This window comes from Notoacmeibacter ruber (assembly GCF_003668555.1).
GTDB classification, from domain to species: Bacteria; Pseudomonadota; Alphaproteobacteria; order Rhizobiales; family Rhizobiaceae; genus Notoacmeibacter; species Notoacmeibacter ruber.
Genome location: NZ_RCWN01000001.1, coordinates 799204 through 912476 on the forward strand (window position 1 = coordinate 799204; position 113273 = coordinate 912476).

Genomic DNA, 113273 nt, shown 5'->3' on the forward strand with positions numbered 1-113273 from the left:
ACGACGCGCAGAAGCTCCGCCTTGCCATCGGCCGTGCGCAGAACAATGGCGGAGAGGCCAATATCGGCCTCTTCATCCAGCACGAGCTGGATGATCGCGCACTGCTCGGAGGAGGCGCCCGCCGGCGTATCGCAGACGAGCTTCCATTCTCCGAAGGTCTCTTTCACGACACCTTCCTGCGCTCCTGCCGGCGCGGGGCCCGCTAGGGCGAGTAGGCCGGCGAGAAGGAAAAGGGTGGTCTGGAACCGGGAAAAGGAGAGCGTCACGGGGGGACTCCGAGCGATTCGTTTGGGCCAGCATGGCGCGGTTGAGGCTGTTTTGCCATTCTATGGCGCGGGGGTACAGGCCTTTCATCGTATTGCGTCGAAATGAGGGATGCCGCACCGCACAGAAGGGCTTAGGAAACAGCATTGTAGGTCTTTTCGAAACGCCGCCCACATATTAGAATGACTCTATTCTTTGCGCTCTGGGAGGCAGCGACGGTACTGCACGGCATGTTGCAGAGTCGCGTGGAGTATGGTTTTAGAGCGCTCACGATGGGCGGTCCTTCGCCAGTGAAAGGGCCGTCTCGGACATTCCGATCGAGGAGACGATAGGGCAATGAAGACAGTCCTTGCCAGCCTTTTGGCCGTTGCTGTCAGTGGCGGAGCGGCAAATGCGGCAAAGCCGGAGCAGTGGCAGTTTACGCTGCAGCCGGCGGCGACGCCGATCATGGAACAGATCGTGTGGTTCGAAGAATACACGTTCTGGTTCATCATACCGATCGTGCTGCTGGTCCTCTTTCTGCTGCTGTTTGTGGTGTTCCGGTTCCGTGAAAGCCGTAATCCGGTCCCTTCACGCACCAGCCACAACACCATCATCGAGGTGATCTGGACGGCGGCGCCGGTTCTGATACTCCTTCTGATCGCCATTCCCTCCTTCAACCTTCTGACGGCCCAGTACACGCCGGACACCGAGCCTGAACTGACCGTGAAGGCTACTGGCTACCAGTGGTATTGGGGTTATGAGTACCAGCCTGCCGAAGGCGCCGAAGATGCCGAAGCGGTTTCCTACGATTCCATCATTTTGGCCGATGGTGACCGCGAAGGCAGCGGTAAGACCGATCTGGAGGAATATCCGCGCCTGCTGGCGGTCGATAACGAGATGGTCGTGCCGGTCGATACGACGGTTCGGCTTCTGGTTACTGGCGCCGACGTGATTCACGCTTTCGCCATGCCGGCTTTCGGTATCAAGAACGACGCGGTCCCGGGACGTATCAACGAGACCTGGTTCCGCGCCGAGCGCGAAGGGCTCTATTACGGACAGTGCTCCGAAATCTGCGGTAAGGACCACGCGTTCATGCCGATCGCGATCCGGGTCGTCAGCCGTGATCAGTACAACAACTTCATTCAGTCTGCGGGCGGCGACCTTCAGGGGGCCTTCACGCAGCTCTTGGCTTCGATCGAGGCGGACAAGAGCAAGAAACTGGCCGACGCGAGCGTTGGCGCTTCCCCGACGATGACGGAGTAAACGACGATGTCGACCGTAGCGGCGCACGACGCGCATCACGACCACAAGCCGTCCTTCTTCAAGCGTTGGTTCCTCTCGACCAACCATAAGGATATCGGCGTTCTCTATCTCTGCTTCGCTCTGCTCTCGGGCTTCGTCGCGGTGACTCTGTCGATCTTCATGCGCATGGAGTTGCAGGAGCCGGGCATTCAGATTTTCGACGGCCTCGCTTCGATCCTCTATGGCTTCGATGGCGCTGCCGCTGTCGACGGTGGCAAGCAGCTCTACAACGTCTTCGTCACCATGCACGCCGTCCTGATGATGTTCCTCGTCGTCATTCCGGCCCTGTTCGGTGGCTTCGGCAATTACATGATGCCGATCATGATCGGTGCGCCGGATATGGCGTTCCCGCGGATGAATAACATCTCCTTCTGGCTTCTGCCTGTTGCGCTGATTCTCGGCCTTATCGGCATGTTCATGCCGGGCAATGCCGGCGGCTACGGGCCGGGGCAGGGTTGGACCGTCTATCCGCCGCTTTCGACCTCGGCGTCACCCGGGCCTGCGATGGATTTCGTGATCCTGTCGCTGCACCTTTCGGGGGCGTCCTCGATCCTCGGTTCGATCAACTTCATCACCACCATTTTCAACATGCGTGCGCCGGGCATGACGCTGCATAAGATGCCGCTCTTCGCCTGGAGCCTTCTCGTGACCGCCTTCCTGCTGCTTCTGTCGCTTCCGGTCCTGGCTGGCGCGATCACCATGCTGCTGACAGACCGCAATTTCGGCACGGCCTTCTTCGCGCCGGAATACGGTGGTGACCCGATTCTCTTCCAGCATCTGTTCTGGTTTTTCGGTCACCCGGAAGTGTACATTCTGATTCTGCCGGCGTTCGGCATTGTCAGCCATGTGATTTCGACCTTCAGCCGCAAGCCGATCTTCGGCTATCTCGGCATGGCCTACGCCATGGTGGCGATCGGCGCGGTCGGCTTCATCGTGTGGGCGCACCACATGTATACCACCGGCATATCGCTCAACACGCAGCGCTACTTCGTCTTCGCGACGATGGTGATCGCGGTGCCAACCGGCATCAAGATCTTCTCCTGGATCGCTACGATGTGGGGCGGTTCGATCCGCTTTACTACGCCCATGCTTTGGTCGATCGGTTTCGTCTTCCTCTTCACGGTGGGCGGCGTCACAGGCGTTCAGCTTGCCAATGCCGGCCTCGATCGCGCCTATCACGATACCTATTATGTGGTGGCGCACTTCCACTACGTTCTCAGCCTCGGTGCGGTCTTCGGCATCTTCGCGGGCTGGTATTACTGGTGGCCCAAGATCACCGGCACCATGTATAACGAGACCATCGGCAAGCTGCATTTCTGGATCATGTTCATTGGCGTGAACATCACCTTCTTCCCGCAGCACTTCCTTGGTCTTGCCGGCATGCCGCGCCGCTACATCGACTATCCGGACGCTTATGCGGGCTGGAACTTTGTCTCCTCGATGGGCTCATACATCTCTGTCGTCGCCATGGTCGTCTTCGCGATCGGTGCGATCGAAGCGCTGATGAAGAAGCGTCCGGCCGCGGCCAATCCTTGGGGAGAAGGCGCGACGACCCTGGAATGGCAGCTTTCGTCTCCCCCGCCCTTCCACCAGTGGGAAGAGCTGCCGCGGGTTCGCTGAAGAACCGCGCCGACAATGAGAATGAAGCGGCCCGCAGCTCTTACTTTCTGCGGGCCGCGCACGACACAGGTGCCTGCCTGCTTTCTGGTGGCCCTACGACCGCGGTTGACGGCGTAAGAACGGAGTAAAAGCCTTTCATGAGCATCACGCGCGATGAGAATATCGTTGAAGGCGCCGGACTGTCCGAAGCAACGCCCCGCGACTTTTTCGCGCTCCTGAAGCCGCGGGTTATGAGCCTCGTTGTGTTTACGGGTTTTGTCGGCCTGCTGCTGGCACCAGGATCGATCGATCCGTTCAACGCGTTTGTTTCCATTCTCTGCATCGCCATCGGCGCCGGATCGGCGGGCGCTCTGAACATGTGGTTCGACGCCGACATCGATGCGGTTATGCATCGCACGGCCAACCGCCCGATTCCGTCGGGCCGCGTTCAGCCGGGCGAAGCCGTCGCGTTCGGTCTGGTCATGGCAGGTTTTTCCGTCATGACGCTCGGCCTGATGATCAACTGGCTTTCCGCCGCAATCCTCGCATTCACGATCTTTTATTATGCCGTTCTCTACACGATGTGGCTGAAGCGCTCGACGCCACAGAACATCGTGATCGGCGGGGCTGCGGGTGCGTTTCCCCCTCTGCTGGGCTGGGCCTGTGCCACCAATACCGTCGGCCTTGAAGCTATAACGCTGTTTCTGATCATCTTCATCTGGACCCCACCTCATTTCTGGGCGCTGGCGCTTTTCAAGCGGGAAGAGTTCGATCGCGCAAATCTGCCGATGATGCCCAACATTGCGGGCGAAGCCTCAACACGCCGGCAGATCTTCGCTTATTCGCTCCTGTTGGCGCCGCTCGGCGTGGCCCCAGCCTTTCTCGGATTTGCCAGCCCTGTTTATGGCGTTTTCGCCGCGCTGCTTGGTGCGAACTTCCTGCGTCACGCCTGGGCGGTGCTGCGTATGGATGATGCGGATCGCGTGATGGTTCCGGCCAAGCGGTTGTTCGGCTTTTCGATCCTCTATCTCTTCGCCATCTTCGCAGGCCTTCTGGTCGACCACTTTGCCATGCCCTTCTATCCTCTGGTGGGAGCCTGAGCATGGCGGATGAAGAGCTCGAGCGGGTCCGTCTGACACCCAAGCAGCAGAAGGCGCGCCGCATGCGCTCAGTTGCCATCGCGCTGGTTCTCGGCGCGCTGGTCATCCTATTCTACGCCTACACGATCCGCTATTTTGGAAATGTAAGCCAATGAGCGGCAGCGGACGGAGCGAAATGAGCAAGGCAGGGCGGCGCAAGGCGATGACGGCCGGCATCGCGCTGTCGATGGTCGCTGGCATGGGCGCCTTGTCCTACGCGGCTGTTCCGCTCTATCGCATCTTCTGTCAGGTCACGGGCTATGGCGGCACCACGCAGCGCGTGGAGACCGCTTCGGATCGCGTCATCGATCGCACGGTGACCGTTCGCTTCGATGCCAATGCCCCCTCTGTTCCCTGGCATTTCAAACCCGCAGCGCCAGTGACGGTACGACTGGGCGAAACGGCCGTCGTCAACTATACCGCCGAAAGCCTCAGCAATGACGTGACCGGCGGTCAGGCCAGTTTCAACGTGACGCCCGAAATGGCGGGCGCCTATTTCAACAAGATCGATTGCTTCTGCTTCACCGAGCAGACGCTACAGCCCGGCGAAAAGGTGGATATGGGGATCACGTTCTACGTCGATCCGGATATTCTCAATGAGCCGGAACTGGCTGATCTGAAGACCATAACCCTGTCCTACACCATGTTCCCACTTGACCGGGATAACGATGCGGTGGCATCGGCAGGAAGGACGGATAATGTGACGACGCGCTCTGTGACGCGTGAGACAATCGGGGACTGACATGGCCGACGTGCATGCCAAGAAACATGATTATCATATCATCGATCCCAGTCCGTGGCCTCTTCTCTCGGCGCTGGGCGCATTGGTCATGGCCCTCGGCGCGATCTGCTGGATGCGCTATGCGCAGGGAACGCCGCTGCCTTTCTTCGGCGCGGACCTTGCCAATCCATGGTTGTTCTTCATCGGCCTTGTTCTCGTGCTTTACTGCATGTTCGGCTGGTGGTCGGACACGGTGAAGGAAAGCCACGAAGGCTTCCACACACGCGTGGTGCAGCTTCATCTGCGCTACGGCATGATCATGTTCATCGCGTCCGAGGTCATGTTCTTCGTGGCGTGGTTCTGGGCATTCTTCGATGCCAGCCTTTTCCCCGGCGAAGCCGTTCAGGTGACCCGCACCGACTATACGGGCGGACAATGGCCGCCTGTCGGTGTCGAAGTGGTCGATCCGCTTCACTTGCCGCTTTACAACACGGTCATCCTGCTTCTCTCGGGCACGACCGTGACCTGGGCGCACCATTCGCTCATCCATGGCGACCGCAAGGGCCTGGTTTGGGGCCTGGCGCTTACCGTTGTGCTTGGCATTCTCTTCTCGACCGTGCAGGTCTACGAGTATGTCGTCGCGCCCTTCGCCTTCCATAACAGCATCTTCGGTGCGACCTTCTTCATGGCGACCGGCTTTCACGGCTTCCATGTTTTCGTCGGAACGATTTTCCTGGCCGTCTGCCTGATCCGCGCCCTCCGCGGTGATTTCACGCCCGAGAAACATTTTGGCTTCGAGGCGGCCGCCTGGTACTGGCATTTTGTCGATGTCGTCTGGCTGTTCCTCTTCTTCTGCATCTACGTCTGGGGCAGCTTCGGCGCGCCGATCGCCCACCACTAGAGACTTGCGAACGAGTGACTATCTGAACGGAGGCGGGCTATGTCCCGCCTCTTCTCATTTCCGGCATTGGAGTTCGAATGACCCAAGCCAATGAAACGCCGGAGACTTCCACAGTTATACAGCGCGGCGCGCTTGGGCGCTGTCCGCGCTGTGGCGAGGGTGCATTGATTGAAGGTTTCCTGACCGTTCCGGCGAGCTGCACGTCGTGTGGACTGGACTACAGCTTCGAGGATAGCGGTGACGGGCCGGTGCCGTTCGTCATCCTCATTATCGGTGCTCTCGTGATCGGCGGAGCGCTTGCGCTGGAAGTCAGCTACGCTCCATCCTTCCTCGTGCATCTGCTCGTTTGGGTGCCAATCGGCTTCCTGGCAGGCGCAGCGCTGCTGCGCACTTTGAAGGGTGTACTGATCGCTCTCCAATGGCAGAATAACTCTGGTGAACGCCGCTATCGGAACGGTTCGTCATGACGCCGGTGTCTGACAGAACGCCAGAAGACAAAAGGCGCGGCCTCGGCTTCTTCGCCGCGATCATGCTCGTCGCAAGCGCTTTCGTCGTTCTTATCGCTTTGGGCACGTGGCAAGTGAAGCGGCTCGCCTGGAAGGAAGACCTTCTGGCGACCATCGATTCGCGCATTCACGAAGCCGCTCTTCCTCTTTCCGACATTCAAGGTGTCCTTCAGGTGCCGGGCGGCGTGGAGTTCACGCCGGTCAAGGTCTCGGGCAATTTCATCGCCGGCCGCGCAGTCTTTTTCCTGGCAACGTTCGACGGTCAATCGGGATGGTACGTCTATCAGCCCTTCGCCCTGCTGCCGGGGCAGTGGGAGGGGAGCGACAGCGATATACTGCTCGTCAATCGCGGCTTTGTTCCATACGATCAGCGCGACGCATACGCGATGGGGGCCGATGCCCCGCTCGGTGTGACCGAGATCGAGGGAATCGCTCGCGAGATGCCCTCTGAAAAGCCGTCATCCCTTCTGCCCAATAATCAGCCGGAGGACGGCCTCTTCTTCTGGAAGGACGGCCCGACAATGGCCAAGGCGCTGGGTATCAATCCCGGCAATGTTCTTCCTGTCTTCGTTGATCTTGGACGACCCGGCGCGGACGTCCCGCGCGGCACATGGCCGCACCCTGGCGTCACGCAGGTCAGTCTGCCCAATAATCACCTCTCCTACGCCCTGACATGGTATGGGCTGGCGGTCGTCCTCGTCGTTGTGGTCGGCTATGCCTTCTGGCGCTCGCGGCATCCGTTGGAGGATGCTTGACAGGGCAGGGGGCAAGACCCCAGTTGAAGGCACATCACACTCCGCGATTTCGAGGATTACCATGGCCGCACGACCAAAGCTGACACTCCGACTGTGTGAGCCGCGGGGCTTCTGCGCCGGCGTGGATCGTGCGATCCAGATCGTGGTGCTCGCGATCAAGAAATACGGTGCGCCCGTCTATGTGCGCCACGAGATCGTGCATAATCGCTATGTGGTCGAGGGCCTGCGTGCCAAGGGCGCGATCTTCATCGAAGAGCTTTCGGAAATCCCGGCCGATCATCGCGACCGACCGGTCGTCTTCTCCGCCCATGGCGTTCCGAAGAGCGTTCCGGCCGATGCCGAAAGCCGCAATCTCTTCTATCTCGATGCGACCTGTCCGCTGGTCTCGAAGGTCCACAAGCAGGCCATGCGTCACCGCCGCCTCGGCCGTCATGTCCTCCTGATCGGCCATGCCGGTCATCCGGAGGTGATCGGCACGATGGGCCAGCTGCCCGAGGGCGAGGTGACGCTTGTCGAAACCGAAGAGGATGCGGACCGCCTTTCATTCGATGACGGAACGGAGCTCGGCTTCGTCACGCAGACGACGCTTTCGGTCGACGATACCGCCGGTATCATTGCCCGGTTGGAGGAGCGCTTTCCGAAGATGCATGCCGCCGCGGCCGAGAGCATTTGCTACGCGACGACCAACCGGCAGGATGCAGTCAAACAGGCAGCCGCCGGCTGCGACCTCTTCCTCGTTGTTGGAGCGCCGAATTCATCCAACTCCAAACGGTTGGTCGAAGTGGCGGAACGCAGCGGGGCGAAAAGCGCCAAACTGGTTCAGCAGGCCGACGAAATCGACGGGTGGGACGCGCTGAAGGACGGCGCGCTGGTCGGCCTGTCCGCCGGCGCTTCCGCGCCCGAGATCATTGTCGATTCGATTATCGAAGCCTTCCGCGAGCGCTTCGAAGTGACGGTAGACATCGCTCTTGCCATGGAGGAGAACGAAACGTTCCCGGTCATGCGCGCGCTGCGAGATGTCGAATTGACACCCGCCGACATGGCTTTCGTCAACGGAATGGCCTGAGCCCAACATGGCAGTCTATACCGACATCACCGAAGGCGAGTTGCGTCATTTTCTGCAAACCTATGAACTGGGTGACCTGCTCTCCTATCGCGGCATTGCCGAAGGCGTCGAAAATTCCAACTTCATCGTGCATCTAGAGCGTGGTGAGTTCATTTTGACGCTCTACGAAAAACGGGTGAACGAAGAGGATCTGCCCTTTTTCATCGGGTTGATGGATCATCTGGCCGCCAAAGGATTTGCCTGTCCCCGGCCCGTCAAGCGGCAGGATGGAACCGTTATCGGACATCTGGCGGGTCGCCCCGCTGCGATGGTGACCTTTCTGGAGGGCGTCTGGCCGCGTGAACCGTCTGTGGTCCACTGCGCCGAGGCTGGCGCTGCGCTCGCGCAGATGCATCTGGCGGTGGCGGACTATGAAGGCTATCGCCGCAATGCGCTGACGCTGCCGGATTGGCGTCCGCTGTTCGAGCAGGTGGGCGACAAGGCCGACGAGGTGATCGACGGGCTGGCCGAAGAGACGCGGGCCATGCTGGACCGCCTCGAAGCGGAATGGCCGACCGACCTGCCCTCCGGGGTCATTCATGCGGACGCCTTCCCGGACAATGTGTTCTTTCTGGGTGACCGCTTTTCCGGGCTTATCGATTTTTATTTCGCCTGCAATGATCTCTTCGCCTATGATGTCGCTGTGGCGCTCAATGCATGGTGCTTCGATGCCGACCATCGCTTCGACAGGCAAAAGAGCGCTGCCATGCTCGATGCCTATCAGAGGGTTCGCCCTCTTTCGGATGACGAGAGAAAGGCCCTACCGGCGCTTTGCCGCGGAGCGGCAACACGCTTCATGCTGACGCGCCTTTACGACTGGATTCACACCCCTGCCGACGCGACCGTCACCAAGAAGGATCCGAGGCAACCCCTTGCCTGGATGCGCTACCACGCGGCGGCCAGTGGGCCTGGCGCTTACGGATTAAACGCATGAAGCATGTCGAGATTTTCACCGACGGCGCATGCTCGGGAAATCCGGGGCCTGGTGGATGGGGAGCGATCCTGCGCCATGGCAGTGCGCAGAAAGAACTCTCCGGCGGCGAGGCCGACACCACCAACAACCGGATGGAATTGACTGCCGCTATCGAGGCTCTCAATGCCCTCAAGGGTTCCTGCCGCGTCGATCTGCATACGGACAGCGTCTATGTGCGCGATGGGATCCGGAGCTGGATTTCGGGGTGGAAAAGAAATGGCTGGAAGACGGCTGCCAAGAAACCCGTCAAAAATGCCGAACTCTGGCAGGCGCTGGATGAAGCCAGATCACGCCATGACGTGACCTGGCATTGGGTGAAGGGCCATGCCGGCCATCCGGAAAATGAGCGCGCCGATGAACTGGCGCGCGAAGGAATGAAGCCGTTCAAGTCGAAGACGGCTTCAAAAGCCAAACGAGAAGATTAAAGCCGCTTCAGCAGGGCGTCGGCATCCGTATCGCCGCTCTCGCCCGGGCTTTCCTCGACCATTACTTCTTCCGCGACGCCATCCTTGACCAGGAGGCAAAACCGCTTCGCGCGCTTGCCGCCCAGCGCTGGCATATCCATGTCGAGGCCGAGGGCGGTGACATATTCGCCCTGGGGGTCGGCCAGATAGGTCACCTTGCCTTCGCCACTGGTTGAATCGCGCCAGGCTTTCATGACGAAGGGATCATTCACCGAGATGACGGCGATCTCGTCAACGCCTTTCGTGCGGAGTTCGTCATTCTTCTCGATGAATGTCGGCAGATGGTTGAGCGAGCAGGTCGGTGTGAAGGCGCCCGGTACGCCCACGAGGACCGCCGTCTTCCCCTTGAAGATGGCATCGGATGAGATTTTTTCTGGCCCGTCGGGTCCCGGCGTCATAAATGAGCCCGCCGGAAGCGTCTCACCTTTGGAAATCGTCATGGAAGTGGTCCCTTGTTGCGCGGCAAACGAGCCGCTTTCCTCGCCGCATTTAGTGTGTGTGCGCGAAGAGAAAAGCGCGGACTCTCGTCACATTGAGGGAAGGTCGACAGATCCAACATAGCCTCTTTTGCCGATCACGAGCAGAAGGCAGAGTTCCTTGCCACTCATGTCGTCTTTTTCTTTCAGGATCGGCATCTCGAAGCGAAGCGTTCCATCGCCATTGTCGGATGCGGGATCGGGTGCAGCGAGCCGCAATCCACTCGGACCTTCGGCGATAAACAGCTCGGCATCGCGCGCGTCTTCGAGGCTCTCGCTCTGGAATGTGATGATCAGCCTGTCATCGGCCGTCTCTATTTCTGGCGTCAATCCAGCCGCTTCGAGGGTTTCTGGCAGTGGCGACATGGCCTCGAGCGTTTCGGCTTCCCGAAATTTGTTGTCCTCTGCCTCGAGAGGGGCGGCAAGCTGAAGCGTCAGGGGAATGCAGATCTGCTGGCATATGCCGAGAAAAACAGAAGCCTCGAGGCGCAAGGAGCCCGCAGCGTCCGGCGTCGGCACGTCCATTGCGATATAGGTACGATCCTTATATCCGGCCCAGACATTATGGGGTTCGCGAAAACGTTGCGGGGCCGGCATGACGAGAGTCGGGCGTATCTCGTGCCCCGCCATCCGCAATGTTACGGAAGGAGCCACGCCGCTATCTCCGGGTTGCAGCCAGTAGGTCTTCCAGCCTTCCTGAAGTTCGATTTCGACCCAGGCTCTTGCGTAATCGTCTCCGCTGCCGCCACTGGCGAGGAGGCGCGCGCGGCCTCCCTCGAAGCTGGTCCATTGCCCGGCGCCGGCGGGGGCCGACGTCGGTGAAAACGCGCTGGCGAGCAGACACAGCACCAGCACTGCCACGAGACGCTGCATGTCGGACTCCATTTTGAAACGGTCAGGGCGGGATATTAGGTCCGAAAGGGGCGTCTTCGAGGCGCATGCCCGAACGATCTTTTTCTTTACACCCCCTGATCTCGCGTTAGGCTGAAGGACAAAGGATCGGATCATGAGCGAATTTCTGGAAGGCAAGTTTCTCATCGCGATGCCGGATATGGCGGACGAGCGCTTTTCCCGCACCGTGATTCTGGTCTGCGCGCATTCGGAGGAAGGCGCGATGGGAATCGTCATCAATCGGGCGCAGGAGATCGGTTTTGCCGATCTGATCTCCCAGATCGGCCTGATCGATGATGATGAGGCCATTCATCTTCCGGCCGAAGCAAGGAAGATGATCGTGCGGGACGGCGGACCGGTCGACCGTAGCCGCGGCTTCGTGCTCCACAGCGATGATTACACTCTCTCGTCTTCTCTCGATGTCTCAGGAGGCCTGCGGCTGACCGCTACGGTCGATGTTCTTAGGGCCATTAGTGACGGCTCGGGACCAGAGAAGGCGATCATGGCTTTGGGCTATGCGGGTTGGGGTGCCGGGCAGCTTGAGGGCGAGATCGCCCAGAATGGCTGGCTCGTGGCCGACGCGCCTTCGGAACTGATTTTCGATAGGCCATTGGAAGAGATCTGGCCGGGCGCCCTCGGTCTGCTCGGTATCGACCCCGTCAATCTGAGCGCTGTCGCCGGAAACGCCTGAGGGGCATCGCGTGATCAGCGCAGCGGCCTGTCCCTACTGGGCCGCTGCCGCCCGTTCCTGAGCGCAATATTCCTGAGCGGTGGCCATATCGACCGGCTTTCCGAACATAAAACTCTGGACATAATCGCAGCCGGCCTCCTGTAGCAGGGCCAGCGTATCGTCATCATCGACGCCTTCGACGACGATGCTCATACCGACCTCATGGCCCAGATGGACCAGGGAGCGAAGCAGGGCTTTCGACTGATCGGTTCGGTCGATCACGAAAGACCTGTCGATCTTGATGCAATCGAACGGAAACCGCGTGAGATAGGACAGAGCGGAATAACCCGTCCCGAAATCGTCGATCGACAATCCGATCCCGAGCGCGTCGAGCTGTTCGAGCACGCGGGCGTTCTGCTCCGGATTTTTCATGACCATGGTTTCGGTCAGTTCCAACCGGAACGTCGAGGGTTTGAGCCCCGTTCGCGTCAGGACGGATTTGACGTCCGAGACGAGGTCTTGGCGAAGAAACTGGCTGGAGGAGAGATTAACGGCGACGTAGAGGTCATCGCGGTCGCAATGGCGGGCGATCGCTGCCATATCGTCGGCCGCGCGCTGCATCACGAAGAGGCCGAGCCGTGCGATCAGACCGGAATTTTCGGCAATCGGGACGAAATCGGCAGGGGCGATCGGACCGCGCTTCGGATGGTTCCAGCGAATCAGAGCCTCGAACCCCGCAATCGTCATCGACGCGATGCGGATGATCGGTTGGTAGAGAACGTGAAGTTCCCCATTGTCGATCGCACGGTGAAGATCGGCCTCGATGTGCAGATAGTCCGAGCCCATTGTTCGAAAGGCGGGGCGGAACGGCTCGACGCGGTCGCCACCAAAGCGTTTGGCCTGATGCAGCGCCAGTTCGGCGTCCTTGACCAGTTCCTGCGCGCTACCGTGCTGCTGGGTCCATCCTGCCACGCCGATGGAGGGTGTCAGAACGATCTCCTGATTGGCGAAATTGATGGGCGCAGAAATCGTTTTCTTCACTTGGGCGGTGAAGGCTTTCACCTCTGAGGGATCAGGCCGACCACCAAGGGAAATCATGAAGTGATCGCCGGAAAAGCGCGACAGCGTGTCCTCGGAACGGCATAGCCTTGCCAGCCGCCGGGCGACGGTGAGAAGGATCGTGTCGCCAACCGATATGCCGAGCGATTCATTGACCGTCCGGAATCGGTCGATGTCGATGGCCAGCACCGTCGGGCGAATACGCTCGTCCTCGCGCGCCGTCGCGACGAGCGAACCCAGGCGATCCATGAAAAGCTCGCGGTTGGGAAGGCCCGTCATATTGTCGTGGACCGAATCGTAGAGCAGCCGTTCTTCGGCTTTCTTTTGTTCCGTCACCTCACAGATCGTACCGACGCAGCGGACGACCTCTCCATCGGCTCCTACCACTGGACGGGCCTTGAGGCTGTACCAGTGGTAGTGGCCGTCTTCTCCGCGCAGCCGGAAATCCTGACGGATCCGCCCGCGGCGGTGCTCCAGGATCATGTCGAGCGTGGTGCGAAAATGGTCGCGATCGTCCAGATGCATCGCCTCCACCCAATCCCGCGCCGGACCGCGGAGCTCCTGCCGACGCAAACCGATCAAAGGCGCGATGTCGGGGCGCGTGACGATCCGGTCGCGCAGCACGTCCCAATCGAAGACAATGTCGCCGGAGCCCGTCATGGCGAGGGCCTGGCGCTCCACATCAGAGAAGAGGCCCTGCCGCACGGCGCCGCCGGAAAAAGCGTGCTGCATGACGGTAAAGCCGATAAGCAGGACGATGAGCACGAGACCACCGCCGAGCGCCGGCTGCACCACATCATTGTCGATGGCCCCGGAAATCGTCATGCCCATGCCGACGACCCAGGCGGCAACCGCGACCCAGCTTGGCACCAGCATGATGGCGCGGTCATAGCGGTGGCTGGCCTGCCATACGATGACACCGAGGCCGACCACGGCCGTCAAAGCTAGGGAGATACGTGCGACGCCGGCGGAAAAGCTGGGATAGAAGACAGCGAGGGCGACGAGGCAGCCGAGCGCGGTCAGCCAGACCAGCGCCGCATGACTGAAATGCTTGTGCCATCGCGAGAGATTGAGATAGGCGAAGAGGAAGATGACGAGGGTGCCCGCCAGGGCGATTTCGGCGGTCGCTCGCCAGACCGGTTCGCTGCCCGTCGCGACCCCCACCATCCGATCGAGAAAGCCGAAATCGACCGATATGTAGAAAAGAACCGCCCAGGCGAGAGCCGCCGCCGCAGGAAACATGACGGTGCCGCGCACCACGAAGAGAATCGTCAGAAAGAGCGCCAGAAGACCGGAAATGCCGATCACGATCCCGCGAAATAGCGTGTAGGCGTTGATCGTGTCCTTATAGGCTTCCGGCTCCCAGATGTAGAGCTGCGGCAGTTCCGGCGTGGCCAGTTCGATGACCAACGTCACGACGCTGTTCGGGTTCAGCGTCAGATTGAAGATATCGGCGTCTTCGCTGGGCTGGCTATCCAGCGCAAAGCCTTCGGACGGCGTAATGTTCACGATGCGCTGCGCACCAAGGTCAGGCTTCCAGAGGCCCGAGCCGACCAGCCGATAGTGCGGAGCGACGATCTGCCGGTCGATCTGTTGTTCGCTGGCATTGGCGAGCGATAGCACCGCCCAATGGCCGGATGGCGGATTGCCAAGAGCTTCCACTTCGATCCGGCGGACGATTCCGTCCTCACCGGGAGCTGCGGAAACCTGGAATGTGCGCGAACCGTTCGACGTGATTTCCACGGCCCGGGACAGGTCAAGCGCCAGATCGTCAGCCTCGACCTGTACGGTCTCTTCCTGAGCGTGGAGGGGCATGGCAGAGAACAGAAGAAATCCGGCCAGCATCATGCAAAGCGCTATCAGCCAATGCGTCCAACCCTTTGGCGCTTCGATGCCCGTCACAATCCGCTCCCCTTGCTGGCTCTGCTTCTTTCATCGTCGCCACAGAGGCGGGCGTAAAGGTGATGATCCCGCCAGACGCCGCCGATGAACAGATAAGATCGCAACAGCCCTTCGCGCTCAAATCCGGCTTTTTTGAGCAAGCGTTCCGAACGTTCATTGCCGGGGATACAGGCAGCCTGAACGCGATGCAAATTGAGGTCGCGGAATGCAAAGTCGCAGAGCGTGTCGATCGCGTCGTGCATATGTCCCTTGCCGGCGAAGGGCTCACCCATCCAATAACCGATTTCGCCGTTCTGGCAGACGCCGTAGCGCACATTGGAAAGCGTGATTCCACCCATCAATTCGTCATGGGCGGACAGGATGAAGAAGCTGAAACCCGTCTTGCGACGTGCGTCCTGGCCCTGTCGCCGAACGGTCTTTGCAAATTCGCGACGTGAAATCGGCGGGTTGGGCCAGACCGGCTCCCAGGGTTCCAGAAAGGCGCGGCTTCTGGTTCGCAGTTCCGACCATTCGTCGAAATCGCTTCGACGGGGCAGGCGCAGGATGACGTTCCTTCCCCTTAGACGCATCCCAGAGGTCGGAAGCCCCTTCAGCACGGTCGTCAGGAGGCGGCAGCTTGGCGGGTCTCGACGACCGAACTGCCCAGACGGCGCTGGATCGCGTCATAGGGCATGAGCGGTCCGAGAGGTCCTATTCCCGCAACGGTCGGCACGCTCCCCATAAATGTCCGATGAGCGAGGTCGGCGATCCGTTCCGCCGATATGTCGTTCAGCCGGTCGAGGACTTCCTGACGGGGCAGAACGCGTCCGTGGGTCAAGAACTGCCGGGCGATCTGGCTGGCGCGCGACATGGAACTCTCGCTGCTCATCAGAAGGCTCGCACGAAGCTGTGCCCGCGCCCGGCTGACCTCTTCCTCGCTGATATCGTTGGACAGCGTGCAGATCTGGTCGAGCAGCACCGGCAGAAGCTCTTCTATATCCTCTTCGCCTGTCGCCGCATGAATTCCGAACAGGCCGGCATCGGAGAAACTCCAGTGGAAAGCCGAGACCGAATAGCAGAGGCCGCGACGCTCGCGGATTTCCTGGAATAGCCTGGAGCTCATGCCGCCGCCGAGGACGGTCGCAAGGATCTGACTGGCGTAGAAATCACGCGCCAGGAAGGGCTTGCCCTCGAATCCAATCAGGATTTGCGCATCGAGCAGCGAACGGCTTTCGCGGAATTCGCCTCCGGTATAGACGGCATCGGTCGCGCGTTGGGCGCCGGCGTGAGGGCCGAGATCGGAGAGGCGACTTTCGATCTCCCGCAGGAACACGTCATGCTCGACCGCGCCAACGGCCACGGCGATCATGCGGTCGGCGCCATATTCGCGGGCGAGATAGCTTCGCAATTGATCGGAGGAAAATGTCTCGATCGTCTCTCTTGTGCCGAGCACCGAGCGTCCAACCGGCTGCCCCTGAAACGCCGCCTCGGCAAACCTGTCGAAGACGATATCATCGGGCGTATCCATCGCCGCACCGAGTTCCTGCGCGATAACGTGTTTTTCCCGCTGCAACTCGTCTTCGTCAAAGACGGAGTCCCGCAGAATGTCGCACAATATGTCGGTCGCAAGGCCGACATCTTCCTTCAGGACACGCGCAAAGAAAGACGTGGTCTCCACGGAGGTTGAGGCGTTGATTTCGCCTCCGACATTTTCGATCTCGACGGCGATATCTTCGGCGCTGCGGCGGCCCGTGCCTTTGAAGGCCATATGCTCCAGAAGATGCGCGATACCGTGTTCTTCCGGTCGCTCATCCCGCGAGCCGCTGTGATTCCATAGACCCAGCACGACACTTTCGACATGGGGGCGGTGTTCGGTCGCGACGATAAGGCCATTCGCAAGGGTTGTGGTTTCGACCGGCATTTTTCCTCCCACTCAACTCTTTGGCGCGCCATTGGCGCGGGCCGCGTTACATACCAGCGCGGCTCTGTTTCTTGATATGATCCTCCACCATTTCCAGCTCCGGGGAAAGGACTTCGTAGTGCTCCTCCCGGCTCATCAGGTCTGAAAGGTGGGGGGGCAAGGCAGGGGTAACCCCGCTTGCCCTGATGACGGCGTCGGGAAATTTCGCCGGGTGCGCTGTTGCCAGAACCACCATGGGCGTTCCCGCTTCGCCGTAACGGCGCGCAACGGCATGTGCTGCTGCGGAATGCGGATCGAGCAGATAATTGCATTGCTCCCTGGTGCGCCTGATTTCGGCTGCGACCGCGTCCTCATCGGCGCGGTCGGCGGCGAATCCTTCGCGGATCTTGCCGAGCAGACTCTCTTCCAGCTTGAAGCTGCGACTCTGCTGAAGCTGCTCCATAGAACGTCGGACGGCCGCGGCATTCTGCCCGCCAGCCTCGAACAGGAGCCGCTCGAAATTGGAGGAAATCTGGATATCCATGGAAGGTGAGGTCGTCGCGACCACGCTTTCCATCGTGTAGCTGCCCGTTTCGAGCGTGCGGGCTAGAATGTCATTGGCGTTGGTGGCAATGACCAGCCGCTCGATCGGAAGACCCATCCGCTTGGCGCAGTAGCCGGCGAAGATGTCGCCGAAATTTCCTGTCGGAACGGTGAAGGAGACCGGCCGATCCGGAGCGCCGAGGCTGAGCGCGCTGGAGAAATAGTAGACGATCTGGGCCATGATCCGCGCCCAGTTGATCGAGTTGACCCCTGAAAGCCGGACATTGTCGCGGAACCGGTGATGATTGAACATGCTTTTGACGAGAGACTGGCAGTCGTCGAAATTGCCTTCAATTGCTAGTGCGTGGACATTGGCGTGCGGAGACGTTGTCATCTGTCGCTGCTGGACGGGCGAAACCCGTCCGTGAGGAAAGAGGATGAAAATGTCGGTCCGGTCCTGCCCGCCAAACCCGTCGATCGCGGCGCCGCCCGTATCGCCGGACGTGGCGCCGACGATGGTCGCCCGTTCATCGCGCTCGATCAGCACGTGATCCATCAGCCGCGCCAATAGCTGCATGGCGACGTCCTTGAAGGCGAGCGTCGGGCCGTGAAACAGTTCGAGAACGAACCGGTTATGGCCGGTCTGGACCAGCGGGCAGATCGCTTCATGGGCGAAGGTGCCATAGGCCTCGCGGACAATCGCTTCGAACGGCTTCCGTTCGATTTCGCCTTCGACAAAGGGCCAGAGCACGGTGATCGCCAGTTCGACATAGGATAGCGAGGCCATGGCGCGGATCTCGTCGCGGCTGAACTGCGGCCACTCTCGCGGCACGTAGAGACCGCCATCGCGGGCCAGACCGGTAAGCAGCGCGTCTCTGAAAGGGAGGGCAGGGGCCTCGCCCCGTGTCGAAATATAGTCCATGGTCATGTCCAGGCAGGCCGTTCGTCGCCGAAGCCGAAAGGCAATCGTGAATGTGCCGCTTCGTATAGGCAATGCCCCACCCAATGCAAACGGAGATCGGGCGTGCAAACCTTCGCTGCCATTGTTTCGACGCATCCAGACGGTTTTCATCGCGGTTGAGAACCGGTAGAACTCGCCAGCTATCGGATTGCGGTGTGGGATTGATGACTATGATTTTTAAAGGCAAGGGCGGCGCATCAGTCAGGATGGCCGCGATCTTCCTCATGGGTGCGACGCTTGCCGCCTGTCAGAGCGCGGGTGACGGACTTGATGTAGCGGGTGCGGAAAAGGACAAGAGCGACATTGAACGCGTTTCGTTCGAGGACCTGCGCGGCTATTGCCCGACCGTACAGCTTCGTGAAGGCACGGCTTATTTCAACGTCTATGAAGGCGATGAAACATCGCAGAATGTCCGCTACCAGGCCGCGATCACCGACGTGACACGTCAGTGCAAATACGAAAACGGGCAGTTGGCCATGAAGGTCGCCGTTGCCGGCCGGGTTCTTCTCGGACCACAGGGCAGCAGCGGCACCGTCAAACTGCCGATCCGCGTTGCCGCGCTGACCGGTGGAGACGAAGTCCTCTATTCGGAAATTCAGCCCTACACCCTCGAGGTCAATGCGAGCGGCGCGACCCAGTTTATCTATACCGATAGCGATATTCGGGTGAGCCAGCCCGACGCGCGAAACATCGTGATCTATGCCGGTTTCGATGAAGGCCCGAAGAAGGCTGCGGCGACGAACTGATTTTCGGCAGCGGGCTAGGTTTCTCTAGCCCAGCCGGCCAAAGCTGCCGAGAGCCTCGACCGTGGCTGGGAAATCCTGAAGCCTGGCGATCACCGTTTCCGCGCCCGCCTCGAGCAGCTTGTCCGCATGGCCGGGATAGGAATGGCCGCCGCCCGTAAAGCCGATGACACGCATGCCGGCCCGGCTGGCGCCGTGCACGCCATGGGTGGAATCCTCCAACACGAAGGTCCGGTCCGGTTTGGCGCCCGCCTTCTCGGCGGCCATCAGATAAATGTCCGGTGCCGGCTTCTCCATGATGCCCTCTTCGTCCTTGGCGCTGTAGAGCACCGGAACGAGCGGTTTCAGGCCGGTTTTCGTCAGCGTTATGTCGAGGCGATCATAGCCGGAATTCGAACAGACCGCGAAAGGCAGTCCAACGGACTGCAGCAGCCAGGCTGCCCCGTCGATCATCTTGGTTTCGCGTGCGAGACGCCGGTCGATTTCCTTTTCCGCGTCGCCAAGCAGAGAGGCGGGGATCGGGATATTCGCTTCCGCTTCCACCGCCAGAAGAATGTCCTTGAAGGTGAGGCCGGCAAAGCGTTCGGCCATCTCTTCCGGCGTGATCTCGTAACCGACCGACGACAGCAGCTTGGCATCGACACGCGCGGCGATCACCTCGGAATCGACAAGCACGCCATCGCAGTCGAAAATGACGAATTCGGGAGCAGACATAGGCAGCAACGCTTTCTGTGAGGGCGTGAATCCGGGCGGCTATAGCTGCCAAAGGGGACTGACTTCAACCCGACTGCGCCGTTTCGGCACACCATTCACGCAATCTTCATTCTGTCGGGTAACCATGTGGGTGTGTTTGTTGCGTATCCGAGTAAGAGTTCATGGCTTCCATATTGACCGCTTCGACGGCCGAACTGCCTTCGTCCGCATCCCATCCGCACGATCCCGCGCTTCTGCCGCACCTCGACACCATCATTCGCGGCGATTGTGTCGCGGCGATGGATAAGCTGCCCGACGCCTCGGTCGATGTGATCTTCGCCGATCCGCCCTACAATCTGCAACTTGGCGGCGACCTGCACCGGCCCGACCAGTCGAAGGTCGATGCCTGCGACGATGCCTGGGATCAGTTCGACAGCTTTGCCGCCTACGATGCTTTCACTCGTGCATGGATGCTGGCTGCGCGCCGGGTGCTGAAACCGACGGGCACGATCTGGGTGATCGGCAGCTATCACAACATCTTTCGCGTCGGCGCCACGATGCAGGATCTCGGATACTGGATTCTCAACGATGTGGTCTGGCGCAAGACCAATCCTATGCCGAACTTCCGTGGCCGCCGCTTCCAGAACGCCCATGAGACGATGATCTGGGCCAGCAAGAGCGAGAAGGCCAAGGGCTACACCTTCAATTACGAGGCGATGAAAGCGGCCAATGACGATACGCAGATGCGGTCGGACTGGCTCTTTCCGATCTGCCAGGGTGGCGAACGCCTCAAGGACGACGACGGCCAGAAGGTCCATCCGACACAGAAGCCCGAATCGCTTCTGGCGCGTATCATGATGGCGACCAGCAAGCCGGGCGACGTGGTTCTCGATCCCTTTTTCGGTACCGGTACCACCGGCGCGGTGGCAAAGAAGCTCGGGCGCCATTTCGTCGGTATCGAGCGGGAGCAGGATTATATCGATGCCGCACAGGCACGGATCGACGCAATCGAACCGCTACGCTCCATCGATCTGCGGCAGCTCATGCCGAAACGAGCCGAACCGCGCGTAGCCTTTCTGTCGTTGATCGAGGCCGGACTGCTTCAGCCCGGCGCGCGCCTGACAGATGCCAAGGGCCGTTACTCCGCGACCGTTCGCGCCGACGGGACCTTGCTCTCGGGCGATCATGAGGGTTCGATTCACCGCGTCGGTGCGAAAGTCCAAGGGTTCGAAGCCTGCAATGGCTGGACATTCTGGCATTATGACGCCGGAGAGGGCTGCGAACCGATCGACACGCTCCGCGCGATCATTCGTCGACAGATGGCGAGGAGCGGGGGCTAGCCCCCTTCGCTCCAATCTCAATCGACAGTAACGCCGAGTTTTCGCAGATCGCGGCGTAGCTCTTCCGGCTCACGGAAGAGGATCGCCTTCCAGCCGGCCTCGCGTGCCGCTTCCACATTGCGCGCAGAATCATCGATGAAGACGGTGCGTTCTGGATCGAGCCCGAACACCTTCTGATGGTGGGCGTAGATGGCGGGATCCGGCTTGACCATGCGGATCTGGCCGGAGACGGTCACGCCACGCGGCTCGGCCAGAAAGTCGTAGCGCTCCTGGGCGATCGGATAGGTATCGGCGGACCAATTGGTCAGCAGCGTGACATCGTAGCCCCGGGCGATCAACGAACGCATGATCGCAACGGATTCCCCAATGGCGTGGGGCACCGTGAGGTGCCAGTTCTGGCGAAAAAGACGGATCAACTCTTCCCGATGGGGAAATTGCGCGGCGAGAACCTCTTCGCCTTCTGCCCAACTGCGGCCCGCATCCTGTTGCAGGTTCCAGCCCGGAAAATCGACTTCCTCGAAAAAGCGCTTGCGGTCGGCTTCGTCCGGCAATGCGTCCAGATAGGCGGCATGATGATCCCAGTGCACCAGCACCCGGCCAATGTCGAAAACGATGTGCTCGATCGCCATGTCATATCTTCCCACTGTTAAATGCATCGGGGATCGCGGCCGCGATCGCCTTTCTCATGACTGTGGGCAAGGCTTCTCCGGCAAGCCTCTCTCGCGGGCACCAGAATGCACCGGGCGGTAAATCAGCGCCGTGCGGGGTCTGCGCCCACATGACCTCCAAGGTAAGGAGGAAGTGCGTGAAACCATGCTCCGCCGTCCCGCAATCCACCCAATCGGCAGAAAAAGGCGCGGCGCCTTCACCGGTTGCACCATCCTTTTTCGAAGAAAATTCGGTAACATAGGGTCCTGCCATGCCACCAAGAAGGCCGGATGGCGGTCGGCGTACCAGAAGGACCGCCCCGTCGGTAGCACGCTCCGCGACAAAGGCCGCGGCCAGCCGCGATGGCCGTTCCTTTTTTGGCGCCTTGACCGGCAGGGTTGCAGGGTCAGGGCCGGCCAGAAAAGCCGTACAGCGGTCATTGATCGGGCAGAGGACGCAGGCCGGGCGCTTCGGTGTGCAGATCGTGGCACCGAGATCCATCATGGCTTGTGCGAAATCACCCGGCCGATCCAGCGGTGTCATGGCCGCGACCGTTTCCCGAATCAGCGACTTGGCGGACTTTACCGGTTCGGCGAGCGCCAGAAGACGGCTGACGACCCGCTCGACATTGCCATCGACCACGGGCACCGCCTCGCCATAGGCAATCGCGGCAATGGCATTCGAGGTATATTCGCCAACACCCGGCAGGGCGCGCAGGCCTTCGGCATTACCGGGGAAGCCGCTGGCCTCGGCGACCTTGCGGGCCGCTGCAATGAGATTTCGTGCGCGTGAATAATAGCCAAGCCCTGCCCACGCCGCCATCACATCATCGTCCGCGGCGGCAGCGAGGCTCTCGACTGTCGGCCATGTCACGGTGAAGCGGCGATAGTAGCTTTTGACCGCCGCGACAGTGGTCTGTTGTAGCATCACTTCGGAGAGCCAGACTCTGTATGGATCAGGCCGGACGCCATTTCTCAACGCTTCCGGGCCCGTTCGCCAAGGCAGGTCGCGGGCATGACGATCATACCAGTCCAGCAGCGCTGGGGCGATCATGCGGCTGTCGAAAGCCTTCGCATTATCCGACATCTCGGCAACTTGTCGGGAAGAGGCCATATCGGCGGTTTCGGCCCTGTGCTAAGGAAATCGAGAACAACACTTCGGTCAGTGCAGCGGAGAAGATATGGCCAAACGGCCTCGCAAACGCAATGCGCAGCCAGTCTCCGATCTGGTCTCCGGCCTCGTCAATCCCGTTTTGCGGAAGCGGGCCGGCATATCTCTGGAATTGATTCAGGGCTGGGAGGAGATCGCGGGCCGTCGACTGGCACGCCTTTCAAGGCCCGAGCGGATTGTATGGCCCCGTCGCGCTTCGGAGGACGATCCTTTCAAACCAGCGACGCTCATCATTGCCGCCGAAGGTTATGCCGCTCTGGCGATCCAGCACGAGACAGGTGAACTGATAGCGCGGGTGAATACATTTCTCGGATATGGCGCGATCGAACGTATCAAGCTGGTCCAAAAACCGGTGATACGGTTGGAGGAGGAGAAACACCGTCCCGTCCTTCGTTCTCTTCGACCCGATGAGGAGCAATCCCTGAACGACAGCTTGTCCGGGATTGAAGATCAGTCGCTGCGCAGCGCTCTGGAGCGGCTGGGCCGTGCCGTGAAAGGCGAAGCTGGAGGCTAGAGTGCCGCGGCGTCCCGCCGATGCTGGAAGTCGGCGCCGCCGATCATATCTTGGCGTCATGCTCTTGCCCCGTTTTCAAGCAAGGCATGGGGCAATGAAAGAATTTAAGGCGCCCGGCGGCGCCACGATCATGAAAGGCATACAATGAATTTGCAGCTTCTCCGCTCCTCCAGTCTTGTCGGCGTCACCGCTGCCAGCATTCTGGCGCTCGGCCTTGCCGCCTGTTCCGATAGCAATGAGATGACGGCCGACGCCGCCTCGCCGGACGAGCAGGTCACCGCGTCGACCGACGCCTCTTCAACGGCGGCCCCGGATGAGACGTCGGACGCGCCAGAAGAGCTGGCTCAGGCTGACACCGCGACCGAAGACGAGACGACCGGTTTTTCGGCGGAGGCCGGTGATGGCGCCGAACCCGAGGCCGATGCCGAAGAAGCGGACACGTCCCAGACCCTGCCTACCGAGGCTGCTGAAGACGCGGGAGCGAAAGACGCTGCCGACCCCGCTGCGATCGAGCGGGCGGAAGCGCCTCAGCCGGCCGGTACGGTCGATATGGATACGCTTCTGCAAAATGGCAGCCTTCCGGAAAAGGTGCTCGGTAGCGAAGACGCTCCCGTCACCATCGTCGAATATGCCTCGATGACCTGCGGTCACTGCCGTGCCTTCCATGAGGAGACTTTTCCCGAACTGAACAAAGCCTTCATCCAGACGGGCAAGGTGCGCTTTATCCTGAGGGAGTTCCCGCTGGACCCCAGGGCCACGGCCGCCTTCATGCTGGCGCGCTGTTCGGAGGATAAATATTTCCCGGTGGTCGATGTGCTCTTCAACCGCCAGAACGTTTGGGCGCGTGCCGAGCCGCAGGACGCTGCCAAGACTTTGTTTGATACCGTCAAGATCGCGGGCTTTACGGAGGAATCCTTCGATGCCTGCCTGCAGGATCAGACGCTGCTGGATAATGTGAACGCGGTGCGTGAGAGGGCGAGCGACGAATTCGGAGTCGATTCCACGCCGACCTTCTTCATCGACGGCAATCGCTATCCCGGCGCAATGTCGATCGGCCAGTTGGCGACGCTTATCGATCAGGCCGAAGCCGAGTAAGCAAATTCAGATTTTTAACGCAGAAGCCCGTTTTGCAATGCAAAACGGGCTTTTCGCATTTGCAGGACATGACGTAATTGTGTTTGCTGCAGCGGGGAGGCCAAGGCAGGAAAGATCGTGAAGGGCGGAGAAGTTCAGGCGCCGCAGCGCTACGTCTATGTTTTCGGGGCAGGCGAAGCGGACGGCACGGCAGAAATGTCCGACATTCTGGGCGGCAAGGGCGCAAACCTTGCCGAGATGGCTTCGCTTGGCCTGCCTGTCCCTCCGGGATTCACGCTGACAACCGAAGTCTGCCAGTATTTCAGTCGTCATAGGAGTGTTCCAGACGACCTGGAAGACGAAGTCCGTAAGGCGATGACCAGCCTCGAAGCCATGACCGGCCGGCGTTTTGGAGCGGCGCAGCATAGCCTGCTCCTCTCGGTTCGCTCCGGCGCGCGGGCATCCATGCCCGGCATGATGGATACGATCCTCAATCTCGGGATGAACGATCTGGCGGTCGAGGCGCTTGCCGAGGAGACCGGCGACGGGCGCTTTGCGTGGGACAGCTATCGCCGTTTCATCCAGATGTATTCCGACACGGTCTTGCGGCTCGATCTCGAATTCTTCGAAGAGATCCTCGAGGAAGAGCGTGAGAAGCGCGGCCGTTCCGAGGACATGGAGATGACCGCCGACGACTGGAAGGCGGTTGTCGCGCGGTATCTGGAGTTCATCGAGGAAGAGCTTGGTGAACCGTTTCCGCAGGATGTGGAAATTCAGCTTCGCGGCGCGATCCGGGCGGTCCTTGGATCGTGGATGAACCCGCGCGCCATTGCGTTTCGCGCCCTGCACGGCCTTCAGGAGCAGGAGGGAACGGCCGTCAATATCCAAGCCATGGTCTTCGGCAATCGCGATGACCGATCGGCGACGGGCGTCTGTTTCACGCGTGAACCGAATACGGGCGAGAAAACGCTCTACGGCGAGTATCTGCCAAGGGCGCAGGGCGAGGATGTAGTCTCGGGCCTGCGCACCCCGCTACCGCTCTCCGCGCAGCAGGCTCATGGTCATAGCGGCAACGGCGCCGAGTGTTCCATGGAAGTGGCTTTTCCCGACGCCTATGCCGAGCTGAAAGCCGTCGCAGGCCGGCTGGAAGCGCATTATGGCGATATGCAGGATATCGAGTTCACCATTGAGAGCGGTCAGCTTTATATTCTTCAGACACGCGCAGCCAAGCGCTCTGCCGGAGCGGCGTTGCGGATAGCCGTCGAAATGGCAGATGCCGGCCTGATCGACAGGGACGATGCGTTGCTTCGCATTGACCCTCTTTCGCTGGTCAGCCTTCTTCATGCGTCGATCGATCCGAACGCGGAGCGCGACGAGATCGCCCGTGGTTTGCCTGCGGCCCCAGGCGCGGCCTGCGGGCAGATCGTGTTCTCGCCGGACGAAGCTGCCGAACTGGCGGAACGCGGCAAGAAAATCATTCTCGTTCGCACCGAGACGAGCCCCGAAGATATTCACGGCATGAGTGCCGCCGAAGGCATACTGACGACGAGAGGCGGCACGACAAGTCATGCCGCGGTGGTCGCCAGAGGCATGGGCAAACCTTGTGTCTCGGGTGCCGGAACACTTCGCGTGGACTATGCGGCCAAGACGCTCTCCACCATGGGCCGCACCTTTTCAGAAGGCGATCTCATCACGATCGACGGCACGAGCGGGGAGGTCTTTGCCGGCGGCATGACGATGCGCAAGCCGCAGCTTTCCGAGGATTTTCAGACCATTCTGCAGTGGGCCGACGCGGCCCGTCGTATGAAAGTGCGGACCAATATCGATGTGGCGGGCGATGCCGATCTTGCGCGTGACTTCGGGGCGGAAGGTATCGGCCTTTGCCGCACCGAACACATGTTCTTCGAAGATGGGCGGATTCTCGCAATGCGCCAGCTTATCCTCGCCGAGACCGACCGCGACCGCGAGTCGGCCCTTCTGACGCTTTTGCCGAGCCAGCGTGACGACTTTATCGAACTATTCGAGCAGATGGCCGGTTTTCCGGTGACCATCCGCCTCCTCGATCCGCCCTTTCACGAATTTCTGCCGCAGTCCGATGAGGAATTGCAGGAGACCGCCGACCTTCTCAATGTGCCGGTCGAGAAGATCGAATTTCGCGCGGAAACCCTGCTTGAAACCAACCCCATGCTTGGCCACCGGGGCGTGCGGGTCGCGATCTCCTATCCGGCGATCCCTGAGATGCAGGTGCGTGCTATTTTCGAGGCCGCGGTTGAGGCCGGGCGTCGTACGGGCCGTCAGGTCAAGCCCGAGATCATGTTGCCGCTGGTCAGTCTCCAGCGTGAGGTCGACTTCGTCCGCGAGATTATTGATCGCGTCGGCCGCGAGGTCATGAAAGAGACCGGAGCCAGTGTCGAATATACGGTCGGCATTCTGATCGAATTGCCGCGTGCGGCCGTGAGGGCGCGGCTGATCGCCGAGTCATGCGATTTCTTCTCATTCGGCACGAACGACCTGACCCAGACTGTCTTCGGGATCAGTCGCGACGACGCCGCGCAATTTCTAGAGACCTATCGCCAGGCCGGCATCGTCGAGGCCAATCCCTTCATTACCCTCGACGTCGAAGGCGTCGGAGAGATGATCAAGATCGCCTGCGAGAAGGGCCGCTCCGTGAAGGCCGACCTGATGACGGGCATATGCGGCGAGCACGCAGGCGATCCCAAATCGATCGAATTCTGCGAGCAGACGGGGCTGGATTACGTTTCCTGTTCGCCGTTTCGCGTGCCGATAGCCCGCCTTGCCGCCGCTCAGGCCGCCCTGCGGCTCAAGGAACAAAAGACGACGGAAAGCTGAGCGCCAACGATCAGCCTTGCTCGATCGCAACGTGCTGAGGGTAGAAGGCAATGAAGCCGCCGATCTTGGAAACGCCGTCCTTGGGCGTTTCATAGGTCCATGCCGCATTGTCCACAGCTTCGCCGGCTGCCGATAGGCGGTAATAATGCGCGTCGCCCTTGTGCGGGCAGTGGCTCGTCTTTTCGGTGCGGGTCATATGCTCGAAATAGACATCCTCGCGCGGAATATAGATGACAGGGGGATAGTCGCCCTCTTCAAGCAAAAGGGCATTATCGGAAGAGGCGACAATCGCATCGTGAAATTTCACTGCCACCGGCTTTTCAAGTGGCGCGATACGGATGTGTGGACTGTCTGTCACAAAAGCTCTCCTCGTTCATTCTCGCCGCTCAACGGGGACGGGATTGACAGGTTCCGCCAGATCAACGCTTTACCCAGACGACGATGCGCCCCAAATTACGGGCCAGATCAAGGGGAGGAATTATGCTGGGACTGATGCAAAAATGGCCGCTGACATGCGACCGGATCATCGACCACGCCGCGCGCCAGTTCGGAAATCGCGAGATCGTTTCACGGTCCGTGGAGGGGCCGATCGTCAGAACGACATACGGGCAGGTGGCCGAGCGGGCTCGCAAGGTCGCACGAAAGCTGACGGATGAAGGTCTGGAGAGAGGCGCCAGGATCGGGACGCTGGCCTGGAACACGGCCCGCCACCTTGAGGTCTGGTACGGCGCCATGGGAATGGGAGGCGTTTATCACACCCTCAACCCGCGTCTCTTTCCCGATCAGATCGCATGGATCGTCAATCACGCGGAAGATAGCGCTCTCTTCGTCGACCTGACATTTATGCCGATCGTCGAGAAGATCGCGTCCGAGTTGAAGACCGTAAAGACGATTGTGGTGCTGACGGATAAGGACCACATGCCCGAAAGTTCGCTCGATCTGATCTGCTACGAGGAATGGATCGCTGACGCCGAGGACGGCTTCCAATGGGTAGAGCTGGATGAGGACGAAGCGGCCGGCATGTGCTACACATCCGGCACGACGGGAAACCCGAAGGGCGTCCTCTACTCTCACCGCTCGAACGTCCTCCATGCGATGATCGCGGCCTTGCCGGATGCAATGTCTCTGAGCGCAAATTCCGTCGTCCTGCCTGTTGTGCCGATGTTCCACGCCAATGCCTGGGGTATTGGACAGTCCGGCCCGATGACCGGCTCGAAGCTCGTGATGCCGGGCGCGAAGATGGATGGTGAGAGCATCTATGAATTGCTGGATACCGAAAAGGTGACCTTCTCGGCGGCGGTGCCGACCGTATGGCTGATGCTGCTCCAGTATCTCGCCGATACCGGCAAGAAGTTGCCCTATCTGGAGAAGGTGGTGATCGGCGGCTCGGCCTGTCCGCCATCCATGATCGAGAAATTCCGCGATCTCTACGATGTCGATGTGATCCATGCCTGGGGCATGACGGAGATGAGCCCGCTTGGCACACTGGGGCCGCTGAAGCCGCAATTCGCCGATCTGCCGGATGAACAGAAGCTGGAGAAGAAGAGCAAGCAGGGTTTCACGCCCTTCGGCATCGAGATGAAGATCACCGATGACGACGATAATGAGCAGCCTTGGGACGGTAAGACATTCGGCCGGCTCAAGGTTCGTGGGCCTGCCGTGGCCAAGGGATATTACGGTGGTGCGGGCGCCGACCAGTTCGACGATCAAGGATGGTTCGATACAGGCGATGTCGCTCATATCGACAGTGACGGCTACATGCAGATCACCGACCGCTCGAAGGACGTGATCAAATCCGGTGGCGAGTGGATTTCCACGATCGATCTAGAGAACCTCGCCGTCGCGCATCCCGATGTTGCCGAAGCCGCCGTTATCGGCGTTTCTCATCCCAAATGGGACGAGCGTCCGCTTCTGGTCATCGTTCCCAAACAGGGCAAGGAAATCGAGAAGGACGATGTCCTGTCCTTCATGGAAGGCAAGATCGCCAAATGGTGGATGCCGAACGACGTTGTATTCGTCGACGAAATTCCGCATACGGCGACGGGCAAGATTCAGAAGATGACGCTTCGTGACCAGTTCTCCGAATACAGCTTTCCGGACGCCGGGAACGATTGACATGAACAGCCGAGCAGGAAACGGGCGATGACAGCGCTCGGCCTGCCGTCATCGAAGGTTGTGCTGCCCTCCCATCCTGCCGCGGGCTTCACGCACTTTCTAGCGCGGCTGACGGCGATCGTCGCGCTCGTCGCCGGCACTGCGCATTTCTTCGGGATGATGGCGCCTCTATCGCTTTTCTGGGTGATCGGCGCGATCGTTCTGATGCTGCTTGTCTCTCTGATCACCGCAGCCATCGCGGTTCGCGCGATCTGGCGGGAGGGCGGAACGGGCCTCGGCGATCTCGCCAGTGCGTTTCTATGGGCTCTGCCCGTTCTGGTTCTTCTCTCCATTGGCGCCCTTCACGTGGTCGGCAATCCGCCATTGACGGAAATTTCCACCGACCCGGCGGAGCCGCCCCGCTTTTTGCCTCAGGAAGAAGAGCCGCTCTCTTTGCCAGAGATCCAAGCCCAGATTGCAGCTTGGCCTGATCTGACGGGGCGCCGATATGCCTCGTCCCCCGAGGAGGTCGAGGAAGCACTGCGCAACGTGATCGTCGCCAACGGGTGGTACTTTCGCGGCCAGTTCGGAACGCTGGATACAAACGGCGAACTGACTCTTCTGATCGAGGGCCGGGCGGGTATCCTGCTGTTACCGACACGAATCGCGGTCCGCATCACCGAAGAGGGCGAAACGAGCTACGTCGACATGCGCAGCCGAACACTCGTCGGAGCCCATGATCTGGGAGGAAATGGCGCTGTCATTAACCGCCTTTTCGACCTGCTGACGGCCGAGTTGCAGGCCACGGTCAAGACCTGAAGCGCCAGCGCTCAGCCTCAAGCCTGATGATAAATACTGTCGAGACGTGGCGCGGCGTCATCCGTCCGTACCGCGCCGCGTTCGATCAAGGCTTCCAGATGGGCAAAGACATTGAGGCTGGCCGCACCGTGCAGGCGAGGGTCGATGTCGCGATAGATGGTGGCGACCATTGAGGGGATCGTGTGGTCGCCGGCAGCGAGCCGTTTGAGTATGGCGGCCTCTCTCATTTTCCGATGCGTTTTCAGCCCGCGAAGAAAAGCAGCCGGTTTTGTAACCGGCCCACCATGGCCTGGGAAATAGACTTCGTCACCCTGCCGCTCCATCAGCCGGTCGAGCGAGGCCATATAAGCGTTCATGTCGCCGTCGGGTGGCGCGACGATCGTGGTCGACCACGCCATCACGTGATCGGCGGAGAATACAGTCCCGGTCCCCTCCAAAGCGAAACAGAGGTGATTAGCCATGTGGCCCGGCGTGTGGATCGCAGTCAGTGTGAACTCGTCCGTCTCGATCGCTTCACCACCGGCGATCATGCGGTCCGGTTGAAAGTCATGATCGCCGGAGGCATCGAGCTTGTTCTCTTCACCGACAGTCAGGTCCCGCGCGGCCCGATGCGGGCCTTCCGCGACGATCTCGCCTCCGACCCGCTGCTGTAATGGCTGTGCGAGAGGCGAGTGGTCCCGGTGGGTATGGCTGACCAGAATGTGGCTGACCGGCCGACCGTCGATGGCTTTGACGAGCCGCTCCAGATGAACCTCGTCCATTGGTCCCGGATCAATGACAGCCACCGACCTCTCGCCGACCACATACGAGTTTGTTCCCTGAAAGGTAAAGGGCGAGACGTTGGCGCAGGTGACGCGCAAGACCTTGTCTGCAACGGGGACGGCCTCTCCATGGTGAGGCTCGAAATCGCGGTCAAACTTCATGAAACCCTTCCTTTCGTCCGACAATTGGACTGGTCGCGCCTTGAAGACAAGTGTGGGTCATGAACGGAAGTGACAAATGGCCGTTGCCCCTCCGGCCTGCCTTTGCTAATGCACCCCGCCTAGGCCTTTAAGGTCCGGCTCGTATTGGGGCGTAGCCAAGCGGTAAGGCAGCGGTTTTTGGTACCGCCATGCGCTGGTTCGAATCCAGCCGCCCCAGCCAGCCCCTTCCGATAATTCGTCAGATGAGACCGTCGATTACACTCGGCGCAGGCCCGATTCGTGTCGCCTTGAGGAAATAGAAGATTGATTTTCATAGCATTTTGCAGAAGATCATGCTTCATTATTACTGAGGAAAATATGTATTGGTAGAATGTTACTGATAAATTGCCTCTATTTTTAAAAATCGTCCGATTTCCCATGGCGGGAAATTAATCCGTATTTAACAGCCTGTTTCTAGGATGCGGTCGGGTAGAGGACTTCAAAGAATGAAACAGATCAGGCGGATTCTGGCGAAGGAAAGGTCGCAACTACGCGGAATTACATCGCGAATTCGCGCTGACCAGTTCGACAAACAAACCGCTCGAGAGCTTCGTAGCGAGCGCGTCACGGCGCTGATGTCCAACCTTATGCCGTTTACCGTGTTCAACACGATCGTCATGATTTTCATCGCGACATGGTTCCTCGATCGTGGCATCGATCTGATTCTATATGTCTGGGGCGCTCTCCATATCGCTCTCTCGGCAATCGTCATTTTCTCCAAGGCGAAAAGAGATCCTGGACGGCCTTATTCAGGTTCGCCACGGACCACGAAAAAGATTGTGACCCAGACCATTCTGGTGGCGGCCTGCTGGTCTGTATGCTTTTATTTCCTCATTCCCGTTTCGAAAGGCGAGGACGCCCTCATTCTCAACGGACTTGCCGTAGGAGGGGTGATCCTTGGTCCGACGGTATTGCACCCCGTGCCGGCTGCGGCGCTTACCTGGCTCGCAACGACCACCCTGCTCAATACCGGTGCCTTCGTTCTCTTCGGCGGCAACAATATGATTATCGCTTCGGTGATGAATGTCGCGTTCACGTGCGTTGCGGGGCTGAACTGTCTCAAGCAGGCGGATTACATGACCCGCCAGTTCGCGATACGCCAGTCTCTCAAGGAAAAGCAGGACATGATCGCCTTGCTTTTGAAGGAGTACGAAGATGGGGTTCGGACCTGGCCGTGGGAATGTGACAGTTACGGTCATATGACACGGCTTCCGGATGCAATGAAAAACCTTCTGGAGCGGTTTCACCGCTCCTATGCATGGAACATCCGCGACCTTGCCAATCTGGTCGAGGAAAAGACCAGTGTCTCCGATGGAGTGGAGCAGCAGCTCCACATAAACAAGCGTATTGCGCAAATTCTGACCGAGCCGCGAAAGTTTCACGATTATCAGTTTCCGGTTCGCCTGGAAGAGGGGCGACAGATCTGGTTCTCGCTGAGCGGTAAGCCGACCTACGGCAATGATGGCGCCTTTCTGGGCTATCGCGGTTTGATCTCGGATGTGACGGAAACCAAATTGGCGGAACAGAAGGTTCAGTTCCTCGCCACGCACGATCCTCTGACCGAGTTGCCGAACCGCAATCTCTACAGCGATATTCTCAATGGCTGGATCGGCGCGGATCGGCCTTTTGCATGTCTCCATATTGACCTTGACCGCTTCAAGGTCGTCAACGACTCTCTTGGTCACGGTGCCGGCGACGATCTACTCGTGGGGGTGGCCAGGCGCCTTGAGGGTTGCGCGGAAAAGGTAACATCCCAGGCAGTCTGTGCGCGGATCGGTGGCGATGAGTTTCTCATGGCTCTGCCTCTGACCAAAGACGAGGCAGGGGCGGTGGACGAAGAAATCGTCGCGCAGATGGCGCAGAAGATCATCGACTGCCTTTCCCAGCCATTCGAACTGACCGCCGGTACAGTAACCATCGGCGCATCGCTTGGATACTCGCTCTTTCCCGATGATGCGCTGGAACTGGCGGATCTCGACAACCGGGCGGATCTTGCCCTCTACCGTGCCAAAAGCAAGGGAAGGGGACAATTCACGCGATATCTGGCCGGCATGGATCGGCGGGCTCAGAACCGCAAGAAGCTGGAAGTCAGTCTCCGCGGGGCGATCGCCGGTGGAGAGATTCATCTCGTTTATCAGCCGGTCATCGAGCTTCAGAGCGGACGGGTGAAAACAGTCGAGGTCCTTTCTCGCTGGAAGAGCCCCAGCCATGGTTTTGTCAGCCCGCAACTCTTCATCCCGCTGGCGGAGGAAAGCGGCCTGATCCATCAGATCGGGCAATGGGTACTAGAACAGTCCTGCCGCGAAGCAGCCTCTTGGAATGACAACATTTCATTGGCGGTCAACGTTTCCGCCATCCAGATACTCCGCCCCGATTTTCCCGAAACCGTTCTCCGCATTCTTGAGGAGACCGGCTTGGACGCCAGTCGGCTGGAACTGGAACTCACCGAAACCGTCTTGGTGCAAGAGGCGGATCTCGCCCTACAGACGATCGCAAAACTGCGCAAAAATGGCATTCGCATCATTCTGGACGATTTCGGCACCGGCTATTCATCGCTGAGCTATCTGCACGCCTTCGCCTTTGACAAGATCAAGGTGGACCGCTCCTTCATCATGAATCTCAGGAAAGACCCCGAGAAAGGAGGCTCGCGCGCTGACGCTCTCGTCCGGGGGATCGTCAGTCTCGGACAAATGCTGGAGGTCCCGGTGACGGCGGAGGGTATCGAAGAAGAATGGCAAGCTGAGGAATTGAGAAAGCTCGGTTGCGACTACGGCCAAGGATATCTCTTTTCCCGTCCGGTCTCGATCGCAAAACTGCGTTCCATTATCGGCATGTCGCATGGCTTTCGAAGCAGCGACCCGACTCCCGCCCGCTCGATCGCCTGAAGATCAGGCTTCGAAAATCGTCATATTTCGTATTGGCCGTTGCCAACGCCCCGCACGACTTTACCTCGTGCCCTGAGCCGAATTGATCCGCTCAGTCTGTTTTTTTGGGAGATATTTATGATTCCGACGGCCGAATTGCACTGCCATATCGAAGGCGCGGTAAGCCCTGAACTGGCACGCGCGATGGCTGTTCGGCAAGGCGTGGATATCAGTCGCGTCCTCGATCACGAAGGCTATCGGCGTCAGGGCTTCATGGGCTTTCTCGACAGCTACGACATCATTGCCAACCTGTTCCACACGCGTGAGGACTTTCGGCGTCTCGCCTATGATCACTACCGGACGCTTGCAAACGATGGCTGCCTATATGCGGAAATTTTTGCCTCGCCCGCTCACGCCAAGGCCGTGGGGCTTTCACCGCAGGACTATCTGGAGGGACTGGCAGACGGCATTGCGCAGGCTGCTGCCGAAAATGCCATCGAAGGGCGCATCATCGTCACAGGTGTCCGTCACCTGGGGCCCGACGCTGTGAAAGAGGCCGCCGAAATCGCCGTTTCATGCGAAGTGGACGCCGTGACCGGCTTTGGCATGGCGGGCAACGAAATGACTGGTCGGCCGAGCGATTACACCGAAGCGTTCGACATCGCCCGGCGCGGCGGCTTGCGCCTGACGTGCCATGCGGGCGAATGGGCGGGCCCGGATGGCATTGAGGAAACGCTGGATGCGTTGGGCGTAGAGCGCATCGGGCATGGTGTTCGCGCCGCGGAGAGCGAAGCGCTCATGCAACGCGTTGCGAATGAAGGGATCGTGCTGGAGGTCTGCCCCGGTTCGAATATTTCTCTCGGCGTCTATGAGCGTTTCGAGGATCATCCGTTGCCGAAGCTGCTGGAGGCGGGGTGCCGCGTGAGCTTGAACTCCGACGATCCGCCGCACTTCCAGACCAGTCTCGCTCACGAATACCGCATCGCGGACCAGGTGTTCGGCCTGTCGGGCGAGACCCTGCTGGCCATTACGAGAATCGCCATCGAAGCGGCCTTCGTGGATGGGGATACCCGCGCGCGTCTTCTTGAGCGACTGGACGCGAGAGCCTAGGGTCTCCGCAAACCAGTCGGAGACAGATATGAGCCAGCAAACAGGCACGGGGACGGTCACTGTCGTGGACCATCCTCTGGTGCAGCACAAACTGACGATCATGCGCAAAAAGGAGACCTCGACGGCGGGTTTTCGCCGTTTGCTCCGAGAGATTTCGCTGCTGCTTTGTTACGAGGTGACGCGGGGGCTCGAGATCACCCATGAGCGGATCGAGACGCCGCTGGAGGAGATGGATGCGCCGATGCTGGAGGGCAAGAAGCTCGTCTTCGCCTCGGTGCTGCGCGCCGGCAACGGCCTTCTGGAAGGCATGCTCGACCTGGTGCCCGCCGCTCGGGTGGCTCATATCGGTCTCTATCGCGATCATGAAACGCTGCAGCCGGTCCATTATTTCTACAAGGCGCCGAGCGATCTTGGGGATCGCCTCGTCATCGTTGTCGATCCGATGCTGGCGACGGCCAATTCCGCGGTGGCTGCCGTCGACAAGCTGAAGGAGGAAGGCGCCACCAATCTGCGCTTTCTCTGCCTTCTTGCGGCTCCCGAAGGGGTTGAACGTTTCACGGAAGCGCATCCGGACGTGCCGGTCTTCACCGCCTCGATCGACGATCGTCTGAACGAGAAGGGTTACATTCTGCCGGGCCTCGGCGATGCGGGCGACCGGCTATACGGCACGAAATAAAGGAGATGCGCTGCGGGGGCAGCCTGGCCCTCGGCGCTGTGCCGGGTCATATTTCGAGGCGTCGATTGTCCTCGACGCCTCTAACCGTTTCAGGCTGCCATAAGGTGGCGAAAGCGCCAGCTATGCAGAAATGCGCTCCACAATCGCCGCCGGCACATCTCCTTCGCGGCGCCGGACAGCCGCGCGAACCCGCTTTGCAGCCAGTTCGAAGGTCGCTTCGTCTCGCGCATGAATACGACAAAGCGGCGTAGAGCCATCCCAGTCTCGCGGTACCAGATCGGTCAGGCCGACAGCATGGTCGATATTGTCCTGCGGTCGCGTGCGTCCGCCGCCAAGTTCGATGACGGCAAGGCCGAGCTCGCGTGTATCGAAGCCAAGCTGGCCGCGATAGTCTGAGCCTTCGCTCAGTGTGAGATCACGAATGATCGGAGCGGAGGGGAGGTGGTCGTCCATTCGGTCAACGAAATTGGCAGGACCGCCCAGCGCCGAGACCATCCGGCCGAAACGCTCCAGTGCCGCCCCTGACGTCAGAGCCTCTTCAGCCTTTTTCAGGCCCTCCTGGGCGCTGTCGGCCAGTCCGACGATTGCCAGCATTTCTGCGGCTAGCGCCAGCGTTATCTCGCGCAATCGCGGCTCGCTGCCGTCATCCTTCAGAAGGTTTACCGCGCTGCGAACCTCCACGGCGTTGCCCGCGGCGCTGGCCAGCGGATGATCCATGTCGGTCATCAGCGCGATGGTCGGCATGCCCGCTCCATTGGCAACCTCGACGAGGCTGGTCGCCAGTTCACGCGCTGCGTCAGCATTGGGCATAAAGGCGCCAGACCCGACTTTGACGTCCAGCACCAGTCCCTTGAGGCCGGCAGCGAGTTTCTTGGAGAGGATCGAAGCGGTGATGAGCGGCACGCTTTCGACGGTCGCGGTCACGTCGCGAATGCCATAGATCGTCTTGTCGGCGGGCGCGAGAGAGCCGGTCTGGCCGATAATCGCGCAGCCGATCTCCTTGACGACCCGGCGGAACGTCTCGTCATCCGGCTTGACGTCATAACCGGGGATCGCTTCGAACTTGTCGAGCGTGCCGCCGGTGTGGCCGAGGCCGCGTCCGGAGATCATCGGAACATAGCCGCCACAGGCTGCAATGATCGGCGCCAGAGGCAGGCTTACATTGTCGCCCACGCCCCCGGTCGAATGCTTGTCGACAACGGTCGGGCCGAGATCGCTCCAGTCGAGCACAGTCCCGGAATCGCGCATTGCGACCGTCAATCCGACGGCTTCGTCGCGGCTCATGCCATTCAGAAAGACGGCCATGGCAAAGGCTGCGATCTGTCCCTCCGTCACGCGTCCATCCATCACACCGGCGACGAAATCGGCGATTGCTTCTGCGGGGAGTGGGCGGCGGTCGCGCTTGGCGCGAATGAACTCCTGCGGCAGCATATCAGTAACCTGCCTGAACGGCATTGCTCTCGCCGCCTTCGGCGATGGCAATGAGATCGGTCAAAAGGCTGGATGCGCCGATGCGGAACGTCTTTGGCGAAATCCAGTCTTCGCCCATCTTCTCCGAGGCCAGATCGGCATAAGCCTTGGCATCGGCGAAGCTGCGCACACCGCCAGACACCTTGAGGCCGCCACGGCCATTGGCCGCGATGGCGTCGAGCAGCGCGTCCGCCGCTTCCATCGTGGCTCCGGTCTTTACCTTGCCGGTCGACGTCTTGACGAAGTCTGCCCCGCCGGAAAGCGCCGCGCCTGCCAGAAGCTGCATGTCGTCCGTATCGTCCAACATGCCGGTTTCGAGAATGGCTTTCACCGGCAGGCCGCCTGCGGCCTCTTTCACCTTGCGAACCGCATAGGTGATCGCATGCGGATCTTCCGGCCCGCGCTGATAGTCGACCACCATATCGATTTCCGTCGCTCCCCCGGCGAGAGCCAGTCCGATCTCGTGGCGGGTGTCCTCCCAAGGCTGCTGGCCGCCGGGAAAGTCCACCACTGTTGCAATATGGATGTGCGAACCACGAAGAGCCGTGGCGCAACGCCGGACATGGTCCGGCCAGACGCAGACAGCTGCGACCTGGCCGTACGAAGTGCGCGCCTTCTCCAGGAGCGCATCCACCTTGTCGGCGGACCGGTCATCGGACAATTCTGTCAGATCGAGGCAGCCGATCAGTTTGCGCGCATACTCGGCGTCGGAAGGTTGGGTCATTTGTCGTCCTGTTCGTAACATCTATTTCGGCGGCAAATCGGAGAAGGCGAGTGGCAGCAGATCGTTCAGTGTTACGGTCTCCACTACGCCATTCTGGTCACAAAGGTGGACAGCCGTTTCGGGGCTGCCGAATTCCCTCAGTCTCTGTCGGCAACCGCCACACGGTGTGATGCGATCCTTGAGCGGGGCGACAACGGCCACTTCATTCAGGCAGCCCGGTTCCGAATAGCCTGCCATGACCATATGCGCGAGTGCCGACGTTTCAGCGCACCAGCCTTCTGGGAAGGCCACGTTTTCCATATTCGCGCCGCTGAAGGTGGCGCCGTCCTTGGTGCGCAGCGCGGCGCCCACGGCGAAGCCGGAATAAGGCGCATGCGCACGGGACAGCGCCTCGCGGGCGAGGCGGTATAGTTCGTCGGCTGCCATATCAGCGTTCCTTGGTGTAGGGCACGCCACCGGCGCGCGGCGGGTCCGCCCGACCGATGAAGCCAGCAAGGAGAACCACGGTCAGCACATAGGGCAGGGCCTGAATGAACTGAACCGGCACACGCCCGATCATTGGCAGAATGACGCCTTGCAGACGGATCGCGCTGGCGTCGAGAAAGCCGAAGAGAAGGCAGGCGAACATGACGGGAACCGGCCGCCATTTGGCGAAGATCAGCGCCGCGAGCGCGATATAGCCTTTGCCGGCAGTCATGTTGTTGTTGAAGCCGCCGGACTGGGCGATGGCAAGATAGGTGCCGGCGACGCCACAGAGTGCCCCGCAGATGATCACGGCTTGATAGCGCAACCAGGTGACTGAAATGCCCGCCGTATCGACGGCGGCAGGATTTTCGCCGACGGCTCGAAGACGAAGGCCGAAGCGCGTCCGGAAAAGCACCCACCAGGTCAGCGGCACCATGGCGAAGGCGACATAGACCAGAAGGGAGTGCCCGAGCACGAGTTCGGAGACGATCGGGCCAAGGACGGGGATATCACGAAGTTCGGCGGCGAAATTCGGCTCGCTGCCCAGGAATCGCTGTTCCGTGGCAAGCTGCGGTGTGCGCCCGCCTTGTCCGAACCACGCTTGGCCAAGCAGGATGGTCGCGCCGGCTGCCACGAAGTTGAGCGCGACACCGGAAACGATCTGGTTTCCGCGTGCCGTGATCGACGCAAAGCCGTGAACAAGGCCGAACAGGACCGACACGATAACGCCGAGGAAAAGCCCGGCATAGGCTGATCCCGTGACGGATGCGCCGGCTCCAGCCGCAAAGGCGGCCGCCAGCATCTTGCCTTCCAACCCGATGTCGAAGACGCCGGCGCGCTCCGAATAGAGGCCGGCAAGAGCCGCCAGCAGGAGCGGCGTCGACAGGCGGAGAGTGGAATCGAGGATCAGAAGCGTTGCGTTGAAATCCATCACGCGGCTCCCTCGGTTTCCGGCGCCACGCCGCGGCGATGCATTGTGGAAAAGAGCCGGGAGAGTTGCGGCCGGAACATATTTTCCAATGCCCCCGCGAAGAGAATGACAAGGCCCTGGATCACCACGATCATGTCCCGTGTGATGGTCGGCATGTCGAAGGCCAGTTCCGCGCCGCCCTGATAGAGCATGCCGAACAGGATCGATGCCAGAACGATGCCGAAGGGGTGATTGCGGCCCATCAGCGCCACGGCGATGCCGACGAAGCCCGCGCCCTGCACGATATCGAGCGTCAGGCGGTGAAGGTCGCCCATGACGGGGTTCAGCGCCATCAGGCCGGCAAGGCCACCGGAAATCATCATCGCGATCACGATGGTGCGCGCCGGATTGATGCCGGCATATTTCGCGGCGGAGGGCGATAGGCCCATGGTGCGGATGCTGTAGCCGAAGCGGGTTCGCCAGATCAGCAGCCAGACGAGAAAGCAGCAGAGAAGGGCCACGAAGAAGGATAGATTGAGCGGCGTGTTGCGAAGTCCCGCACCGAACAGGTTCAGAAGACCCGTCAGCTTGGGCAGCCATCCGCCATCGGCGAAGACGGCGGTTTCGGGCGCCATCTGCCCCGTTGGACGCAGCCAGTCGACGAGCAGCCAGTTCATCAGAGAAGCCGCGATGAAATTGAACATGATCGTTGTGATGACGATGTGACTGCCGCGTTTGGCCTGAAGATATCCCGGCAGAAAGCCCCACGCGGCACCGAAGGCAGCGCCCATCGCGATGGCGGCGGGCAGGACCAGCCACCAGGGCACATAGGCCCCTAGCCAAAGGCAGGCGAGCGCAACCCCGAGGCCGCCGACAAGCGCCTGCCCTTCCGCGCCGATGTTGAAGAGGCCGCAATGATAGGCCACGGCGACGGCAAGGCCGGTGAAGATGAAGTTGGTGGCGTAGAAGAGCGTAAAACCGATCCCCCGCGCCGATCCGAATGCGCCGTCCACCATGAGCCATGCGGCCCGAAGCGGGTTCTCGCCGATGGCGACGACCACGAGGCCGGAGACCACGAAGGCGACCAGCAGATTGATAGCCGGCAGCAGAAAATAATTGACCCAGGGCGGCAGAGTGTTTGTCACGTGTCTGCTCTCATTTCCGCACTACTTGTTTCGTACTCTTTGAGTGTTTGGCCGGTCGCTTTGACAATCCAGGAGTTTCGGCCATTGTCACTTCTGCCGTAGATCACGGCCGATGCGGCGCTAGGGCTTGAGAAGGCATGGTTTTTTTTGAAGACGAGCCAGCCCTCACTCTCGCAAAGAGTACCATTCCCAATTAAAGCCTTGCGAAGTTCGCTATACTGATCCGAAGCATATGACGGGTCGAGCTTGGCTTTGGATCCAGCGAGAACGACCGTTTCGCCGTCGAGCTGAATGGCCTCGGCTTCCATACCCATTCTCCCTCTCCGAAGATAAAGAGCGATACCGCTCGGGGCTCGTAACTCAGCAGCTTGGCTATGGCTCTGGGAAAGAGCTGGTCTCAGTGTATCGAAGCCAAGAACTGGCAGGATGATCTTTATCTGCTCGATAAAGAATTCCATGTCCGAAATATCGGCTTCCGGCAGTCGTCCCGCTGGCGGCTCATTGGCGTTTAAAACGTTTGACCGACCGGCGTTTCTGGCGATCTCTGCCAACCGGCGTTCAAGGTAGCGTGAGTGCGCCTTGGTGAGGTTGAAGTCCTTGCTGACAATTATGCAAAAGCGCTCGAAGAAGTCCTTGCCATCATCTTTTGCATGCTGACTGATCCGGCGTCCCACATCGTCCGCTTCTCCAACGTAAACGTCTCTCATCGCTCCAATTTGGGTCACGTCGCCAAATAGGAAGTAGACCCCTGTTTTTCTTGCATCCTCACGGGACAGAACATCGGTCAGGCGATCACGTGGCGCCGCAATGACGATGCCCGTCCAATTGATGATTTCGGCGGTGACCACGCCAGAAGCGCTTCCATCAACCAGGTAGAGACGAACCTGCCGCCCGCTTGCGATGGTCACGGCCGTTCTCCGGGAATCTGGGTTTCGGCAGGCGGTTGGCCGGGCGCGATATCGACCATGGCCGGGTCAGGCTCCTGATGATGCGAGCCGCCATCGGTCACGCCGGCCATCAAGAGGCCAAGTTCGGCTTCCGTGGTATTGGCATCACGCTCGCCGACCACCTTGCCATCGAACATGACGAGGATACGATCTGAGAGCGCGCGTATCTCGTCCAGCTCCACGGAAACCAGCAAAATCGCCTTGCCGGCATCGCGCATCTCGACGATCCGGCGATGGATGAACTCGATTGCGCCCACGTCCACCCCGCGCGTCGGCTGGCCGATCAACAGGACATCGGGATCGCGCTCCATTTCGCGGGCCAGCACAATCTTCTGCTGATTGCCGCCGGAGAAGTTGGCGGTCTTCAGCCGGCAATCGGGGGGACGGATATCGTATTGCTCGATGCGCTCTTTCGCGTGAGCGCGTATCGCGTCGATGGAGAGGAATGGGCCTTTTCCGAAGGCAGGATTGGTGTGGTAGCCCAAAATGGCGTTTTCATTCTCTTCGAATGGCAGCACCAGCCCCATATGGTGGCGGTCTTCCGGAACATGTCCGAGCCCATCCATTCTCAAGGACGCCGGATCGAGCTTGTCATAATCCAGCGTCTTGCCATTGAGTTCGATCGCGCCGGATTTCGGGCGGCGGATACCGGCCACAGTCTCGATCAGGTGAGACTGGCCATTGCCGGCGACGCCGGCGATGCCGACGATCTCGCCGGCGCGGACCTCCAGGCTGACATTCTTGACCATCGGCACCTTGCGGCTGTCGACAACTGTCAAATCGCGGATCGCCAGCTTTACCGGCCCCGGCCTGGCCGGCTTTTTGTCGACCCGCAAAAGCACGCGCCGGCCTACCATCTTCTCGGCAATGGCCTCCACCGATGTTTGTGCCGTGAGTTGCGTATCGACGATCTGCCCTTGCCGCATCACCGAGACCATGTCCGTTACGGCCATGATTTCACGCAATTTGTGCGTGATGAGGATGACGGTTTTCCCCTCGTCGCGAAGCCGTTGCAGAATCTGGAAAAGGTGATCGGCTTCCGATGGCGTCAGAACGCCGGTTGGCTCGTCGAGAATGAGAATGTCAGCGCCGCGATAGAGCGCCTTGAGAATTTCCACCCTCTGCTGGAGACCGACGGGTAGATCCTCGATGACCGCATCGGGATCGACTTCGAGGGCATAGTCTTTTTCGAGCCGTTTGAGCTCGGCCCGCGCCTTGGCAATGCCGCCTGTAAGAAGCGCCGCTCCTTCCGCACCGAGCATGATGTTCTCGAGAACTGTAAAATTATGCACCAGCATGAAGTGCTGATGCACCATGCCGATGCCCAGATCGATCGCCGCCTGGCTGTGCGGGATGGAGACAGTCTCGCCATCCACCTCGATCGTGCCGCTATCGGCCTGGTAAAAGCCGTAGAGGATGCTCATCAGGGTGGATTTGCCGGCGCCGTTCTCGCCGACGATGCCGTGGATCGACCCCTTCCGGACGGTAAGATGAATATCGTGGTTGGCTTTGACCGGTCCGAAACTTTTCGAAATGCCGGAAAGGCGGATAGCCGGTCGGGCTTGGCCCTCTGTGCCGGTGTCCCTCATCGTCGATGTGATCCTGAAATCATACTTTCTGATGGCGGAAAAAGGCCGGGGAGAAGCTGCTCCCCGGCCATCCGAACGATCAGTATGGGCAGTTGCTGTCGGCCATGTAGTCGTGGACTTCAAGCTCGCCGGACGCGATCTTGGCCTTGGCCGCGTCCACGGCTTCCATCATCTCGGGTGTCACGACGTCCTTGTTGTTCTCGTCCATCGCAACGCCGACGCCATCTTCCTTCACGCCGAGCGCGACGATACCGGTGTCGAACTCACCGGATTCGGCCTCCGTAAACGCGTCGAAAACCGCATTGTCCACGCGCTTGATCATGGATGTCAGCATATTGCCGGGATGAAGCATGTTCTGGTTGGAATCCACGCCGATGCCGAGTTTGCCCGCGTCGGCTGCGGCCTGCAATACGCCGATGCCCGTGCCGCCGGCGGCGTGGAAGATCACATCCGCACCACTTTCGATCTGGCTCTTGGCCAATTCGCCACCCTTGACCGGATCGCCCCAGGCCGCCGGGGTCGTGCCGGTCATGTTCTCGATCACTTCGGCGTCCTCATTGAAACTCTTGACGCCGCCCTTGTAGCCGCATGCGAATTTGCGGATCAGCGGAATATCCATGCCGCCGACAAAGCCGACCTTGTTGGATTCAGAGGCCATCGCAGCCATGATGCCGGCGAGATAAGAGCCCTCATGCTCCTTGAAGACGATCGAGCGGACATTCGGTTGATCGACGACGGAATCGATGATGGCGAAGTCCGTGTCCGGAAATTCCTGTGCGACCTCTTCAATGGCCGCCTGCTGGCTGAAGCCGATCGCGACGATCGGGTTGTTGCCGTCCTCTGCAAAGCGGCGCAGCGCCTGTCCGCGCTGCTGCTCGTTCTGCACCTCGAAATCGCGATAGTCGTTGCCGGTTTCTTCCTTGTAGCGCTCGGCGCCGTTAAAAGCCGCTTCGTTGAACGATTTATCGTTCTTGCCACCCATGTCATAGACGAGAGCGGGCTCGGCCAAAGCCAGCGCCGTGGAAGCCATCAGCGTTGCGAGAGTAAGGATCGTACGTTTCATGGGTGTTTCCCTGATCGACATTGTTATTTTTCGCAGGAGGCTTCTCCTGCCATGGATGACCGAGTTTGCGTTGCAGCCACCGGTAGCCCATTGATCCATCACCTTTACACAGTGACAGAAGCTTGACCATGGCGAAATCGCTCAGGGCCAATTAGGGAATAGTCGGTCGTTTTGCTGCGAGGCAAAATCACGCTTGGTGCAATCGCGATACGTGAAGTGAAGCCAGGGCGCTTCGCCTTGAACTGCCTATCGTCTATGGGATTGCCAGCCTATCGCCTCGCGTGAATCGATTTTCAAAAGGAGAAAGACAGACCATGTTGCCATTCATCGATCTTGCCGCACAACAAACCCGCATTCGCGAGCGGATCGATGCCGCTATCGGCGACGTATTGGATGGTGGCGCCTACGTCCTCGGACCGGCAGTCGATGCGTTCGAGGCGGAACTGGCTGCGTTTTGCGACGCCGAGCATGCGATCTCCTGCGCCAACGGCACCGACGCCCTTCTGCTGGCTCTAATGGCGCTGGAAGTCACGGCCGGCGATGCGGTTTTCGTACCGTCCTTCACCTTTGCCGCGACGGCGGAAGTCGTTCCCTGCCTTGGTGCGGTCCCCTATTTCGTCGACATCGATCCCGTCACCTACAATATGGATCCGGAAAGCCTGAAACGGTGCATCGAGAAGGCTGCGCGGGACGGAATGCCGTTGAAAGCCGTCATTCCGGTCGACTTGTTCGGCCTACCCGCCGATATGGATGCGATCGAACCGATCGCGCGCGAAAACGGCATGGCGGTCATCTGCGATACGGCGCAGGGATTTGGCAGCCGGTATAATGGACGGATCGCTGGGGGCATGGGTGATTTGGCGACGACCTCCTTTTTCCCCGCCAAGCCTCTGGGCTGCTATGGCGATGGGGGCGCGATCACCACGAATAACGAACAACTGGCGAAGACCCTTCGCTCGCTACGCAACCATGGTGCCGGCAACGATAAGTACGACAATGTGCATATCGGCATGAACAGCCGGCTGGACTCCATTCAGGCCGCCATTCTCTCGGTCAAACTGTCGATCTTCGCCGAGGAAATCGACATGCGGCAGGAGGTCGCCCAACGATATGCCGAAAGGCTTTCGGACTTCGTCACCGCCCCGACAGTCCCGGACGGCCTCGTTTCGACGTGGGCGCAATATACGGTTCGGCTGCCGGAGGGCACCGATCGTGCAGAGCTGCAGGCGAAGCTGCGTGAGGCCGGCGTCCCAACGGCCATCTATTATCCGATACCCCTGCATCGCCAGACGGCGTATCGCCATTGGCCGCACGATCCGGCCGGCATGGAAGCGACGGATGCGGCAGCAAACGCGGTTCTCTCTCTGCCAATGCATCCATATCTCAAGGCCGAGGATCAGGATAAGGTCGCCGATGCGCTCAAAAAGGCCCTTTCGGCGTGACAGGCGAGGCGAACAGCGCGCCCGACGATATCGAGGCGGGAGAAGCAATCGACAATGAAGCGCTGGCCGAAGCCTACGAACTTGCGCTCAGCCTCGAGAAGACCGGTGAACGTGCCGGCGCGATTGAAGCCTGGCGCGCTGTGCTGGCGCTTGACCCGGCCGATCATGGCGGCGCGGCAATTCGGCTGGCCGCGCTGGGCGCGGAAGCGCCTCCGCGCAGAATGCCGGACGCCTATGTCGAAACGCTCTTCGACCAGCATGCCTCCGCTTTCGACGACATCCTCGTCGAGCAACTCGGCTACACGGTGCCGGTTCTGCTGGCCGAAGCGCTTCGCAAGGCGGCTCCCGGCCCGTATGAACGGGGGCTCGACCTTGGTTGCGGAACGGGGCTGACGGGCGGTGCGCTCTCCGAATTCGTCACCACTTTTATCGGCCTGGATATTTCCGAGGCCATGGTGGCGGAAGCGGACGATCGCGATGTCTATGACGGCCTCTATGTGGCCGAGGCCGAGGATTTTCTCGAGAATATCGGCGATGCCGAAGACGACTTCGACCTGATCGTCGCAACGGACGTCTTGCCCTATATCGGCGATCCAACGCGCCTGTTCGCCGGGATGGCCAGGAAGGCACGGCCAAGCGCGGTGGTCGGTTTTTCAACCGAGAGCTTCGAGGCCGGCGACGGCGAAGCCGGCTACCGGGTTCTGCCGACCCATCGCTATGCGCACGACCCTGTCTATATCGCCGAAGAGTTGGAAAAAGTCGGCTTCGAACTGCTCTACAATCCGGTGATTACGGTGCGAATGGAGCAGGGCAATCCCGCGCCAGGCTATCTGTTCCTGGCACGGAAGAACTGAACACGCTTTTGCCGCATGGCGGCTCGGCCTGGTTGGTCGGGCGGCTTAACGCCACCGTTTCGGACGGTTGTTCGCAAGCTGGTCCAGCGCTGCGTGATATTCCTGCTCGAGCCGATCGACATATGACGAAACCGGGCCGCGCGATTTGACGGCGCCGATGCCCTGACCGGACCCCCAAATGTCCTTCCAGGCCTTGGCTTTGCTGTTGCCGCCCGAGCCGAAATTCATTTTTGACGGATCACTCTGCGGCAAGTCGTCCGGATTCATGCCGGCTTTCTCGATGGAGCCGCGCAGATAGTTGCCGTGAATGCCGGTGAAGAGGTTGGTGTAGACGATCTCCTCGCCGGTGCTGCCGACGATCATGTCTTTATAGCCCTCGACCGCATTGGCCTCGTCCGTGGCGATGAAGGTGCTGCCGATATAGCCGAAATCGGCGCCCATGGCTTGCGCGGCTGCGACGGCCCCGCCCGTCGCGATGGAGCCGGAAAGGGCGAGTGGGCCATCGAAAAATTCCCGTATCTCCTGGATCAGGGCGAACGGCGAAAGCGAGCCGGCATGGCCCCCGGCACCGGCTGCGACGGCGATCAGTCCGTCGGCCCCTTTTTCCAACGCCTTCTTGGCAAAGCGCGTATTGATGACATCGTGAAGGACGATCCCGCCATAGGAGTGAACGGCCTGATTGACCTCGGGCACGGCGCCAAGCGAGGTGATGACGATCGGCGCCTTGTATTTCACGCACATCTCGACGTCCTGCATGACCCGATCATTGCTCTTGTGCACGATCTGGTTGACGGCGAAGGGTGCGGACGGCTGATCCGGGTTCTTCTCGTCATGCTCGGCCAGTTCCGTCGTGATCCGGTCGAGCCATTCATCCAGCACTTCAGCAGGGCGCGCATTTAACGCCGGGAAGGAGCCGACGATGCCCGCTTTGCATTGTGCTATAACCAGATCCGGTCCGGAAACGATGAACATCGGCGATGCGATGACCGGCAGGCGCAGATTTTGCAGAACGGACGGCAGAACCATTTGATTTCCTCTTCCCGAAAATGTCTTTGTCCATGCGTGATAGATTTTGACGTTTACGTCAATACGAACGCCCTATCAGACCGCGCTTCAGACGAGGATCATGGTCGTCTGAACTTGTCCCGATACAGAATTTGGCCTACCCGCCATCACCAAAGAGGGGAGAGGACCGATGGCCGCATCACAAAATCCGAAAATCGTCTTTCTGGATAGCGACACCTTCGCTGATTTCATCGAAAGGCCCCGGCCGGATGTTGCTCATGACTGGACCGAGTACGCGGACACAAAGGCGCACGAGACCATCGAGCGGTTGAAGGGAGCGACCGTCGCCGTCACCAACAAGGTGCCGATCGGCATTGATATCATCCAGGAGCTGCCGGACCTTCGGATGATCGCCGTTGCAGCGACCGGTTACAACATCATTGGGCTGGAAGCCTGCCGCGACGCGGGCATCGTGGTCTCCAATGTGAGAGGTTACGCCACCGACACCCTGCCGGAACATGTATTCGCTCTGATGCTGGCCTTGCGCCGCAATATTCTGCCGTTTCGGCAGGATGTGATCGATGGTAAATGGCACGAAGCCGAGCAGTTCTGCTTCTTCGACCATTCGATCCATGATCTGGCCGGCTCGACACTCGGCATTGTCGGGAGCGGAAGCCTTGGCCAGGCGGTCGCGAGGCTTGGCGAAGCCTTCGGTATGAACGTCCTCTACGCCGGACGCAAAGGCGTGGCCGAACCGGGGCAGGGCCGTGTGCCGTTCGATGAGATGTTGCGCCGCGCCGACATCATCACGCTTCATTGCCCGCTGACGGACGAAACGAAAGGCTTGATCGGTGACGAAGAGTTCGCGGCGATGGAGCGTTGTCCCATTCTCATCAATACGGCACGAGGCGGCGTGGTCGATGAGGAGGCCGCCGTGCGTGCGGTGGAAAGCGGCAAGGTCTCCGGCCTCGGCTTCGATGTGCTGAGCGAGGAGCCGCCGCGGGCGGACAATCCCTTGCTTGCCATCGCCGATCGCCCCAATGTCATCATCACTCCGCACGTGGCCTGGGCATCAGAGGCCGCGCAGCAGGAGGTCTGGCGTCAGACGGTTGAGAATATAGAAGCGTTTCTCGGTGGAGAGCCGGTGCGCACCGTCACCTGAGGGAGGCTTCGCGATAGGCTCGCAACCCGATCAGATCCCGGAAAGTACGGTCGGCTTGCGCCGTGGGTGGACAACGGGCGCTTGTGCGACCGCCGCTGCCAAGGCCGCCGCCTCCGCGCTACTCGGTAGCGGCTTCCTCGATCCGGTCACCATCACCTTGCCGGGCGGCCAGATGCCTGCCTTCGCGCTTGCGGAAGAAGAACTCGGCGACGGTTTCGCTCAAGCTGCCATCGTCAAGGATGCCGGTGATGATCCCGATGTGACCCATGGCGCATTGGTGCGGGTGACCGTTCGTCGGGCCGCTGGCGGCGCTGGCATACGCTTCTACGCCGGTGCCGGGGTCGGCACGGTCACGCTTGCCGGTCTGCCGATCCCGCCGGGTGAACCGGCCATCAATCCTGTCCCCCGCCGGATGATCGCCGAGACTCTGGCGGAAATCGCAGACTTGCACGGTGTCGCAGCCGATTTCGATGTGTCTGTCGGTATCGACGGCGGCGAGGCCCTTGCGCAAAAGACCATGAATCCGAGGCTGGGCATTATCGGTGGCCTGTCGGTGCTGGGCACAACGGGAATCGTGGTGCCTTATAGCTGTGCGGCGTGGATTCACTCGATCCATCGCGGCATCGACGTGGCCCGCGCCGCGGGCTTCGATCACATAGGCGGCGCGACAGGCGATGCTTCGGAGCGTGCCATGGCGCAGCGGTGTGACTTCGTCATGCAACAGATCATCGACATGGGCGATTTCGTCGGCGGCATGCTGAAATATATTCGCGCGCACCCGGTGCCGAAGGTAACGGTCGCAGGCGGCATCGCGAAAATGACGAAGCTGGCCCAGGGGCGTCTCGACCTTCACTCCAAACATGGTCGGGCCGACCTGGAAGCGCTGGCCGATTTGGTGCGGGAAATCGGCGGTGGAGACGAATTCGTTCGGCGCATCGCCGGCTCCAATACGGTGGCAGAGGCCTTTTCACATGCCACGGAAGCCCAATTGCCGCTTGGTGATGTCCTGGCTGAACGCGCTTGGACAACCGCCGCGAAAGTTCTGCGCCAAGGCGAGTTGCAACTGCTGATCTTCGACCGCGAAGGTGCATTGAGGGGCGAGAAGAAAATGGCCGGGATCGACCCGGCCATTCTCTAGATCGGTTTGTTTCGCCCTACGCGCTACGGGCTTGGGTCGCGGGCGAATGCACGGCGCTTGTTCGCCAGAAATAGGCGGCGAACGCGCCGAGGAGCGCCCAACCGACCAGAGCCACACCAAAAGCGCGAGCCGCAAAAAGCGCTGCGATTTCCGGCGGAACCGGCCCGGCGAAACTTTCCGGCTCGGGCGCGCCGATAAGGTGCGGAGCCAGCAGAAGGACGGCGGCGCCGATCCATGCGAACCAGCTTCTGGTAAAGGCGATCAGGCCGGCTGCAACGCCAGCCGCGACAACTGTGCCGACCCACCAGAACTGGCGGGCAAAGACGTCGGCAGCGGCAACGCCCGGAACTTCCGGCGCCAGGGTGAAGCCTGGCGCGAACTGGATGACGAGAAAGCCAATGGCCCCCCATATCAACCCGGTCTTGCCGTCGAGCGACTGGCCCCGCTGTTCGGCGATGGCCATCAGGGGCAACAGAAGCAGTGCATAGCCGGTGTAGAGCAACATGCTGAAAAGCACGCTGAGCCCGTCGCGCATGAGGTCGAGGCCACCAAGATCGGGATGCGCGCTGACCGCCTCTGCCCCGAAGTGGACCAATTGACCAGACTCATAAAGTTCGGCGTGCAGCAAAACCGGTTGCACGAAAGTGAGCTGGAGCAGGGCCGCGATCAGACCTGCGCCAGCACCAGCGAACACAGCGCTGGTAATCAGACGTGTGAACATGGCTTAGTGGCAGGGAAAGCCGTTGGCGTGGCGGACATCGTGCGCTGCGTCGTGAAGCGCATTGGCCTGCGCCAGCCCGACAGAAAAGACCACGCCGAGGCCGAGAACGGCCGAAAGTGCCAGGGCGATAAGGCTGGTGGACCGTGTTGCCGCTACCGGCGACGTTACCGCAGTGCTGTTCTGAATCATTTCATCTCCTTGCCTGTCCACCCGACAGGCGCTTGGTTGCATCAATGTCCGGCAGGTCTCCTGGCTCGCGGGTCGAAGCTCTGGCCTGCCTTCCCCGGCGTCTCCACCGAGTGGCGTACTGGGCCATCGCTCACCGCTCACAGTCGCGGGGGCGGCTGCATTCGAAAGCCGAAACTTCCGCTGCATTCCCTCTTGGCTCTTCCCAACCGCATGCGACGGGAAAGAGAACCGAACACGATCTCTGTAGAGGAGCAGCGAGACGGACGCAAGAAAGAGTCTGGCGCGCCTGTGTCGCACCGGCATACGCTGCGTCGAGGATAAACGCAGGGACGATGAAGCATGACGGTGGATGTTCTTCTCAAAGGCGGCGTTCTGCCAAATGGTCAGACGACGGATATCGCCATTTCCGATGGCGTGATCGCGGCCGTCGAGCCCACTATCGATGCTGAAGCCGGTGAAGTTGTCGATATCGCCGGCGATCTTGTTTCGCCGCCTTTTCTGGATCCGCATTTTCATATGGACGCAACGCTGTCTTATGGGCAGCCACGCATCAATGCGTCGGGCACCTTGCTGGAAGGCATCGCGCTATGGGGAGAACTGAAGAAGGAGCAGACCGAAGAGGAGATCGCAGAGCGGGCGTTGCGCTATTGTGACTGGGCGGTCTCGATGGGACTGCTCGGTATTCGTTCGCATGTCGATACGAGCGACGACGAAGCAATGAAAGGCGTCCGCGCGCTTTTGTCGGTGCGCGAAACCGTAAAGCCCTATCTCGATCTGCAACTCGTCGCATTTCCGCAGGACGGCTTCTACCGCGCCCCGCAAGCGCGCCAGAACACGCTGGCGGCGCTGGATATGGGCGTCGACGTCGTGGGTGGTATTCCACATTTCGAGCGCACAATGGCGGAGGGGCGGGCCTGCGTGACCGAGCTGTGTGAAATTGCGGCGGAGCGCGGCCTCAGGGTCGACATGCATTGCGACGAGACCGATGACCCACTCTCGCGCCATATCGAGCAACTGGCCTATGAGACGCAGCGGCTGGGATTGCAGGGCAGGGTGGTCGGCTCGCACCTCACATCCATGCACTCCATGGACAATTATTACGTCTCCAAGCTCCTGCCGCTCATGGCAGAGGCCGAGGTCGCTGCGGTGCCGAATCCGCTGATCAACATCACCTTGCAGGGGCGCCACGATACATATCCCAAGCGACGTGGCCTGACCCGCGTGCCCGAGATGCTGGCGCACGGTATACGCGTCGCGTGGGGGCAGGATTGTGTCCGCGACCCCTGGTACGCGCTCGGCACGGCAGACATGCTGGACGTCGCCTTCATGGGCCTCCACGTCGCCCAGATGACCAGCCCCGCGGCAATGCGGCAGTGCTTCGATATGGTCACGAGCGACACGGCGGCGATCATGGGGCTGCACGATCTTGGGCTGGAGAAAGGTAAACGCGCCAGCCTCGTCGTGCTGGATGCAGGCGATCCGATCGAGGCGATCCGCCTTCGCCCGGACCGCTTGCTCGTCATGTCGAATGGAAAGATCATCGCGCGAAAGGAGAAGCGGAAGACCGCTCTTTCCGTGCCCGGACGTCCCACCGAAATCGATCGACGACATTCGGCAGGTTAGCGGCAGAAAATTGGGAAAGCGCTGGTCGGAGTGGCAGGATTCGAACCTGCGACCCCCTCGTCCCGAACGAGGTGCGCTACCAGGCTGCGCTACACTCCGTGAACCAGTTCGCGCGGCTGTATAGCTCTGCGACCTAGCGCCCGCAAGAGGGATGCGAACGGTTTTCTTCGGCTCTCGCATTTGTAGGCCGAAGGCCACGCGGCACAAGCGTCTCCGCTTACGATAAGGGGAGGGAGTAGCGTCCCCATCCAGGAATTTTGACCGCGGGATCGGCGAAATCGAATCCTGCAACGAGCCCGAGAAACTGCAGTTCGATTCCGTAGCGCAGGCCCGCTGCGAAGCCAAAGAGGCCGCCGAGCGTCACGTGCAGATCACGCCGGTCTTCTGAGACATCGATTGCGAAAAAGCCGGGCCGGTAGTCGCGGCCCACCGCATTGGAGGGCAGGGCAGTGCGCAGCTCCGGCACTTCTTCGAGAATATGGGCGGAGAAGGAGTTAGAGTTGGGGCCTGGCCAGATGCGGTAGTCACCGACGTGATTGAACGGATAGCTCTGAACGGCCGCTTCGACCTTCGCCAATTGCCGTTCTGCCGCTGCGCCATGAAGCTCGGTCACGATGAACGGATCGTTGGAATACCAGCGGCCATCGGCGGGATAGGCGTTCTTTCGTACCGGCTGGCCCCAGCCCACCTTGTCATAGCGGTCATAGTGGCGCGCACCCGCATCTTTCGTGACGAGCCAGCTATGCACGGACAGGGCGCCTTTGAGGCCGCCGGTGCGTGCCGCCAGAACATAGATCGCGGCATCGGCCTGGCTTTCGGCGGGCGGAAGGAGGCCGGATCGGCCCCAATCGGCATCCCGCCAGCTCGCAGGACGGTCAGCCAACTCCCAGTGTATGAGCGAGGCGGCAGCCGGGAGCACGAAGATGGCAAGGATGAAGAGAAGGAGAAATCGTAGGATACGCATGGGCCGCAGAAGGAAAGGGAATTTCGCAGTCAGCGCATGTCTTTTCGGCAAAAATACGGATATGAGCGTGCGGGACTCTGACACGGGCTGGGAGGCACAAGATGGCAGATAATCCGGTTCTGGTGGAAGTGCTGCGCGGCGAGCATGTCGAAAGCCGCCATCGCGGTGCATTCGTCGCAATGGATGGTGACGGCACGACGATTCTTTCGGCAGGCGATCTCGAACGACCGGTCTTTCCCCGCTCTGCGATCAAGCTGATCCAGGCACTGCCGCTTGTGGAGAGCGGCGCTGCCGATCACTACGAACTGACCGATTCCGAACTGGCGCTCTCGGGCGCATCGCATTCCGGCGAGCCCGGCCATGTCAGAACCGCCGCCGCCATGCTGTCGAAGGCGGAGCTGACAAAAAACGACCTGGAATGTGGTTCGCACTGGCCTTTCGATACGGGCGCATCGCGCCACCTTTTCTGTGAAGGCGAAGAGCCGAATGCGCTTCACAACAACTGCTCGGGCAAGCATGCCGGCTTTCTCTGTACTTGCCGGCAGCAGGGTTGGCCGACGGGCGGTTATGTCGGGTACGACCATCCGATGCAGGAGGCCATTCGAGACGCGATGACAGCGCTGACCGGCGCTGCGCATGGGCCCGACAACATGGCAATCGACGGATGCGCGATACCGACCTACGCGATTGCCCTGACGGCGATGGCGAAAGGAATGGCGGCCATGGCGAGCGGGAAGGGCCTTGGCAAGGAGCGAGCCGCTGCGGCCAATCGCCTGATGAGCGCGGCAATGGCCGAGCCTTGGCATGTCGCCGGTTCGAAGCGAGCCTGTACGCTCATGATGCAGGCGGGCGCCGGACGCCTCTACATCAAGACGGGTGCGGAGGGTGTCTATTGCGGCATATTGCCCGAACTTGGCATTGGCTTTGCCCTGAAATGCGAGGATGGAACGACACGAGCTTCGGAGGCAATGGCGGCAGCCCTGGTTGCCAAACTCTTGCCGGATGGTGATCCGCTCGCCCAGCGCCTGTCGGCTATGGCGCGAACGCCGATCCTCACCCGCAAGGGCGATGTGGTGGGCGAGATCAGGCCAACTGCTGCGCTGGCCTGACGGCCTTCTAGCTGACGCTGTTTCTGGCGATGGTAAGATGGTTGAAGAGGTCGGCAACGGCCTCTTCCGAAAGACCGGCAAGATCGTCGCTCGCACGCTCAGTCCAGCGGTAGCCGACGATTGCGCCCTGCGGCACAGCCTGGAACGTATTGCCTGTGACGACTGCTTTGCCGGCTCCTTCCGCCACGGTTACAGCCAGACCGACGGGACTTTCGCGCACGACGTTTCCCGTCATCGAGACCGCGCGAAGATAGGGGCCCCATCCCGCCGCCATGCCGAACCGCGCCGCCTTTTCGACAACGTTTGCCGCGACGGCCGTGTCGGCCTCGACCGCGATGCCTATGCCAAATCCGGCTGCATCTTCAGCAGTCGGTCCGTGGTCGACGATGTTGCGGACGATGTTGGACGAAACGCTGGAGAGGCGGCCGCCCGAGTCGAAATTGACAACCGAAATGCCGTTGGCCGCGCCATCGATCAGATTGCCGTCAATGATCGATCCGGTCGTGCCGAATTCGGCATAGAGGGCGGTTTCTCCTGAGCGGAGACACTGATTGCCGCGCGCGATCATGCCCGAGGCAGTGTTGCCGCGGATCGCCGAGAACGCGCAATCGGTGACGATATTATCCGCAACGATTACATTTTGAGCGCGATAAATGTTGATGCCGTTGCCATACTGGCCCGTACCGCCGGAAGCCGCGCCGATTTCGGAAATCCGGTTGCCACGGATCTGCGTGGCATCTTCGCCTTCCTCCCAGCGATGCACCAGAATGCCGCCATCGCCGCATCGTTCGACGGTATTTCCCTCGATCGAGAGGCCCTCCGACTGTCGCGCGAAGAGGCCGATGGAAGCGGCGCCGGAAATATGATTGTCGCGAAGAAGACCGCTCGCGCCTTCGATCTGAAGTGCGGTCTTGCCCGCCCCGACGACCTCGCAGCCGGTCATGTGGACCTCGCCCGGCTGCCGCAACTCGATCAGCGCTTCGCTGTCGTCCGAGAGCCATCGGTTCTGGCCATCGATCGAAAGGCCGTCCAGCGTGATGTGAGCGGCGTTTTCAGCCCGAAAGAGGAAGCCGCGTCCGCTGTATCGGATTCGGGTCGCGCCCGGCACGCCGGAAAGGCGGGTGCGCTTCGGCAGGCGGATATTCGAAAGGGGATAGACGCCCGGCGGAAGGTCGATCGGCAGATTGCGACGGTCGGCCTCGTCGATCATGCGCTGAAAGATCGCGCTTTGATCGTCGGTCGCATTGGGGCGCAGGCCGAATTCGGTGGCGTCGATTCCGCCACGCAGCCGCGCCTTCGTAATAATGGAGCCCTGCGCGCCCGCCGGTATGGTCGAAGCGGAAAGGGTCAGAGCCGAGGCACCCAGCCCCAAAATGAAACATCGCCTGTCCACCATCGACACATTCTCCGCTTTCATGACCGGTCTGGAAAGTGCGTTGCAGAAACCATGCCGTTTCGACTGCGGATTGTTGTTCGACAAAGAGAACGAAAGTCGCGTCGCGTATAGCAACGACCGCCGACTATTCTACATCTTGTGGCAGAGAACGAGACGGACGCCTCCGCAATGGAAAAGCCGCTTTACGAGCAAACCAACTTGACGCTTACGCGTGTGCTCCATTTCATCATCGGCTTCGTGCCACTGATCATCGGACTCATCGTGGCGCTCGGCCTGCCATGGTTCTGGTATCACGATCTGGCCATGGTGCCGGAAAACGTCCGTCCTTACGTGATCGTGATCACATTCGGCATCATTCTGGGCGGCTGGGCCTTTATTGCCGTCGTCGTAAGGCAGTTCTGGTTGACGCCCGTCTCCAATCTGCGGCTTTGGCGCCACCGCGCCGTCATCGAGCACAGCACGCCGTTTCGCCGTAGCTTCGAATGGATCGAACGCGGTGATCTTTTACAGGCCGATGTGGTGAGCGAGCCCTGGATGGAGGGCATGGAGACGTTTCACATCGTCCTGCGATTCATCAATGGAGACACCGAGGAGGTCGGCGGCAAGATGACGGTGCGCGCCGAGGCCTCCCGACTGGCCGGTCTTCTCGAACGTGAGCTCACAGATCCGCTGACCTTCGACGATCAGACGATACCGGCGGCAACTGGCGGAAGGTGACGGCGGCCTAAGCCGCTTTATCCTTGTCCATCAGCATATCGATCAGGTCCATCGCGGCCTCCGGTATCTTGGTGCCTGGCCCAAAAATAGCCGATGCGCCGGCTTCCTTCACGGCCGCGTAATCACCGGGGGGAATGACGCCGCCGGCGATGATGAGAATGTCGCGGCGGCCGGCGCGGTCCAGCGCCTTGCGCAGTTCCGGCACCATGGTCAGATGCCCGGCAGCGAGCGATGACGCGCCGACCATGTGGACATTGTGGCTGACGGCGAGGTCCGCCACTTCTTCCGGTGTCTGAAACATGGCACCGACCACGACATCGAAACCGAGATCGCCAAAAGCCGTGGCGACGACCTTCTGGCCGCGATCATGGCCGTCCTGTCCCATCTTGGCGATCAGGATACGCGGCTTGCTGCCATGCCGCTCGGTGAAGGTGAGAACCCGTTCGGCCGCTTTTTCGAAAGTGGGGTCAGCCTCGGCTTCCTTGCGATAGACGCCTGAAATCGTCTGAATTTCGGCCATATGCCGGCCAAAGACCTTCTCCAATGCAAGCGAAATCTCGCCGACCGTCGCCCGCGCCCTGGCCGCCTTGACGGCATAGGCGAGGAGATTGGCATCCTTGCCCTCGCGTTCGGCGGCCTTGGTCAACTCGTCGAGCGCCGTTTCGACGGCAGCAACATCGCGTGTGCCCTTGAGTTCCTGCAACTTGGAAAGCTGACGCGCGCGCACCTCGGCATTGTCGACTTTCAGCACGTCGACTTCGATGTCCTTTTCAGGAGCATGGACGTTGACGCCAATCACCGCTTGCTGCCCCGCATCGATCCGGGCCTGGGTCCGCGCAGCGGCTTCCTCGATCCGCATCTTGGGGATGCCCTTTTCATTGGCGGCCGCCATGCCGCCGAACTGTTCCACTTCCTCTATGTGGGAAAGGGCGCGGCGGGCGAGGTCTCGCGTCAGCTTCTCGACATAGGACGATCCGCCCCAGGGGTCGATCATCGCGGTTGTCTGGCTTTCTTCGGCCAGGATCAACTGCGTGTTGCGGGCGATCCGCGCCGAATGATCGGTCGGCAGGGCCAGTGCCTCGTCGAAGCTGTTCGTATGAAGGCTCTGCGTATGGCCCTGCGTCGCCGCCATGGCTTCGATCATGGTGCGCATGATGTTGTTGTACGGGTCCTGCGCGGTGAGCGACCAGCCCGACGTCTGACTATGAGTTCTGAGGGAAAGCGATTTGTCGCTGTTCGGCGAGAAGTTCTTCTTCATCAGTGCCGCCCAGAGGAGGCGCGCGGCGCGCATCTTGGCGACCTCCATGAAGAAGTTCATGCCAACCGCCCAGAAGAACGAAAGGCGGGGCGCGAAACTATCGATATCGAGGCCCGCCGCCACGCCGGCGCGTGCATATTCGATACCATCCGCAATCGTGTAGGCCAGCTCCAGATCGGCCGTCGCTCCGGCTTCCTGCATATGGTAGCCGGAGATCGAGATGGAGTTGAAGCGCGGCATGTGCTCGGCCGTATAGGCGAAGATGTCCGAGACGATCCGCATCGAGGGCTTGGGCGGATAGATGTATGTGTTGCGGACCATGAACTCCTTCAGAATATCATTCTGAATGGTGCCTGCGAGTTTCTCCTGGCTGACGCCCTGTTCTTCCGCTGCGACGATATACAATGCCATGATCGGCAGCACTGCGCCGTTCATGGTCATCGAAACGGTCATCTCGTCCAGCGGGATCCCGTCAAAGAGGGTCTGCATGTCTAGGATGGAATCGATGGCGACACCCGCCATTCCGACATCGCCCGCCGCACGCGGACTATCGGAATCATAACCTCGGTGCGTCGCCAGATCGAACGCGACCGAAAGACCTTTCTGTCCCGCGGCCAAATTGCGGCGATAGAAGGCGTTGGATTCTTCTGCGGTGGAAAAGCCTGCATACTGACGAACCGTCCAGGGGCGCTGGACATACATGGTCGAATACGGCCCACGCAGAAAGGGAGCGGCCCCCGGCATCGTGTTGAGGAAAGGCAGCTTCTCGCGATCCTCGGAACCGTAAACCCGCTTGACCGCGATACCCTCCGGCGTGGTCCACTGGCCCGACATTTTCTCATCGGGCAGCGAAGTGGGCTTTTTCCATTCGATCTTCGAAAAATCCGGTGTCATTCGCTTCCCCCCAACATTTCGTCCATCCGCATCGGGGACAGGCGCTCGCAGAAGACGCTCCCATCCTCCGGCACGGGTTGCCGCTCCGCCGGCAGTGTCTGTACGACCCGCTCTTTATCCAAAGGATGAAGCGAGGTGCCGACGATCTTACGGTCGCCGTGTCGATAGGCCTCAGCCCTTTTCTCGCGGGCCTCTTTCACGCGTCGCTGAAAGTGGCCGTCCCGCAGGGAATGAAGCAAACCGCCTTCATCCTGCAGCCTTCGCATCTCTTCCCATCCTGCGCGCGCCAGTTCGTCTGTGAGCTGTTCCATACCGCCGGAGCCGGCCGCCGGATCGGCGACGAAGCCGAGATTGCTTTCGTCGCGAAGCAGCAATTGCGTATTGCGGGCGAGGCGCCGCGCAAATTCGTCCGGCAGGCCGTGAGTGATCGTATGCGGAAGAACCGAAACGCTGTCTGCCCCGCCGACGGCCGCAGAAAAGGCTGCAATCGTATTGCGCAGAATATTGGTCTCCGGATCCTTCACCGTCTGCATCCGGTAGGACGTTTCGGCGTGGATATGCGCCGGGATGGCTTCGACCTGGCACTCTTCCAGAAGACGGGCCCAGATCAGCCGAAGGGCGCGAATTTTCGCGATGGTGAGATACTGGTCATGCGTGGCCGAAAGGGCAAAGCCGATATGGGGCGCGGCATGAGCGATGGGCTGTCGCGCTTCTTCGAAAATACTGAGATGGGCGATTGCGACAGACGCCATTGCGCCGAGTTCCTGTGCCTCGGTCGCCCCGGCATTGTGGTAGACCCGACCATCGGCTTCCAGAAGAACCCCCGGAACCTGCATGGCGAAGAAATGGGCAAGCGATTGCGGCAAGCTCGCAGCCAAGGCTTCAAGGCTCATGCGAAGACGGCCTGTTCCGCCGAAGGTTGCGGCCGAATCGATCCCGAAGGAAAGTCTCAGCTTCGACGGATTGATCGCCCTGTTGCTAAGATTCTGGACCAGCCAATCCATGGATTTGCGTGAGGCGGGATGCACGTCGATCCGGAGCGCAATATCGTTGACCGGCAGATCCTTCAACAATCTGGAAAGCGTTTCCTCGCTGGCGGGAAGGCCGTATCCAAAGGCATTGGGCGCGCCTTCGAACACAAGGGCGAGGCCGCTTGCACCGCCGCGCAAATCCGTCTCGATCTGCTGGCGGGCGCGATCGACATCAGGATCGTCCACACGCTGCGCGATCGACCAGTTCCGAGTCGGTTCGGCGCGGCTCAGAATGCGAGGTTCGGCGGGTTCGAACAACGGGCCGAGCGCAATGCCGTCATCGCTACGATTGACGAGATTGTCCTCGAAGTCTCCGCCGCGCAGCGCTTTTTCAGCCAGCTTCCGCCACGACTCCATATCTACGGGTGCAAACTCTGCATTGCGAAGAAGAGCGGCGTCCATAAGTCTCCCACCTTGCTGGAACGGCATCGATAGCTGCGGATCGGTCGCGTCGTTTTCGCGTGCTTCACCCATGTCCGGCAAGTCAGTATTTGGTCTGAAGCACGAAAAATGAAAGTGTTACCTCAAAAGGTTGCGAGGATTTTGCCCCCGTCGCAAAGATCGGAGCCGGGCTGACATTGAGGCGATCGCGGCCGCAATGCTATAGGTTTTGGCGGATGACGAGGCGCAGTGGGTGGCAGATAGGGGACCCTCCTGAACATGATCGCAGCGGACGAGATTTTTATCGGCGCGAGCCGTGATACGGACGACGCATACAAGAAGGCGGAGGTGCTGAAACTCGCCTATGCCAATAGGCACGGCCTGATTACCGGTGCCACCGGAACCGGTAAGACGGTTTCCCTGCAGATTCTGGCGGAGGGCTTTTCTCAGGCGGGCGTCCCCGTGTTCGCTGCCGACGTCAAGGGCGATCTTTCGGGTATAGCCGCGCCCGGCGAAACGAAAGCGTTCATCGATCAGCGCGTTGCCGATATTCGTATGGAAGAGGAGGGCGGTCTGAATTTCGAGCGGTTTCCGACGATCTTCTGGGATCTGTTTGGAGAACAGGGGCACCCGATCCGCGCAACTGTCTCGGAAATGGGGCCTCTTCTTTTGTCGCGCCTGATGAATCTGACCGATGCTCAGGAGGGTGTTCTCAACATCGCCTTCGAACTGGCGGATGAGGAGGGCCTTCTGCTTCTCGATCTGAAGGATCTGCAGTCGCTTCTGACCATGGTCTATGAGCGGCGAAAGGAACTGTCTTCCAGATATGGGAATGTTGCGTCCCAAAGCGTCGGCGCAATCCAGCGCTCGCTTCTGGTGCTGGAACGGCAGGGCGCGGAGCACTTCTTCGGAGAGCCGGCGCTGAAGATTGCCGATCTGATGCGCACCGACCGCGATGGCCGGGGCATGATCAACATTCTGGCAGCCGAAAGGCTGATGATGAACCCGCGTCTCTACGGCACATTCCTGCTGTGGCTCCTCTCCGAATTGTTCGAGGAACTGCCGGAGGTCGGCGATCCGGAAAAGCCGAGACTGGTGTTCTTCTTCGATGAGGCGCATTTGCTGTTTGACGATGCGCCCGATGTTCTGATTGAGCGGATCGAGCAGGTCGTCCGGCTAATCCGCTCGAAGGGAGTCGGCGTTTATTTCGTGACGCAAAACCCTCTTGATGTCCCCGATACGGTCCTGTCCCAGCTTGGCAATCGCATTCAGCACGCGTTGCGTGCCTATACGCCCCGCGAGCAGAAAGCGGTCAAAACCGCGGCGGAGACCTTCCGGCCCAATCCCGACTTCGATTGCTACGAGGCCATCACGAAGCTGGGCGTCGGTGAGGCGCTCGTTTCCACCCTCGAAAGCAAGGGCGTCCCCTCCATCGTGCAAAGAACGCTGATCCGCCCGCCATCCTCTCGCATCGGACCGCTGACCGATCAGGAACGGGCCATGGTGATGGGCGGAAGCCCTGTCGCCGGCATCTATGACCAGCCGGCGGATCGCGAGAGCGCATACGAGAAGCTGGAAAAACGTGCTGAAAAGGCCGCTTTGGACGAAGCGGAGGCCGCCCGCCGGGACGAGGCAGAGGAGAAGCGCGACGAGGAGTTGCGCGAGGAGCAGCGGGAAGAAAAGACGGGCTGGTTCGAGAATGTCTTTGGAACGCGCTCGTCCAGGCGGAGCGGCTACAAGCGCCAAGGTTATGTGGAAGCGGCTACGAAAAGCGTGATCCGCTCTGTCTCCAGTCAGGTCGGCCGGCAGATCGGCAGAGCGGTTGTTCGCGGTATTCTTGGGGGGCTGAGGCGCTGAGTCGCGTCAGGATAGCCTGTGCTCATCGTCGATCAGTTGCAGGCGCGAGGGCGGCTTCGTGCCCCATTTCCAGAGGACGAGGTTCACGGCGTCGGGTCCGCTTCCCTTGGCAAAACTGCGAACCCGCAGCCCGTTATAGCCTCGTGCAATGAGAGTACGCGCAAAACGCTGCGTGCGTGCTTCGCCTTCTACCTGCATCTGATCGCGCCAGTCGGGAGCCGCCAGAGTGTCCAGAGTGAACCCTTCGGCTTCGAGTGCATCGCTGTCGGCTGTGTCGAAGATCATCTCGATCCTGGCGCGATAGCAGACGAGCGTCGTGGGCTGGAGATCGCCTACCTGATTGGCCTCGCGCAAAGCGGTTTGCACGGATGTCGACAGATAGAGCGCGGGCGTACCCTTCGGATTGAAGCGTCCGCCATAGAGTTCTGCGCCGCGTCCCGACATCGGTGTGCGCGCAAACACCGGATTGAGCGCCCGGTAGAGTTTTCCCGAATAGACCAATGCTCCGGTCAGGCGTAAACGCCGGCATCGACGGCGTCGATGAAGTCCATTACCTCTTCGGCGCGCCCGTCACGCACAAGCTGCATGGCCGTTTGACCGGAAAATCCCGGCAAGGGCTCGGATCGATACCAGGCATAGGCCATCAGGGCGGAACCGAATCGTGGCTCGACCTTATTGACGATCTCGACCATCTCGCGCAGGCGCCGCTGGGTCTTGTCGGATCGCACCCGATCCTTGCGTTGTACGGCATCCTTGCCAAGACCCACGGTCCGGGCAATTTCCTCGCTCGTCGTACGGAACGCCTTTGCAATCTTGCCTGGGGCGAAAAGGCCCTGATCGGAATAGGCTGTGAGGCTCATCTCGGCCCCCTTCTTTTGTGCCGGTCTCTTTGACGCAATATAGCGTCAATTTCAGCGGCGTTCAACAGAGCGCCCCCAAAGTTCGAGTCAGAGGACTCAGGTACGTCCCTTCCGAAAGGATATTTGTCGGCAGACGGAGACTGTGCCAGCTTGTCGGTGCGGTTCCGGTCCTCGCCGCCCGGCGCCGGATAGGCATGGGAGGATAGATCATGAGGCTTGGTGGTCGTCATGTAGACCGGGTCTTCCGCGTCGTCGGATCCAAGTCGGACGCGGCCTGTTCTCCCTTGGCCGCATCCTGGCGTCGCTCGATGGAACATTATGGCCTGGACCCGGCCACTAATGCCGCCCCCGACCTCGTCGAGGCACCCGATCTGGCGCAGCGGCAGGGTGAACTCGGATCTTTCCTGGCCCTGGCAGCCCCGAAACTCGACCAGCTCTTCGGGCTTGTCGGCGCCTCCGGATGCGGTGTTCTGCTGACCGATGCGGCTGGCGTAGTGCTCGACGGTCGCTGCGCCGAAGCCGACGCTGCGACGTTTCGTGAATGGGGCCTGCATCCCGGTGCGGACTGGAGCGAAGCGCGCGAGGGAACCAACGGCATCGGAACGTGCCTCGCCGAAAAGCGCCGTATCATTATTCATCGTGGCGATCACTTCATGGCCCGCAACACGGCGCTCAGTTGCATGGACGCGCCCATTTTCGGCGTTGACGGTCATATTCTCGCGGCGCTCGATGTCTCATCGGCGCGGGTCGACGAAACCGAGGGCTTCAATCGGCTGCTAGCTGCCGCTGTCGCTCAATCGGCCCAGGCGATTGAAGCTGCCAACTTCCGGGCCTTTTTCCCCGACGCCCGTATTATAACGGCCGAAAACGACGAGACGGAAACCCCCGTGCTGCTCGCGGTGGATGAGGACGATCTGGTGATCGGTGCGACCCGCGCGGCGCGGCGCGCCTTCGGGCTGGAATTGTGCGGTCCTTTCAAGCCAAGGCCGGCGGCCGACCTGTTCGGACGAGACGACGATCCCACGGCATTCGAGAAGGCCGAGCGTTCCGCCTTGATACGTGCGCTTGCCCGCTCGGAAGGAAACGCCTCGCAGGCCGCCCGCGCGCTCGGCATCGGCCGTGCTACGCTTTACCGCCGCATGCGGCATCTCGGCATTCAAAAGTAATTCCACGCAACTGTCTCACCATTGAGACAATACGCGAGGAAAGCCCGCTTGTGCCGGCTTTCAGCCCTCTGCGACCCTGTCATGATGACCGTTCGCCGGAAGGAGGATCCGGCAATGAGCGGAGGAATATCCATGAATATCATGACGAAGCCTGAAAGCATTTACGTATCGCCCTTCAAGGAGCGTTACGACAACTTCATAGGCGGCGCGTTCGTCGCGCCTGTCGACGGTGCCTACTTCGACAATGTCACGCCGATCACCGGACGGACGGTTTGTCAGGTCGCACGATCAGGGCCGGCCGATCTGGAAAAGGCTCTCGATGCCGCGCACGCCGCCAAGGCAGGATGGGGTGCTACCCCAGCCGCCGAGCGCGCCAATACACTTTTGAAAATCGCCGATCGGATGGAGCAGAATCTCGATCTTCTGGCACGCGCCGAGACTTGGGATAACGGCAAACCGATCCGCGAAACGACGGCGGCCGACATCCCGCTCGCCATCGACCATTTCCGGTATTTCGCCGGCGTTCTGCGGGCGCAGGAAGGCACGATGAGCGAGATCGATGCCGATACGGTCGCCTACCACTTCCACGAGCCGCTCGGTGTCGTCGGGCAGATCATCCCCTGGAACTTCTCCATCCTGATGGCGGCGTGGAAACTTGCGCCTGCTCTGGCTGCCGGCAACTGCGTCGTGCTGAAACCAGCCGAGCAGACGCCCGCCGCGATCATGGTGCTCGCTGAACTGATCGCCGATCTGCTGCCCGAGGGCGTGCTGAACGTCATCAATGGTTTTGGAGCGGAGGTCGGTTCCGCGCTGGCAAGCAGTCCACGGATCGCCAAGATCGCCTTCACCGGGTCCACCGAGACCGGCCGCAAGATCATGAAGGCGGCGACCGAAAACCTCATTCCCGTGACGCTCGAACTGGGCGGCAAATCGCCCAACGTCTTCTTTTCGGACGTCATGGCCGAAGATGACGCTTTTCTCGACAAGGCGATCGAAGGATTTGTTCTCTTCGCGTTCAATCAGGGCGAAGTCTGTACCTGCCCGAGCCGTGCGCTGATTCAGGAAGACATTTATGAGGCATTCATTGCCCGCTGCATCGAGCGCGTGAAAGCGATCAAGCAGGGCGATCCGCGTCATTCGGATACCATGGTTGGTGCACAGGCAAGCCGGGAACAGCAGGACAAGATCATGTCCTATCTGACCATCGGTGTGGAAGAAGGCGCCGAAGTGCTGGTCGGCGGCGACGCTGCCCGGATGGACGGCGATATCGCGGACGGATTCTATATTCAGCCGACGATCCTCAAGGGCCACAACAAGATGCGGGTCTTCCAGGAGGAAATCTTCGGTCCCGTCGTCTCGGTGACGACCTTCAAGGATGAGGCGGAGGCGCTGCAGATCGCCAACGACACCATGTACGGCCTCGGGGCCGGTGTCTGGAGCCGCGACGCCAATCGCTGCTACCGCATGGGGCGTTCGATCGAGGCGGGCCGCGTTTGGGTCAACAACTACCATGCCTATCCGGCACATGCCGCTTTCGGCGGTTACAAGCAGTCCGGCATCGGTCGCGAAAATCACAAGATGATGCTCGACCACTATCAGCAGACCAAGAACATGCTGGTGAGCTACAACCCGAACAAGCTCGGATTCTTTTGATGGAGGTCGAACAATGTCGAAAACCATGAAAGCAGCCGTGGTCCGTAAATTCGGCGCGCCGCTTGAGATCGATGAGGTGCCCGTTCCGGAAGTCGAGCCCGGCATGATCCAGGTGGCGATTCAGGCATCCGGCGTCTGCCACACCGACCTCCATGCCGCTGAGGGGGACTGGCCGGTCAAGCCCGAGCCTCCTTTCATTCCCGGTCATGAGGGCGTCGGCTTCGTCTCCGCCGTGGGCGAGGGCGTGACCCATGTGAAAGAGGGCGACAGGGTTGGCGTACCCTGGCTCTATACAGCGTGCGGTCATTGCCGGCATTGCCTTGCCGGCTGGGAAACGCTCTGTAAGAGCCAGAAGAACACCGGCTACTCGGTCAATGGCGGTTTCGCCGAATACGTCCTCGCCGATCCCGGCTATGTTGGACATCTGCCCGACAATGTTGGTTTCAACGAGATCGCCCCGGTCCTTTGTGCCGGCGTCACGGTCTATAAGGGCTTGAAGATGACGGAGACGAAGCCGGGCGATACAGTGGCGATTTCCGGTATTGGCGGCCTCGGCCACATGGCGGTGCAATACGCCGTGGCGATGGGCTTGAACGTTGTCGCGGTGGATATCGACGACGACAAGCTCGATCTGGCGCGTCGTCTCGGGGCGAAGATGACGGTCAATGCCCGTTCCTTCGACGATCCGGCCGCAGAGGTGATCCGCGAAACGGGAGGCGGTGTGCAGGGTGTTCTCGTGACAGCCGTTAGCGAGAAGGCATTCGAGCAGGCGGTCGGCATGGTCGATCGTGGCGGAACCATCGCGTTGAATGGTCTGCCGCCGGGTGATTTCCCCCTCAACATCTTTGGCATGGTGCTGAACGGGGTGACGGTTCGCGGCTCGATCGTCGGCACGCGGCTCGATCTGCAGGAATCGCTCGACTTCGCTGGCGATGGCAAGGTGAAGGCGACGATCGACACCGCGCCGCTCGACGACATCAATGCGATTTTCGAGCGCATGAAAAAGGGCAAGATCGAAGGTCGGATGGTTCTCGATCTGACGCACTGAACTAATCCTGGCGGCCGGCTCGGCGCTTTTCCGGGCCGGCCGCGTTCAGTTTTAAGGCTTGAGGGTGGATTCAGGTGGCAGAGGCCGTCGCCTCAGTGAGCTTTGAATCACGTCTTCAAGAACCTTTTGGTAGTGCTTCCGACGAGCGCGGCGTCTTCAGGGGCTTCATTACAATTTTGCAAGGAACGCCTCCATCCAAGGAGCGTTCGCCTTCCGGATGATCCAACGGGGGGCGTCTTGGCCGTTTCTGAAAATAACGCGGACAGCATCCGCAATCGCCTTCTGGCGTTCATAGCCGTCATCCTGGGGGTGACGGCTTTGCGCTATGGATATTCCTTTCTGATGCCGGCCTTTGTGGCCGCATTCATCATCGCGGCGGCATGGCCTCTGCGAGACTGGTTCTGCGAGCGCTTGCCCTCGACGGTTCTCGCCTATGCGGCGACCATATTGACCCTGTTCCTCCTGATGCTGGCCTTCTTCGGCATCGTCTTCTTCTCGCTCGGGCGCGTGGCGATGTCGCTTGCCGACAATCAGGAGAGTTTCCGGACGCTCTATGATCGCCTGATGGAGTATGCCAACGCGCACAACATTCCGGTGCCGTTCCTCTCGGACGATGAATCGAGCGGGTATGATCGCCTGGCAACCATGGCCCGGTCCTTCCTTGCGGCGCTCTACGCGGTCGTCACCTATCTCGGGCTGATCTCCGTCATCGTCATTCTCGGTTTTCCGGAAGTGCCTGCCCTGGCGAGACGGGTCAGCCAGCAATACCGCGAGGGACGCGAGGAACTGTTCGAAACGGCCGCCGCCATCGCCTCGTCGTTCCGCAGCTATCTTTTGATGACGCTTATCGCCAGTTTGATCACGGGCGTCTGCTCGACCCTGCTCTCCTTCGCCTTCGGCCTCGAACTGGCGCTCACATGGGGTGTTCTCAACTTCATGCTGAACTTCGTGCCCGTAGTCGGCAATATTATCGGTATTATCCCGCCGGCACTCTATGCCGTTGTCCAGTTCGGCGGATGGCAGATGCCGCTCGCCATCTTTGTCGCATTCGGCTTGATGCAGATCATCATCAGCAATTTCGCCTACCCATGGCTGCAGAGCAAAGGCGTATCGCTGCCCGCCGTTATCATCGTGCTGTCTCTGCTGTTCTGGAGCTGGTGCTGGGGCATGGTCGGCTCGCTCTTCGCGGTCCCGCTGACGACAATGTCCCTCATCATCCTGTGGCACTTCGATGCATCGCGCCGTGAAGCGCGCATCGTCTCCGGCGACAAGATCGATGAGGAAGCGCAGAACAAAAAGGGCGAGCAGGATTAGATTGAAGGGGCGATCCTTTTGCCTACAGGCGCGATCGTTCCCATATGTGAATGATCGATCGAAAGTATTTTACGAAGGAGTTTTTTGAATGAAGTCGACCGGTGTTGCCTATCTTCTGCTTGCCCTGGGCCTTCTTCTGGTCTGCGGCCTGCACCGTTTTTATGTCGGTAAATGGAAGACCGGCTTGCTGTGGCTCCTGACCGGTGGACTTCTCGGTATCGGTCAGATCATCGATATCTTTCTGGTGCCCGGCATGGTGCGCCAGGCCAATGCGGACAATCGCCTCAGCCATCAGGGCTACGATCAGTTGAACGGCTGATCGAACACGCAAATTGAAAAAAGGCCGGATGCGAAAGCACCCGGCCTTTAAACACTATCAGATCGCGAGAAATCAGACTGTAGGGGCAGCCAGTCCCGACGTGACGAGAATGGGCGTGCCGTTCGGAACCTGATCGTAAAGATGAATGATGTCCTGATTCATCAAACGTACACAGCCGGATGACACGTTCTTTCCAATCGAGCGCCACTCGGGCGAACCATGCAGGCGGTACAGCGTGTCCTGACCGTCCTTGAAAATATAGAGCGCCCGTGCGCCGAGCGGGTTGGTCAATCCCGGCTCCATGCCACCATTATCGGCACTATACTTTGCCAGTTCAGGCTGCCTTGCGATCATCTCATCGGGCGGCGTCCAGGTCGGCCACTTCTTCTTCCACTGCATGACGGCCCGACCGGACCAGGCGAAACCCTCGCGGCCCAAGCCGACGCCATAACGCCATGCCATGCCATCGGGACGCGTGAAATAGACGAAGTGGTTGTCAGTATCGACAATCAGCTTGTTCGGCCCTTCGCCGGTCGTATTCGGTACATAGCTGCGCAGATAGCGGCGGTCGATCTGCTGCCATGGAATGGCGGGAAGGACATATCCTTCATCGATTGTCGACGCATAGGCCGATGCGTAATCCACACGCGAGGAGCCGCCGAACTGTCTCGCACGGCTGACAATACGGTCACTGAAGGAGGTCCGAGCGCCTCCCTGTCCGCTGGTGGAGCAACCGGCCAAGCCCAAAGCTGCCCCGGATGCCAGCAATCCACCAAGGACGGCACGCCGGGAGCGGTCCTCAGCGTTTTTATCTTTATTTTTTAGCATGATTCCCCACGCACATAACTTGATCCCGCGATGTAGTTCCAAAACCTAACGCTCGGCTAGCGCGTCCGTTCCCGCTCTCGCCACATCTCGCGCGCTGTGGCTCTTTTGTTACAGCTCTTTTCTCTTGGCTGGTACCTTGCGGGCTCTAGATCGGTTGGCGAGCCGCCGGGATTATCCGAGTGGAAATGCAGTGAACGAAATCGCACCCTCGACCGTTAACGAGGGGAGTGCACTGCCTCCGGGCGGTGACATTAGACAATTGCTAATGAAGGAGACAATTATGGCTTTTTCCCTACCCGATCTGCCTTATGCTTACGATGCGTTGAGCCCTCATATGAGTGCAGAGACGCTCGAGTTTCACCACGACAAGCACCACAACTCCTACCTTGAGACGATGAACGATCTCATCAAGGGAACGGAATACGAGTCGATGGAACTCGAGGAAATCGTCAAGAAGAGCCACAAGGAAAACCAGAAGCTCTTCAACCAGTCCGCACAGTTCTACAACCACCTGCATTTTTGGAACTGGATGAAGCCGAATGGCGGCGGCAAGAATCTGCCGGCGAAGCTTCAGGAAGCCATCGAGAGCGATCTTGGCGGTTACGACAAATTCCGCGAGGATTTCATCAATGCGGGCAAGACGCAGTTCGGCTCCGGCTGGGCTTGGCTTTTCGTCAAGGACGGCAAGCTTGCCATTGATAACGGCCTGAACGGCGAGAATCCGCTGGTCATGGGCGGTACGCCCATTCTCGGTGTCGATGTGTGGGAGCACTCCTACTACATCGATTACCGCAATGCCCGCCCGAAATATCTCGAGGCGTTCGTCGATAATCTGATCAACTGGGACTACGTGCTGGAACGCTACGAAGCCGCAACAAGCTGATCCTTGTAAACGTCGATCGAAACGACCCCGCCGGCCTCGGGCTGGCGGGGTTCTTTATTGCGCGCTACGAGCTGCTGCATCTGGCGGAAACACTGTGATGGTCTCCTGCTCGCCATCAAAGCTTGGATCCACGGCAAATTCCGAGAGGGTGAACCCACGACCGTTCCACTTGTAGGTGGCGGTGGAGAGGGCATCACCAAAACCGCGCCACTTCGCATAGGTCGTTATCGCTTCGGCCTGCGCGTTCCACGAAGCGTTTATCAACTGGTCGGTCGTGGTCCAGCCGGTGACGTCGATGCGTTCCACCGGACCGTCCACGCCTTGTTCCGGGCTCGGCCCGAGATCGTAGTCGACCTCCGCTTCGGCAAAGCTGTGGCTGATCGTATAGGAGGCCTCGCTCGACGACAGCCATTTGGTCATCATGTTGTAAGCGCCCATCGCGCAGGTGAATGAGGCGAGGACCGTCACGGGCCCGTTGTCATCGGGGTCCGAAGATTGGGGCAGAATCGTCACGCTTTCGGGGTGCACACCGAGCGCATCGTCACATTCATCGCTGTCCCGGCGCAGAAAGCTCTGTGTGAGAGCAATCGTTTGCGCCAAGCCCTCAGGCGGGGTCTGCGGCATGGGCTCGGGGCCATATTCGGGCCGGACGGGCGAGCCGCTATCGTCGCAGTCCATCATCGCGGTCTCGTAAGCCTGATCCGAGGCGGCGATGGCTGTCCGATCGATATGCCATCCAGTGAAATCCGAGGCCTGAATCGATGGCTGGGCAAGACGCAGGCGCATGCAACCGGCGTAAACATCCTGGCTCCCGTCTTTGCCGACGGAGCGGATGGCAACGGGTATGACGGCGTAGATGGAGCCAGCGGCGCCTTCCTGTCGTGCTCCGCCTGTCGCGATTTGAACCATCGCCATCTCTTCAAAGCCAGCAGCGTAATCCTCCGGTGATGCGGCTGGGGGAATGCCGAAATAACTGTAGGCGCGGGAAAATTCGCGGCGGTTGATGGCATTATAGAGCGAAAAGATCACAGTCTGTGGCAAGGACCGGTCGTCGTAATAGGGCAGCCCGGAAATATCGGAAGACTGCGCCATAGAAGGTTCGGCCAGAGCCAAGAGAGGTAGAAAGAGCAGTCGTACATATCTCGAACTCATCGCGCGCCCATCCCCTCTTTATCGTTCACGCAGCGTACAATTTCGCGGTGAGGCGACGTGCGCAGAAAGTGCCGCAAACGTGACAGCTTGTTCACTGTTCCGTTCGGATTTCTGCGCCATAATGGGCAAAATGGCCAGCGTGAGGGAGCTTAAAGAATGCGGGTCTTGAATACGGTCGAGCGTTACGGCGCGGTGGCCGCCCTTTTCCATTGGGCTATTGCCACACTCATTCTCGTGCTGCTGCCGCTCGGCATATATATGCATGAACTGCCCCAAGGGACGGGTAGCGAAGTTTCGCAGAAAATCTGGCTCTACAGTCTTCACAAGACACTGGGTGTCAGCGTCTTCACGCTCGCGGTCCTCCGTGTGATCTGGGCTGCATTCAATCGCCGGCCCGCGCCTATTCACGCTGAAAGGCGGGTCGAGACGTTTCTGGCCGAAGCCGTGCACTGGGCTCTCTACGGCGCCATACTGGCGACGCCCCTTGCAGGTTGGATTTATCACGCAGCAACGCAGGGTTTTGCACCTATCTGGTGGCCATTCAGTCAGGAGCTTCCTTTCGTGCCCGAAAATGACCGGGCTTTCGCCGGTTGGTTCAAGAGACTCCATGCCGGTCTTGCGATCACGATGATTGGCCTTGTGGCTCTGCACGTCCTTGGGGCGTTCAAACATGTGCTTGTCGATCGTGACGGCACGCTTGCCAGAATGGTTCCCGGTTGGCGCATCGGCAACGAGAGTGCGGCACGCGCCCGTTTGGCTGCCGAAGCCGGCCATCACCATGCTCCGGCATTCATTGTAGGTCTGATCGTTCTCGCAGTCGCCGCTTCTGTGATTGCTTTCGCCGAGAGTGCGGAAGGAGGGCGCAAACCGGATGAGGCCGCGGTCGCCGTCTCCGACAGTCAATCTCCTGATGCCGCTTCGCAAGGCAATACGCAGTCGGAAAACGGATCCATGGTAGCGACGGATGCAGCGTCTTCCGCAGATGCTGTGGAAGAGACGTCGGGAGAGCCTGGTAATGCTTCTGATGCCAGCGCCGGTGGGGCGCCGCTCTGGGCCGTGGACCAGCAGGCGAGCGAACTCGGCATCACAGTGGCTCAGAACGGCTCGCCTACCGAGGGAACGTTCGAACAGTGGAATGCCGAGATCCGGTTCGATCCGGAGGCCTTGGATCAGTCATCCGTTCGCGTGGAAGTTGAGGTCGGCAGCCTTTCCATTGGCGATGTAAGCGATACGGCGAAGAGCCTTCTGCAGGCGCAGGAGCAGCCTGTCGCCGTTTGGAGCGCCGATCAGTTCCGGCAGACCGGCGATAACGCCTATGAGGCCGAGGGGACGCTCGAACTTGCTGGACAGAGTGCGCCGCTGACGCTGCCTTTCACGCTGAACATCGATGGCGATACCGCCGAAATGCAGTCTGAAACAACGATCCAGCGCCTCGACTGGGGCGTCGGCGCCAATGACTATCCTGAAGGGGACACAGTCGGATTGGATGTGACACTGCGCATCAATGTGAGCGCGACACGTCAGGAGTGATGACGGTAACGCACCCATAAAAGACGGGAACGAAGAAGCCCCGCCGGCGCGAACCGGCGGGGCTTCTTTTATAGTCTCGATAAAGACGAAGCTTATTCGCCTTCGGCAGCCTTTGCCTCGACCGAAATCCGCAGGTCGACTTCGTCGGAGACGTTCGGAGCAAACTTGCCCATGTCCCATTCGCTGCGGTTGATGGTGGTCGTTGCGTTGAAGCCAAGCGCCTTGCCGCCGCCCATCGGATAGTCACCCGAATTGTTCAGCGTCGTCTCCAGGGTGACAGGCTTGGTCACACCATTGAGGGTCAGGTCGCCGGTAATGTTGGCGGTATTGTCGCCGGTGGTCTCAATGCTCGTCGATTCGAAGGTGATCGCCGGGTTCGCCTCGGCGCCGAAGAAGTCCTCGCCCTTCAGGTGTTCGGCACGCTCTTCCCAGCCGGTAAGAAGCGAAGAAGCAGGGATTTCAACGGAGACGGAAGAGTTTTCCGGGCTTTCTTCGTCGAACATGATCTCGCCTTCGAAGCCACTGAACATGCCGGTGGTTTCGGAATAGCCAAGATGATTCCAGGTGAACACGACCTGGCTGTGGCTCGCATCGAGTTCGTATCGGACAGGCTCGGCGAAAGCGCTGGTCGAGAGCAGGGCTGAAGCGGCAAGGCCGAGACTAAAAGCACGTAGCATTGAGACATTCTCCTCAATTGTTGAACGGGGATCGGGGGATAAACTGATTGGGGTTTTTGTTGACCAATTTCCTCCGCAGATTTTCCATCCTGCAGAATCCGGTTGGTCCCATGAGATTATGTCACTAATTGTTCACTGCAACTGTCGATCAGATGACAATGCGTTCACAATCGCGCAGAAAATCGATCCATTAAATCGACAGGGTCTCTTGCCCGCAGAAGTTTCAAGCGTTTAACAGCGCGTTGGAAGAGGGAAGGGAGGATGATCGGTGGGTGCGTTGGAAATCGGACTTCTGTTCGTTGCCGGGTTTCTGTCCGGTGCGATCAACGCCGTCGCGGGCGGCGGCACCTTCATCTCGTTTGGAGCATTATCGCTGCTCGGCGTACCGCCGATCTCCGCCAATGCAACGTCGTCCATCGCCCAACTGCCGGGTTATGTGACCTCCACGCTGGCTTACTGGTCATCGATCCGAAAGGTGCTCGGCAGCGCACTTCTGCTAGCCCTTGTTTCGATCATCGGCGCGTTGGGCGGATCGCTCTTTCTTCTCTGGCTGTCCAATGACCGCTTTGCAGCACTGGTTCCCTGGTTGCTGCTGGCCGCAACCGCTCTCTTCGCCGCCGGACCCTGGCTTAAACCGGTACCGGCGAAGCCTGGCGAAGAGCAGATGTCCAATAGGTTCGCCAGCACTGCGGTCCAGTTCGTCACCTCGATTTATGGCGGCTTCTTCGGCGCCGGCATGGGTATCATGATGCTGGCGACGCTGGGGCTGACGGAAGGCGGTGATTATCATCGCCTCAATGCACTGAAAAACCTGCTTTCCAACGTGATCGCGATTGTCGCGATCGTCGTGTTCGTCTCGGGCGGCGTGATCTCTTGGCCGGGCGCACTGGCCATGATCCCGGGCGTCGCGCTCGGCGGCTATAGCGGCGTCTGGGCCGCCAAGCGCGTGCCGCAAACGGCCGTCCGCCTCTTCGTTATCGCGGTCGGCCTGTTCCTCGCCGGCTATTATTTCTGGAAGGGATAGGCGTTAGCGCGATATCTCCGCATCGGTCTTTCCGGCCACCTTCAGTGCAAAGGCGTAGGAAAACGCAACCTCTTCAAGCCGCGAGAAGCGGCCGGACGCGCCAGCATGGCCCGCATCCATATTGATCTTGAACAGGACCGGCGCGCCGGACGTCGAATATTCACGCAGTTTCGCGACCCATTTGGCCGGCTCCCAATAGGTGACGCGCGGGTCGGTCAGCCCGGCTAAGGCCAGAATCGGCGGGTAGGGGAGGGCCGCGACATTGTCGACAGGCGAATAGGCGGCAATCGTGCGGTAGTCGTCTTCGCTCTCGATCGGATTGCCCCATTCCGGCCATTCCGGCGGAGTGAGCGGCAAGGTATCGTCCAGCATGGTCGTCAAGACGTCGACGAAGGGCACCTCAGCGATAATGCCGCCAAAGCTCTCGGGCGCCATATTCGCGACAGCGCCCATCAGCATGCCACCAGCCGAACCGCCCTGCGCGATGATGCGGTCATGGCTGGTAAATTCGTGACTGACGAGATGCGCGGCGGCGGCGATGAAGTCGTGGAATGTGTTGGTTTTTCTGCCACGCTTGCCGGTCTCGTACCAGTCCCAGCCCTTGTCCTTGCCGCCGCGGATATGGGCGATGGCATAGATGAAACCGCGATCCACCAGGCTGAAGGCGTTTGTGTTGAAGCTGGCCGGGATGGAGATGCCGTAAGAACCGTAGCCGTAGAGAAGGCACGGCGCAGAGCCGTCGAGTGGCGTATCCTTATGATAGAGGATTGAGACCGGGACCATCTCGCCATCATGACTGCGGGCCTGCAACCGGCGCGTGACATATTGCGAAGCGTCGTGGCCTGACGGCACGTCCTGTTCCTTCAGCAGGCGGCGCTCCCGAGTGACCATATCGTATTCGTAGAGTTGGCTGGGCGTCGTCATCGACGAATAGGAAAAGCGGATCTTCGTCGTGTCATATTCCAGCGAGCCACCGAGGCCCAGCGAATAGGCCTCTTCGTCGAATGCGATTTCATGCTCCTCGCCGGACTTGCGATCTCGGATAACGATGCGCGGCAGCCCGTCCTGCTTTTCCAGCCGGACAAGATGGCCGGCAAAGGACGCGATGGAGAGGATGAGTCGTCCCGCCTCGTGCGGCACGATTTCGCGCCAATTGGCCTTGGACGGATCGGCAACAGCCGCTTCCATCACCTTGAAATCCTTTGCGCCGTCGGCGTTGGTGAGGATGAAGAAAACATCGCCGCCTTCCTCGAGCTCGTACTGCAGGCCTTCCTCGCGGGGATGGACAATCTTTGGCGTGAGATCCGAGAGGTCGGCGGGCAGAAGGCGGAATTCGGTCGTCTCATGGTCGTGGACCGAGATCATGATCCAGTCGTTGAGCCGGGTGCCGCCGACGCTCATGAACATCCCGTCATCGGTTTCGGTATAGATCGAGACATCTTCGGAGGCGGGTTCGCCGAGCTGGTGAAGGAGAATCTCCTTGGGACGATGGTTCTCGTCGAGCCTGGTGTAGAAGAAGGCGTCGGAATTCGCCGCCCATGTTCCCGAGCCGCCCGTATTGGTGATGCGGTCGGAATCATTGGACTGCTCGGCCGAGCGGACGACCAGCGTATAAAATTCGGAGCCCTTGGCATCGTGGCCCCAGAGAACACGCCGGTGATTGGGTGAGTGGTCGACCGATCCAAGCCGGAAATACGCTTTTCCCTCGGCTTCGGCGTCACCATCCAGAAGGACGACTTCTTCGCCACCATCGCGCGGGGTGCGGATGAATTTCGGATGTTCTCCGCCCAGAACATATTTGGTGCCATAGGCATAAGGCCCATCGGGAATCGGAACCGAGGAATCGTCCTCCTTGATCCGGCCCTTCATTTCGGAAAAGAGCGTTTTCCGCAGCTCTTCGGTGTCCGCCATCAGCGCGGCGGCATAAGCGTTTTCGGCTTCCAGATGCGTACGGATCGCGGGGTCGAGCAAGCTGGGATCGTGGAACATGTCCTGCCAGTTTTCCGCGCGCAGCCAGGCATAATCGTCGCTACGGGCGATCGCATGCCGGGTCTCCTCGAAGGCCACTTTTTTCGCGACCGGCGGTGCTGCATTTTCGGATGAGGAAGCAAATTTGGAACTGGTCATCATAGCGTCTTCGGTTGGCTCGATCATGGCTCTCATGTGCGGTGTTTCGCCTTGCGCGACAAGGGCCCGAATTGTCTGCATGACGGAGATGAGAGCATCATTCTGCCCGATAGCAGCCGGCTTTGACCTCGGCGCGAACCACTCGTAACCTCTTCTTTTGTCCGTGGAGGCCGGATCATGGCGAAACTTGTCTTCTATACAAATCCGATGAGCCGCGGGCAGATCGCGCGCTGGATGCTGGAGGAGGTCGGCGCCGATTATGACGAGCAGTTGCTGGTCTATGGCCCCGAGGGCATGGCTGCCGAAAATTATCGGAAAATCAATCCGATGGCCAAGGTGCCGGCTATCGTTCACAATGGCCATGTCATCACGGAGGCCGCAGCGATCGGCCTTTATCTGGCGGATGTTTTTTCCGGACGCGGGCTTGGTCCGAACGATGACGAGCGCGCGGCCTATTATCGCTGGACGCTGTTTTGTGCAGGGCCTCTTGAGCAGGCGGTGACAAGCCGCGCCATGGGCTGGCAGACCCCTGATGATCCGCAAAAGCAGGGCATGCTTGGCTTCGGCAATTTCGATCGCACGATCGATACGCTGGAGCACCACCTGAGCGGCCGCCATTATGTCTGTGGTGACCGTTTCACCATGGCCGATTGCTACGTGGGCAGCCATGTGGACTGGGGCCTTGCCTTCGGTACCATCCCGGCGCGGCCAGCCTTCAAGAGCTATGTCGAGCGCTTGCGCGAGCGTTCCGCCTATCGAACGGCAAAGGCCCGCGATCAGGAACTGATCGAGCAGATGAAATAGGGCAGTTGAGGCGCGGACCGGCTATTGGAGGCCGAGAAACCGGTTCGGCACGAGGCGGTATTCGCGCGTCTCTACGTCGCGATCGAGTGGGAAAGATCGCAGCCAAAGCCTCGCCGTCTCGAGAACCGGCGGCCTCGAACGGCTGGACATCATTCGCCCTGCGGTTCGAAATCCATCGCGACGCCGTTCATGCAGTAGCGAAGGCCCGTCGGTTGCGGCCCGTCGGGAAAGACGTGGCCGAGATGGCCGTCGCACTCTGCACAGCGCACTTCGGTCCGCGTCATGAAAAGCGAGCGGTCCTTATGGGTCGTGACGGCTCCGCCCTCGATCGGCTGATAGAAGCTCGGCCAGCCGGTGCCGCTTTCATATTTGGCGTCGGAGGCAAATAGAGGCCGGCCGCAGCCCGCGCAGACAAAGGTGCCCTCTCGTTTTTCCTCATTGAGGGGGGAGGTGCCGGCGCTCTCGGTGCCATGCTTTCGCAGGACGCGAAATTCCTCGGGGGTGAGGATGTCCTTCCATTCGTCTTCGGTCCGCTCGATCGGCGGTTTGGTCTCACTCATTATCGACTCCCGTCTGTTTTCGACAATATAGGGGTTTTCAGGCGCAAAAGGAGAGGAGGGGTGGCCGAGAACGGGCGAGGAGATTGACCCTGCCCGCATCGATCTTATACGGAAAACCACCGGAGCTTCCGCGTCAGGGGGCCGGCTTGCCAAAGAGAGACGAAAGGGAATCCAGGTTTGATCGCGCTTGCGGCTCTCGCCGTTCCATTCACCGCTGCTTTGCTGGCTCCGGTCCTCGCACAGTTGGTCAGGCGATGGCTGGCGGTTCTTCTCGCAGTCTTTCCGCTCGCTCTGTTTTTGTTCTGGCTGCGTCTCGTGCCGCTCTTTGCGAGCGGGCGTGAAGAAACCATCGGCGTTTCATGGATTCCGAGTTTCGGTGTCGAGTTCTCCGTTCTGATCGACGGGCTGTCGCTCACATTCGCCTTGCTCGTCAGCGGGATCGGCACGCTGATCGTGCTGTTCGCGGGCGCTTATCTCAAAGGCGATGCGCGCCTTCCGCGCTTTCTCTGCTACCTGTTTCTGTTCATGGGCGCGATGCAGGGTCTCGTTCTGGCGAACGACCTCATCATGCTATTCGTATTCTGGGAGCTTACGTCGATCAGTTCCTTCCTTTTGATCGGCTTCGATCGGGAGCGGATGGCCTCTCGCCGCGCCGCTATCCAGGCGCTCGTCGTCACCGGCATGGGCGGTCTGTCGCTCCTCGCAGGGTTTCTGCTGATCCGTTATGCAAGCGGCGCTTCGAGCCTCTCCGAGGTTCTGGCGCTCGGTGACGGACTGCGCGAACTGCCGGTCTATATGGCTTGCTTCATTCTGGTTCTCGGCGGTGCCTTTACCAAAAGCGCGCAGTTTCCGTTCCATTTCTGGCTGCCGAACGCGATGGAGGCACCGACGCCCGTCTCGGCCTATCTGCATTCGGCAACCATGGTGAAGGCCGGCGTCTATCTTCTGATGCGCCTTCAGCCGGCGATGGGCGGTACGACGGCCTGGGAAACGGTTCTGCCGATTTTTGGCGCGATCACGCTGCTGGCCGGCACAATTCTCGGTCTCAGGCAGACCGATCTCAAACTGGTTCTGGCCTATACGACGGTCGCCTCGCTTGGCCTACTCGTCATGCTGACCGGGTTCGGCACAGAGGGAGCGCTTGCGGGCGCGGTGCTCTATCTGATCGCTCATTCGCTCTTTAAGGGTGGGCTTTTCATGGTCGCCGGCGGTATCGACCATGAAGCCGGTTCGCGCGACCTGCGCCATCTTTCCGGGCTCCGTCATGGCATGCCGCTGACCTTTGCCATTGCGCTTCTCTGCGCCCTCTCCATGGGCGGTCTGCCGCCCTTCGTTGGCTTCCTTGCCAAGGAAGAGATGTATTACGGTCTCTTCAAGGACGGCGGATGGGCAATGGCTCTTCTGGCTGCAGCGATCATCGGCAACGGCCTGATGCTGGCGCTGGGCTTCATTGTTGGTCTGCGGCCTTTTCTCGGCAAGGAAATGAAGGCGCCTAAACATGCTCATGAGGGCCCTTTCGATCTTTGGATCGGCCCTGCCATTCTGGCGTTGTGCGGCCTTGCCGCCGGTATCTTCTATCATTTCTTCCACGAAATGATTTCGATTCCGATGGCCTCGGCCGTGGCGGGCGAAAATGTCCCGATCGAGATTTCACCCATCCCGCATATTTCGGCAGCCTTCTATCTGACGCTGCTGACCATCGCGTTCGGTGTGGGTGTCTACCTGCTGCAGGACCGGTTGCGCAGCGCGATAGACCGCGCATTGGTGGCGTTGGGCTGGGGGCCCGATCGCGGTTTCGATCAGGCGATCTCCGGTCTCAGCCATCTGGCGCACCGTGTCACCTATTTCTTCCAGAACGGACGGCTGGATCTCTACATGACCACCGTCTTCTGCGTGCTGGCCTTCACGCTTCTGTTCTCTCTCGCCTTTTTCAGCGAACTGCCGGAGCTGCCGGGCTGGCCGGAGCTGGCTCTACACGAATGGACGATCCTGCTGATCATCGTGGTCGGCATCGGGACGGTCATCATGGCGCACAACCGGCTCACGGCCATCGTCTCCCTCGGCATTCAGGGGTTCGGTGTCGCCGTCCTCTTCATGTTGCAAGGCGCGCCGGACCTCTCCTTCACGCAGTTCATGGTCGAGACGCTGTCGGTCGTCATTCTTGCTCTGGTCATGACCCGGATTCCTCTTGCCAAGACCGATCATCGGTCCAATCCGGAAAAGCTGATCGATGGCGGGATCGCGCTTCTCTGCGGCGTGGGACTGGGCGGCCTTCTTCTCGCGGTAACGCAGACGCCCTTCGACGGCCGGCTCAGTGAATTCTACGAGGAGTTCTCCCGGGCTATCGCTCATGGCCGCAATATCGTGAATGTGATCATCGTCGATTTCCGCGGACTCGATACGCTGGGTGAAATCGCAGTGGTGATGGTCGCAGGACTGGCGGTGCTCGGTCTGATCCGCATCCGACGTCCACGGGTCGAGGATATCGCCACGCCAGTAGGAGACCGATCCTGATGCGCACGGTTATCTTTCGTACGGTCGCGCCGTTTCTCACGGCTCTGATGATCATCTTCTCGATCTTCATCTTGCTGCGGGGGCACAACGAACCAGGAGGCGGCTTCATTGGCGGGCTCATCGCCGCATCGGCCAACGCCGTTTATGGCATCGCCTGCGGGGTCTCGCCGGTGCGGCGCTCGCTACGTTTCCATCCGATGGCGATCGCCGGCGCAGGTCTTTTCATCGCGGCGCTCGCAGGTTGTGCGAGCCTGTTCGCAAAAGCGGGTTTTTTGACCGGCCTTTGGACGGAACTGCATCTTTTCAGTCAGAGCATCGATCTGTCGACGCCACTGTTCTTCGATATCGGGGTTTATCTGGTCGTGCTCGGTACATTCAGTTCGATCACCCTGGCACTTGAAGAAAGAGAGGTCGAATAATGGAGACCGCTCTCAGCGTTGTGGTCGGTCTTCTTTTTGCCGCCGCGATCTATCTGATGCTCTCGCTGCATACGATCCGCATTCTGCTGGGCGTGGTTCTGCTCGGAAACGCGGTCAATCTGCTTATTTTCACCGCCGGGCGCTTCCGCTCGGAGGTGCCGCCGATCATCGCGCCGGATGCCTACGCTCCCGCGGGCGATGTGGCCAATCCGCTGCCGCAGGCGCTTATTCTGACCGCCATCGTGATTTCGTTTTCCTTTTTCGTCTTTTTGCTGGTCCTCGCCTATCGCGCCTATCAGGACCTCGGCACCGACGATTCCGACAAGATGCGTCTGGCCGAACCGGTGGCGGATGACGGCCCGCCGAAGGGATATTGATCGATGGCCGCTGTCGGTGTGAATGAAATCGACCGTTCCGTTGCGATGGTCACGAAGGCGGTCAGTCTGGCCGACTGGCTGCTGATCGCTCCTGTCGCGCTGCCGATTCTCGGCGGCGCGGCGCTTTTGATGCTGAACAGACGGATTGCCTGGCACGCTCCCGTCACCATTGCCATTCTCGTCCTTATGAGCCTTGCGGATCTGGTCCTTCTATACCGGGTCTGGACCGAAGGGCCGCTGCACATGGCGATGGGCAGCTGGCTGCCGCCTTTCGGTATCGTCTTCGCGGCCGATACGCTGGGTGTTCTTTTCGCTACCATCACGGCCTTTACCGGGCTTGTCTGTGCGGTTTTCGCCACGGCGGAGGCGGATGCCACGGAATATCGCTATGGCTACTTCACCTTTTATCTCCTGATGCTGGCGGGAGTAACAGGCGCTTTCCTGACGGGCGACATCTTCAACCTTTATGTCTGGTTCGAAGTCCTGCTCATCTCCAGCTTCGGCCTGCTTGCTCTGGGCTCGAACCCGATTCAGCTCGATGGCACGTTCAAATATGCCATTCTGAACCTGATCGCGACGACGCTCTTTCTCGTATCGGTCGGTATTCTTTACGGTATCGCCGGCACGCTCAACATGGCCGATCTGGCATTGAAGGCACGCAGCGGCGAGATGTCCGGGCCGCTGATGACCTTCGGCATCCTCATGACCGTCGCCTTTCTGATGAAGGCTGCGGCTTTTCCTCTGAATGCCTGGCTTCCGGCATCGTACCATGTCCCCCGGTCCTCCTCCTCGGCGCTGTTCGCGGCTCTGCTGACCAAGGTCGGCATCTATGCGTTGCTGCGCACGCTGATCCTGCTCTTTCCGCAGCTCGGAGAGGCATTCGCGCCGGTTCTTCTCGTCGTGGCCAATGCGACGATGATTATCGGTGCTCTCGGCCTCCTCGCTTCAACGGATATACGGCGGATGGTCGGATGGGCCGTGATTTCCGGTATCGGCGTCATTCTGGTCGGGCCGGGTCTTGGCGAAAGCGCGGCTCTCGGTGGCGCGATCGCCTATGCGATGCACTCCATGATCGTAATGGCTGGGCTCTATTGTCTCGCCGGCGCGATGAGCTGGATGGCGGGAGGACAATCCCTGCAGCGGATGGGCGGTCTGGCGCTCCGTTCGCCCGCTCTTCTTTTATGCGGGCTCGGCCTTATGTTGGCCACGGCCGGGCTGCCGCCGTTTTCCGGCCTGTGGCCGAAAGCGATCCTGGTGGAAGCGGCACTATCCGATGCCGCATATACGACCGTTGTAATCGTCTTGCTCAATGGCCTCCTGACGACGATTGCCTTCGGACGCATGTTCGCCTTCGGCTTCTGGAAGCCGGCACCGGCAGCCCCCGATGAAGGGGCGGAACTTGCGCTTTTATCGAAGAAACGTCTGGTCCCTATCGCTGCGGTGGTCGTGGTATCTCTTGCTGCGGGCCTCTATCCGGAGCCCTGGCTTGCCGCGTCTCACCAAGCGGCCGCGGGCCTGCTGAATGGTGCAACCTATATCGAAACCGTATTGCCGGGAGGATAGGGCATGAATCTTCAACTCATGAACATTCTTCTGGCCCTCGCCTGGGCCGCGGTCACGGGGTCGTTCTCTCTGCCCAACCTGATCTTCGGCTTCGTGCTCGGCGCGCTGGGAATGTACTTCATCCGCGAGCAGGTGGGGTCGCTGGGTTATTTTCGCCGCCTCTACAGAGTCGGCATTCTGGCGTTGATCTTCCTGCGCGAACTGATTTTCAGCGCCTGGCGTGTGGCCGTTCTGGTTCTGTCGCCGAAGATGGATGTCAAGCCCGGTATTTTCGCCTATCCCTTGCGGGTGCGCGATGACATGCAGATATCTCTGCTTGCCAACATGATCACGCTGACGCCCGGAACGCTTTCCGTCGATGTCTCGGAGGATCGCAACACCCTTTGGGTCCATGCATTCGATTGCTCTGATCCTGATGCGGCGCGGGACGATATTGCCAGCTCTTTCGAGCGCCGGATCATGGAGGCTTTCGAATGAGTGAGTTCGGCGCCGGTTTCCTTGATCAGGCCGCTCTGATCGCCCTCTACATGCTGAGTGCATCGTTTCTGCTGACGGTTCTGCGTGTCATCATCGGCCCGACCCTGCCAGATCGGATCCTGTCTCTCGACATGCTTGTTTCGATTGTCATCGGCTTCATCGCAGTGATCGGCATTCGTTCCGGCTTTGCACTCTATGTCGATATCGCGATCGCGCTTGGCCTTGTCGGTTTCCTGGCAACGGTCGCATTTGCGAGATTTGTCATGATGCGCGGTCATGTCGGCGACGATACGAAGGCGGATGAGATCGAACAGGAGCGCACTTCATGATTGACGGCGCACTCAATATTCTCGTCGGTCTTCTTCTGCTTTCAGGCGCCTTTTTCTGCTTGGTCGCTTCTATTGGACTGCTTCGCCTTCCTGATCTCTACACACGCATGCATGCTGCTTCCAAAGCAGGTACGGTGGGGTCGGGTATGGCTCTGGTGGCGATGGCAATCCATTCTGCCAATGTCGGCGATGCGGCGCGTGCGATGGCCGGAGTGATCTTCTTCATCCTGACGGCGCCGGTTTCGGCGCATTTGCTTGCCAAGGCGGCGCACGACATGGGCTACCCGCTGTGGCGCAACTCCGTGAGAGACGACAAGAAAGCATCTGACGAAGGTAAAGACGAAAATTCGCATTAGATAAAATTTTCGTAACGTCAGTTTTGTAGAGATTCCCTCCAATGAATTGGTACGGCTTATTGGTCGCCGACTATTCGCAGGAGAATTAATTCTTACATATATTAGTTGACAACAACCGGGTGCCGTGAAACATGCACCCGCAAGACCGATTGAGGTACAATCAAAATAACGTGATTTATTGAGGCATCGAAATGGACACGCCTGAAAATAAAACGGCGCAGGACGCACAGCTCATAGACCTGACAGCCGAGGTTGTTACAGCCTATGTTGGCAACAACCCAGTCCCTGCAACCGATTTGCCGAGCCTGATCTCTGAAATTCACACCGCATTCAGCCGAATTCGCGGCGATGTGGATGCTGGTGTGGAGACGGAAAAGCCGAAGCCGGCTGTCAATCCGAAGCGCTCCGTGACGGATGATTATATCGTCTGTCTCGAAGACGGCAAGAAATTCAAGTCTTTGAAGCGGCACCTCTCGGCGCATTACAACATGACGCCTGAGCAGTATCGCGAAAAGTGGGGCCTGCCGGCTGATTATCCGATGGTCGCGCCGAACTATTCGGCCGCCCGATCGAAGCTGGCCAAAAAGACTGGCCTGGGTCGCAAGGCAAAGGGCTGAGCCCTTGTCGCAATGATTGGTCATGAGGGGCGGCGTAAGCCGCCCTTTTGCTGTGCGAGGAGCGGACTGCCCAACCACCTGTCGATATAAATGTTCTTTTTTTGTTCCACGCGCGTGGCGGTCGGTATATAAGAAAACATTCCTTGGTGAGGAGTGTTTTCATGACGGTAGCCGCGCTGCATCTGCATCGGATCGACGAAGAGATAGTGACGCGAGCTCGTGGCCGCGGCACACGGATCAGTCCTAGTGATCGCAATGCATGGGCGATGCAGCAAGGCGATGCGGTGATCGATCTGATCGCCGAGATGTTTGGCGTGGACGGTCGTGATCTTCGAAAGCCGACGCGCTGTGGTCTTCAGGTGGGACGGGTTCGCCAGGTTGCGATGTACGTCGCACACGTCACTTTGCAGTTGACGCTCACGGAAGTCGGCATGGCTTTCAATCGCGATCGCACGACGGCCACGCATGCCTGCCACAGGATCGAAGATCTTCGTGACGATCCCGAGTTCGATTCTTTGATGGATGCCGTCGAACGCACGGTCGCGCGAGCACTGCGTTACGATCGCGGTGAAATTTACGACTAGATGGGAGCTGGGAAAAGGAAGTTCGATTCTCAGGGATGGCTGTTTCTCAGCTCTCGCTGACCTTCAAAGCGGCCGCTTCCGTCTTGATCCGCTCGATCATCGCGCGAATACCATTGGCGCGCTGCGGCGTAATGTTTTCGGAAAGGCCGATTTCTTCAAGCAGAGAAACCGCATCCGTTTCGAGAATGGTGTCGACGGTCTTTCCCGAGAAGATGGAGAGAATGATCGCCACAAGCCCCTTCACGATGTGAGCATCGGAGTCGCCCCGGAATTGAAGAACAGGTCCGTCGGGCGTCGCGACTTCGTCTGTATGGAGCCAGACCTGTGAGACGCAGCCCTTCACGCGATAAGCTTCGGTCCGCCATTCATCTGGAAAATCCGGCAGGTCGCGCCCCAGTTCGATGACATATCGGTAGCGGTCCTCCCAGTCGTCGAGGAGTTCGAAATCATCACGAATGGCGGCAAAATCGGGAGCTGTATCCATATCGACGATATAGGTGATGGTGGCTGTCGCGTCACGCCTTTTCGGGGGACCTGCCGCTCATTTGGTGAAGGTCGTGAGTCGCCGCAGCCGTGATTTTGACGACTGCTACCACGATGATGGCGCAACCGTTTTCCGCCCACTTCCGCATCATGGTGAGCGAAGGGTTAATGCCAGGGAGGTCATTTATAAGTCATTGTTATATAAAAATAAATAAGAGATACCTACCTCGTGACGGCTCATTGTCGGCTTAAAATGAAGTTCGCAAGGCGGTCATGTCACTTATCAGCAAGTGCGTAAGAACCATTCCTTAAAACGGTTCCGCCATCCTGATTGCAGTTTCCACCGGCGGATGCCGACCGCCCCGAAGTTGGCAGCGCCGGAATGAGTGATTGGGTTGCGTCTTGGTTCAGTGTGTTGAAAGTGGCAGGGATGATTGGCGGGACCGCGTGAGCGCGGCCTTCGATCGTTTCGTCAACCGTGATGTGACCGACCCAGCCCGGCGCCGGCGGCAATCCCGGCTGTTTGGTGCCATTCTGACGATCACGGTCTTGCTGATCGTGCTTTCAGTTCCTCTTTCATCGACAGAACCGGCTTATCTCGCGTTTCCGTTTCTTGCGGGAGCGGTCGGCTGCATTCTTTCGGCGCTTCTGTCGGCGACGGGCCGCGAAACATTATGCGCGATTCTGACCGGACTGTTCGCCTTCAGCTTTGCAGCGCTGACACTGGCAAAAGGGGCGAACGCACCGGGCATCGCTCTCCTCATCATGGCTGTTCCTGTCGTCGAAGTCTGGTGGGCCTTGCGCCGGCCAGTTCTGACCGGCTTTGCAGCGACTCTTGCGGCGGGGACCGGCCTGGGAGCGCTGTTGACCGGCTGGAGCACATCGTCCGCATCGCTCTGGGGCGTCACCGCGTCCGTCGGACTTCTCCTCTGGATTAGCAGCCTTTTGCTGCGCATGAGACAGCCGAGCTCGGACGCCCCGATGGCCGAATTGCAGGCAGATACGAAATTGCTGTCCTATCCGCTCATGGAAAATCTGCCAGGTGTTGTCGCCATTTTTGCACGCGACGGCGAACTGCTCGATGCAAGTGGCGCAATCGAAGATCTGCTTGGCGTCGGTACGGCGCATCTGCTCGGTGCATCCTTCTTCGAGCGCATCCACGTCGGAGATCGGGTCCTCTGGCTCAATGCCGTCGCCGATGCACGGGAGGGAAAGGAAGCGCGGGCTCTCATGCGCATGCGGGTCGCGACGTCGGGCGAGGTGACCTTCTCGGATATCGCGGTTCGCCTGTCGGCCGATCCCGAAGGACGGCTGGTCGGTTTCCTGGTGCACGATCCCGAGACGGCTGAACGGCAGCGAGAACTCGAGGCCCTCCGCGAAGAGGCAAAGGTGCTCGCCAATGTGCGCAACCGGTTCCTCGCCACGGTCAGCCATGAACTGCGTACGCCCCTGAATGCCATTATCGGCTTTGCGGATATGATGTGCTGCGACACCGTCCCCATGCCGAGCGTCGAGCGGCAGCGGGAATATGCGGGACTGATTTCGTGCTCTGGCGGCCATCTGCTGAAGGTGGTCAACGCGATCCTCGATGTTTCCAAGATGGAAGCCGGGACCTACACGGTGCAGCGGGAGCTGTTCGACCCGGCCGAGGCGCTCGACATGCCGCTGTCGATTGCCATTCAGCAGGCCGAGGCGGAAGGTGTCAGCGTCACGCGTTCGGTTGGCGGTAACATGCGGCAGGTGAATGCCGATCGCCGCAGCGTTCAGCAGATCCTGATCAATCTGCTTTCCAATGCGGTCAAATTCACGCCCTCTGGCGGCAGGGTCGAAGTCGAACTGAACGACGATGGCCGCAACTTCACGATGACCGTGCGTGACACGGGAATCGGCATTGCTGAAGAGGACCTGCCGCGTCTAGGCAAGCCGTTCGTCCAACTGGAAGACAGTTCGCTGTCCAGGCAGCACGAAGGGGCCGGCCTCGGCCTGTCTCTGGTGAGGGGACTTGCCGAACTCCAGGGTGGGATGATGCGGATCCACAGCCGCGTCGGAGAAGGCACCACCGTCACCGTCAGTATTCCCAACCGCGGCGTTGACGAGCCGCACAAACTGATAACCGATGCCAGACCCCATGAAAGCTCAATCGAACCGAACCATGATTGTGAGCAACGCCGCACGGCGTAATGATCGGAGGTCAGGAAGAGTGATGCGTATTCTGCAAAAGACCGGACGCTATGGAGTTGCATTCTTCGTAGCCAACCCCGTGCTCGTCACTGCGGGTGTCGTCGTCGGCACGCTGACGATACTGGTTACTGCGAATACGCTGGAGCAAGCGGGCCAACATCCGTCTCCATTCTTCCAGACACGCCCTCAGCCGGCGACGGCCAATCGGACCGACCATTCGGCTGTGGCCTCATGGCAGGGCGGTTCGGACCGCAAACACGCCACCGCTGCGACGACCGTCGCACCCGGCGATCCCGATCTCGCGCGTGTCCAGTCGGTCCTAAAGGATCTCGATCTTTATGAAGGCGATATCGACGGCCTGGAAGGGCCGAGAACGAGTGCAGCCATTCAACGCTATCAGGAGATCCTTGGACTGCCGGCGACCGGAAAGGTCGACGCTGCGATGCGCCGCAGCCTTGGCAGCGCAATGGGCAATAAGGTTGCGGTCTCAGCGCCGCCTTTGCCCAAATCCGCGCCGGGCTTCAATGGTCATGAGACGCCGGACGATGCCATGGCCACCGGCAGCATCGGCGACAAGAGTGTCTACCAATTGCAGGAGGCACTGGTGCATTTTGGTTTTCATGAGCTCACGGTGGACGGCGTCTGGGGCGGGCAGACCGCCAAGGCTCTTTCCACCTTTCAGCGCATCGAAGGCCTCGCCGAGACGGGAGAACCGGATGAAGCAACGAAAGCGCGGCTTCGTGATCGCGGCTTCCTGCGATAGACCGCGCACCGTTTCGCCCCTGTATTCATGAACCGTCTGACGAGTGCCTTCGAGGTTTCGGCCATTAACCGTCGGGTCTTTGCTGCAGGCGGCTTCGCTGCTGTTCTGGCAAAGGGCGCGGAGGAAGCCGGTGCGATCTTCCTGCTCGTTCGAGATCGGCTGGGCGCGCAGGCCCTGTACGGTCCTGCTGCGCAGACGGCCTATGATGACGGGCGCCCGGGAGAGCGGTATTTTCGCCTGCTCCTCCGAACGGAGGATCCTTTCGACGAGAGGATAGAGGCGAAGATCGCATCAGAGCGACGCTTCGACCCCGACCTCTGGTTGTTGGAACTGGAGGGCGGCCCACCGATCGAGGAATTGGTGCAGCTTGTCAGGTCCGACGACCCTGATTTTTGAAGAGCTGGTATGGCGGGTCGTTACCCGACCGCCCGCAGACGTGGCATCGCGTCGTTTCCGCCGCTGAGCGTCTCGAAATCGACAGGTTCGCGATCGTCCCATTCATCATGGGACAAAGAATCGGTAGCCAGCTTCGCTGCCGTGCTTTCGGCGACGGCCAGGACGGATTGCTCACGCCAGTTGCGCAACTTGTCGTCCGCTTGCGTGGCCGTCAGCGCTTCGAACCGTTCGATGAAAAGGCAGATGCTCGCAGTCGTGGTAAGGGTGTCGGGTCGAACTGCCCGCACGATCAGATGAGCCTCCGCCGCGGTCAGGCTGAGGGCCCGAAGCGCCATCAATATTTCGTGAGTGCCGTTGGAATGAACAATATCGTTGGCGACCGGCAGTTCGATGGCCAATGCGTCGGCGAGGGCGGTTGCGAACAATTCGACGTCGCCGGAAAGCGCCGTCTCCCGAAGCTTGGCAAGAAGGGTCGACGGTTTGGTGATCACGCCCTGGTCTCGCGTCGTCGACGCTCCGTGATGGCCTGAGTTCCCTGCCATGGCTGCCCGGAGCTGCATCTGAACTTCCTTGAGTGTCTTTGGCATCGAAGTTTTGCTCCGGGAGGAAAGGGATTGGGTGTTGGGTTCTGTCGTTGCCGGCGTCGGCTCTTGGGCGGGCAGGGAATGCTTGCGTTTCAGGTGTGTCAGGATTGCCCGAACCGCGGATGGCAGTTCACCCCGGCGGCCGATAACGCGGGCATGGTCGATATCCGTGTTCTTGACGATGTGCAGCCAATCTCGTGTTGAAAACACCGGCGTCCGCATGAGCAGTGGCGCCGATATGGCGACGGGTTCAAGGGCCAACTTCAGCAGAAGGCCGCGCGGCGCGCGGGTGCGGTCGGAAAGAACGGCTGCGGCGTAGCGCCTTGCATCCTCACTTGTCCTTGGAAAGAGCGCCAGGCCGAGCGCTTCGAGCTGACGGACCTCGTAGCCGGACGGCCGCGTGAGGGCGGCGAATGTGCCGACGGCGTGCCGGAACACGGCGTCCGGACGTGCTTCGCTGTTACGATCGACTACCAGACGCGAGCGAAGAACGGACTGCGGCACGGCACACCTTTGTGGGACGGTTGAAATCTGATCCCCACTCTAGTGGTAAATGGTTCGTATTCCGTTAGCAGCTCATTAACCAGAAGGCAGTCATGCTTCCCGTGGGTGCGAGGATGTCATGACCACGGAGTTGCCAGATGGGCAAGATCATTCCGATGGCTGCATTCAGCAGGAAGCAGGACGAGCAGCCGTCCAGAAAAGTATCGAATGCGCAATGCGAGATATTGCTGTTCGATGGCATCCGCTACGAGCCGATCCCCGAAAAGGACGATCGGCAAGGCGGGCACCGCGCTGGCAAGGGGAAACGCCGGCGCGCCTGATATGATGACGCCGCGGGCTCTAGAACGGCTCGCAGCGGATCGAATCGATGAAAGCGTCGCTGACGGGATCGTAGGTCTCGTCAGGGCGGAATATTCGGATCACCGCTATACCTTCGTCATTGCTCGAAAGCGCCAGAACGGTGCTGGCCAGTTCCGGCGGCATTTCCCGGCGAATCTCGATTTCTTGCAGGCGATTGACGACCATCAGGTCAAGGTTTTCCTCTGTTCCGTTCCGGTCGTTGATGGACCAGACGGTCTGGCCGCCGGGATTGATGAGCGCGACGGACCAGAATGGGACGTTTCCCTGCGCGCTCAGCTTCAATGGTCCCTTTGTCAGATCGAACCGACAGGCTGCGATCGCAAAAAGCGGGTCGGCATCGTAGATGATATCCGCTTCGTCGAGGCGGCGCGCCTCGAACGGTTCCGTTATCTCGTAGATCCTGCTCCATGCGCTGGCCGGTGCAGCGCGGGGGATGAGGAAGATGACCGCGATGTGGACAAGGCCGGCCCCGGCAAGGCCGATAGCAACCGCTAACAGGAAACTACGCATCGCAAGGCTCTTCCAGCTTCACGGCCGGCATGCCGAGCGGCGTAATGGACGAGCCGCTGCCGAGCGGGGTGTCGTAGAGAGACAGGACGAGGCGGAAGGGGCGGTTCGCTTCCACCGGGAACCAGTTTCCTGAACGGATGCTTGGCCCGATCGCAATGCGGACGGAACCATCGGGTTGCCGCAGCAGAGCCCGGGAGTGAAGCGCTTTTTCACGACCATTCTTGGCAATCAGCTTTCCGCTCTGAATATCGACCGCGCGCAAGGTCCAGAAGCGCGCCGAGGGAACCCGGCCCTCCAGAACGTACTGACATTGCGGCCGCAAAGGGCGATTGGCTTCGTCTGTTCGCCGGGAAAAAACCAGTCCTTCAGCCGGTGCCAGTGGCAGGGCTGCATTGCGGGCGATGCGAGCAGTTGTATACGGATCGGCTTTGTCGGTGCCTGCTTCCGGATAAGCGACCCACCGACCCACCGGCAAGGCGCCCAGCGCATCGGCGCGGTCGAGCGCCAGCAAAGCGCTGCCGCCGCCGAGACCCAGGGCGATGATACAGGACAATGTCGTGAGCAGGATCGTTCTCAGCATGATTCCCGGCGGGACTGGTCGGACGTGACGTGTCTGCAGACGCTGTAGCGAAGAGTGAGACCCGACCGCAAGACGCCAGATCTACCGCGACGCACGCAACTGGCTATCGGCCAGAGGGGGCTGGAGCGGCGTGGCGGTGTCGAAAAGCTGACCAAGAGCGGTCAGCGCATCCTGCAGTTCAGGCATGAGGCCGCGTGGAGCGTTTGTGACGGGCGAAACCTCTTCGCCCTCTTCAGCGGCAATCTGAACTGTTTCCGCAACCGGCCTCTCCGCACCCGGAATGGGCTTCAGTCGCACATTCTGGTGGGCGACACGCATCAGGCGGTTCCAGACCAGAGCAGGAAGCGAGCCACCGGTCATCCGGTTCGTCGGGCGATAGTCGTCATTGCCAAGCCAGACTGCGGCGACGTAATTGCCCGTGTAACCGACATACCAGCCATCCCGATAGGATTGTGTCGTTCCGGTCTTGCCAGCGGAGGGAATGCCTTCGAGAGCCGCGCGACGGGCGGTGCCCCATTCGGGAATCTGTACGAGAATCTTGTTTAATTCCCCCGCCACCTCCTCGGACAGCACCCGCTTGGCGTTGCTCGTCTGATTGTTCAGACGCCAAATGACCTCGCCGGACTGATCAAGAATCTGTGTGAAGGCATGATGTCCGTAAAGAATGCCGCCGGAGGCGAAAACCGAATAACCCGTCGCCTGATCCAGGACCGTGATGCTGCCGGCTCCCAGAACCATGGTTTTGTGACGCAGAACCGGCGTCTCGATGCCCATATCCTCGACCAGATCGGCCACGGTATCGACACCGCCCTTGATGTAGTTGCGGGCAAGGTGCGCCGGCACGGTGTTGATGGACTTGATCAACGCGGTCTGCAGGTCGGTCCGTCCGCGAAAATCGCGGTTGTAGTTTTGCGGACTCCAACCATTCCAGTTGATCGGCGAGTCGGAGACGCGTGATGATGCCTTCATCCCGCCCCGTATCGCCGCCGCGTAGACGTATGGTTTGAAGGATGAGCCGGGCTGTCGTTCGGCATTGACCGCGCGGTTGAACTGACTCTTGCCGTAGTCGGGGCCGCCCACCATCGCCCGAACCAGACCGTTGGGTTCCATTACGACGACCGCGCATTCCTCGACATTGTAGGATTTGCCGAACTGACGCAGATGGAACTCGCAGGATTCTTCTGACGCTCTTTGCAAGGTGGGATCGAATGCCGTTCTCACGACGAGATTGCGCGAAGGCAGCGTGTCGGCGATCTTCTGGACTTGTTCAAAGGCCCAGTCGAGATAGTAATCCGGTGAATCGTTGGCATCCCGCTCGATCGCGGAGGCCGGCTGCAGACGCGCTGAACTCACCTGGCCTTCGGTCATGAAGTCGGCCTGAACCAGATTGGTCAGCACCTCATTGGCTCGGGCGCGGGCGGCGGGAAGGTTGACGTGGGGCGCATAACCCGACGGCGCCTTGAAAAGGCCCGCCAGCATGGCCGCCTCCGCCAGACTGATCTCGCGGACATCCTTGCCGAAATAGAACTCGGCGGCCGCCGAGACACCGTGGACGCCGCCACCCATGTAAACGCGATCCACATAAAGCTGCAGGATCTCGCGTTTCGTAAGGTTCTCCTCGAGCCAGAGAGCCAGATAGGCTTCCTTGATCTTGCGCTGAAGCTTTCGCTCATTGCTGAGGAAGAGATTTTTCGCCAATTGCTGGGTCAGCGTCGATCCGCCCTGAACGACACCGCCTGAGCGGGCATTCTCCATCATCGCGCGGGCAATACCCATGACGTCGATGCCGAAATGCTCGAAAAACCGCCGGTCTTCTGTCGCCAGGATCGCCTTGACGAGATAGTCGGGCAATTGGTTGACCGGTACAGAGTCGCGCTGGAATGCCCCTCGCTGGCCGATATTTCGGCCATAGCGGTCGAGAAAGGTCACGGCGAGACCGTCCTGCTGGCGCCAGTTCCCTTCGGTTTCCCTGAAGGCCGGAATGGCCAGCACGTAAAACAGGACCACACCGACCGTGCCGAGCGTGAAGCCTTCCGACAACAGCTCGATCGCACCCCGTTTCCAGCCGCTGACACGGAATTTGCGTGAAAAGATCGTGATGCGGTCCCAGATTTCGGCAAGGCCGAACCGCAGCCTGTAAAGCGAAGAATCCAGCCAGGCATCGAGGCCGATCAGCCGCGAGACCCGAAAGCGTGGCTTCTTGCGCTGTTGTGGCTCTTTCATCGATCCCCCGAATTGCCGCTGCCGCAGTCGTTCCGAGCCTATTGCCCGTAAATGCGGCCTGATCACGATCAGCCTATGATAGCGGATGTCGCAGCATCCGTAAGCCCTCCCTTTGCCATGCCGGCAAGCTGTTCCTTCTCCACGGCCCTGTATTCGCCCGTATGCTCCTCGGGTGGCGCAGCAGAGGCGCCGTTCTCACACCAAAATCTGGAGCAGCCAATGTCGGCGAATGCGCATTGGTCCCTCATGCGGGCCTGGGCGGAGCATATACCCTTCGATTATGCGGCAGCCGCCGAAATGAGCGGGCTGAAAGAGCACTCCATTCGCGGCAAGGCATCCAAGCAGGGATGGATCATCCGGCAAGGCCATAGGGGAAGGGCTGGCGAAGCGGAATTGGCGCGCCTGAGGGACCGGCTTTGGGCGCGGCTGGATGCTGCGACGGATCGTGCCATCGGAGAGCCTCTCCCCAAGGCCGATATCGACGCCATTCATGTGCTGCTCCGAGCGGTCGACAAGCTGGAAACGGCGTGCGAGCGGGCTGATACGGGGGTTCGACCGGAAGAGACGGAGAAGCTGACCGCCGTCCTCGCACGGATCAATGATCGCATTGTCGAGCTGGCCGGTGAGATGGCTGAGCGGCAGACCGGCGAAGAACCGCCGACATCGCTGGCTGCCGGCTCGGACGACAGGTCATGACAGAGATCGGGCTGGATTCGGAATGGCGCGCTGAACAGGAAAGCTGGTTGCACGATTTGCTTGGCCCGGAGGAGGCGAGGCGCGTCGGAAAAGAATGGTTCATGACCGCCCGCAGCAAGCAATATCCGTTGCCGGAGGCGCCGAAGCGCTGGCTTGTGGTGGGTGGACGCGGAAGCGGCAAGACGCGGCTTGGTGCGGAGTGGGTGCGTGCCCTTATATTGGGGCTGCCTCCCTTCACACGGCCGGGCCTTTCCTATGGGCGCATCGCCCTTGTCGCGGAGACGCTTGGCGATGCCCGAGAAGTCATGGTCGATGGCGCGAGCGGCATTCTGGCGACCGCGCGGGGCGGCGAGAAACCCCGTTTCGAAGCGAGCCGGCGCCGTGTGCTTTTCGATAATGGCGCGACCGCTCAGATTTTCTCTTCCGAAGATCCAGACGCCTTGCGCGGACCGCAATTCGATGCGGCCTGGTGCGACGAACTAGGCGCGCCGGCAGTGGATGGCGGCGCGACACGTCCCAATCTTTTCGTCGATGGAAAGTCGTCCGAAAGCGCCACCCCCGATGGATCGAACGGCGGAAGGGACGACCTCATCCAGCGCCGTTTTCTGAGGGCGCATCTGTCCCATTGGAAAAACCGGCAGGCATCTCCCGTCGATCCGGAGAGGCTCTATCTTTGGGCCTGGGATACGCGTCCCTATCCCGCCTTTCCCCTGCTTGACGACATCTGGTCTGACGGAAACGCATGGTCGCGCGGCCATTGGCTGAACGGAAGGCTCGAACAGGTCGAACTGGGCGACTGCCTTGCAGCACTCCTCAGGCGGGCTGGCCTGTGTTCGTTCGACGTCTCGGGTGTCGATGCGATGGTCGAGGGTGTGGTTCTCGAAGCGGGATCGGCGCTGCGCAAAAGCCTCTCGCCCATTCTCGACCTGCACGGGATCGAGGCCTTTGAGCAAAACGGTTTGCTGACATTTCGCTCGCGAAACCGCCGGGGCTCTGTCGGCCTCGTTGGGGATCCAGTCGAGCGGGCCGAGGATGGACCGGCGATCGAAACCCATGCTTCCCCGATGGAAACGGTGGGGGAGGTGCTGGCCGCGGCGCGGGAGCCGTTGATCGAGTATCAGTCCGTCGTCGCGCGCCGGTTCGAAAGTGGTGCCGAGCAAAAACAGGCCCGGCAGATTGCCTTTCCCGGCGCCATGCACCGGGGCGCGCTTGAGGCACGCGCAGCCGACCAGCTCCGGCGTGCGCAGGAAGAGCGCATTACACTGGCGCTTTCTTTGCCTCCGTCATTGAGTGTGCCGCAGCCCGGATGTCGTTTCCGATTGGGCGAGCGGCCGGAGGTCGTCTGGAAGATCGAGGAAGTCGAATCGGGTCTAGAGGTGCGCCTGCGGGCCAGCCGCGACGTGGCCTTCACTCCTTCGGCCGACAATTCCATTCGTCCTGATGGCCTGACTGCGCAGTCCGTCGCCGCACAGGGTGGTGCGCCGGCCGTCTCGTTTCTTGATTTGCCTTTGATCGACGGAGAGGAGCCGGCCAGCCGTTTTCGGGTCGCCGCCTGGTCGCGATTCTGGATGCCTTTCTCCGTGACGGCGGCGCCGGCAGGCAGTTTTCAGGAACGCGTCATTATCGATGATCCCGCCACGATGGGCGAGACGGTCGATGATCTGCCACCGGCACGGCCCGGCCGCGTGATGCGCACGACGCTCCGTGTTCAGCTCTTCGCAGGGAGCCTGTCATCCGTTGAACGCATGGATCTTCTGGCTGGCGCCAACGCCGCAGCGATTGAAGGATCGTCCGGCTGGGAAATCGTGCAGTTCGAATCGGCGGAAGAGATTGCCTCAGATATCTGGGTGTTGAAGGGGCTTCTGCGCGGTCAGCTCGGCACGGAGGATGTGGCAGCGACGCGACTGCCGCTCGGTTCGAACTTCGTTTTGCTGGATAGTGCGGTGGGCGTCGCCGGTTTGCGCCATGCCGAGATCGGCATGGAAATGAGATGGCGCGTCGATCCGGCCGGTCGTGAAACCAGCGCCGAAGATCGGATCGAGACGATGAAAGCTGGTGGCGTGAGAGCGTCGCTGCCGCTGGCCCCGGTTCACCCCTGCGCCATCATGGTCGATGACGCGATCCGGTTTGACTGGATTCGGCGCGGCCGTGTCGAAGCCGACCGCTGGGAAGGACCGGATATTCCGCTCGGCGAGGAGGACGAGACCTACGATGTGTCGATTCTCGATGAAACGGGCAACACGCTGACTTCGGCGATTGTGACGGCACCGCTTTGGAGCGTGCCGCGACAGGTCTTCTCCGAGCCCGCCGAGGAGCACCGGCTGAAGGTCTGCCAGGTCAGCAGGACAATGGGCGCGGGTATTCCGATGGTCGCTCGCTTTGCTCCCCAAACACTCTCACCCATCTGCAAAAGGAGGCTTCTGATATGACTGATCAAAAACCGTGGTTTCTTTCGAAAACCATATGGGCGTCGCTGTGCACGGTAATTCTCGCTGCCGCATCTTTCGCTGGTATACCGACGGGCGGGCTGGAGGGAGGCGCTCTGGCGGACGGAATTCTGCAGATTTTGACTGCATTATCCGGTCTCGTGGCGCTCTGGGGCCGGGTGACGGCTAGCCGCGTTATCGGTTAGCATCCCTGCGGATTCTGCCTCCGGTGATATCGATGCATCGGAGGCAATTTGTTCATGTGCCATTCAGCCGGATTGCAGTATACGGGCTCCATGAAAACGATATTCGCCATCTTTGCGGTCCTTTCAGTGATGGGCGGTTCTCTTCCTGCCCATGCGCACGACTGGCCTGCGCCGAAGCCCGACCGGTCGTCGACGCTGCCGGTGCTGAAGGTCGCCGATAATTGCTATGCGGTGGGCCAGAAATTAGCGCAGAAGCGCGGTGCGCGGCTGTTACGGGCCGATGCTGTCGGCGATGGCCAGTGCCGCGTGGTGATGCTCGTGCCGGATGGCCAAGGCGGCCGTCCTCGCCGCGAAGAAGTCGTCGTACCGATGCGATAGGTGTCTCTTCCCACTTGATTGCGGACCGCGAGTGCGGGCAAACAACATTTGAACGATGATCGGGAGAGTGTTGGCCTATGCGTGTTCTCGTGGTGGAAGACGATACGGAACTGAATCGCCAGCTATGCGAAGCCCTCAAGGATGCCGGTTACGCCGTCGACAGCGCGACCGATGGTGAAGAGGGCCACTTCCTCGGCGACACGGAACCTTACGACGCCGTCGTCCTGGACCTCGGCCTTCCGCAAATCGATGGAATTTCGGTTCTGGAGCGTTGGCGTCGCGAGGGGCGGATCATGCCGGTCCTGATCCTGACGGCCCGCGATCGCTGGAGCGACAAGGTGGCGGGCATTGATGCCGGTGCCGACGATTACGTCGCTAAACCCTTTCACATCGAGGAAATACTGGCCCGTGTGCGTGCTTTGATCCGGCGCGCGGCGGGCCATGCCAGTTCCGAACTTGTCTGCGGGCCGCTGCGGCTCGACACGCGTGCATCTCGCGCAGACAAGACCGTCGAGGACGACGTCCCTGCCGGACTGGTATTTGCGGGGGAGAGTCACGATCTCGAAGAGATGCTGGGTAACCTCCTCGAAAACGCGGCGAAATGGTCGCGATCCGTTTTTCGCCTTTCGGCAAGGCCGGAAGAGCGCGATGGCCGTGCTGTCGTCATATTGGCGGTGGAGGATGATGGTCCGGGGATTCCGCAGGATCAGGCAGAGCGCGCCATCAAACGTGGCCAGCGGCTGGATGAGACGGTGCCGGGCACGGGGCTCGGCCTGTCGATCGTCTCTGAAACCGCCGGCGAATATGGTGGCGAACTTCGTCTGGCTCGAGCAAATATAGGGGGGCTGCGAGCGGAGCTTATTTTGCCCTCTATACCCTTTTCTGCACCGCAGCGACGGTGATAGGAAGGCTTCAGAAGGGAAAGACAATTGAACCGATCCACTGCCTCCCATCTGATGCCGATCAGGCGCGTTTCTTTGGCCTTCCGAGCTATCGGGCTGACGGCCGCGGCGCTTTCGCTCGCCGGTTGCACGACATTAACGGGCGGCGCGCCCTCCAGCTCATTCGCACCACCCGCCGGCGGGCCGTCGGTTGGCATGCAGGACGGGCTGGCAGCTCGTCCGAACTCGGGACTTGAGGCCGAAGCCTCGCGCAGCTTGGCCCTTGCCGCCGAATATCAGGCGCTGGAATATAAGGGGCGGGGTGAAGCGGTGACATGGCAGGCAGAGAGCGGCGAGAGTGGCCGAGTCGTTGCCTATCAGCCCTACCGCGTCGGCCGGCAGGATTGCCGTCAGTTCAGCCATACTCTGACCATCGAGGGCGAGATCAAGACGCTGAAAGGCGCCGCTTGCCGCACCGAAAACGGCAGTTGGGCCGTGATCTAAACGATCGATTTTGACCATGATGATGTTCTGGACTATCGCCGCCTTGATGACGTTCGCCGTGATGGCGGCGATCCTTTTCGCGTTGCCCAAGCAGGGCCTTGCAACCGAAAATGCCAACGCTGCCGCCGACGAAGCCGTCTATCGCGAGCAGCTTGCTGCGCTCGACAGGGAGATCGAGCGAGGCTCTCTGGATGAGCCGACGGCAGCGGAGGCGCGGGCGGAAATCGGCCGGCGCCTGCTGCATGCGCGCGAACAGCATGAGGAACGGCAGCGTCATCGAGTGCCAAAAGTGTATCTTTTCCTGGCTCTCCTTGCCGTGCCGTTGGGGGCCTGGGCCTTCTACAGTGTTCTGGGCGAGCCAACGCTTCCTTCGCAGCCTCTTCAGGCCCGCCTGGAGCAGGATCCACGCCAGAGCAGTGTGTCGGAATTGATCGCCCGCGCCGAAAGGGCGTTGAATGAAAATCCGTCTGATGTTCGCGGCTGGGCCGCGCTCGCGCCGATTTATATGCGGGTCGGCCGGTTCGAGGACGCGGCAAATGCCTATCGTGCACTCCTTCGCCTGAGCGGCGAAAGCGCACCGGGACTGGCGGCATTGGCGGAGGCCGAGATTGCGGCGGCCGACGGCGTTGTCACGGCGGACGCGAAAACCCGCCTGGAGCGCGCTCTTGAATTGCAGCCGGCCGAGCCGCGCGCGCGTTATTTCTTGGCGCTGGCAGCCCGGCAGGAGGGCGACACCGCCGAAGCGGTGCGCCTCTGGAACGAACTGGCCGAAAGCCAGGAGCCCGATTCGCCATGGTTTGCCGCTGCGCGTCAGGCGGCCCAGCTCGCCGCCGCCGAGCCGGCGGCGGAAGGAGGCCCCGGCCCAAGCGCCGATGATGTTTCCGCGGCTTCGAAACTGTCGACGGAGGACCGTCAGGCCATGATTGGCCAGATGGTGTCGGGATTGGATGCAAGGCTGGAAGAAAATGGCGGCTCAATCGACGAATGGTTGCGCTTGATCAATGCATACCGCGTGATGGGTGATACGGAGAAGGGCACTGAGGCGGTCCGTCGGGCCTTGAAGGCATTCGAGGGGGATGAGGCTGCCCGGGAGAAGATACGCTCGGCGGCAGAGGCGCTGTCGCAGTCCGGTGACGCGGCCCCGCCCAGCGACGACTCGGAGACACGCTCGTGACACGCAAGCAGAAGCGTTTTGGTCTTATCGCTGGTGGAGCAGCCTTTCTTGGCTTGGCGCTGGCGCTCGTCCTGACGGCGCTCAACCAGCAGATCGTCTTTTTTGTCGACCCGTCCGCGATCGCGGAGGAGCCGCTTGAACCCGGCCAGCGGGTCAGGTTGGGCGGTCTGGTCGCTACCGGATCGGTGGAACGCGGCCAAAGCGAACTGGTGCGGTTCTCCGTGACCGACGGCCTTGCAGCCGTTCCCGTTCGCTATCAGGGCATCCTTCCCGACCTGTTTCGTGAGGGGCAGGGCGTGGTCGCAGAAGGTGAGATGAGCCCGGATGGCGTATTTCTCGCCAATACGGTTTTGGCCAAGCACGACGAGAATTACATGCCGCGCGAGGTCGCCGACAGTTTGAAGGAAAAGGGCCTCTGGGAGCCGGATGGCGAGGGCGGCGGCTCTTACGTTGAACCGGAGACGACTGCGGTCTCCGACACACCGACAGCGTCGGTTCCGGCAACCCAATAGATTGAGAGAACACACCCGATGCTGATCGAGACCGGCCATTTCGCCTTGGTGCTCGCATTGGCACTGTCGCTTTTTCTCGCGATCGTGCCTCTGGCTGGCGCACTACGTCATGACGAACGGGTCATGGCGACTGCGACGCCCACTGCACTTTGCAATTTCCTGCTTGTGGCGCTGTCCTTCGCGGTGCTCGGAGCATCTTATTACCGTTCGGATTTTTCCGTTCTGAACGTTTTCGAAAATTCGCATTCGCAGCAGCCGGCGATCTATCGGGTGACGGCGACCTGGGGCAATCATGAAGGCTCCATGATGCTGTGGATCTTCATTCTGGCGTTGTTTACCGCGCTTGTCGCGGCCTTCGGCAAGAGCCTGCCGCTGCGTCTGAAGACGTTGGTCCTGGCCATTCAGGGATGGGTCAGCGCGGCCTTCCTTCTGTTCATCCTCCTGACATCGAACCCGTTCGCGCGTTTATCGCCGGCCCCGTTGGAGGGGCAGGATCTCAACCCCATCCTTCAGGATATCGGCCTCGCGATTCATCCGCCGCTTCTCTATCTCGGCTATGTCGGGTTTTCCGTCGCGTTTTCCTTCGCTATCGCTTCATTGATTGATGGACGCATGGAGGCGGCCTGGGCGCGCTGGGTGCGTCCATGGACGCTGTTGGCGTGGACCTTTTTGACGGCGGGGATCGCGGTTGGCTCTTACTGGGCCTATTACGAGCTCGGCTGGGGCGGCTGGTGGTTCTGGGACCCGGTGGAGAACGCTTCCTTCATGCCCTGGCTTTCCGGCACGGCGCTGCTGCATTCGGCGATCGTGATGGAAAAGCGCGATGCGTTGAAGGTCTGGACGCTACTTCTGGCCATCATAACCTTTTCGCTGTCGCTGCTCGGCACATTCCTCGTGCGATCTGGCATTTTGACGTCGGTTCACTCCTTCGCTTCGGATCCGACGCGTGGCCTCTTTATTCTGGGTATTCTGACCTTCTTCATCGGCGGCGCCCTGCTGCTCTTTGCCTTGCGCGCCTCGAGCTTAAAAGTCGGCGGCCTCTTTGCGCCGATCAGCCGTGAAGGCTCTCTCGTTCTTAATAATCTGTTTCTGGCCACCGCTACCGCCACGGTGCTGGTCGGCACGCTCTATCCGCTGCTTGTCGAAGCCTTTTCCGGCGAAAAGATCTCGGTCGGCGCGCCCTTCTTCAACCTGACTTTCGGGCCGCTGATGGTACCGCTGCTGATTGCAGTTCCCTTCGGTCCGCTCCTGTCGTGGAAGAGGGCTGATCTCGCCGGCGTCTCCCTTCGCCTTGCCTGGGCGTTCGGCTTTGCGGTTCTGGCTGTTGCCGTTTGCCTGATATTCGTCGATCCGACTGCGGTCTTCGCGGCTCTCGGAGCGGGGCTTGCAGCGTGGCTCCTGGCTGGCGCGGTGACCGATCTTGCGGTGAAGGCCGGTCTTGGGCGCGTCGCGCCGAGCGTTGCCGGACGCCGCCTCGTTGGCCTGCCCCGAAGCATGTTTGGAACGGCACTCGGTCATGCCGGACTTGGCGTTACGGTACTCGGAATCGTCTGTGTCACTGCGTTTCAGCAGGAGCGGATCCTGACGATGCAGCCTGGCGATCAGGTCGAGATTGCCGATTATCGGGTGACATTCGATACCATCGTCCCGGAACGAGGCCCGAACTTCGTGGCCGACCGTGCGCGTTTTGCCGTGGAAACGCTGGAGGGAGTGTCGATTGGCGAGATCAGTTCGTCGAAACGCATCTATACCGCGCGCCGCATGCCCACCACTGAAGCGGGAATCCGGACCTTTGTCTTTTCGCAGCTCTATCTGTCGCTCGGCGATCTTGGCGAAAACGGCGGAGCGGTCGTGCGCATCTGGTACAAGCCTCTGGTGACGCTCATCTGGCTGGGCGCGCTACTCATGACGATCGGCGGCTTCGTGTCCCTCTCAGACCGCCGCCTGCGGGTCGGTGCTCCGCGCGCGCCGAAGTCGCGCAATCGCCACACCGCGGAGGCGGTCGGATGAAGCATTTTCTCCTGGCGCTGATGCTCGGACTGGGCCTCGGCATCACACCCGCAAGCGCAGTTCAACCCGATGAGATGCTGGACGATCCCGCGCTTGAAAGCCGGGCCAGAGAGATTTCATCGGGACTTCGATGTCTGGTTTGCCAGAATCAGTCGATCGACGATTCGGATGCCGAAATCGCCAGGGACCTGCGTATTCTGGTTCGCGACAGATTGAAGGAGGGTGAGTCCGACGAGGAGGTGGTCGATTACATCGTTTCGCGTTACGGCCAGTTCGTCCTGCTAAAGCCTGTCTTTTCGCCGACGACCGTCCTTCTCTGGGCTACCCCGCTTCTCGTTCTTGTCGGCGGCGGGGCCTTCCTTTTTCTGCGCCGGCCCCGACGGACCGTTACGGCTTCCGAAGAGCCTCTTGCTGCGCCTCTGACCGCAGAAGAAGAGGCGCGTCTCAATGGCGTCCTATCGGAAGACCGTGAACGATAATTCGTCCCGATCGGGCTCCGGTCGTTACCCTACCTTACGAAGTTTTCACGCGCTGGAAATCGCCCTGTAAGGCGACGCGCTATAGATCGTGATCCATGACGCGGCGAAATTTGTCGCCCGCCCAAGAATTCGAAGTTTGAATTTCGAAACAAAGGAACACCTCTATGGCGCAAAAGCCTTCCACTCCTCTTCGCCGCAGACTTCTCGCTGCCGCTGGCGCTGTGGCAATTCTAGGCGGCGGAGCCGCGGGGATTTCGACCTATCAGTCGATGCCCGCCTTCGCCGATCAGGTCACGGTTCCGACAACCGAACGTTCGACGGCGTTCGACGGTTTTGCTGATGTGGTCGAACGGGTTTCGCCGGCTGTGGTCTCGGTCAGGGTCAAATCCAACCGCCAGCTGACCTCCAACAACCAGAACGGGTTCAGCTTCGAGTTTCGCGGCATGCCCGGGCTGGAACAGCTTCCGGAAGATCATCCGTTCCGTCGTTTCTTCCGCGAGTTCGGTGGCCAGGACGATGATGCGCGGCCAAATCGCGAGCGCGACAGGGCAGAGCGCGATCGTCCGCGCCGGGAGCGTCCGAGCGGTCAGGGCTCCGGTTTCTTCATCTCCGAAGATGGCTACGTGGTGACCAATAATCATGTGGTCGAAAACGGTTCGTCCTACACGGTGGTGCTCGATGATGGTACCGAGCTTGACGGCAAACTCGTCGGCACCGATCCGCGCACCGATCTGGCCGTCCTGAAAGTTGATACGGAAGGCCGCGACATTCAGTTCGTCAAATTCGCCGACGATTCGAAGGTGCGGGTCGGCGACTGGGTCCTGGCGATTGGCAATCCATTCGGCCTCGGCGGATCTGTCACGGCCGGCATCGTCTCGGCTCGCGGACGTGATATCGGCGCCGGTCCGTACGATGACTTCATCCAGATCGACGCTCCGGTCAATCGCGGCAATTCCGGCGGCCCTGCCTTCAACACGGCGGGTGAGGTGATCGGCATCAACACGGCCATCTTCTCGCCCTCGGGCGGCAATGTCGGCATCGCGTTCGCTATTCCGGCGACGGCGGCATCCCGTATCGTCGATGATCTGATCGATGACGGTTCCATCGAACGCGGCTGGCTCGGCGTACAGATTGCACCGGTGTCCGACGACATTGCAGAGGCCGTCGGTCTCGACATGGCCGAGGGCGCGCTCGTCCAGCAGCCGACCGAAAAGAGCCCCGGCGCTCAGGCTGGCATCGAGGCTGGAGATATCATCGTGGCTGTCAATGGAGAAAAGATCGATGATCCTCGCTCCCTGTCGCGCAAGATTGCCGGTTTCGAACCCGATACCGAGATCACGGTCTCGGTCTTCCGCGACGGCGATACCAAGGACATCGATGTCCAGCTTGGTCTGATGCCGAAGCCGGATGAGATGGCCATGTCGTCCGGTCCGGCTCAGGAAGATTCTCAAGCGCCCGAGCAGGCATCTTCCTCACTGGATGACCTTGGACTGACCGTGACGCCCGCTGAGGACGGAGAGGGTCTGGTGATTACCGAGGTCGAGGCCGATTCCGATGCGGAAGACAAGGGGCTCTCGGCTGGCGATATCATTCTCAAGGTGAATGGTCAGGCTGTGAACAGTGCCGAGGACGTAACCGATGCGACGGACAAGGCGCTCGAAGGCGGTCGCCGGGCTGTCCTCATGCAGGTGAAGACGAACGACGCGCAGCGTTTCGTCGCCTTGCCGGTCTCACGAGGCTGATCGAACGACCTTCTGCCTGCTACACCGGTTCGCGTCCCCTGAACCACGTGGCGGGAGAAGACAAAGACGCGGTCCATTGTTCCTCTTCCGGATATGCGTCTTTTTCAACGGCGGCGGGCCAACAGCCTGCCGCCGACCTGCATTCTGCCCTATGTGCAGAAACAGCAAATGATGGATGGAAAGAAATGAAGCTGCTGATTGTCGAAGACGACCGTGAATCCGCCGACTATCTGGAAAAGGCGTTTTCAGAGACGGGCCATACGGCCCATGTCGCACGCGATGGTGAAAGCGGCTTCGCACTGGCGGAGACCGGCGATTACGACGTTCTCGTCGTCGACAGAATGTTGCCGCGCCGCGATGGTCTGTCGGTCGTGTCGGGCCTGAGGGCAAAAGGCATACACACACCCGTCCTCATCCTATCCGCGCTGGGCGAGGTCGATGACCGCGTCACCGGTTTGCGCGCCGGCGGCGATGACTATCTGACCAAGCCTTATGCGTTTTCGGAACTGCTGGCCCGGGTCGAAGTGCTGGCTCGCCGCAAGGGCAAGCCGGAAGTCGAGACCGAGCTGCGGGTGGGCGATCTCGAGCTTGACCGGCTCTCCCACACAGTCAAACGGGCGGGGCAGACCATTCTTCTACAGCCGCGCGAATACAAGCTGCTCGACTACCTAGTCCGCCATGCAGGTCAGGTCGTGACGCGCACCATGCTGCTCGAAAATGTCTGGGAATATCATTTCGACCCGCAGACGAATGTGATTGACGTTCATATCTCCCGCCTGCGCAGCAAGATCGAGCGCGACTTCGATACCCCAATCCTGCACACGGTTCGCGGTGTCGGCTACATGCTCAAAGGGTAATGGCGATGGCCGTACGCCTTCCAGCCATTATGCGGTCGACGGCAACGCGCCTGTCGGCGCTGTTCGTTCTGCTCTTCATGGTCTGCGCGCTCATTCTGGTCTTATACATGACCGCACTGTCGGCCAGCATGATGGCGAACCAGACAAGGTCGACCATCGAGGAAGAGGTTGCCGAACTGGCGAAGGTCTATCGGCATGGAGGGCTGCCGAGGCTCATCCGGACTTTGGATAGGCGATCCCGCCAGCCCGGCGCCTACCTCTACCTCGTGGCAGGGCAGGACGGCCGCATACTGACTGGCAATGTCGAAGCGCTCGATCCCGATCTGCTCGATCAGGAGGGCTGGACGGAGGAGCCATTTGCCTATCTTCGCTACGGCGACAGCCAGGCGATCCGCGCCGGTGAACTCAATCTGCGTGCCCTCTTGGAGGGAGACGACGCCCATCACGCCATGGCGCAGGTCTTCCTCCTACCCAACGGCATGACGATGCTGGTCGGCCGCGATCTGGGTGAGCCGGAACGGCTGCGCGACATAACGCGGCGGGCGATCGTCATCGCACTGGCGATTATGGGGCTGGGGTCGCTGCTAATCTGGTACTTCGTTGGGCGCCAAGGTTTGCGCCGGGTCGAGAAGGTTTCGATCGCCACCGACCGGATCATGGCCGGTGATCTGTCTCAACGCCTGCCGGTGACAGCGGCTCACGACGAGTTCGACCAGCTCTCCAGCGGCATCAACATAATGCTTGGGCGTATCGGTGAACTCAATGAAGGGCTAAAGCATGTGGCGGACAATATCGCCCATGATCTGAAGACGCCGCTCACCCGCATTCGAAACCGCGCAGAGGCCGCCCTCGTCGATCTCGACAATCCCGAGGTGACGCGCGCCGCGCTGGAACAGACGATCGCGGAATCGGACCAACTGATCCGGACATTCGCCGCCATTCTGCGGATCAGCCGTCTCGAAGCGGGTAATGCCATCGATGATCGCAAGGCCGTGAACCTGACCGAGATCGCCGCCGATGTGTGCGAATTATACGAACCGGCCGCTGAAGAGGCGGGAGGTGAACTCATCTGCGATTTCGGCGATAGCCCGGTCATCATTCACGCCAACCGTGAACTGGTCGGCCAGGCGCTCGCCAATCTGGTGGAAAACGCCCTCCGGCATGGCGCGCAGGAGGATGTGCCTATCGCCATTCGCATGCACCTCACCAAGGATGACGAACAGGCTGTACTGACGGTCTCCGACAACGGCCCTGGCATTCCGCCGGCGGAGCGTAGCCGTGTGACGGAACGCTTCGTTCGGCTCGAGGAAAGCCGCACGCGTCCCGGCTCCGGACTCGGCCTCTCACTCGTCAAGGCTGTTGCGCAATTTCACGAGGGACGTTTGGTTCTGGACGACAATGATCCGGGACTTGCGGCGCGGCTTTTTCTGCCGTTGGAGAAGGCAGACGGCTCGGAAGAGAAGTCGCCATAGGTTCGGCCGCAATTGGGAGGAGGGGGACGCATGGAGAATGAGGAGACATCAGCCGTCGTGGAGGATCGGACGTCAGGGTCGGGTCGCCTGGAGCTGAAATCCTTTCCGCCGCCGCTCGATCGGGAGCGCGCGGAAGAATGGCTCGAGGATCTCCGAAAATCGGCTCTCAAGGCAGAAGTCAACGCCGTTTCGTCAATGATCGAAGAGTCGGGAGCGCTTCGGGACTTTCTGCTCGGCGTTCTCGATCTTTCGCCCTTTCTGCGTTCGGCGCTTCTCCGCAATCCCGACCTGTTGCGCCGATTGAGCGATTGTGGCCTGAACGGCGTGGTCGAGGAAGAGATTGCGGCCATTATGGCGCTCACCGAGGGCGAGGGACTGAACGAAAAGGAGTTCGCCGCCGGGCTTCGTCGCCATAAGCTCAACGCCCACATCGCCATTGCGCTGGCGGATATCGGAGCGGGGGGTGCGGCAGAGGTCTCCGTTGAATATCTGACCCAACTGGCTGAAGCCGTTCTTCAGGCGACCGCGCGCTTTCTCTGTCACGATCTGGCCCGACAGGGCATATTGAACCCTGCCGATGAGACGAGGCCCGAAGCCGACAGCGGACTGATCGTCATCGGTATGGGAAAGCTCGGCGGTCGCGAACTCAACTTCTCGTCCGATATCGATCTGATCGTCTTCTTCGATCCAGACGCGTCAGGGGCCGTGAGCCGCGACGGACTGCCGGAAGCGATGGTCAAGCAGGTGCGCCGGATGGTGCGTCTTCTGTCGGATCGCACGGCGGATGGATATGTCTTCCGCACCGATCTGCGCCTGCGGCCCGATCCCGGCGCCACGCCGCTCGCCATGCCCGTCAGCGCAGGGCTGCAATATTACGAATCCCGTGGACAGAACTGGGAACGCGCTGCGATGATCAAGGCGCGAGCCGTGGCCGGAGATATCGAGGCCGGGCAGGCGTTCCTCGCCGAATTGCGTCCCTTTGTCTGGCGTCGCTATCTCGATTTCGCGGCCATCGCCGATATCCGCGCGATCAAGCGCCAGATTGCGGCTCACAAGGGCGGCACCGACATTGTCGTCGCTGGGCATAACGTCAAACTCGGCCGCGGCGGCATTCGCGAGGTTGAGTTTTTCGTTCAGACACAGCAACTCATTGCGGGCGGCCGCGTGGAAGACCTTCGCGGCCGTTCTACCACCTCAATGCTGAACGCGCTTGCCGCTCACGGCTGGATCGCCCAGGATGCAAGCGATGAGATCACGCGCGACTACTGGTTTTTGCGCGATGTCGAGCACGCCATACAGATGGTGGCCGACGAGCAGAATCACAGCCTTCCGCGCGACGAAGAGGGGCTTACGAGGGTCGTCAGCCTTATGGGCTTTCTGGATCAGAAGGCCTTTTCGGAAAAGTTTCTGGCAACGCTCCAGCGCGTAGACGAACACTTCGCCGCGCTTTTCGCGGAGGAAGGCGAAGAAGAAGGAGATCTCGCCGATCACCTCGTCTTCACAGGCGATCAGGATGATCCCGGCACGCTGGAGCGGCTGAGCGCCCTCGGTTTCCAACGCCCTGCCGACATATCGCGTCTGGTGCGCGCCTGGCATACCGGCCGATACCGTGCACTGCGTTCGACCTCTGCACGGCAGATGCTGACCGTCATCCAATCCGATCTGTTTCGGGCGTTCGCCGCCAGCGGCCGTCCTGACGAGACGGTGACGAAAATGGATGAGATGCTAGCCGCTCTGCCAGCCGGCGTTCCGCTCTTTTCGCTTCTGGCGGGCAACCCCCATATTCTCTCTCTTCTGACAACCATTCTGGCGACCGCGCCGCGAATGGCGGCCACGATCTCCAAACGCCCTCATGTGTTTGACGCGCTGGTCGATCGGGACCGGCTTTCGCTCGTGCCGGACAAGGAGGCGCTCGCCGGACGTCTCGATCCGTTTCTTGCGCAATCACGCGATCATGAGGACAGGCTCGATCGCCTGCGGATTTTCGCGGTCGAACAGCGTTTCATGATCTCGGCCCGTTTGCTGACCGGGGCGATCAATGCGGCGGAAGCAGGCGAGTGCTTCACCACGCTGGCCGATCTTCTGCAAACTCGCGCTTTGCAGGCGGTTCGTTCGGTATTTGCCGCCAAACATGGGGAGGTGCCGGGCGGCCGTGTCGCCATCCTCGGAATGGGCCGGCTCGGCAGCCGCGAAATGACGGCGGGATCCGATCTCGACATCATCTTTCTCTACGATCACGCGGAGGGGGCGAGCCAGTCGGACGGCGAACGACCGCTGGACGCGCCGACATGGTTCACGCGCCTTTCGCAGCGGCTGGTCGCCGCGGTCTCGGCCCCGACTGCGGAAGGGGTGCTTTATGAGATGGATCTGCGGCTACGGCCCTCTGGAAATCAGGGCCCGTTGGCAACCTCTCACAAGGCATTCCGCGCCTACCAGAAAAACGGTGCCGCGATCTGGGAAAAGATGGCGCTTTCGCGCGGGCGGGTCGTTTGCGGAGACGAGGCGCTGGGTCGCGACATCGAGGCGACGATCCTGGAAAGTCTCGATCTCGTTGCTGAACGCTCGGACATAGCGGAAGAGGCTGGCCGAATGCGCCTGCGGATTGCCGAGGCCAAGCCGCCAAAAGGACCTTTCGACGTCAAGCTGGCAACCGGCGGCCTGATCGATCTGGAGTTCGTCGCTCAGATTGCCAAACTTACCAAATCGCTGGAATCTTATCATTTCTCCACATTGGGCACGCGCCCTATTCTTGCCGACCTCTCGGCCGCCTATGTCAGTCGTGCAGAAAGCGACGCGCTCGTCGATGCCTATGATCTGATGACGATGCTCCTTCAGATTCTCCGGATTTGTCTCGATAGCGAGGTCGATCCGGGCAAGGCGCCGCAAGGATTCGTCGAACTGCTCTGCAGGCGGATGGATACGCCCGATCTCGGGATACTCCTTTCGCAAGTGCAGGAGGCCCAGACGACGGTTGGAACGATCTTCGATCGGTTGACGGGCATTCACCGCGAGAAAGCGACGGGAGGGCCCGTTTCGGACTCGTAAATCGTGTAGGGGACGAAACGACTGGAGACTGAAATGTCGAAGAAACTGAAACTTGCGGCCGGCTTTATCGGCCTTGCTACCATCGCCTCCACGATTGCCCCGGCGATGGCAGATTCTGGGTACCATGGCAGACATCACGGCATGCGAGACGGAGCGCCCCGCGCCGGAATGGAGCAGCGTTTCAAGGACGCTGATGCGGATTCGGACGGCACAATCTCTTTCGAGGAATTTGCCGCTGCAATGGAAGGCCCGCTCGCCAATGCCGATGCTGACGGAAATGGTTCGATTACCGTTGAAGAGGCTGTCGCAGCGATCAAGAAGCGTCAGGAAGAACGGCTTGAGAGACGTGCCGAACGCCTCATCAGCCGCTTCGACACGGACAAGGACGGATCACTTTCCGTCGAAGAGGCCGCAGCCAGTCGCGAACGGGTCTTTGCCCGTCTCGACCGCGACAATGACGGCCGTCTCGAAGCGTCCGAAATGCGCCGTGGCCATCACCGTGGTCCCGGCGGGAAATTTCACCGCCGTGGTGGCAACGATCAGATGAAGAGCGCGCCAAGGGACGGCGATGCACCTAGGGGCAATGAGCCTGCGCCGGATGCGCAGCAGCCCGTCGACCCTTCTACGACAGAGGGGCAGGCGCAGTAAGCGTCGAAGAGATCGATTGAGCGTGACAATGGCCCCGGCCGATTCCGGGGCCATTTTCTTTTCAGTGAAGGGCTCAGCCGTGCGGATTCCGACTGGCGGTAGCGGGCTCAGCCGTCCTTGTAATAATAGCTGTAGCCGTTGAGGGCGGGCGCTCCGCCGAGATGGGCGTAATCCTCGTTGATCACGATCTCGTCCTCGCGCACGGTGCGGCCGAGATTGACCAGTTCGGCGGAAGGAATTGCTGGACTGCCATCTCGTCGCCGGTGATTTCGACTACCTTCTCAAAATCCGTGTGCGGGACATGGCCGACTTCAATCTGCTGCACGGAAAAATGCTGATTGCACTGCCGGGCGTACGGCAGATCCGCACATTCTTCGTGATGAAGGAGGTAAAGGAAAACGCGCCTCTCGCGTTCTAAGCCATAACGCGGCGTCCGGTCAGTGCAGAACTTTCGTCTGCTCTGGAATGCGCACGCCGACAGCGGTGCCGGCGCCCGGGCGAGACACCATTCGCAGCGAACCGCCATGCATCTCGGCCAGAGATCGGGAAATGGCGAGACCGAGCCCCGAACCGACATGGCTCTTGCTGAACTGGTTCTGCACCTGTTCGAAGGGCCGTCCGAGGCGGCGCATGGCCTCGCGCTCGATGCCGCAACCGTCATCGATGATCGTCAGTAGCACTTCCTTGCCCACCTGGTGGGCCTTCAGAACGATATGGCCCCCCTTGTCGGTAAACTTCACCGCATTGCTCAACAGGTTGAGAACGATCTGTTTGACGGCCCGCCTGTCGACCTCGATCGTAATGTCGTCGGCGATCCGCAGATCGATATCGATATCCTTTTCATCGGCCTGGACGACGATCATCTGAACGGTCTCCTCGATGACCGTGCTGAGATTGACCTTTTCCGTCTCCAGTTCGAACCGTCCCGCCTCGATCTTGCTCATATCGAGAATATCGTTGATCACGTTGAGCAGGTGGGTGCCGGAGCTATGGATATCCTCTGCATATTCGACGTAACGCGGCGAGCCAAGCGGGCCGAACATGCGCGTCGTCATGATCTCGGAAAAGCCGATGATGGCATTGAGCGGCGTGCGGAGTTCATGGCTCATATTGGCGAGAAATTCGCTCTTTGCCTGGTTGGCGCGCTCCGCGCGTTCCTTTTCGGCGCCGTAACGCGTGTTCAGTTCGGTCAGTTCGCGTGAGCGCTCTTCTTCGGCGCGGCGGGCCTGCGAAAGCTCTGCGATCGTCGCCATCAGCCTGTGTTCCGAGCGGACGAGGCGCTCCTGCTGTGTCTTAAGCTGGGTGATGTCCGTGCCGACCGACACGGTGCCGCCGTCGGCGGTGCGTATCTCGTTGACCTGAACCCAGCGACCGTCGGCCAGTTCGCGCTCATAGTTGATGGCGCCGCCCGTACCGGCCTTCCGGGTTTGCGATGCGACCGACGTCATGGCCGCTTCAATATCGGCGCGGGGCGTTCCTTCCTTGAGCAATTCGGCCGGAAGGCCGGTATGATCGCGATAGCGCGTATTGTTGAGGACCAGCCGGTCCTGCGCATCCCAGAGAACAAAGCTTTCCGTGATCGTCTCGATCGCGGTGCGGAGATAGCGGTCGGTTTCGGCGTGAAGCTCTTCGAGTTCGTGCTGCTCGGTGCTGTCGACCGCGATCCCGATCAGGTGGACGCCACCATCGTCGCAGCCGGGCAGGGCCTGTGCGCGTGCGCGCATCCGTACCCAATACCCATTGGCATGCCGCATCCGGAAGATCTCGTCGATCTGCCGGGTTTCGCCGGCGACGATCCGCTGCGCCAGTGCGAACAGGTCGATATCCGCCGGGTGAATGATGGACTGGACATCCCCGAAGGAGAGCATCCGGTCGGCACTTTCATAGCCCAGCAGTTCGAACATCGAACGTGACCAATACATTAGGCCCCTCGCCACGTCCCAGTCCCAAAGGCCGCAACGACCGCGCTTGAGCGCCAGATCGACCCGCTGATTGGTTTCGACATAAAGCCTGTCGGCTTCCTTGGCCCGGGCGGTCTGACCGAAATAGGCATAGAGAATGAAAAGCAGCAGGCCGGCCGTCACGACGAAAAGCGTCGCATTGGTGGAGGCCGTACGCTTGAAGCCGGAGAGAAGAATCTCGCGCTCGATCACGGCCAGGATCGCGCCGTCGGCAGACGTTTCGCCAATAAACGCCATGGTGGCGAGGGCGTCCTGTCCCCGATAGGAGACCTCCTGAACGCCGGCCCGCTCGCCGAAGAGTCTAAGGGGCTGCGCACCGCTGATCAGGTCTTCCAGAGGCCGTCCGTTAAAGGCGCCTGGCAGGGGCGGCTGGCTGGCCAGAATGCGGGCATCGCCATCGAGTTGGATGAGCCGCCCGCCTCTCTGCGAGAGCAGTTCGGCAATCGCGTCGGCCGCATCGACCTCCCGCCCGAGCTGGTTCGGTGCGCCCGGTCCGTCGTTCCTGAGGCTCAGAGCCGTAAGGTCTGCGGACAGCCGCAATGTGGTTCCGGCGCTGTCTTCGAGACTGCGATGTTGGTCGAACAGATTGTAGCCACGAATCGCCGCGACAATCGCGAGGAAGATGACGCAAAGTATCGGAATGATTCGACGGAAGAATTTTTCCATCTGGACCAGCCGGTCGTAATCGGCCGGTGCCGCGATGAGGCGCGCATCGCGAGGGATGCCGGGATTATTCTTTTTTGTCCCGCTTCTGGGCGTGAATCCCCACAAGCCAGTCGCGCGAAGCGCGTCTGTCATCGCCATATCCCGGCTC

106 protein-coding genes, 2 tRNA genes, 3 pseudogenes and 1 riboswitch (1 of these 112 running past the window's edge) are annotated in these 113273 nt (G+C 60.3%); of the genes and pseudogenes, 70 read left to right on the forward strand and 41 right to left on the reverse strand.

The features are described 5' to 3' along the window. Nucleotides 1-266, reverse strand: the 5' portion of a protein-coding gene (locus D8780_RS03750) for an invasion associated locus B family protein (RefSeq protein WP_199699550.1). Its footprint begins 256 nt before the window's first position; only the first 266 of its 522 coding nucleotides appear in the window; its start codon is at nt 264-266; the stop codon falls past the left edge of the window. 334 nt (nt 267-600) lie between these two features. Here D8780_RS03750 and coxB point away from each other — a divergent pair, with 334 nt between their 5' ends. From coxB to rnhA, 11 genes are all read left to right on the forward strand, one after another. After that, nucleotides 601-1509, forward strand: a complete 909-nt coding sequence (gene coxB / locus D8780_RS03755; protein WP_121644420.1) for a cytochrome c oxidase subunit II — start codon at nt 601-603, stop codon at nt 1507-1509. Nucleotides 1510-1515: 6 nt separating this feature from the next. After that, on the forward strand, nt 1516-3168 hold the full coding sequence (ctaD, locus tag D8780_RS03760; protein WP_121644421.1) for a cytochrome c oxidase subunit I: 1653 nt from the start codon (nt 1516-1518) through the stop codon (nt 3166-3168). Between the two features lie 137 nt (nt 3169-3305). Beyond that, nucleotides 3306-4247: a heme o synthase gene (locus D8780_RS03765; RefSeq protein ID WP_121644422.1), complete on the forward strand. Its 942-nt coding sequence runs from the start codon at nt 3306-3308 to the stop codon at nt 4245-4247. 2 nt (nt 4248-4249) lie between these two features. Further along, the gene (locus D8780_RS15800; protein ID WP_199699551.1) at nt 4250-4402 is read left to right on the forward strand and encodes a hypothetical protein; all 153 of its coding nucleotides are present in this window, start codon (nt 4250-4252) and stop codon (nt 4400-4402) included. Beyond that, a complete protein-coding gene (locus D8780_RS03770) occupies nt 4399-5028 on the forward strand; it encodes a cytochrome c oxidase assembly protein (protein ID WP_121644423.1) in 630 nt (209 codons plus the stop codon). Before D8780_RS15800 ends, D8780_RS03770 begins: the two co-directional genes overlap by 4 nt. A gap of 1 nt (nt 5029) precedes the next feature. After that, entirely contained in the window at nt 5030-5908 is an 879-nt protein-coding gene (locus tag D8780_RS03775; RefSeq protein WP_121644424.1) for a cytochrome c oxidase subunit 3, read from the forward strand. 77 nt (nt 5909-5985) lie between these two features. Next, nucleotides 5986-6375, forward strand: a complete 390-nt coding sequence (locus D8780_RS03780) for a DUF983 domain-containing protein (RefSeq protein ID WP_121644425.1) — start codon at nt 5986-5988, stop codon at nt 6373-6375. Next, complete coding sequence (locus tag D8780_RS03785) at nt 6372-7169, forward strand: SURF1 family protein (protein ID WP_121644426.1); 798 nt, start codon at nt 6372-6374, stop codon at nt 7167-7169. The genes D8780_RS03780 and D8780_RS03785 overlap by 4 nt, the downstream gene beginning before the upstream one ends. Before the next feature lie 61 nt (nt 7170-7230). Beyond that, the gene (gene ispH / locus D8780_RS03790; RefSeq protein ID WP_121644427.1) at nt 7231-8235 is read left to right on the forward strand and encodes a 4-hydroxy-3-methylbut-2-enyl diphosphate reductase; all 1005 of its coding nucleotides are present in this window, start codon (nt 7231-7233) and stop codon (nt 8233-8235) included. A 7-nt stretch (nt 8236-8242) separates the two neighbouring features. Beyond that, complete coding sequence (locus tag D8780_RS03795) at nt 8243-9208, forward strand: homoserine kinase (protein ID WP_121644428.1); 966 nt, start codon at nt 8243-8245, stop codon at nt 9206-9208. Continuing rightward, nucleotides 9205-9672: a ribonuclease HI gene (gene rnhA / locus D8780_RS03800; protein ID WP_121644429.1), complete on the forward strand. Its 468-nt coding sequence runs from the start codon at nt 9205-9207 to the stop codon at nt 9670-9672. Before D8780_RS03795 ends, rnhA begins: the two co-directional genes overlap by 4 nt. On the opposite strand, the gene D8780_RS03805 is transcribed toward rnhA, so the two are convergent. After that, nucleotides 9669-10151 carry a peroxiredoxin gene (locus D8780_RS03805; protein ID WP_121644430.1) on the reverse strand — a complete coding sequence of 161 codons (483 nt, stop codon included), beginning with the start codon at nt 10149-10151 and terminating at the stop codon, nt 9669-9671. The two genes, rnhA and D8780_RS03805, sit on opposite strands and share 4 nt — an antisense overlap. A gap of 87 nt (nt 10152-10238) precedes the next feature. Next, nucleotides 10239-11060 (reverse strand): protein-disulfide reductase DsbD domain-containing protein, encoded by an 822-nt coding sequence (locus tag D8780_RS03810; RefSeq protein WP_158598435.1) that lies wholly within the window; start codon nt 11058-11060, stop codon nt 10239-10241. A gap of 133 nt (nt 11061-11193) precedes the next feature. Here D8780_RS03810 and D8780_RS03815 point away from each other — a divergent pair, with 133 nt between their 5' ends. Continuing rightward, a complete protein-coding gene (locus tag D8780_RS03815; protein WP_121644432.1) occupies nt 11194-11769 on the forward strand; it encodes a YqgE/AlgH family protein in 576 nt (191 codons plus the stop codon). A gap of 33 nt (nt 11770-11802) precedes the next feature. Here the strand turns inward: D8780_RS03815 and D8780_RS03820 are convergent, their stop codons facing one another. Genes D8780_RS03820 through thrC form a run of 4 tightly spaced genes read right to left on the reverse strand, consistent with a single transcriptional unit; the run spans nt 11803 to nt 18053 of the window. Next, nucleotides 11803-14655, reverse strand: a complete 2853-nt coding sequence (locus D8780_RS03820; RefSeq protein WP_121646341.1) for a putative bifunctional diguanylate cyclase/phosphodiesterase — start codon at nt 14653-14655, stop codon at nt 11803-11805. 50 nt (nt 14656-14705) lie between these two features. Then, nucleotides 14706-15302, reverse strand: coding sequence for a GNAT family N-acetyltransferase (locus D8780_RS03825; RefSeq protein WP_425373641.1), 597 nt, complete (start codon nt 15300-15302; stop codon nt 14706-14708). Between the two features lie 8 nt (nt 15303-15310). Further along, on the reverse strand, nt 15311-16609 hold the full coding sequence (locus D8780_RS03830) for a M16 family metallopeptidase (RefSeq protein WP_121644434.1): 1299 nt from the start codon (nt 16607-16609) through the stop codon (nt 15311-15313). Nucleotides 16610-16655: 46 nt separating this feature from the next. Then, nucleotides 16656-18053: a threonine synthase gene (thrC, locus tag D8780_RS03835; RefSeq protein ID WP_121646342.1), complete on the reverse strand. Its 1398-nt coding sequence runs from the start codon at nt 18051-18053 to the stop codon at nt 16656-16658. A gap of 203 nt (nt 18054-18256) precedes the next feature. Between thrC and D8780_RS03840 the strand changes: the two genes are divergently transcribed. Beyond that, nucleotides 18257-18838, forward strand: a complete 582-nt coding sequence (locus D8780_RS03840) for a hypothetical protein (RefSeq protein ID WP_245412248.1) — start codon at nt 18257-18259, stop codon at nt 18836-18838. A gap of 24 nt (nt 18839-18862) precedes the next feature. On the opposite strand, the gene D8780_RS03845 is transcribed toward D8780_RS03840, so the two are convergent. Next, a complete protein-coding gene (locus D8780_RS03845; RefSeq protein ID WP_121644435.1) occupies nt 18863-19549 on the reverse strand; it encodes an HAD family hydrolase in 687 nt (228 codons plus the stop codon). 161 nt (nt 19550-19710) lie between these two features. On the opposite strand from D8780_RS03845, the gene D8780_RS03850 reads away from it, so the two are divergent. Beyond that, on the forward strand, nt 19711-20868 hold the full coding sequence (locus tag D8780_RS03850) for a site-specific DNA-methyltransferase (protein ID WP_121644436.1): 1158 nt from the start codon (nt 19711-19713) through the stop codon (nt 20866-20868). Nucleotides 20869-20885: 17 nt separating this feature from the next. Here the strand turns inward: D8780_RS03850 and D8780_RS03855 are convergent, their stop codons facing one another. Both D8780_RS03855 and D8780_RS03860 read right to left on the reverse strand, forming a co-directional pair. Further along, a complete protein-coding gene (locus D8780_RS03855) occupies nt 20886-21497 on the reverse strand; it encodes an HAD family hydrolase (RefSeq protein WP_121644437.1) in 612 nt (203 codons plus the stop codon). A gap of 1 nt (nt 21498) precedes the next feature. Beyond that, nucleotides 21499-22602, reverse strand: coding sequence for an A/G-specific adenine glycosylase (locus D8780_RS03860; protein ID WP_245412249.1), 1104 nt, complete (start codon nt 22600-22602; stop codon nt 21499-21501). Nucleotides 22603-22696: 94 nt separating this feature from the next. Here D8780_RS03860 and D8780_RS03865 point away from each other — a divergent pair, with 94 nt between their 5' ends. The 3 genes from D8780_RS03865 (at nt 22697) to ppdK (ending at nt 27124) form a co-directional block, all read left to right on the forward strand. Next, nucleotides 22697-23200 carry a DUF721 domain-containing protein gene (locus tag D8780_RS03865; protein ID WP_121644439.1) on the forward strand — a complete coding sequence of 168 codons (504 nt, stop codon included), beginning with the start codon at nt 22697-22699 and terminating at the stop codon, nt 23198-23200. A gap of 144 nt (nt 23201-23344) precedes the next feature. Further along, nucleotides 23345-24295: a thioredoxin domain-containing protein gene (locus D8780_RS15890; RefSeq protein WP_245412250.1), complete on the forward strand. Its 951-nt coding sequence runs from the start codon at nt 23345-23347 to the stop codon at nt 24293-24295. A gap of 117 nt (nt 24296-24412) precedes the next feature. Further along, on the forward strand, nt 24413-27124 hold the full coding sequence (ppdK, locus tag D8780_RS03875; RefSeq protein ID WP_121644440.1) for a pyruvate, phosphate dikinase: 2712 nt from the start codon (nt 24413-24415) through the stop codon (nt 27122-27124). A 10-nt stretch (nt 27125-27134) separates the two neighbouring features. On the opposite strand, the gene D8780_RS03880 is transcribed toward ppdK, so the two are convergent. Continuing rightward, the gene (locus D8780_RS03880; RefSeq protein ID WP_121644441.1) at nt 27135-27482 is read right to left on the reverse strand and encodes a DUF427 domain-containing protein; all 348 of its coding nucleotides are present in this window, start codon (nt 27480-27482) and stop codon (nt 27135-27137) included. A 122-nt stretch (nt 27483-27604) separates the two neighbouring features. Between D8780_RS03880 and D8780_RS03885 the strand changes: the two genes are divergently transcribed. Together D8780_RS03885 and D8780_RS03890 are read left to right on the forward strand one after the other, a co-directional pair. After that, the gene (locus D8780_RS03885; protein WP_121644442.1) at nt 27605-29239 is read left to right on the forward strand and encodes a 3-(methylthio)propionyl-CoA ligase; all 1635 of its coding nucleotides are present in this window, start codon (nt 27605-27607) and stop codon (nt 29237-29239) included. 27 nt (nt 29240-29266) lie between these two features. After that, nucleotides 29267-30037 (forward strand): DUF1499 domain-containing protein, encoded by a 771-nt coding sequence (locus D8780_RS03890; RefSeq protein ID WP_121644443.1) that lies wholly within the window; start codon nt 29267-29269, stop codon nt 30035-30037. 17 nt (nt 30038-30054) lie between these two features. Here the strand turns inward: D8780_RS03890 and D8780_RS03895 are convergent, their stop codons facing one another. Continuing rightward, nucleotides 30055-30960, reverse strand: coding sequence for an MBL fold metallo-hydrolase (locus D8780_RS03895; RefSeq protein ID WP_121644444.1), 906 nt, complete (start codon nt 30958-30960; stop codon nt 30055-30057). A 145-nt stretch (nt 30961-31105) separates the two neighbouring features. Between D8780_RS03895 and D8780_RS03900 the strand changes: the two genes are divergently transcribed. From D8780_RS03900 to upp, 4 genes are all read left to right on the forward strand, one after another. Next, nucleotides 31106-31180, forward strand: a tRNA-Gln gene (locus D8780_RS03900). A gap of 265 nt (nt 31181-31445) precedes the next feature. Next, complete coding sequence (locus tag D8780_RS03905; RefSeq protein WP_158598436.1) at nt 31446-33884, forward strand: sensor domain-containing protein; 2439 nt, start codon at nt 31446-31448, stop codon at nt 33882-33884. Nucleotides 33885-34001: 117 nt separating this feature from the next. Further along, nucleotides 34002-34973 (forward strand): adenosine deaminase, encoded by a 972-nt coding sequence (gene add, locus D8780_RS03910; protein WP_121644446.1) that lies wholly within the window; start codon nt 34002-34004, stop codon nt 34971-34973. 28 nt (nt 34974-35001) lie between these two features. Further along, nucleotides 35002-35649 carry a uracil phosphoribosyltransferase gene (gene upp, locus D8780_RS03915; RefSeq protein ID WP_121644447.1) on the forward strand — a complete coding sequence of 216 codons (648 nt, stop codon included), beginning with the start codon at nt 35002-35004 and terminating at the stop codon, nt 35647-35649. 120 nt (nt 35650-35769) lie between these two features. On the opposite strand, the gene deoA is transcribed toward upp, so the two are convergent. The 8 genes and pseudogenes from deoA to D8780_RS03955 all read right to left on the reverse strand — a co-directional run bounded on the left by deoA (nt 35770) and on the right by D8780_RS03955 (nt 43962). Continuing rightward, a complete protein-coding gene (gene deoA / locus D8780_RS03920; protein WP_121644448.1) occupies nt 35770-37080 on the reverse strand; it encodes a thymidine phosphorylase in 1311 nt (436 codons plus the stop codon). A gap of 1 nt (nt 37081) precedes the next feature. Continuing rightward, on the reverse strand, nt 37082-37843 hold the full coding sequence (deoC, locus tag D8780_RS03925; protein WP_121644449.1) for a deoxyribose-phosphate aldolase: 762 nt from the start codon (nt 37841-37843) through the stop codon (nt 37082-37084). A 21-nt stretch (nt 37844-37864) separates the two neighbouring features. Further along, the gene (gene cdd / locus D8780_RS03930; RefSeq protein WP_121644450.1) at nt 37865-38269 is read right to left on the reverse strand and encodes a cytidine deaminase; all 405 of its coding nucleotides are present in this window, start codon (nt 38267-38269) and stop codon (nt 37865-37867) included. Between the two features lies 1 nt (nt 38270). After that, nucleotides 38271-39239 carry an ABC transporter permease gene (locus D8780_RS03935; RefSeq protein ID WP_121644451.1) on the reverse strand — a complete coding sequence of 323 codons (969 nt, stop codon included), beginning with the start codon at nt 39237-39239 and terminating at the stop codon, nt 38271-38273. After that, nucleotides 39239-40363: an ABC transporter permease gene (locus D8780_RS03940; RefSeq protein ID WP_121644452.1), complete on the reverse strand. Its 1125-nt coding sequence runs from the start codon at nt 40361-40363 to the stop codon at nt 39239-39241. Before D8780_RS03940 ends, D8780_RS03935 begins: the two co-directional genes overlap by 1 nt. Continuing rightward, nucleotides 40360-41271 carry a GIY-YIG nuclease family protein gene (locus tag D8780_RS03945; RefSeq protein WP_245412251.1) on the reverse strand — a complete coding sequence of 304 codons (912 nt, stop codon included), beginning with the start codon at nt 41269-41271 and terminating at the stop codon, nt 40360-40362. Before D8780_RS03945 ends, D8780_RS03940 begins: the two co-directional genes overlap by 4 nt. A gap of 98 nt (nt 41272-41369) precedes the next feature. Further along, a pseudogene (locus D8780_RS03950) lies at nt 41370-42899 on the reverse strand (ABC transporter ATP-binding protein); the annotation flags it as partial. Between the two features lie 79 nt (nt 42900-42978). Beyond that, nucleotides 42979-43962, reverse strand: coding sequence for a BMP family lipoprotein (locus D8780_RS03955; protein WP_121646346.1), 984 nt, complete (start codon nt 43960-43962; stop codon nt 42979-42981). A gap of 314 nt (nt 43963-44276) precedes the next feature. Here D8780_RS03955 and D8780_RS03960 point away from each other — a divergent pair, with 314 nt between their 5' ends. Both D8780_RS03960 and D8780_RS03965 read left to right on the forward strand, forming a co-directional pair. Further along, nucleotides 44277-45404, forward strand: coding sequence for a DegT/DnrJ/EryC1/StrS family aminotransferase (locus tag D8780_RS03960; RefSeq protein ID WP_121644454.1), 1128 nt, complete (start codon nt 44277-44279; stop codon nt 45402-45404). Then, nucleotides 45401-46258 carry a class I SAM-dependent DNA methyltransferase gene (locus D8780_RS03965; RefSeq protein WP_245412252.1) on the forward strand — a complete coding sequence of 286 codons (858 nt, stop codon included), beginning with the start codon at nt 45401-45403 and terminating at the stop codon, nt 46256-46258. The genes D8780_RS03960 and D8780_RS03965 overlap by 4 nt, the downstream gene beginning before the upstream one ends. 45 nt (nt 46259-46303) lie before the next feature. Here D8780_RS03965 and D8780_RS03970 read toward each other — a convergent pair whose 3' ends face one another. After that, a complete protein-coding gene (locus D8780_RS03970) occupies nt 46304-47284 on the reverse strand; it encodes an NAD(P)H-dependent flavin oxidoreductase (protein ID WP_121644455.1) in 981 nt (326 codons plus the stop codon). 169 nt (nt 47285-47453) lie between these two features. Between D8780_RS03970 and D8780_RS03975 the strand changes: the two genes are divergently transcribed. Both D8780_RS03975 and D8780_RS03980 read left to right on the forward strand, forming a co-directional pair. After that, entirely contained in the window at nt 47454-48425 is a 972-nt protein-coding gene (locus D8780_RS03975) for a D-2-hydroxyacid dehydrogenase (protein ID WP_121644456.1), read from the forward strand. A 13-nt stretch (nt 48426-48438) separates the two neighbouring features. Continuing rightward, nucleotides 48439-49563: a cobalt-precorrin-5B (C(1))-methyltransferase gene (locus D8780_RS03980; RefSeq protein WP_121646348.1), complete on the forward strand. Its 1125-nt coding sequence runs from the start codon at nt 48439-48441 to the stop codon at nt 49561-49563. 16 nt (nt 49564-49579) lie between these two features. Here D8780_RS03980 and D8780_RS03985 read toward each other — a convergent pair whose 3' ends face one another. Next, complete coding sequence (locus D8780_RS03985; RefSeq protein ID WP_121644457.1) at nt 49580-50284, reverse strand: CbtA family protein; 705 nt, start codon at nt 50282-50284, stop codon at nt 49580-49582. Between the two features lie 3 nt (nt 50285-50287). Then, nucleotides 50288-50473: a CbtB domain-containing protein gene (locus D8780_RS03990; RefSeq protein WP_121644458.1), complete on the reverse strand. Its 186-nt coding sequence runs from the start codon at nt 50471-50473 to the stop codon at nt 50288-50290. Nucleotides 50474-50506: 33 nt separating this feature from the next. Then, nucleotides 50507-50721: riboswitch (cobalamin riboswitch) on the reverse strand. A 91-nt stretch (nt 50722-50812) separates the two neighbouring features. On the opposite strand from D8780_RS03990, the gene D8780_RS03995 reads away from it, so the two are divergent. Beyond that, nucleotides 50813-52096: an amidohydrolase family protein gene (locus D8780_RS03995; protein WP_121644459.1), complete on the forward strand. Its 1284-nt coding sequence runs from the start codon at nt 50813-50815 to the stop codon at nt 52094-52096. Nucleotides 52097-52118: 22 nt separating this feature from the next. On the opposite strand, the gene D8780_RS04000 is transcribed toward D8780_RS03995, so the two are convergent. Beyond that, nucleotides 52119-52195, reverse strand: a tRNA-Pro gene (locus D8780_RS04000). A 118-nt stretch (nt 52196-52313) separates the two neighbouring features. After that, nucleotides 52314-53060 carry a DUF3750 domain-containing protein gene (locus tag D8780_RS04005; RefSeq protein WP_121644460.1) on the reverse strand — a complete coding sequence of 249 codons (747 nt, stop codon included), beginning with the start codon at nt 53058-53060 and terminating at the stop codon, nt 52314-52316. 101 nt (nt 53061-53161) lie between these two features. Between D8780_RS04005 and D8780_RS04010 the strand changes: the two genes are divergently transcribed. Continuing rightward, complete coding sequence (locus D8780_RS04010) at nt 53162-54169, forward strand: asparaginase (protein ID WP_121644461.1); 1008 nt, start codon at nt 53162-53164, stop codon at nt 54167-54169. A gap of 7 nt (nt 54170-54176) precedes the next feature. On the opposite strand, the gene D8780_RS04015 is transcribed toward D8780_RS04010, so the two are convergent. Beyond that, the gene (locus D8780_RS04015; protein WP_121644462.1) at nt 54177-55565 is read right to left on the reverse strand and encodes a TIGR03808 family TAT-translocated repetitive protein; all 1389 of its coding nucleotides are present in this window, start codon (nt 55563-55565) and stop codon (nt 54177-54179) included. A gap of 168 nt (nt 55566-55733) precedes the next feature. On the opposite strand from D8780_RS04015, the gene D8780_RS04020 reads away from it, so the two are divergent. Continuing rightward, nucleotides 55734-56282 carry a hypothetical protein gene (locus D8780_RS04020; protein WP_121644463.1) on the forward strand — a complete coding sequence of 183 codons (549 nt, stop codon included), beginning with the start codon at nt 55734-55736 and terminating at the stop codon, nt 56280-56282. 7 nt (nt 56283-56289) lie between these two features. Here the strand turns inward: D8780_RS04020 and scpA are convergent, their stop codons facing one another. Together scpA and D8780_RS04030 are read right to left on the reverse strand one after the other, a co-directional pair. Then, the gene (scpA, locus tag D8780_RS04025; protein ID WP_121644464.1) at nt 56290-58434 is read right to left on the reverse strand and encodes a methylmalonyl-CoA mutase; all 2145 of its coding nucleotides are present in this window, start codon (nt 58432-58434) and stop codon (nt 56290-56292) included. Next, complete coding sequence (locus D8780_RS04030) at nt 58431-59867, reverse strand: methylmalonyl-CoA mutase subunit beta (protein WP_121646349.1); 1437 nt, start codon at nt 59865-59867, stop codon at nt 58431-58433. The genes scpA and D8780_RS04030 overlap by 4 nt, the downstream gene beginning before the upstream one ends. A gap of 258 nt (nt 59868-60125) precedes the next feature. On the opposite strand from D8780_RS04030, the gene D8780_RS04035 reads away from it, so the two are divergent. Next, complete coding sequence (locus D8780_RS04035; RefSeq protein WP_121644465.1) at nt 60126-61703, forward strand: helicase HerA-like C-terminal domain-containing protein; 1578 nt, start codon at nt 60126-60128, stop codon at nt 61701-61703. A gap of 6 nt (nt 61704-61709) precedes the next feature. Here D8780_RS04035 and D8780_RS04040 read toward each other — a convergent pair whose 3' ends face one another. Next, nucleotides 61710-62204, reverse strand: a complete 495-nt coding sequence (locus D8780_RS04040; RefSeq protein WP_121644466.1) for an RES family NAD+ phosphorylase — start codon at nt 62202-62204, stop codon at nt 61710-61712. 8 nt (nt 62205-62212) lie between these two features. Continuing rightward, nucleotides 62213-62563, reverse strand: a complete 351-nt coding sequence (locus D8780_RS04045; RefSeq protein WP_121644467.1) for an MbcA/ParS/Xre antitoxin family protein — start codon at nt 62561-62563, stop codon at nt 62213-62215. Nucleotides 62564-62772: 209 nt separating this feature from the next. Between D8780_RS04045 and D8780_RS04050 the strand changes: the two genes are divergently transcribed. The 5 genes from D8780_RS04050 (at nt 62773) to D8780_RS04070 (ending at nt 68063) form a co-directional block, all read left to right on the forward strand. After that, a complete protein-coding gene (locus D8780_RS04050) occupies nt 62773-63729 on the forward strand; it encodes a helix-turn-helix domain-containing protein (protein WP_199699552.1) in 957 nt (318 codons plus the stop codon). Nucleotides 63730-63870: 141 nt separating this feature from the next. Then, nucleotides 63871-65382, forward strand: coding sequence for an aldehyde dehydrogenase (gene adh / locus D8780_RS04055; protein WP_199699621.1), 1512 nt, complete (start codon nt 63871-63873; stop codon nt 65380-65382). A gap of 13 nt (nt 65383-65395) precedes the next feature. Further along, nucleotides 65396-66430 (forward strand): alcohol dehydrogenase AdhP, encoded by a 1035-nt coding sequence (gene adhP / locus D8780_RS04060; protein ID WP_121644469.1) that lies wholly within the window; start codon nt 65396-65398, stop codon nt 66428-66430. Nucleotides 66431-66667: 237 nt separating this feature from the next. Then, nucleotides 66668-67744 carry an AI-2E family transporter gene (locus D8780_RS04065; protein WP_158598437.1) on the forward strand — a complete coding sequence of 359 codons (1077 nt, stop codon included), beginning with the start codon at nt 66668-66670 and terminating at the stop codon, nt 67742-67744. 88 nt (nt 67745-67832) lie between these two features. Continuing rightward, a complete protein-coding gene (locus D8780_RS04070; protein ID WP_121644471.1) occupies nt 67833-68063 on the forward strand; it encodes an NINE protein in 231 nt (76 codons plus the stop codon). Between the two features lie 72 nt (nt 68064-68135). Here D8780_RS04070 and D8780_RS04075 read toward each other — a convergent pair whose 3' ends face one another. Beyond that, nucleotides 68136-68891, reverse strand: coding sequence for a L,D-transpeptidase (locus tag D8780_RS04075; protein ID WP_121644472.1), 756 nt, complete (start codon nt 68889-68891; stop codon nt 68136-68138). Between the two features lie 280 nt (nt 68892-69171). On the opposite strand from D8780_RS04075, the gene D8780_RS04080 reads away from it, so the two are divergent. After that, on the forward strand, nt 69172-69774 hold the full coding sequence (locus D8780_RS04080; protein WP_121644473.1) for a superoxide dismutase: 603 nt from the start codon (nt 69172-69174) through the stop codon (nt 69772-69774). Nucleotides 69775-69828: 54 nt separating this feature from the next. On the opposite strand, the gene D8780_RS04085 is transcribed toward D8780_RS04080, so the two are convergent. Further along, nucleotides 69829-70926, reverse strand: coding sequence for a DUF1176 domain-containing protein (locus D8780_RS04085; RefSeq protein ID WP_121644474.1), 1098 nt, complete (start codon nt 70924-70926; stop codon nt 69829-69831). A gap of 156 nt (nt 70927-71082) precedes the next feature. Here D8780_RS04085 and D8780_RS04090 point away from each other — a divergent pair, with 156 nt between their 5' ends. Next, the gene (locus D8780_RS04090) at nt 71083-72456 is read left to right on the forward strand and encodes a cytochrome b/b6 domain-containing protein (RefSeq protein ID WP_121644475.1); all 1374 of its coding nucleotides are present in this window, start codon (nt 71083-71085) and stop codon (nt 72454-72456) included. 92 nt (nt 72457-72548) lie between these two features. On the opposite strand, the gene D8780_RS04095 is transcribed toward D8780_RS04090, so the two are convergent. Further along, nucleotides 72549-73133 carry a YceI family protein gene (locus tag D8780_RS04095; RefSeq protein ID WP_121644476.1) on the reverse strand — a complete coding sequence of 195 codons (585 nt, stop codon included), beginning with the start codon at nt 73131-73133 and terminating at the stop codon, nt 72549-72551. 268 nt (nt 73134-73401) lie between these two features. On the opposite strand from D8780_RS04095, the gene D8780_RS04100 reads away from it, so the two are divergent. Then, nucleotides 73402-74157, forward strand: coding sequence for a sulfite exporter TauE/SafE family protein (locus tag D8780_RS04100; protein ID WP_121644477.1), 756 nt, complete (start codon nt 73402-73404; stop codon nt 74155-74157). 3 nt (nt 74158-74160) lie between these two features. Here the strand turns inward: D8780_RS04100 and D8780_RS04105 are convergent, their stop codons facing one another. After that, nucleotides 74161-76284 (reverse strand): S9 family peptidase, encoded by a 2124-nt coding sequence (locus tag D8780_RS04105; protein WP_425373642.1) that lies wholly within the window; start codon nt 76282-76284, stop codon nt 74161-74163. A 174-nt stretch (nt 76285-76458) separates the two neighbouring features. On the opposite strand from D8780_RS04105, the gene D8780_RS04110 reads away from it, so the two are divergent. Next, entirely contained in the window at nt 76459-77088 is a 630-nt protein-coding gene (locus tag D8780_RS04110) for a glutathione S-transferase family protein (protein ID WP_199699622.1), read from the forward strand. 149 nt (nt 77089-77237) lie between these two features. Here the strand turns inward: D8780_RS04110 and msrB are convergent, their stop codons facing one another. Beyond that, nucleotides 77238-77648 carry a peptide-methionine (R)-S-oxide reductase MsrB gene (gene msrB / locus D8780_RS04115; RefSeq protein WP_121644479.1) on the reverse strand — a complete coding sequence of 137 codons (411 nt, stop codon included), beginning with the start codon at nt 77646-77648 and terminating at the stop codon, nt 77238-77240. A 177-nt stretch (nt 77649-77825) separates the two neighbouring features. Between msrB and D8780_RS04120 the strand changes: the two genes are divergently transcribed. The 9 genes from D8780_RS04120 to D8780_RS04160 all read left to right on the forward strand — a co-directional run bounded on the left by D8780_RS04120 (nt 77826) and on the right by D8780_RS04160 (nt 84884). Beyond that, nucleotides 77826-80162, forward strand: coding sequence for a putative monovalent cation/H+ antiporter subunit A (locus tag D8780_RS04120; RefSeq protein ID WP_121644480.1), 2337 nt, complete (start codon nt 77826-77828; stop codon nt 80160-80162). Next, complete coding sequence (locus D8780_RS04125; RefSeq protein WP_121644481.1) at nt 80162-80581, forward strand: Na+/H+ antiporter subunit B; 420 nt, start codon at nt 80162-80164, stop codon at nt 80579-80581. The genes D8780_RS04120 and D8780_RS04125 overlap by 1 nt, the downstream gene beginning before the upstream one ends. Next, complete coding sequence (locus D8780_RS04130; protein ID WP_121644482.1) at nt 80581-80958, forward strand: Na+/H+ antiporter subunit C; 378 nt, start codon at nt 80581-80583, stop codon at nt 80956-80958. Before D8780_RS04125 ends, D8780_RS04130 begins: the two co-directional genes overlap by 1 nt. A 3-nt stretch (nt 80959-80961) precedes the next feature. Then, nucleotides 80962-82521 carry a Na+/H+ antiporter subunit D gene (locus D8780_RS04135; protein WP_121644483.1) on the forward strand — a complete coding sequence of 520 codons (1560 nt, stop codon included), beginning with the start codon at nt 80962-80964 and terminating at the stop codon, nt 82519-82521. A gap of 3 nt (nt 82522-82524) precedes the next feature. After that, nucleotides 82525-82998 carry a Na+/H+ antiporter subunit E gene (locus tag D8780_RS04140; protein WP_121644484.1) on the forward strand — a complete coding sequence of 158 codons (474 nt, stop codon included), beginning with the start codon at nt 82525-82527 and terminating at the stop codon, nt 82996-82998. Next, nucleotides 82995-83327, forward strand: a complete 333-nt coding sequence (locus tag D8780_RS04145; RefSeq protein WP_121644485.1) for a cation:proton antiporter — start codon at nt 82995-82997, stop codon at nt 83325-83327. The genes D8780_RS04140 and D8780_RS04145 overlap by 4 nt, the downstream gene beginning before the upstream one ends. Further along, nucleotides 83324-83683, forward strand: a complete 360-nt coding sequence (mnhG, locus tag D8780_RS04150) for a monovalent cation/H(+) antiporter subunit G (RefSeq protein ID WP_121644486.1) — start codon at nt 83324-83326, stop codon at nt 83681-83683. The genes D8780_RS04145 and mnhG overlap by 4 nt, the downstream gene beginning before the upstream one ends. A 191-nt stretch (nt 83684-83874) precedes the next feature. Then, nucleotides 83875-84300, forward strand: a complete 426-nt coding sequence (locus D8780_RS04155; protein ID WP_121644487.1) for a Ros/MucR family transcriptional regulator — start codon at nt 83875-83877, stop codon at nt 84298-84300. Nucleotides 84301-84461: 161 nt separating this feature from the next. Then, nucleotides 84462-84884 (forward strand): helix-turn-helix domain-containing protein, encoded by a 423-nt coding sequence (locus D8780_RS04160; RefSeq protein WP_245412255.1) that lies wholly within the window; start codon nt 84462-84464, stop codon nt 84882-84884. A 46-nt stretch (nt 84885-84930) separates the two neighbouring features. On the opposite strand, the gene D8780_RS04165 is transcribed toward D8780_RS04160, so the two are convergent. Beyond that, entirely contained in the window at nt 84931-85368 is a 438-nt protein-coding gene (locus D8780_RS04165; RefSeq protein ID WP_121644488.1) for a SufE family protein, read from the reverse strand. A gap of 446 nt (nt 85369-85814) precedes the next feature. Between D8780_RS04165 and D8780_RS04170 the strand changes: the two genes are divergently transcribed. Genes D8780_RS04170 through D8780_RS04180 form a run of 3 tightly spaced genes read left to right on the forward strand, consistent with a single transcriptional unit; the run spans nt 85815 to nt 88707 of the window. Continuing rightward, nucleotides 85815-87548, forward strand: a complete 1734-nt coding sequence (locus D8780_RS04170) for an ATP-binding protein (RefSeq protein WP_121644489.1) — start codon at nt 85815-85817, stop codon at nt 87546-87548. Nucleotides 87549-87570: 22 nt separating this feature from the next. Beyond that, a complete protein-coding gene (locus D8780_RS04175) occupies nt 87571-88311 on the forward strand; it encodes a peptidoglycan-binding domain-containing protein (RefSeq protein ID WP_158598438.1) in 741 nt (246 codons plus the stop codon). Between the two features lie 27 nt (nt 88312-88338). Then, nucleotides 88339-88707 (forward strand): DUF1491 family protein, encoded by a 369-nt coding sequence (locus D8780_RS04180; protein ID WP_121644491.1) that lies wholly within the window; start codon nt 88339-88341, stop codon nt 88705-88707. 20 nt (nt 88708-88727) lie between these two features. Here the strand turns inward: D8780_RS04180 and D8780_RS04185 are convergent, their stop codons facing one another. Beyond that, nucleotides 88728-89795, reverse strand: coding sequence for a hypothetical protein (locus tag D8780_RS04185; protein WP_121644492.1), 1068 nt, complete (start codon nt 89793-89795; stop codon nt 88728-88730). Nucleotides 89796-89932: 137 nt separating this feature from the next. Here D8780_RS04185 and D8780_RS04190 point away from each other — a divergent pair, with 137 nt between their 5' ends. Then, nucleotides 89933-90115 carry a hypothetical protein gene (locus D8780_RS04190; RefSeq protein WP_121644493.1) on the forward strand — a complete coding sequence of 61 codons (183 nt, stop codon included), beginning with the start codon at nt 89933-89935 and terminating at the stop codon, nt 90113-90115. 19 nt (nt 90116-90134) lie between these two features. On the opposite strand, the gene D8780_RS04195 is transcribed toward D8780_RS04190, so the two are convergent. From D8780_RS04195 to D8780_RS04205, 3 genes are all read right to left on the reverse strand, one after another. Then, nucleotides 90135-90665 carry a DUF1254 domain-containing protein gene (locus D8780_RS04195; protein WP_121644494.1) on the reverse strand — a complete coding sequence of 177 codons (531 nt, stop codon included), beginning with the start codon at nt 90663-90665 and terminating at the stop codon, nt 90135-90137. After that, nucleotides 90658-91245: a DUF1214 domain-containing protein gene (locus D8780_RS04200; RefSeq protein ID WP_245412256.1), complete on the reverse strand. Its 588-nt coding sequence runs from the start codon at nt 91243-91245 to the stop codon at nt 90658-90660. Before D8780_RS04200 ends, D8780_RS04195 begins: the two co-directional genes overlap by 8 nt. An 81-nt stretch (nt 91246-91326) precedes the next feature. Beyond that, nucleotides 91327-93468 (reverse strand): transglycosylase domain-containing protein, encoded by a 2142-nt coding sequence (locus tag D8780_RS04205; protein ID WP_121644495.1) that lies wholly within the window; start codon nt 93466-93468, stop codon nt 91327-91329. Between the two features lie 219 nt (nt 93469-93687). Between D8780_RS04205 and D8780_RS04210 the strand changes: the two genes are divergently transcribed. From D8780_RS04210 to D8780_RS04285, 17 genes and pseudogenes are all read left to right on the forward strand, one after another. Further along, nucleotides 93688-94164, forward strand: a complete 477-nt coding sequence (locus D8780_RS04210; protein WP_121644496.1) for a hypothetical protein — start codon at nt 93688-93690, stop codon at nt 94162-94164. Beyond that, on the forward strand, nt 94161-96593 hold the full coding sequence (locus D8780_RS04215) for a GTA baseplate fiber-binding domain-containing protein (RefSeq protein WP_121644497.1): 2433 nt from the start codon (nt 94161-94163) through the stop codon (nt 96591-96593). Before D8780_RS04210 ends, D8780_RS04215 begins: the two co-directional genes overlap by 4 nt. Beyond that, on the forward strand, nt 96590-96796 hold the full coding sequence (locus D8780_RS04220) for a hypothetical protein (RefSeq protein ID WP_121644498.1): 207 nt from the start codon (nt 96590-96592) through the stop codon (nt 96794-96796). The genes D8780_RS04215 and D8780_RS04220 overlap by 4 nt, the downstream gene beginning before the upstream one ends. A gap of 90 nt (nt 96797-96886) precedes the next feature. Then, the gene (locus D8780_RS04225; protein WP_147440278.1) at nt 96887-97174 is read left to right on the forward strand and encodes a hypothetical protein; all 288 of its coding nucleotides are present in this window, start codon (nt 96887-96889) and stop codon (nt 97172-97174) included. A 77-nt stretch (nt 97175-97251) separates the two neighbouring features. Next, nucleotides 97252-97710 (forward strand): annotated as a pseudogene (locus D8780_RS15895) (response regulator); the annotation flags it as partial. Then, a complete protein-coding gene (locus tag D8780_RS15900) occupies nt 97708-98076 on the forward strand; it encodes an ATP-binding protein (RefSeq protein WP_281004579.1) in 369 nt (122 codons plus the stop codon). The pseudogene D8780_RS15895 and the gene D8780_RS15900, both read left to right, overlap by 3 nt. A gap of 27 nt (nt 98077-98103) precedes the next feature. Then, nucleotides 98104-98559: an RT0821/Lpp0805 family surface protein gene (locus tag D8780_RS04235; protein WP_147440279.1), complete on the forward strand. Its 456-nt coding sequence runs from the start codon at nt 98104-98106 to the stop codon at nt 98557-98559. A gap of 16 nt (nt 98560-98575) precedes the next feature. Further along, entirely contained in the window at nt 98576-99733 is a 1158-nt protein-coding gene (gene ccmI / locus D8780_RS04240) for a c-type cytochrome biogenesis protein CcmI (protein WP_210209455.1), read from the forward strand. Next, the gene (ccmE, locus tag D8780_RS04245) at nt 99730-100245 is read left to right on the forward strand and encodes a cytochrome c maturation protein CcmE (protein ID WP_121644503.1); all 516 of its coding nucleotides are present in this window, start codon (nt 99730-99732) and stop codon (nt 100243-100245) included. The genes ccmI and ccmE overlap by 4 nt, the downstream gene beginning before the upstream one ends. Before the next feature lie 21 nt (nt 100246-100266). Then, the gene (locus D8780_RS04250; protein WP_121646354.1) at nt 100267-102255 is read left to right on the forward strand and encodes a heme lyase CcmF/NrfE family subunit; all 1989 of its coding nucleotides are present in this window, start codon (nt 100267-100269) and stop codon (nt 102253-102255) included. Continuing rightward, on the forward strand, nt 102252-102734 hold the full coding sequence (locus D8780_RS04255; RefSeq protein WP_121644504.1) for a cytochrome c-type biogenesis protein: 483 nt from the start codon (nt 102252-102254) through the stop codon (nt 102732-102734). Before D8780_RS04250 ends, D8780_RS04255 begins: the two co-directional genes overlap by 4 nt. Before the next feature lie 164 nt (nt 102735-102898). After that, the gene (locus D8780_RS04260) at nt 102899-104476 is read left to right on the forward strand and encodes a Do family serine endopeptidase (RefSeq protein WP_121644505.1); all 1578 of its coding nucleotides are present in this window, start codon (nt 102899-102901) and stop codon (nt 104474-104476) included. A 185-nt stretch (nt 104477-104661) separates the two neighbouring features. Next, nucleotides 104662-105333, forward strand: coding sequence for a response regulator transcription factor (locus D8780_RS04265; protein WP_121644506.1), 672 nt, complete (start codon nt 104662-104664; stop codon nt 105331-105333). Between the two features lie 5 nt (nt 105334-105338). Further along, nucleotides 105339-106805 (forward strand): sensor histidine kinase, encoded by a 1467-nt coding sequence (locus tag D8780_RS04270; RefSeq protein ID WP_121646355.1) that lies wholly within the window; start codon nt 105339-105341, stop codon nt 106803-106805. Nucleotides 106806-106835: 30 nt separating this feature from the next. Continuing rightward, complete coding sequence (locus D8780_RS04275; protein WP_121644507.1) at nt 106836-109850, forward strand: bifunctional [glutamine synthetase] adenylyltransferase/[glutamine synthetase]-adenylyl-L-tyrosine phosphorylase; 3015 nt, start codon at nt 106836-106838, stop codon at nt 109848-109850. A gap of 33 nt (nt 109851-109883) precedes the next feature. Then, nucleotides 109884-110498, forward strand: coding sequence for an EF-hand domain-containing protein (locus D8780_RS04280; protein ID WP_121644508.1), 615 nt, complete (start codon nt 109884-109886; stop codon nt 110496-110498). A 232-nt stretch (nt 110499-110730) separates the two neighbouring features. After that, nucleotides 110731-110916 (forward strand): annotated as a pseudogene (locus D8780_RS04285) (Lrp/AsnC ligand binding domain-containing protein); the annotation flags it as partial. A 19-nt stretch (nt 110917-110935) separates the two neighbouring features. Here D8780_RS04285 and D8780_RS04290 read toward each other — a convergent pair. Then, entirely contained in the window at nt 110936-113263 is a 2328-nt protein-coding gene (locus tag D8780_RS04290; protein ID WP_121644509.1) for a PAS domain-containing sensor histidine kinase, read from the reverse strand. Nucleotides 113264-113273 lie beyond the last annotated feature (10 nt).

Excerpts from the sequence above, each read along its gene's own strand:
- coxB (WP_121644420.1), top strand. The coding sequence starts at position 601 with ATGAAGACAGTCCTTGCCAGCCTTTTGGCCGTTGCTGTCAGTGGCGGA.
- ctaD (WP_121644421.1), top strand. The coding sequence starts at position 1,516 with ATGTCGACCGTAGCGGCGCACGACGCGCATCACGACCACAAGCCGTCC.
- D8780_RS03765 (WP_121644422.1), top strand. The coding sequence starts at position 3,306 with ATGAGCATCACGCGCGATGAGAATATCGTTGAAGGCGCCGGACTGTCC.
- D8780_RS15800 (WP_199699551.1), top strand. The coding sequence starts at position 4,250 with ATGGCGGATGAAGAGCTCGAGCGGGTCCGTCTGACACCCAAGCAGCAG.
- D8780_RS03770 (WP_121644423.1), top strand. The coding sequence starts at position 4,399 with ATGAGCGGCAGCGGACGGAGCGAAATGAGCAAGGCAGGGCGGCGCAAG.
- D8780_RS03775 (WP_121644424.1), top strand. The coding sequence starts at position 5,030 with ATGGCCGACGTGCATGCCAAGAAACATGATTATCATATCATCGATCCC.
- D8780_RS03780 (WP_121644425.1), top strand. The coding sequence starts at position 5,986 with ATGACCCAAGCCAATGAAACGCCGGAGACTTCCACAGTTATACAGCGC.
- D8780_RS03785 (WP_121644426.1), top strand. The coding sequence starts at position 6,372 with ATGACGCCGGTGTCTGACAGAACGCCAGAAGACAAAAGGCGCGGCCTC.
- ispH (WP_121644427.1), top strand. The coding sequence starts at position 7,231 with ATGGCCGCACGACCAAAGCTGACACTCCGACTGTGTGAGCCGCGGGGC.
- D8780_RS03795 (WP_121644428.1), top strand. The coding sequence starts at position 8,243 with ATGGCAGTCTATACCGACATCACCGAAGGCGAGTTGCGTCATTTTCTG.
- rnhA (WP_121644429.1), top strand. The coding sequence starts at position 9,205 with ATGAAGCATGTCGAGATTTTCACCGACGGCGCATGCTCGGGAAATCCG.
- D8780_RS03805 (WP_121644430.1), bottom strand. The coding sequence starts at position 10,151 with ATGACGATTTCCAAAGGTGAGACGCTTCCGGCGGGCTCATTTATGACG.
- D8780_RS03810 (WP_158598435.1), bottom strand. The coding sequence starts at position 11,060 with ATGCAGCGTCTCGTGGCAGTGCTGGTGCTGTGTCTGCTCGCCAGCGCG.
- D8780_RS03815 (WP_121644432.1), top strand. The coding sequence starts at position 11,194 with ATGAGCGAATTTCTGGAAGGCAAGTTTCTCATCGCGATGCCGGATATG.
- D8780_RS03820 (WP_121646341.1), bottom strand. The coding sequence starts at position 14,655 with ATGATGCTGGCCGGATTTCTTCTGTTCTCTGCCATGCCCCTCCACGCT.
- D8780_RS03830 (WP_121644434.1), bottom strand. The coding sequence starts at position 16,609 with ATGCCGGTCGAAACCACAACCCTTGCGAATGGCCTTATCGTCGCGACC.
- thrC (WP_121646342.1), bottom strand. The coding sequence starts at position 18,053 with ATGGACTATATTTCGACACGGGGCGAGGCCCCTGCCCTCCCTTTCAGA.
- D8780_RS03840 (WP_245412248.1), top strand. The coding sequence starts at position 18,257 with ATGACTATGATTTTTAAAGGCAAGGGCGGCGCATCAGTCAGGATGGCC.
- D8780_RS03845 (WP_121644435.1), bottom strand. The coding sequence starts at position 19,549 with ATGTCTGCTCCCGAATTCGTCATTTTCGACTGCGATGGCGTGCTTGTC.
- D8780_RS03850 (WP_121644436.1), top strand. The coding sequence starts at position 19,711 with ATGGCTTCCATATTGACCGCTTCGACGGCCGAACTGCCTTCGTCCGCA.
- D8780_RS03855 (WP_121644437.1), bottom strand. The coding sequence starts at position 21,497 with ATGGCGATCGAGCACATCGTTTTCGACATTGGCCGGGTGCTGGTGCAC.
- D8780_RS03860 (WP_245412249.1), bottom strand. The coding sequence starts at position 22,602 with ATGTCGGATAATGCGAAGGCTTTCGACAGCCGCATGATCGCCCCAGCG.
- D8780_RS03865 (WP_121644439.1), top strand. The coding sequence starts at position 22,697 with ATGGCCAAACGGCCTCGCAAACGCAATGCGCAGCCAGTCTCCGATCTG.
- D8780_RS15890 (WP_245412250.1), top strand. The coding sequence starts at position 23,345 with ATGAATTTGCAGCTTCTCCGCTCCTCCAGTCTTGTCGGCGTCACCGCT.
- D8780_RS03885 (WP_121644442.1), top strand. The coding sequence starts at position 27,605 with ATGCTGGGACTGATGCAAAAATGGCCGCTGACATGCGACCGGATCATC.
- D8780_RS03890 (WP_121644443.1), top strand. The coding sequence starts at position 29,267 with ATGACAGCGCTCGGCCTGCCGTCATCGAAGGTTGTGCTGCCCTCCCAT.
- D8780_RS03895 (WP_121644444.1), bottom strand. The coding sequence starts at position 30,960 with ATGAAGTTTGACCGCGATTTCGAGCCTCACCATGGAGAGGCCGTCCCC.
- D8780_RS03905 (WP_158598436.1), top strand. The coding sequence starts at position 31,446 with ATGAAACAGATCAGGCGGATTCTGGCGAAGGAAAGGTCGCAACTACGC.
- add (WP_121644446.1), top strand. The coding sequence starts at position 34,002 with ATGATTCCGACGGCCGAATTGCACTGCCATATCGAAGGCGCGGTAAGC.
- upp (WP_121644447.1), top strand. The coding sequence starts at position 35,002 with ATGAGCCAGCAAACAGGCACGGGGACGGTCACTGTCGTGGACCATCCT.
- deoA (WP_121644448.1), bottom strand. The coding sequence starts at position 37,080 with ATGCTGCCGCAGGAGTTCATTCGCGCCAAGCGCGACCGCCGCCCACTC.
- deoC (WP_121644449.1), bottom strand. The coding sequence starts at position 37,843 with ATGACCCAACCTTCCGACGCCGAGTATGCGCGCAAACTGATCGGCTGC.
- cdd (WP_121644450.1), bottom strand. The coding sequence starts at position 38,269 with ATGGCAGCCGACGAACTATACCGCCTCGCCCGCGAGGCGCTGTCCCGT.
- D8780_RS03935 (WP_121644451.1), bottom strand. The coding sequence starts at position 39,239 with ATGGATTTCAACGCAACGCTTCTGATCCTCGATTCCACTCTCCGCCTG.
- D8780_RS03955 (WP_121646346.1), bottom strand. The coding sequence starts at position 43,962 with ATGAAACGTACGATCCTTACTCTCGCAACGCTGATGGCTTCCACGGCG.
- D8780_RS03960 (WP_121644454.1), top strand. The coding sequence starts at position 44,277 with ATGTTGCCATTCATCGATCTTGCCGCACAACAAACCCGCATTCGCGAG.
- D8780_RS03970 (WP_121644455.1), bottom strand. The coding sequence starts at position 47,284 with ATGGTTCTGCCGTCCGTTCTGCAAAATCTGCGCCTGCCGGTCATCGCA.
- D8780_RS03975 (WP_121644456.1), top strand. The coding sequence starts at position 47,454 with ATGGCCGCATCACAAAATCCGAAAATCGTCTTTCTGGATAGCGACACC.
- D8780_RS03985 (WP_121644457.1), bottom strand. The coding sequence starts at position 50,284 with ATGTTCACACGTCTGATTACCAGCGCTGTGTTCGCTGGTGCTGGCGCA.
- D8780_RS03990 (WP_121644458.1), bottom strand. The coding sequence starts at position 50,473 with ATGATTCAGAACAGCACTGCGGTAACGTCGCCGGTAGCGGCAACACGG.
- D8780_RS03995 (WP_121644459.1), top strand. The coding sequence starts at position 50,813 with ATGACGGTGGATGTTCTTCTCAAAGGCGGCGTTCTGCCAAATGGTCAG.
- D8780_RS04005 (WP_121644460.1), bottom strand. The coding sequence starts at position 53,060 with ATGCGTATCCTACGATTTCTCCTTCTCTTCATCCTTGCCATCTTCGTG.
- D8780_RS04010 (WP_121644461.1), top strand. The coding sequence starts at position 53,162 with ATGGCAGATAATCCGGTTCTGGTGGAAGTGCTGCGCGGCGAGCATGTC.
- D8780_RS04015 (WP_121644462.1), bottom strand. The coding sequence starts at position 55,565 with ATGGTGGACAGGCGATGTTTCATTTTGGGGCTGGGTGCCTCGGCTCTG.
- D8780_RS04020 (WP_121644463.1), top strand. The coding sequence starts at position 55,734 with ATGGAAAAGCCGCTTTACGAGCAAACCAACTTGACGCTTACGCGTGTG.
- scpA (WP_121644464.1), bottom strand. The coding sequence starts at position 58,434 with ATGACACCGGATTTTTCGAAGATCGAATGGAAAAAGCCCACTTCGCTG.
- D8780_RS04030 (WP_121646349.1), bottom strand. The coding sequence starts at position 59,867 with ATGGACGCCGCTCTTCTTCGCAATGCAGAGTTTGCACCCGTAGATATG.
- D8780_RS04035 (WP_121644465.1), top strand. The coding sequence starts at position 60,126 with ATGATCGCAGCGGACGAGATTTTTATCGGCGCGAGCCGTGATACGGAC.
- D8780_RS04045 (WP_121644467.1), bottom strand. The coding sequence starts at position 62,563 with ATGAGCCTCACAGCCTATTCCGATCAGGGCCTTTTCGCCCCAGGCAAG.
- D8780_RS04050 (WP_199699552.1), top strand. The coding sequence starts at position 62,773 with ATGAGGCTTGGTGGTCGTCATGTAGACCGGGTCTTCCGCGTCGTCGGA.
- adh (WP_199699621.1), top strand. The coding sequence starts at position 63,871 with ATGACGAAGCCTGAAAGCATTTACGTATCGCCCTTCAAGGAGCGTTAC.
- adhP (WP_121644469.1), top strand. The coding sequence starts at position 65,396 with ATGTCGAAAACCATGAAAGCAGCCGTGGTCCGTAAATTCGGCGCGCCG.
- D8780_RS04070 (WP_121644471.1), top strand. The coding sequence starts at position 67,833 with ATGAAGTCGACCGGTGTTGCCTATCTTCTGCTTGCCCTGGGCCTTCTT.
- D8780_RS04075 (WP_121644472.1), bottom strand. The coding sequence starts at position 68,891 with ATGCTAAAAAATAAAGATAAAAACGCTGAGGACCGCTCCCGGCGTGCC.
- D8780_RS04080 (WP_121644473.1), top strand. The coding sequence starts at position 69,172 with ATGGCTTTTTCCCTACCCGATCTGCCTTATGCTTACGATGCGTTGAGC.
- D8780_RS04085 (WP_121644474.1), bottom strand. The coding sequence starts at position 70,926 with ATGAGTTCGAGATATGTACGACTGCTCTTTCTACCTCTCTTGGCTCTG.
- D8780_RS04090 (WP_121644475.1), top strand. The coding sequence starts at position 71,083 with ATGCGGGTCTTGAATACGGTCGAGCGTTACGGCGCGGTGGCCGCCCTT.
- D8780_RS04095 (WP_121644476.1), bottom strand. The coding sequence starts at position 73,133 with ATGCTACGTGCTTTTAGTCTCGGCCTTGCCGCTTCAGCCCTGCTCTCG.
- D8780_RS04105 (WP_425373642.1), bottom strand. The coding sequence starts at position 76,284 with ATGACCAGTTCCAAATTTGCTTCCTCATCCGAAAATGCAGCACCGCCG.
- msrB (WP_121644479.1), bottom strand. The coding sequence starts at position 77,648 with ATGAGTGAGACCAAACCGCCGATCGAGCGGACCGAAGACGAATGGAAG.
- D8780_RS04125 (WP_121644481.1), top strand. The coding sequence starts at position 80,162 with ATGCGCACGGTTATCTTTCGTACGGTCGCGCCGTTTCTCACGGCTCTG.
- D8780_RS04130 (WP_121644482.1), top strand. The coding sequence starts at position 80,581 with ATGGAGACCGCTCTCAGCGTTGTGGTCGGTCTTCTTTTTGCCGCCGCG.
- D8780_RS04135 (WP_121644483.1), top strand. The coding sequence starts at position 80,962 with ATGGCCGCTGTCGGTGTGAATGAAATCGACCGTTCCGTTGCGATGGTC.
- D8780_RS04140 (WP_121644484.1), top strand. The coding sequence starts at position 82,525 with ATGAATCTTCAACTCATGAACATTCTTCTGGCCCTCGCCTGGGCCGCG.
- D8780_RS04145 (WP_121644485.1), top strand. The coding sequence starts at position 82,995 with ATGAGTGAGTTCGGCGCCGGTTTCCTTGATCAGGCCGCTCTGATCGCC.
- mnhG (WP_121644486.1), top strand. The coding sequence starts at position 83,324 with ATGATTGACGGCGCACTCAATATTCTCGTCGGTCTTCTTCTGCTTTCA.
- D8780_RS04155 (WP_121644487.1), top strand. The coding sequence starts at position 83,875 with ATGGACACGCCTGAAAATAAAACGGCGCAGGACGCACAGCTCATAGAC.
- D8780_RS04160 (WP_245412255.1), top strand. The coding sequence starts at position 84,462 with ATGACGGTAGCCGCGCTGCATCTGCATCGGATCGACGAAGAGATAGTG.
- D8780_RS04165 (WP_121644488.1), bottom strand. The coding sequence starts at position 85,368 with ATGGATACAGCTCCCGATTTTGCCGCCATTCGTGATGATTTCGAACTC.
- D8780_RS04175 (WP_158598438.1), top strand. The coding sequence starts at position 87,571 with ATGCGTATTCTGCAAAAGACCGGACGCTATGGAGTTGCATTCTTCGTA.
- D8780_RS04180 (WP_121644491.1), top strand. The coding sequence starts at position 88,339 with ATGAACCGTCTGACGAGTGCCTTCGAGGTTTCGGCCATTAACCGTCGG.
- D8780_RS04190 (WP_121644493.1), top strand. The coding sequence starts at position 89,933 with ATGGGCAAGATCATTCCGATGGCTGCATTCAGCAGGAAGCAGGACGAG.
- D8780_RS04195 (WP_121644494.1), bottom strand. The coding sequence starts at position 90,665 with ATGCGTAGTTTCCTGTTAGCGGTTGCTATCGGCCTTGCCGGGGCCGGC.
- D8780_RS04200 (WP_245412256.1), bottom strand. The coding sequence starts at position 91,245 with ATGCTGAGAACGATCCTGCTCACGACATTGTCCTGTATCATCGCCCTG.
- D8780_RS04205 (WP_121644495.1), bottom strand. The coding sequence starts at position 93,468 with ATGAAAGAGCCACAACAGCGCAAGAAGCCACGCTTTCGGGTCTCGCGG.
- D8780_RS04210 (WP_121644496.1), top strand. The coding sequence starts at position 93,688 with ATGTCGGCGAATGCGCATTGGTCCCTCATGCGGGCCTGGGCGGAGCAT.
- D8780_RS04215 (WP_121644497.1), top strand. The coding sequence starts at position 94,161 with ATGACAGAGATCGGGCTGGATTCGGAATGGCGCGCTGAACAGGAAAGC.
- D8780_RS04220 (WP_121644498.1), top strand. The coding sequence starts at position 96,590 with ATGACTGATCAAAAACCGTGGTTTCTTTCGAAAACCATATGGGCGTCG.
- D8780_RS04225 (WP_147440278.1), top strand. The coding sequence starts at position 96,887 with ATGAAAACGATATTCGCCATCTTTGCGGTCCTTTCAGTGATGGGCGGT.
- ccmI (WP_210209455.1), top strand. The coding sequence starts at position 98,576 with ATGATGATGTTCTGGACTATCGCCGCCTTGATGACGTTCGCCGTGATG.
- D8780_RS04255 (WP_121644504.1), top strand. The coding sequence starts at position 102,252 with ATGAAGCATTTTCTCCTGGCGCTGATGCTCGGACTGGGCCTCGGCATC.
- D8780_RS04260 (WP_121644505.1), top strand. The coding sequence starts at position 102,899 with ATGGCGCAAAAGCCTTCCACTCCTCTTCGCCGCAGACTTCTCGCTGCC.
- D8780_RS04265 (WP_121644506.1), top strand. The coding sequence starts at position 104,662 with ATGAAGCTGCTGATTGTCGAAGACGACCGTGAATCCGCCGACTATCTG.
- D8780_RS04270 (WP_121646355.1), top strand. The coding sequence starts at position 105,339 with ATGGCCGTACGCCTTCCAGCCATTATGCGGTCGACGGCAACGCGCCTG.
- D8780_RS04275 (WP_121644507.1), top strand. The coding sequence starts at position 106,836 with ATGGAGAATGAGGAGACATCAGCCGTCGTGGAGGATCGGACGTCAGGG.
- D8780_RS04280 (WP_121644508.1), top strand. The coding sequence starts at position 109,884 with ATGTCGAAGAAACTGAAACTTGCGGCCGGCTTTATCGGCCTTGCTACC.
- D8780_RS04290 (WP_121644509.1), bottom strand. The coding sequence starts at position 113,263 with ATGGCGATGACAGACGCGCTTCGCGCGACTGGCTTGTGGGGATTCACG.